110 protein-coding genes and 1 pseudogene (2 of these 111 only partly in view) are annotated in these 114,607 nt (G+C 61.7%); 83 read left to right on the top strand and 28 right to left on the bottom strand.

Annotated elements, in window-relative coordinates; all coding sequences use genetic code 11:
• From rpoC to AADW18_RS09435, 34 genes are all read left to right on the top strand, one after another.
• On the top strand, positions 1–3,649 hold the 3' portion of the coding sequence (gene rpoC / locus AADW18_RS09600; protein WP_337343145.1) for a DNA-directed RNA polymerase subunit beta'. The gene continues 569 nt to the left of window position 1, outside the view; only the last 3,649 of its 4,218 coding nucleotides appear in the window; the start codon falls outside the window, past its left edge; the stop codon is at positions 3,647–3,649.
• A 231-nt stretch (positions 3,650–3,880) separates the two neighbouring features.
• Positions 3,881–4,255 (top strand): 30S ribosomal protein S12, encoded by a 375-nt coding sequence (gene rpsL, locus AADW18_RS09595; protein ID WP_267793401.1) that lies wholly within the window; start codon positions 3,881–3,883, stop codon positions 4,253–4,255.
• 10 nt (positions 4,256–4,265) lie between these two features.
• Positions 4,266–4,733, top strand: coding sequence for a 30S ribosomal protein S7 (gene rpsG / locus AADW18_RS09590; protein ID WP_337343144.1), 468 nt, complete (start codon positions 4,266–4,268; stop codon positions 4,731–4,733).
• Positions 4,734–4,914: 181 nt separating this feature from the next.
• Positions 4,915–7,005, top strand: coding sequence for an elongation factor G (fusA, locus tag AADW18_RS09585; RefSeq protein ID WP_337343143.1), 2,091 nt, complete (start codon positions 4,915–4,917; stop codon positions 7,003–7,005).
• A 42-nt stretch (positions 7,006–7,047) separates the two neighbouring features.
• Entirely contained in the window at positions 7,048–8,238 is a 1,191-nt protein-coding gene (gene tuf / locus AADW18_RS09580; protein WP_337343142.1) for an elongation factor Tu, read from the top strand.
• A gap of 563 nt (positions 8,239–8,801) precedes the next feature.
• On the top strand, positions 8,802–9,113 hold the full coding sequence (gene rpsJ, locus AADW18_RS09575) for a 30S ribosomal protein S10 (RefSeq protein WP_162109793.1): 312 nt from the start codon (positions 8,802–8,804) through the stop codon (positions 9,111–9,113).
• A 10-nt stretch (positions 9,114–9,123) separates the two neighbouring features.
• Positions 9,124–9,777 carry a 50S ribosomal protein L3 gene (gene rplC, locus AADW18_RS09570; protein WP_337343141.1) on the top strand — a complete coding sequence of 218 codons (654 nt, stop codon included), beginning with the start codon at positions 9,124–9,126 and terminating at the stop codon, positions 9,775–9,777.
• 12 nt (positions 9,778–9,789) lie between these two features.
• The gene (gene rplD, locus AADW18_RS09565; RefSeq protein WP_337343140.1) at positions 9,790–10,395 is read left to right on the top strand and encodes a 50S ribosomal protein L4; all 606 of its coding nucleotides are present in this window, start codon (positions 9,790–9,792) and stop codon (positions 10,393–10,395) included.
• A complete protein-coding gene (gene rplW, locus AADW18_RS09560) occupies positions 10,392–10,688 on the top strand; it encodes a 50S ribosomal protein L23 (RefSeq protein ID WP_337343139.1) in 297 nt (98 codons plus the stop codon). Before rplD ends, rplW begins: the two co-directional genes overlap by 4 nt.
• An 11-nt stretch (positions 10,689–10,699) precedes the next feature.
• Complete coding sequence (gene rplB / locus AADW18_RS09555; protein ID WP_337343138.1) at positions 10,700–11,527, top strand: 50S ribosomal protein L2; 828 nt, start codon at positions 10,700–10,702, stop codon at positions 11,525–11,527.
• Between the two features lie 6 nt (positions 11,528–11,533).
• A complete protein-coding gene (gene rpsS / locus AADW18_RS09550; RefSeq protein WP_337343137.1) occupies positions 11,534–11,809 on the top strand; it encodes a 30S ribosomal protein S19 in 276 nt (91 codons plus the stop codon).
• A 12-nt stretch (positions 11,810–11,821) separates the two neighbouring features.
• Positions 11,822–12,169, top strand: coding sequence for a 50S ribosomal protein L22 (gene rplV, locus AADW18_RS09545; protein WP_337343136.1), 348 nt, complete (start codon positions 11,822–11,824; stop codon positions 12,167–12,169).
• A 4-nt stretch (positions 12,170–12,173) separates the two neighbouring features.
• Entirely contained in the window at positions 12,174–12,893 is a 720-nt protein-coding gene (gene rpsC, locus AADW18_RS09540) for a 30S ribosomal protein S3 (RefSeq protein WP_337343135.1), read from the top strand.
• Positions 12,894–12,899: 6 nt separating this feature from the next.
• A complete protein-coding gene (gene rplP / locus AADW18_RS09535) occupies positions 12,900–13,313 on the top strand; it encodes a 50S ribosomal protein L16 (protein WP_097121890.1) in 414 nt (137 codons plus the stop codon).
• Positions 13,313–13,498 (top strand): 50S ribosomal protein L29, encoded by a 186-nt coding sequence (rpmC, locus tag AADW18_RS09530; RefSeq protein ID WP_337343134.1) that lies wholly within the window; start codon positions 13,313–13,315, stop codon positions 13,496–13,498. Before rplP ends, rpmC begins: the two co-directional genes overlap by 1 nt.
• A gap of 11 nt (positions 13,499–13,509) precedes the next feature.
• Entirely contained in the window at positions 13,510–13,776 is a 267-nt protein-coding gene (gene rpsQ / locus AADW18_RS09525; RefSeq protein WP_337343133.1) for a 30S ribosomal protein S17, read from the top strand.
• A gap of 14 nt (positions 13,777–13,790) precedes the next feature.
• Positions 13,791–14,159: a 50S ribosomal protein L14 gene (gene rplN / locus AADW18_RS09520; protein ID WP_042614221.1), complete on the top strand. Its 369-nt coding sequence runs from the start codon at positions 13,791–13,793 to the stop codon at positions 14,157–14,159.
• A gap of 15 nt (positions 14,160–14,174) precedes the next feature.
• A complete protein-coding gene (rplX, locus tag AADW18_RS09515) occupies positions 14,175–14,492 on the top strand; it encodes a 50S ribosomal protein L24 (RefSeq protein ID WP_337343132.1) in 318 nt (105 codons plus the stop codon).
• A gap of 11 nt (positions 14,493–14,503) precedes the next feature.
• A complete protein-coding gene (rplE, locus tag AADW18_RS09510; protein WP_337343131.1) occupies positions 14,504–15,046 on the top strand; it encodes a 50S ribosomal protein L5 in 543 nt (180 codons plus the stop codon).
• A gap of 18 nt (positions 15,047–15,064) precedes the next feature.
• Entirely contained in the window at positions 15,065–15,370 is a 306-nt protein-coding gene (gene rpsN, locus AADW18_RS09505; protein ID WP_337343130.1) for a 30S ribosomal protein S14, read from the top strand.
• A 202-nt stretch (positions 15,371–15,572) separates the two neighbouring features.
• Positions 15,573–15,971, top strand: a complete 399-nt coding sequence (gene rpsH, locus AADW18_RS09500; protein ID WP_337343129.1) for a 30S ribosomal protein S8 — start codon at positions 15,573–15,575, stop codon at positions 15,969–15,971.
• Between the two features lie 12 nt (positions 15,972–15,983).
• On the top strand, positions 15,984–16,511 hold the full coding sequence (gene rplF, locus AADW18_RS09495; RefSeq protein ID WP_337343128.1) for a 50S ribosomal protein L6: 528 nt from the start codon (positions 15,984–15,986) through the stop codon (positions 16,509–16,511).
• 29 nt (positions 16,512–16,540) lie between these two features.
• A complete protein-coding gene (rplR, locus tag AADW18_RS09490) occupies positions 16,541–16,897 on the top strand; it encodes a 50S ribosomal protein L18 (RefSeq protein WP_337343127.1) in 357 nt (118 codons plus the stop codon).
• Positions 16,898–17,052: 155 nt separating this feature from the next.
• Positions 17,053–17,595 carry a 30S ribosomal protein S5 gene (gene rpsE, locus AADW18_RS09485; protein WP_337343126.1) on the top strand — a complete coding sequence of 181 codons (543 nt, stop codon included), beginning with the start codon at positions 17,053–17,055 and terminating at the stop codon, positions 17,593–17,595.
• A complete protein-coding gene (rpmD, locus tag AADW18_RS09480; RefSeq protein WP_337343125.1) occupies positions 17,588–17,794 on the top strand; it encodes a 50S ribosomal protein L30 in 207 nt (68 codons plus the stop codon). The genes rpsE and rpmD overlap by 8 nt, the downstream gene beginning before the upstream one ends.
• Positions 17,794–18,237: a 50S ribosomal protein L15 gene (rplO, locus tag AADW18_RS09475; RefSeq protein WP_337343306.1), complete on the top strand. Its 444-nt coding sequence runs from the start codon at positions 17,794–17,796 to the stop codon at positions 18,235–18,237. Before rpmD ends, rplO begins: the two co-directional genes overlap by 1 nt.
• Positions 18,238–18,244: 7 nt before the next feature.
• Positions 18,245–19,603 (top strand): preprotein translocase subunit SecY, encoded by a 1,359-nt coding sequence (gene secY, locus AADW18_RS09470; RefSeq protein ID WP_337343124.1) that lies wholly within the window; start codon positions 18,245–18,247, stop codon positions 19,601–19,603.
• A gap of 345 nt (positions 19,604–19,948) precedes the next feature.
• A complete protein-coding gene (rpsM, locus tag AADW18_RS09465) occupies positions 19,949–20,305 on the top strand; it encodes a 30S ribosomal protein S13 (RefSeq protein WP_337343123.1) in 357 nt (118 codons plus the stop codon).
• 12 nt (positions 20,306–20,317) lie between these two features.
• Positions 20,318–20,710 carry a 30S ribosomal protein S11 gene (rpsK, locus tag AADW18_RS09460; protein ID WP_337343122.1) on the top strand — a complete coding sequence of 131 codons (393 nt, stop codon included), beginning with the start codon at positions 20,318–20,320 and terminating at the stop codon, positions 20,708–20,710.
• A 14-nt stretch (positions 20,711–20,724) separates the two neighbouring features.
• Positions 20,725–21,351 (top strand): 30S ribosomal protein S4, encoded by a 627-nt coding sequence (gene rpsD, locus AADW18_RS09455; protein ID WP_337343121.1) that lies wholly within the window; start codon positions 20,725–20,727, stop codon positions 21,349–21,351.
• 51 nt (positions 21,352–21,402) lie between these two features.
• Positions 21,403–22,401, top strand: a complete 999-nt coding sequence (gene rpoA, locus AADW18_RS09450) for a DNA-directed RNA polymerase subunit alpha (protein WP_337343120.1) — start codon at positions 21,403–21,405, stop codon at positions 22,399–22,401.
• A gap of 187 nt (positions 22,402–22,588) precedes the next feature.
• Positions 22,589–22,963 carry a 50S ribosomal protein L17 gene (gene rplQ / locus AADW18_RS09445; RefSeq protein ID WP_337343119.1) on the top strand — a complete coding sequence of 125 codons (375 nt, stop codon included), beginning with the start codon at positions 22,589–22,591 and terminating at the stop codon, positions 22,961–22,963.
• 161 nt (positions 22,964–23,124) lie between these two features.
• Positions 23,125–23,643 (top strand): disulfide bond formation protein B, encoded by a 519-nt coding sequence (locus AADW18_RS09440; protein ID WP_337343118.1) that lies wholly within the window; start codon positions 23,125–23,127, stop codon positions 23,641–23,643.
• A 49-nt stretch (positions 23,644–23,692) separates the two neighbouring features.
• Positions 23,693–25,090 carry a 3-deoxy-7-phosphoheptulonate synthase class II gene (locus AADW18_RS09435; RefSeq protein ID WP_337343117.1) on the top strand — a complete coding sequence of 466 codons (1,398 nt, stop codon included), beginning with the start codon at positions 23,693–23,695 and terminating at the stop codon, positions 25,088–25,090.
• A 127-nt stretch (positions 25,091–25,217) separates the two neighbouring features.
• On the opposite strand, the gene AADW18_RS09430 is transcribed toward AADW18_RS09435, so the two are convergent.
• From AADW18_RS09430 to typA, 4 genes are all read right to left on the bottom strand, one after another.
• A complete protein-coding gene (locus tag AADW18_RS09430) occupies positions 25,218–27,917 on the bottom strand; it encodes an EAL domain-containing protein (protein ID WP_337343116.1) in 2,700 nt (899 codons plus the stop codon).
• 118 nt (positions 27,918–28,035) lie between these two features.
• Entirely contained in the window at positions 28,036–29,643 is a 1,608-nt protein-coding gene (locus AADW18_RS09425; RefSeq protein WP_337343115.1) for an amidase, read from the bottom strand.
• Between the two features lie 51 nt (positions 29,644–29,694).
• Positions 29,695–30,186: a DUF2127 domain-containing protein gene (locus tag AADW18_RS09420; RefSeq protein WP_337343114.1), complete on the bottom strand. Its 492-nt coding sequence runs from the start codon at positions 30,184–30,186 to the stop codon at positions 29,695–29,697.
• Positions 30,187–30,203: 17 nt separating this feature from the next.
• A complete protein-coding gene (typA, locus tag AADW18_RS09415) occupies positions 30,204–32,033 on the bottom strand; it encodes a translational GTPase TypA (RefSeq protein ID WP_337343113.1) in 1,830 nt (609 codons plus the stop codon).
• Between the two features lie 192 nt (positions 32,034–32,225).
• Here typA and AADW18_RS09410 point away from each other — a divergent pair, with 192 nt between their 5' ends.
• The 9 genes from AADW18_RS09410 (at position 32,226) to AADW18_RS09370 (ending at position 39,229) form a co-directional block, all read left to right on the top strand.
• Positions 32,226–32,720, top strand: coding sequence for a peptidylprolyl isomerase (locus tag AADW18_RS09410; protein WP_337343112.1), 495 nt, complete (start codon positions 32,226–32,228; stop codon positions 32,718–32,720).
• Positions 32,721–32,865: 145 nt separating this feature from the next.
• Positions 32,866–34,068, top strand: coding sequence for an aminotransferase class I/II-fold pyridoxal phosphate-dependent enzyme (locus AADW18_RS09405; RefSeq protein WP_337343111.1), 1,203 nt, complete (start codon positions 32,866–32,868; stop codon positions 34,066–34,068).
• 18 nt (positions 34,069–34,086) lie between these two features.
• Complete coding sequence (locus AADW18_RS09400) at positions 34,087–34,446, top strand: glutaredoxin domain-containing protein (protein WP_337343110.1); 360 nt, start codon at positions 34,087–34,089, stop codon at positions 34,444–34,446.
• A 57-nt stretch (positions 34,447–34,503) separates the two neighbouring features.
• A complete protein-coding gene (locus AADW18_RS09395) occupies positions 34,504–35,490 on the top strand; it encodes a malate dehydrogenase (RefSeq protein ID WP_337343109.1) in 987 nt (328 codons plus the stop codon).
• A gap of 174 nt (positions 35,491–35,664) precedes the next feature.
• On the top strand, positions 35,665–36,552 hold the full coding sequence (prpB, locus tag AADW18_RS09390) for a methylisocitrate lyase (RefSeq protein ID WP_337343108.1): 888 nt from the start codon (positions 35,665–35,667) through the stop codon (positions 36,550–36,552).
• 72 nt (positions 36,553–36,624) lie between these two features.
• Positions 36,625–37,776, top strand: coding sequence for a 2-methylcitrate synthase (gene prpC, locus AADW18_RS09385; RefSeq protein WP_337343107.1), 1,152 nt, complete (start codon positions 36,625–36,627; stop codon positions 37,774–37,776).
• A 230-nt stretch (positions 37,777–38,006) separates the two neighbouring features.
• A complete protein-coding gene (locus AADW18_RS09380) occupies positions 38,007–38,513 on the top strand; it encodes a hypothetical protein (protein WP_337343106.1) in 507 nt (168 codons plus the stop codon).
• Positions 38,514–38,669: 156 nt separating this feature from the next.
• Positions 38,670–38,909 carry a type II toxin-antitoxin system ParD family antitoxin gene (locus AADW18_RS09375; protein WP_337343105.1) on the top strand — a complete coding sequence of 80 codons (240 nt, stop codon included), beginning with the start codon at positions 38,670–38,672 and terminating at the stop codon, positions 38,907–38,909.
• Entirely contained in the window at positions 38,906–39,229 is a 324-nt protein-coding gene (locus AADW18_RS09370; protein WP_337343104.1) for a type II toxin-antitoxin system RelE/ParE family toxin, read from the top strand. The genes AADW18_RS09375 and AADW18_RS09370 overlap by 4 nt, the downstream gene beginning before the upstream one ends.
• 165 nt (positions 39,230–39,394) lie before the next feature.
• Here the strand turns inward: AADW18_RS09370 and AADW18_RS09365 are convergent, their stop codons facing one another.
• The 6 genes from AADW18_RS09365 to AADW18_RS09340 all read right to left on the bottom strand — a co-directional run bounded on the left by AADW18_RS09365 (position 39,395) and on the right by AADW18_RS09340 (position 46,444).
• A complete protein-coding gene (locus tag AADW18_RS09365) occupies positions 39,395–39,853 on the bottom strand; it encodes a cell wall hydrolase (RefSeq protein ID WP_337343103.1) in 459 nt (152 codons plus the stop codon).
• A 396-nt stretch (positions 39,854–40,249) separates the two neighbouring features.
• Positions 40,250–42,325 (bottom strand): NADPH-dependent 2,4-dienoyl-CoA reductase, encoded by a 2,076-nt coding sequence (locus tag AADW18_RS09360; RefSeq protein ID WP_337343305.1) that lies wholly within the window; start codon positions 42,323–42,325, stop codon positions 40,250–40,252.
• A 110-nt stretch (positions 42,326–42,435) separates the two neighbouring features.
• Positions 42,436–43,071: a LysE family translocator gene (locus tag AADW18_RS09355; protein ID WP_337343102.1), complete on the bottom strand. Its 636-nt coding sequence runs from the start codon at positions 43,069–43,071 to the stop codon at positions 42,436–42,438.
• A 46-nt stretch (positions 43,072–43,117) separates the two neighbouring features.
• Positions 43,118–44,134 carry a zinc-binding alcohol dehydrogenase family protein gene (locus AADW18_RS09350; RefSeq protein WP_337343101.1) on the bottom strand — a complete coding sequence of 339 codons (1,017 nt, stop codon included), beginning with the start codon at positions 44,132–44,134 and terminating at the stop codon, positions 43,118–43,120.
• 21 nt (positions 44,135–44,155) lie between these two features.
• Positions 44,156–45,187, bottom strand: coding sequence for an aldo/keto reductase (locus tag AADW18_RS09345; RefSeq protein WP_337343100.1), 1,032 nt, complete (start codon positions 45,185–45,187; stop codon positions 44,156–44,158).
• 45 nt (positions 45,188–45,232) lie between these two features.
• Entirely contained in the window at positions 45,233–46,444 is a 1,212-nt protein-coding gene (locus AADW18_RS09340; protein WP_337343099.1) for an MFS transporter, read from the bottom strand.
• A 98-nt stretch (positions 46,445–46,542) separates the two neighbouring features.
• Here AADW18_RS09340 and AADW18_RS09335 point away from each other — a divergent pair, with 98 nt between their 5' ends.
• Positions 46,543–47,463 (top strand): LysR family transcriptional regulator, encoded by a 921-nt coding sequence (locus AADW18_RS09335; RefSeq protein ID WP_337343098.1) that lies wholly within the window; start codon positions 46,543–46,545, stop codon positions 47,461–47,463.
• A gap of 190 nt (positions 47,464–47,653) precedes the next feature.
• On the opposite strand, the gene AADW18_RS09330 is transcribed toward AADW18_RS09335, so the two are convergent.
• The gene (locus tag AADW18_RS09330; RefSeq protein ID WP_337343097.1) at positions 47,654–48,436 is read right to left on the bottom strand and encodes a class III extradiol ring-cleavage dioxygenase; all 783 of its coding nucleotides are present in this window, start codon (positions 48,434–48,436) and stop codon (positions 47,654–47,656) included.
• Positions 48,437–48,599: 163 nt separating this feature from the next.
• Here AADW18_RS09330 and AADW18_RS09325 point away from each other — a divergent pair, with 163 nt between their 5' ends.
• The 4 genes from AADW18_RS09325 (at position 48,600) to AADW18_RS09310 (ending at position 52,849) form a co-directional block, all read left to right on the top strand.
• Entirely contained in the window at positions 48,600–50,054 is a 1,455-nt protein-coding gene (locus AADW18_RS09325) for a bifunctional 2-methylcitrate dehydratase/aconitate hydratase (RefSeq protein ID WP_337343096.1), read from the top strand.
• Between the two features lie 179 nt (positions 50,055–50,233).
• Positions 50,234–51,313 carry an OmpA family protein gene (locus AADW18_RS09320; RefSeq protein WP_337343095.1) on the top strand — a complete coding sequence of 360 codons (1,080 nt, stop codon included), beginning with the start codon at positions 50,234–50,236 and terminating at the stop codon, positions 51,311–51,313.
• 205 nt (positions 51,314–51,518) lie between these two features.
• Positions 51,519–52,013 (top strand): hypothetical protein, encoded by a 495-nt coding sequence (locus tag AADW18_RS09315; RefSeq protein ID WP_337343094.1) that lies wholly within the window; start codon positions 51,519–51,521, stop codon positions 52,011–52,013.
• Between the two features lie 92 nt (positions 52,014–52,105).
• On the top strand, positions 52,106–52,849 hold the full coding sequence (locus AADW18_RS09310) for a pseudouridine synthase (RefSeq protein WP_337343093.1): 744 nt from the start codon (positions 52,106–52,108) through the stop codon (positions 52,847–52,849).
• A gap of 277 nt (positions 52,850–53,126) precedes the next feature.
• On the opposite strand, the gene kbl is transcribed toward AADW18_RS09310, so the two are convergent.
• Positions 53,127–54,344 (bottom strand): glycine C-acetyltransferase, encoded by a 1,218-nt coding sequence (gene kbl / locus AADW18_RS09305; RefSeq protein ID WP_337343092.1) that lies wholly within the window; start codon positions 54,342–54,344, stop codon positions 53,127–53,129.
• Positions 54,345–54,741: 397 nt separating this feature from the next.
• Here kbl and AADW18_RS09300 point away from each other — a divergent pair, with 397 nt between their 5' ends.
• The 6 genes from AADW18_RS09300 to AADW18_RS09275 all read left to right on the top strand — a co-directional run bounded on the left by AADW18_RS09300 (position 54,742) and on the right by AADW18_RS09275 (position 61,208).
• Complete coding sequence (locus tag AADW18_RS09300) at positions 54,742–55,764, top strand: sulfate ABC transporter substrate-binding protein (RefSeq protein WP_337343091.1); 1,023 nt, start codon at positions 54,742–54,744, stop codon at positions 55,762–55,764.
• A gap of 3 nt (positions 55,765–55,767) precedes the next feature.
• Positions 55,768–56,622 (top strand): sulfate ABC transporter permease subunit CysT, encoded by an 855-nt coding sequence (gene cysT / locus AADW18_RS09295; RefSeq protein ID WP_337343090.1) that lies wholly within the window; start codon positions 55,768–55,770, stop codon positions 56,620–56,622.
• Complete coding sequence (cysW, locus tag AADW18_RS09290) at positions 56,619–57,587, top strand: sulfate ABC transporter permease subunit CysW (protein ID WP_337343089.1); 969 nt, start codon at positions 56,619–56,621, stop codon at positions 57,585–57,587. The genes cysT and cysW overlap by 4 nt, the downstream gene beginning before the upstream one ends.
• A gap of 10 nt (positions 57,588–57,597) precedes the next feature.
• A complete protein-coding gene (locus AADW18_RS09285; protein ID WP_337343088.1) occupies positions 57,598–58,659 on the top strand; it encodes a sulfate/molybdate ABC transporter ATP-binding protein in 1,062 nt (353 codons plus the stop codon).
• 194 nt (positions 58,660–58,853) lie between these two features.
• Entirely contained in the window at positions 58,854–59,600 is a 747-nt protein-coding gene (locus AADW18_RS09280) for a TorF family putative porin (protein ID WP_337343087.1), read from the top strand.
• A gap of 372 nt (positions 59,601–59,972) precedes the next feature.
• Positions 59,973–61,208: an amidohydrolase family protein gene (locus AADW18_RS09275; RefSeq protein WP_337343086.1), complete on the top strand. Its 1,236-nt coding sequence runs from the start codon at positions 59,973–59,975 to the stop codon at positions 61,206–61,208.
• A gap of 230 nt (positions 61,209–61,438) precedes the next feature.
• Here the strand turns inward: AADW18_RS09275 and AADW18_RS09270 are convergent.
• Positions 61,439–61,555 (bottom strand): annotated as a pseudogene (locus tag AADW18_RS09270) (relaxation protein); the annotation flags it as partial.
• Positions 61,556–62,014: 459 nt separating this feature from the next.
• On the opposite strand from AADW18_RS09270, the gene tssI reads away from it, so the two are divergent.
• The 7 genes from tssI to AADW18_RS09235 all read left to right on the top strand — a co-directional run bounded on the left by tssI (position 62,015) and on the right by AADW18_RS09235 (position 70,698).
• Complete coding sequence (gene tssI, locus AADW18_RS09265; RefSeq protein ID WP_337343085.1) at positions 62,015–64,081, top strand: type VI secretion system tip protein TssI/VgrG; 2,067 nt, start codon at positions 62,015–62,017, stop codon at positions 64,079–64,081.
• Positions 64,078–65,082: a hypothetical protein gene (locus tag AADW18_RS09260; RefSeq protein ID WP_337343084.1), complete on the top strand. Its 1,005-nt coding sequence runs from the start codon at positions 64,078–64,080 to the stop codon at positions 65,080–65,082. Before tssI ends, AADW18_RS09260 begins: the two co-directional genes overlap by 4 nt.
• On the top strand, positions 65,061–68,171 hold the full coding sequence (locus AADW18_RS09255) for a T6SS effector BTH_I2691 family protein (RefSeq protein WP_337343083.1): 3,111 nt from the start codon (positions 65,061–65,063) through the stop codon (positions 68,169–68,171). Before AADW18_RS09260 ends, AADW18_RS09255 begins: the two co-directional genes overlap by 22 nt.
• Complete coding sequence (locus AADW18_RS09250) at positions 68,171–68,944, top strand: DUF6708 domain-containing protein (RefSeq protein ID WP_337343082.1); 774 nt, start codon at positions 68,171–68,173, stop codon at positions 68,942–68,944. Before AADW18_RS09255 ends, AADW18_RS09250 begins: the two co-directional genes overlap by 1 nt.
• Entirely contained in the window at positions 68,944–69,273 is a 330-nt protein-coding gene (locus AADW18_RS09245; RefSeq protein ID WP_342961441.1) for a hypothetical protein, read from the top strand. The genes AADW18_RS09250 and AADW18_RS09245 overlap by 1 nt, the downstream gene beginning before the upstream one ends.
• A complete protein-coding gene (locus AADW18_RS09240; protein ID WP_337343080.1) occupies positions 69,273–70,049 on the top strand; it encodes a DUF6708 domain-containing protein in 777 nt (258 codons plus the stop codon). Before AADW18_RS09245 ends, AADW18_RS09240 begins: the two co-directional genes overlap by 1 nt.
• A 136-nt stretch (positions 70,050–70,185) precedes the next feature.
• A complete protein-coding gene (locus tag AADW18_RS09235; RefSeq protein ID WP_337343079.1) occupies positions 70,186–70,698 on the top strand; it encodes a hypothetical protein in 513 nt (170 codons plus the stop codon).
• 38 nt (positions 70,699–70,736) lie between these two features.
• Here AADW18_RS09235 and AADW18_RS09230 read toward each other — a convergent pair whose 3' ends face one another.
• On the bottom strand, positions 70,737–71,201 hold the full coding sequence (locus AADW18_RS09230) for a DoxX family protein (RefSeq protein WP_337343304.1): 465 nt from the start codon (positions 71,199–71,201) through the stop codon (positions 70,737–70,739).
• Positions 71,202–71,481: 280 nt separating this feature from the next.
• On the opposite strand from AADW18_RS09230, the gene AADW18_RS09225 reads away from it, so the two are divergent.
• Complete coding sequence (locus AADW18_RS09225) at positions 71,482–74,475, top strand: TonB-dependent receptor (RefSeq protein WP_337343078.1); 2,994 nt, start codon at positions 71,482–71,484, stop codon at positions 74,473–74,475.
• Positions 74,476–74,642: 167 nt separating this feature from the next.
• Here AADW18_RS09225 and AADW18_RS09220 read toward each other — a convergent pair whose 3' ends face one another.
• Both AADW18_RS09220 and AADW18_RS09215 read right to left on the bottom strand, forming a co-directional pair.
• Complete coding sequence (locus AADW18_RS09220) at positions 74,643–75,389, bottom strand: LytTR family DNA-binding domain-containing protein (RefSeq protein ID WP_337343077.1); 747 nt, start codon at positions 75,387–75,389, stop codon at positions 74,643–74,645.
• The gene (locus AADW18_RS09215) at positions 75,386–76,471 is read right to left on the bottom strand and encodes a histidine kinase (protein WP_337343076.1); all 1,086 of its coding nucleotides are present in this window, start codon (positions 76,469–76,471) and stop codon (positions 75,386–75,388) included. Before AADW18_RS09215 ends, AADW18_RS09220 begins: the two co-directional genes overlap by 4 nt.
• A 146-nt stretch (positions 76,472–76,617) precedes the next feature.
• Here AADW18_RS09215 and AADW18_RS09210 point away from each other — a divergent pair, with 146 nt between their 5' ends.
• On the top strand, positions 76,618–77,601 hold the full coding sequence (locus AADW18_RS09210; RefSeq protein WP_337343075.1) for an AraC family transcriptional regulator: 984 nt from the start codon (positions 76,618–76,620) through the stop codon (positions 77,599–77,601).
• Between the two features lie 133 nt (positions 77,602–77,734).
• On the opposite strand, the gene tdh is transcribed toward AADW18_RS09210, so the two are convergent.
• On the bottom strand, positions 77,735–78,769 hold the full coding sequence (tdh, locus tag AADW18_RS09205) for an L-threonine 3-dehydrogenase (protein WP_337343074.1): 1,035 nt from the start codon (positions 78,767–78,769) through the stop codon (positions 77,735–77,737).
• Positions 78,770–78,959: 190 nt separating this feature from the next.
• Here tdh and AADW18_RS09200 point away from each other — a divergent pair, with 190 nt between their 5' ends.
• The 8 genes from AADW18_RS09200 (at position 78,960) to AADW18_RS09165 (ending at position 88,244) form a co-directional block, all read left to right on the top strand.
• Positions 78,960–81,140 (top strand): S46 family peptidase, encoded by a 2,181-nt coding sequence (locus AADW18_RS09200; RefSeq protein ID WP_337343073.1) that lies wholly within the window; start codon positions 78,960–78,962, stop codon positions 81,138–81,140.
• Positions 81,141–81,388: 248 nt separating this feature from the next.
• On the top strand, positions 81,389–82,033 hold the full coding sequence (locus tag AADW18_RS09195; protein WP_337343072.1) for a histidine phosphatase family protein: 645 nt from the start codon (positions 81,389–81,391) through the stop codon (positions 82,031–82,033).
• Positions 82,034–82,095: 62 nt separating this feature from the next.
• Complete coding sequence (locus AADW18_RS09190) at positions 82,096–83,499, top strand: folylpolyglutamate synthase/dihydrofolate synthase family protein (protein WP_337343071.1); 1,404 nt, start codon at positions 82,096–82,098, stop codon at positions 83,497–83,499.
• 66 nt (positions 83,500–83,565) lie between these two features.
• Positions 83,566–84,615, top strand: coding sequence for an SPOR domain-containing protein (locus AADW18_RS09185; RefSeq protein ID WP_337343070.1), 1,050 nt, complete (start codon positions 83,566–83,568; stop codon positions 84,613–84,615).
• Positions 84,616–84,741: 126 nt separating this feature from the next.
• Positions 84,742–85,431: a CvpA family protein gene (locus AADW18_RS09180; protein WP_337343069.1), complete on the top strand. Its 690-nt coding sequence runs from the start codon at positions 84,742–84,744 to the stop codon at positions 85,429–85,431.
• Between the two features lie 17 nt (positions 85,432–85,448).
• A complete protein-coding gene (gene purF, locus AADW18_RS09175) occupies positions 85,449–86,918 on the top strand; it encodes an amidophosphoribosyltransferase (RefSeq protein WP_337343068.1) in 1,470 nt (489 codons plus the stop codon).
• A gap of 10 nt (positions 86,919–86,928) precedes the next feature.
• The gene (gene fosX / locus AADW18_RS09170; protein WP_337343067.1) at positions 86,929–87,366 is read left to right on the top strand and encodes a FosX/FosE/FosI family fosfomycin resistance hydrolase; all 438 of its coding nucleotides are present in this window, start codon (positions 86,929–86,931) and stop codon (positions 87,364–87,366) included.
• 14 nt (positions 87,367–87,380) lie between these two features.
• Entirely contained in the window at positions 87,381–88,244 is an 864-nt protein-coding gene (locus AADW18_RS09165) for a ferritin-like domain-containing protein (RefSeq protein WP_337343066.1), read from the top strand.
• 101 nt (positions 88,245–88,345) lie between these two features.
• Here AADW18_RS09165 and lpxH read toward each other — a convergent pair whose 3' ends face one another.
• On the bottom strand, positions 88,346–89,083 hold the full coding sequence (gene lpxH, locus AADW18_RS09160; protein ID WP_337343065.1) for a UDP-2,3-diacylglucosamine diphosphatase: 738 nt from the start codon (positions 89,081–89,083) through the stop codon (positions 88,346–88,348).
• A gap of 275 nt (positions 89,084–89,358) precedes the next feature.
• On the opposite strand from lpxH, the gene gltX reads away from it, so the two are divergent.
• Both gltX and AADW18_RS09150 read left to right on the top strand, forming a co-directional pair.
• Positions 89,359–90,765, top strand: coding sequence for a glutamate--tRNA ligase (gene gltX / locus AADW18_RS09155; protein ID WP_337343064.1), 1,407 nt, complete (start codon positions 89,359–89,361; stop codon positions 90,763–90,765).
• Positions 90,766–90,795: 30 nt separating this feature from the next.
• The gene (locus AADW18_RS09150) at positions 90,796–91,284 is read left to right on the top strand and encodes a Fur family transcriptional regulator (RefSeq protein WP_337343063.1); all 489 of its coding nucleotides are present in this window, start codon (positions 90,796–90,798) and stop codon (positions 91,282–91,284) included.
• A 58-nt stretch (positions 91,285–91,342) separates the two neighbouring features.
• Here the strand turns inward: AADW18_RS09150 and AADW18_RS09145 are convergent, their stop codons facing one another.
• The 3 genes from AADW18_RS09145 to AADW18_RS09135 all read right to left on the bottom strand — a co-directional run bounded on the left by AADW18_RS09145 (position 91,343) and on the right by AADW18_RS09135 (position 95,298).
• Positions 91,343–92,572, bottom strand: coding sequence for an MFS transporter (locus AADW18_RS09145; protein WP_337343062.1), 1,230 nt, complete (start codon positions 92,570–92,572; stop codon positions 91,343–91,345).
• Complete coding sequence (locus AADW18_RS09140) at positions 92,569–93,009, bottom strand: MarR family winged helix-turn-helix transcriptional regulator (RefSeq protein ID WP_337343061.1); 441 nt, start codon at positions 93,007–93,009, stop codon at positions 92,569–92,571. Before AADW18_RS09140 ends, AADW18_RS09145 begins: the two co-directional genes overlap by 4 nt.
• Before the next feature lie 231 nt (positions 93,010–93,240).
• Positions 93,241–95,298: a TonB-dependent receptor gene (locus tag AADW18_RS09135; RefSeq protein WP_337343060.1), complete on the bottom strand. Its 2,058-nt coding sequence runs from the start codon at positions 95,296–95,298 to the stop codon at positions 93,241–93,243.
• 92 nt (positions 95,299–95,390) lie between these two features.
• Between AADW18_RS09135 and AADW18_RS09130 the strand changes: the two genes are divergently transcribed.
• Positions 95,391–95,798, top strand: coding sequence for a MerC domain-containing protein (locus AADW18_RS09130; RefSeq protein ID WP_337343303.1), 408 nt, complete (start codon positions 95,391–95,393; stop codon positions 95,796–95,798).
• A 195-nt stretch (positions 95,799–95,993) separates the two neighbouring features.
• Positions 95,994–96,173: a 30S ribosomal protein THX gene (locus AADW18_RS09125; RefSeq protein ID WP_337343059.1), complete on the top strand. Its 180-nt coding sequence runs from the start codon at positions 95,994–95,996 to the stop codon at positions 96,171–96,173.
• A 210-nt stretch (positions 96,174–96,383) separates the two neighbouring features.
• Here the strand turns inward: AADW18_RS09125 and hutI are convergent, their stop codons facing one another.
• Entirely contained in the window at positions 96,384–97,628 is a 1,245-nt protein-coding gene (gene hutI, locus AADW18_RS09120) for an imidazolonepropionase (protein WP_337343058.1), read from the bottom strand.
• 85 nt (positions 97,629–97,713) lie between these two features.
• On the opposite strand from hutI, the gene AADW18_RS09115 reads away from it, so the two are divergent.
• Complete coding sequence (locus AADW18_RS09115; RefSeq protein WP_337343057.1) at positions 97,714–98,988, top strand: formimidoylglutamate deiminase; 1,275 nt, start codon at positions 97,714–97,716, stop codon at positions 98,986–98,988.
• A 102-nt stretch (positions 98,989–99,090) separates the two neighbouring features.
• Here AADW18_RS09115 and AADW18_RS09110 read toward each other — a convergent pair whose 3' ends face one another.
• From AADW18_RS09110 to AADW18_RS09100, 3 genes are all read right to left on the bottom strand, one after another.
• A complete protein-coding gene (locus AADW18_RS09110) occupies positions 99,091–99,588 on the bottom strand; it encodes a methylated-DNA--[protein]-cysteine S-methyltransferase (RefSeq protein ID WP_337343056.1) in 498 nt (165 codons plus the stop codon).
• A gap of 123 nt (positions 99,589–99,711) precedes the next feature.
• Positions 99,712–101,235 carry an AlkA N-terminal domain-containing protein gene (locus tag AADW18_RS09105; protein ID WP_337343055.1) on the bottom strand — a complete coding sequence of 508 codons (1,524 nt, stop codon included), beginning with the start codon at positions 101,233–101,235 and terminating at the stop codon, positions 99,712–99,714.
• A 49-nt stretch (positions 101,236–101,284) separates the two neighbouring features.
• On the bottom strand, positions 101,285–102,529 hold the full coding sequence (locus AADW18_RS09100; protein ID WP_337343054.1) for an ectonucleotide pyrophosphatase/phosphodiesterase: 1,245 nt from the start codon (positions 102,527–102,529) through the stop codon (positions 101,285–101,287).
• 250 nt (positions 102,530–102,779) lie between these two features.
• Here AADW18_RS09100 and AADW18_RS09095 point away from each other — a divergent pair, with 250 nt between their 5' ends.
• Together AADW18_RS09095 and AADW18_RS09090 are read left to right on the top strand one after the other, a co-directional pair.
• Positions 102,780–103,316, top strand: coding sequence for a nuclear transport factor 2 family protein (locus tag AADW18_RS09095; protein ID WP_337343053.1), 537 nt, complete (start codon positions 102,780–102,782; stop codon positions 103,314–103,316).
• 182 nt (positions 103,317–103,498) lie between these two features.
• Positions 103,499–103,855 (top strand): hypothetical protein, encoded by a 357-nt coding sequence (locus AADW18_RS09090; RefSeq protein ID WP_337343052.1) that lies wholly within the window; start codon positions 103,499–103,501, stop codon positions 103,853–103,855.
• A 95-nt stretch (positions 103,856–103,950) separates the two neighbouring features.
• Here the strand turns inward: AADW18_RS09090 and AADW18_RS09085 are convergent, their stop codons facing one another.
• Complete coding sequence (locus AADW18_RS09085) at positions 103,951–104,691, bottom strand: ThuA domain-containing protein (RefSeq protein WP_337343051.1); 741 nt, start codon at positions 104,689–104,691, stop codon at positions 103,951–103,953.
• 70 nt (positions 104,692–104,761) lie between these two features.
• On the opposite strand from AADW18_RS09085, the gene hutU reads away from it, so the two are divergent.
• The 3 genes from hutU (at position 104,762) to AADW18_RS09070 (ending at position 109,660) form a co-directional block, all read left to right on the top strand.
• On the top strand, positions 104,762–106,432 hold the full coding sequence (gene hutU / locus AADW18_RS09080; protein WP_337343050.1) for a urocanate hydratase: 1,671 nt from the start codon (positions 104,762–104,764) through the stop codon (positions 106,430–106,432).
• Entirely contained in the window at positions 106,390–107,961 is a 1,572-nt protein-coding gene (locus AADW18_RS09075; protein WP_337343049.1) for a hypothetical protein, read from the top strand. Before hutU ends, AADW18_RS09075 begins: the two co-directional genes overlap by 43 nt.
• Positions 107,962–108,307: 346 nt before the next feature.
• Entirely contained in the window at positions 108,308–109,660 is a 1,353-nt protein-coding gene (locus AADW18_RS09070; protein ID WP_337343048.1) for a S41 family peptidase, read from the top strand.
• Between the two features lie 339 nt (positions 109,661–109,999).
• Here AADW18_RS09070 and AADW18_RS09065 read toward each other — a convergent pair whose 3' ends face one another.
• Both AADW18_RS09065 and AADW18_RS09060 read right to left on the bottom strand, forming a co-directional pair.
• Positions 110,000–110,449: a GFA family protein gene (locus AADW18_RS09065; RefSeq protein WP_337343047.1), complete on the bottom strand. Its 450-nt coding sequence runs from the start codon at positions 110,447–110,449 to the stop codon at positions 110,000–110,002.
• A 112-nt stretch (positions 110,450–110,561) separates the two neighbouring features.
• A complete protein-coding gene (locus AADW18_RS09060) occupies positions 110,562–111,161 on the bottom strand; it encodes a YceI family protein (RefSeq protein WP_337343046.1) in 600 nt (199 codons plus the stop codon).
• Positions 111,162–111,474: 313 nt separating this feature from the next.
• On the opposite strand from AADW18_RS09060, the gene AADW18_RS09055 reads away from it, so the two are divergent.
• Positions 111,475–112,824, top strand: a complete 1,350-nt coding sequence (locus AADW18_RS09055) for an alpha/beta fold hydrolase (RefSeq protein ID WP_337343045.1) — start codon at positions 111,475–111,477, stop codon at positions 112,822–112,824.
• A 412-nt stretch (positions 112,825–113,236) separates the two neighbouring features.
• Positions 113,237–114,607 carry the 5' portion of an MATE family efflux transporter gene (locus tag AADW18_RS09050; RefSeq protein ID WP_337343044.1) on the top strand. It continues 84 nt past the right edge of the window, so only the first 1,371 of its 1,455 coding nucleotides appear in the window; the start codon lies at positions 113,237–113,239; the stop codon falls past the right edge of the window.

Here is a 114,607-nt window from a genome sequence, read left to right as displayed (position 1 = left end):
TACCATCGACCTGCAGGCCGAAATGGTGCACCTGCGCGAAGAGATCGCCAGCACCAATTCGGAAACCAAGCTCAAGCGCTTGACCAAGCGCATCAAGCTGGTCGAGGCCTTCCTGGAATCCGGCAACCGTCCGGAGTGGATGGTCATGACCGTGCTGCCGGTGCTGCCGCCGGATCTGCGCCCGCTGGTGCCGCTGGATGGCGGCCGCTTCGCGACCTCCGATCTGAACGATCTGTACCGCCGCGTCATCAACCGCAACAACCGCTTGCGCCGCCTGCTGGAGCTCAATGCGCCGGACATCATCGTGCGCAACGAAAAGCGCATGCTGCAGGAATCGGTGGATGCCCTGATGGACAACGGCCGTCGCGGCCGCGCCATCACCGGCACCAACAAGCGTCCGCTGAAGTCGCTGGCCGACATGATCAAGGGCAAGCAGGGCCGCTTCCGCCAGAACCTGCTGGGCAAGCGCGTCGACTACTCGGGCCGTTCGGTCATCGTGGTCGGCCCGACCCTGCGCCTGCACGAATGCGGCCTGCCGAAGAAAATGGCACTGGAGCTGTTCAAGCCGTTCGTGTTCGCCAAGCTGCAACGCCGCGGCCTGGCCACCACCATCAAGGCCGCCAAGAAGCTGGTCGAGCGCGAAGAAGCCGAAGTCTGGGACATCCTGGAAGAGGTCATCCGCGAACACCCGGTACTGCTGAACCGTGCGCCGACCCTGCACCGTCTGGGTATCCAGGCGTTCGAGCCGGTGTTGATCGAAGGCAAGGCCATCCAGCTGCATCCGCTGGTCTGTACAGCGTTCAACGCCGACTTCGACGGTGACCAGATGGCCGTGCACGTGCCGCTCTCGCTGGAAGCCCAGCTGGAAGCGCGCGCCCTGATGATGTCCTCCAACAACATCCTGTCGCCGGCCAACGGCGAGCCGATCATCGTGCCGTCGCAGGACGTCGTGCTGGGTCTGTACTACATGACCCGCGCACTGGTGAACAAGAAGGGCGAAGGCATGGCGTTCGCCAACGTCGCCGAAGTCAAGCGCGCTTATGACAACCGTGCGGTCGAGCTGCACGCCAAGGTCAAGGTGCGCATCACCGAAACGGTGACCGACGAAGACGGCAGCAAGCGCAAGCAGACCAGCATCGTGGATACCACCATCGGCCGTGCGCTGCTGGCGGAAATCCTGCCGGAAGGCCTGCCGTTCGCGCTGGCCAACACCGAGTTGAACAAGAAGGCCATCAGCCGCCTGATCAACTCCAGTTACCGCATGCTGGGCCTGAAGGACACCGTGGTGTTCGCCGACAAGCTGATGTACACCGGCTTCGCCTACGCTACCCGCGCGGGCGTGTCGATCGGCATCGACGATATGCTGATCCCGAACGAGAAGAAGGGCATCCTGGGCGAAGCTGAGCAGGAAGTGCTGGAAATCCAGGAGCAGTACCAGTCCGGTCTGGTCACCGCCGGCGAGCGCTACAACAAAGTGGTCGACATCTGGTCGCGCACCAACGAGCGCATCGCCAAGGCGATGATGGAAACCATCGGTACCGACAAGGTGCAGAACGCCAAGGGCGAAACCATCGACCAGAAGTCGATGAACTCGCTGTACATCATGGCCGACTCCGGTGCCCGTGGTTCGCAGGCGCAGATCCGTCAGCTGGCCGGTATGCGCGGCCTGATGGCACGCCCGGATGGCTCGATCATCGAGACGCCCATCAAGGCCAACTTCCGCGAAGGCCTCAACGTGCAGGAGTACTTCAACTCCACCCACGGTGCCCGTAAGGGTCTGGCCGATACCGCGTTGAAGACGGCGAACTCGGGTTACCTGACCCGTCGCTTGGTCGACGTGGCGCAGGACGTGGTGATCACCGAGGTCGATTGCGGCACCAGTGAAGGCCTGACCATGACGCCGATCGTTGAAGGCGGCGATGTGGTCGAGCCGTTGCGCGAGCGCGTGCTGGGCCGCATCGTGGCCGAGGACGTGTTCCTGCCGGGTAACGACGAAGATCCGATCGTCACCCGCAACACGGTGCTGGATGAAGCGTGGGTGCAGAAGCTGGAAGACGCCGGTGTCCAGGCGCTGAAGGTGCGGTCCACCATCACCTGCCGCTCCGACTTCGGTGTGTGCTCCTATTGCTACGGCCGCGATCTGGCCCGAGGCCATATCGTCAATATCGGCGAAGCGGTCGGCGTCATCGCCGCGCAGTCGATCGGCGAGCCCGGCACCCAGCTGACCATGCGTACGTTCCACATCGGTGGTGCGGCTTCGCGTGCGGCGGCAGTGGACAACATCACCGTCAAGACCACCGGCTCCATCAAGTTCAACAACCTGAAGTTCGTCGAGCACGCCAACGGCCACCTGGTCGCGGTGTCGCGTTCGGGCGAACTGTCGGTGCTGGACGGCCATGGCCGTGAGCGTGAGCGCTACAAGCTGCCCTACGGCGCCACGATCAACGTCAAGGACGGCGACCAGATCACTGCCGGCCAGACCGTGGCCAACTGGGATCCGCATAACCATCCGATCGTGTCGGAAGTGGCCGGTTTTGTGCGCTTCGTCGACTTCGTCGATGGCATCACGGTCATGGAGAAGACCGACGAACTGACCGGCCTGGCGTCGCGCGAGATCACCGATCCCAAGCGTCGCGGTTCGCAGGGCAAGGACCTGCGTCCGATCGTCCGCATCGTCGACAAGAACGGCAAGGACCTCAACATCCCGGGTACCGACCTGCCGGCGCAGTATCTGCTGCCGCCGCGCTCCATCGTCAACCTGCAGGACGGCGCGCCTGTCGGCGTGGGCGACGTAGTGACCAAGGTGCCGCAGGAAGCGTCCAAGACCCGCGACATCACCGGTGGTCTGCCGCGCGTGGCTGACTTGTTCGAAGCCCGCAAGCCGAAGGATCCGGCGATCCTGGCCGAGCGTTCGGGCATCATCAGCTTCGGCAAGGACACCAAGGGCAAGCAGCGCCTGATCATCAAGGACACTGATGGCAGCGAGCACGAGGAGCTGATTCCCAAGTTCCGCCAGATCATCGTGTTCGAAGGCGAGCACGTGGCCAAGGGCGAAACCGTGGTGGATGGCGAGCCGTCGCCGCAGGATATCCTGCGCCTGCTGGGCGTGGAGCCTCTGGCTGCGTACCTGGTCAAGGAAATCCAGGACGTCTACCGCCTGCAGGGCGTGAAGATCAATGACAAGCACATCGAGGTGATCACTCGCCAGATGCTGCGCAAGGTCGAGATCACTGATCCAGGCAACACCAAGTTCCTGGCCGGCGAGCAGGCTGAGAAGCAGCGCGTCATCGAGGAGAACGCCAAGGTGCTGGCGCGCAACGAACTGCCGGCCAAGTACGATCCGGTGCTGCTGGGCATTACCAAGGCCTCGTTGGCGACCGAATCGTTCATCTCGGCAGCGTCCTTCCAGGAAACCACCCGCGTGTTGACCGAGGCGGCCGTCCGCGGCACCAAGGACAACCTGCGCGGCCTGAAGGAGAACGTGATCGTGGGCCGCCTGATTCCGGCCGGTACCGGCTTGGCGTACCACAACCAGCGCCGCCGCAACGCTTCGGGACTGACCGAAGCGGAAGTCGACGCGCTGGCCGGCAGCAGTGCCCCCGAAGCACCGGTGGCCGAGCCGGCAGGCGAGGAGTCTGGCGCCAGCTAAACCATGCAATACCGGCGGCCCGCAAGGCCGCCCCAGACCACGAAATGAGGCGCAAGGAGCGCCTCGTTTTCGGCCCAGGAAGGGCGGGATCGCAATTCATAACTGACTCCGGGTGCCGTCACATTGACGGTGATCCTGGATGCCAGCTATACTTCTCCGTCTTGGCGGGCCGGTTTCGGCCTGCCTTCGTTTTCACGCAACAAGGCTCCGGCCTTCACCAAAGAATCCACTATGGCAACCGTCAATCAGCTGGTCCGCAAGCCGCGGCAGGCACCTACGTACAAGAGTCAGTCCCCGGCGTTGGACAAATGTCCGCAGCGTCGTGGCGTCTGCACGCGCGTCTACACCACTACGCCCAAGAAGCCGAACTCGGCGCTGCGTAAAGTGGCCAAGGTGCGCTTGACCAACCAGGAAGAGATCATCAGCTACATCGGCGGTGAAGGCCACAACCTGCAGGAGCACTCCGTGGTGCTGGTGCGCGGCGGCCGCGTCAAGGATCTGCCGGGCGTGCGCTACCACACTGTCCGCGGCTCGCTGGACGCCTCCGGCGTCGCCAAGCGTCGCCAGGGTCGCTCCAAGTACGGCGCCAAGCGTCCGAAGGCTTAAGGAATAGAACATGTCGCGTAAAGGCTCAACCCCCCAGCGTGAAGTCCTGCCGGATCCCAAGCACGGCAGCCAGACCATCGCCCGTTTCATCAATATGGTCATGCTCAGCGGCAAGAAGTCCGTCGCCGAGAAGATCGTGTACGGCGCCATGGATGTCATCGGCGAAAAGAATCCCAACGCTTTGGAGCTGGTCGAGAAGGCGTTGGACAACGTCTCGCCGACGGTCGAAGTGAAGTCGCGTCGCGTCGGCGGTGCCACTTATCAGGTGCCGGTCGAAGTGCGCACCACGCGTCGTTTGGCGCTGGCGATGCGTTGGTTGATCGAATCCGCGCGCAAGCGTGGCGAGAACTCCATGCCGCGCAAGCTGGCGGCCGAATTGTTGGACGCTTCGGAAAACCGCGGCGGCGCCATCAAGAAGCGTGAAGAGACCCACCGCATGGCGGAAGCGAACAAAGCGTTCGCGCACTATCGCTGGTAATTGCCTGGCCCCTTGCTTTTAGGGGCCTCTGGCACCATCTAGGTGCCCTTGCGGCAACAATCGCCGCACGATGAACCCGAAGGCCGCCGCAGGGCGGCATTCGGCCATGTGAAAATCGCGATTCCTTCGCAAGTCCGTGCGTAACCGCGCGGAGCTTTCCAAACTGAAAAGAGAGACTGTCGTGGCTCGCACCACTCCTATCGAGCGTTACCGCAACTTCGGCATCATGGCTCACATCGACGCCGGCAAGACCACTACGTCCGAGCGCATCCTGTTCTATACCGGCGTCAGCCATAAGATCGGCGAAGTGCACGATGGTGCCGCTACGATGGACTGGATGGAGCAGGAGCAGGAGCGTGGCATCACCATCACCTCCGCCGCGACCACCGCGTTCTGGAGCGGCATGGACAAGTCGCTGCCGCAGCATCGCTTCAACATCATCGACACCCCCGGGCACGTCGACTTCACCATCGAAGTGGAGCGCTCACTGCGCGTGCTCGATGGTGCGGTATTCGTGCTCTGCGCCGTGGGCGGCGTGCAGCCGCAGTCCGAGACCGTTTGGCGCCAAGCCAACAAGTACTCCGTGCCGCGCCTCGCCTTCGTCAACAAGATGGACCGTACCGGTGCCAACTTCGACAAGGTCGTTGAGCAGCTGAAGAGCCGCCTGGGCGCCTACGCGGTGCCGATGCAGGTGCCGATCGGCGCCGAAGACGGTTTCGAAGGCGTGATCGATCTGCTCAAGATGAAGGCGATCCATTGGGATACCGCCTCGCAGGGTACTGTCTTCGAATATCGCGAAATCCCGGCTGAGCTGGCTGACAAGGCAGCGGAAGCGCGCGCGTTCATGGTCGAGGCTGCGGCTGAAGCCAACGAAACGTTGATGGACAAGTACCTCAACGAAGGCGAGCTGTCGGAAGCCGAAATCATCGCTGGCTTGCGCGAGCGCACTCTGAAAGTGGAAGTCATCCCCGTTTACTGCGGCACCGCGTTCAAGAACAAGGGCGTGCAGGCCATGCTGGACGGCGTGATCCAGTTGCTGCCGTCTCCGACCGATCGTCCGCCGGTGCAGGGTCTGGACGAGAACGACAAGGAAGATACCCGCAAGGCAGGCGACAACGAGCCGTTCTCGGCCTTGGCGTTCAAGATCATGACGGATCCGTTCGTCGGTTCGCTGACCTTCTTCCGTGTCTATTCGGGCGTGCTCAACTCCGGCGACGCGGTGTACAACCCGGTCAAGTCGAAGAAGGAGCGCGTGGGCCGCATCCTGCAGATGCACTCCAACAATCGCGAAGAGATCAAGGAAGTGCGTGCGGGCGATATCGCCGCGGCGGTGGGTCTGAAGGACGTTACCACCGGCGACACGCTGTGCGCGCAGGACCACATCATCACGCTGGAGCGCATGGTGTTTCCGGAACCCGTCATCTCGATGGCGGTGGAGCCGAAGACCAAGTCCGACCAGGAAAAGATGGGCATGGCCCTGGGTCGCCTGGCGCAGGAAGATCCCTCGTTCCGCGTGCGTACCGACGAAGAATCCGGTCAGACCATCATCGCCGGCATGGGCGAGCTGCACCTGGAAATCATCGTTGACCGCATGAAGCGCGAGTTCAACGTGGAAGCCAACGTCGGCAAGCCGCAGGTGGCCTACCGCGAAACCATTCGCAAGGCGGTCAAGCAGGAAGGCAAGTTCGTGCGCCAGTCGGGCGGTCGTGGTCAGTACGGCCACATCGTCATCGAAATGTCGCCGGCCGAACGCGGTGCGGGCTTCAGCTACGAAAGCGCGATTGTGGGTGGCGTGGTTCCGAAGGAATACGTCACCGCGGCGGGCAAGGGCATCGAAGAAGCCCTGAAGAACGGCGTGATCGCCGGCTTCCCGGTAGTTGACGTGGCCATCAAGGCGGTCGACGGTTCGTTCCACGACGTCGACTCCAATGAAATGGCGTTCAAGGTGGCGGGCTCGATGGCTTTCAAGGAAGCCTTCAGCAAGGCCAGTCCGGTGCTGTTGGAACCGATGATGAAAATCGAAATCGTCACCCCGGAGGAATACCTGGGCGACGTAATGGGCGACGTGAGTCGTCGTCGCGGCATTCTGCAGGGACAGGAAGACAGCCCGTCCGGCAAGGTGATCAGCGCAATGGTGCCGCTGGGCGAGATGTTCGGCTACGCCACCACGCTGCGTTCGATGTCGCAGGGTCGCGCTACCTTCTCGATGGAATTCGACCATTACGCAGAAGCACCCGCGAATATCGCCGAAGCAGTGATCAAGAAGTCTTGATCGACCACTCCATAAGTACAGAACATAACGAAGGATCAACTCATGGCAAAGGGTAAATTCGAACGCACCAAGCCGCACGTGAACGTGGGCACGATTGGTCACGTGGACCACGGCAAGACGACGCTGACGGCGGCGCTGACGAAGGTCGGAGCAGAGCGTTTCGGAGGCGAGTTCAAGGCCTATGACGCGATTGACGCGGCGCCGGAAGAGAAGGCGCGCGGCATCACGATCTCGACGGCGCACGTGGAATACGAAAGCCCGAACCGCCACTACGCGCACGTGGACTGCCCGGGCCACGCCGACTATGTGAAGAACATGATCACCGGTGCGGCGCAGATGGACGGTGCGATTCTGGTGTGCTCGGCCGCGGACGGCCCGATGCCGCAGACGCGCGAGCACATTCTGCTGTCGCGCCAGGTCGGCGTGCCGCACATCGTGGTCTTCCTGAACAAGGCGGACATGGTGGACGACGCCGAGCTGCTGGAGCTGGTGGAAATGGAAGTGCGCGAGCTGCTGAGCAAGTACGACTTCCCGGGCGATGACACCCCGATCATCCACGGTTCGGCGCGTTTGGCGCTGGAAGGCGACCAGTCGGAGATTGGCGTGCCGTCGATCATCAAGCTGGTGGAAGCGCTGGATACGTTCATTCCGCAGCCCGAGCGCGACATCGACCGTCCGTTCCTGATGCCGGTGGAAGACGTGTTCTCGATTTCCGGCCGCGGCACCGTGGTGACCGGTCGTATCGAGCGCGGCATCATCAAGGTGGGCGACGAAATCGAAATCGTGGGTATCCGTCCGACCGTGAAGACCACGGTGACGGGTGTGGAAATGTTCCGCAAGCTGCTGGATCAGGGCCAGGCGGGCGACAACGCCGGTCTGCTGCTGCGCGGCACCAAGCGTGACGACGTGGAGCGCGGCCAGGTGCTGTGCAAGCCGGGTTCGATCAATCCGCACACCCAGTTCGAAGCCGAAGTGTATGTGCTGAGCAAGGACGAAGGCGGCCGTCACACGCCGTTCTTCAAAGGTTACCGTCCGCAGTTCTACTTCCGTACGACCGATATCACCGGTGCGGTGACCCTGCCGGAAGGCGTGGAGATGGTGATGCCGGGCGACAACGTGAAGATGGTGGTGGAGCTGATCAACCCGGTGGCGATGGACGAAGGCCTGCGTTTCGCGATTCGCGAAGGCGGCCGTACCGTCGGCGCGGGCGTGGTAGCCAAGATCATCAAGTGACGTCCTGACCCGGGCGGGCGCAAGCCTGCCCGGCTTTGTCAGGCCGTCACCCCGGCGCAGGCCGGGGTCCAGCGACTTTGACTTTAATCGTCAGTAATTAGCTCTAGCTAGTTGCCATCCGGCGAATAAAACCGCCGGATTACTGTAAAAACAGCAAGAACCCCGTTATACTTCGCACCCCCTGTGAGGCCTTGGCCTCTCCAGGGTTACGCAATATTCGCCGACGCCCCCTGGGAGGCCGTCGGCCTACCGCGAAAAGAGACGCAGGAAGCGCCTCGTGTTCGCCGGACAAGGAGAGTCGCGTACTGGCCCATGGCGGGTTCTCGCCTAGGGGCGTTCCTCGCTATTGACGAGGAGAGTTACGCGTCCTATACTTTTCTGTCTGGGCGGGCCGGTTTACCGGCCTGCCTAGTTTTTCAGGAAGAACCCCTAAGCCTTTCGGCTCAAAACCGGCCGCGGATTTCGACGGCGGCCGGCAAGGGAAGCAGCAATATCTGGACTAACCGGGGCAAGGCATCCCAGAGGCCGCGCCCGTCGCTCTTTTTAACGAAGGAATATCCGTCATGGCGGACCAAAAGATCCGAATCCGGCTCAAAGCGTACGATCACCGTTTGATCGACCGCTCGGCCAGCGAGATCGTTGAGACGGCCAAGAGGACCGGCGCGCAGGTGCGCGGCCCGATCCCTCTGCCGACCAAGATCGAACGTTTCACCATCCTGGTTTCCCCGCACGTCGACAAGGACGCGCGTGACCAGTATGAAACCCGCACGCACAAGCGTGTTCTCGATATCGTCGACCCCAATGACAAGACCGTGGACGCGCTGATGAAGCTCGAGCTCGCGGCTGGCGTCGACGTCCAGATCAAGCTGACCTGAGGCCCTGACCATGACCGCGAAGAAATATTCGTTGGGTCTCGTCGGCCGTAAAGCCGGCATGACCCGAGTGTTCACCGAAGACGGCAAGTCCGTGCCGGTGACGCTGATCGAAGCAACTCCGAACCGTATCACCCAAATCAAGACCCCGGAAATCGACGGCTACAGCGCCGTGCAGGTGACCGTCGGCACTCGTCGCGCCGCGCTGATCAACAAGCCCATCACGGGTCACCTGGCCAAAGCCAAGGTGGAAGCCGGTCGTGGCTTGTGGGAGCTGCGTGTGGAAGACGACAAGCTGGGCGACTTCACGGTGGGCGGCGAAATCAAGGCCGACATCTTTGAAGTAGGCCAGAAAGTCGACGTCCAGGGCGTGACCAAGGGCAAGGGCTTCCAGGGCACCATCAAGCGCTGGAACTTCCGCATGGGTGACGCTACCCACGGTAACTCGCTGTCGCATCGCGCGCCGGGTTCGCTGGGCCAGCGCCAGACGCCGGGTCGCGTGTTCCCGGGCAAGAAGATGTCCGGTCATATGGGTGCCGTGCAACAAAGCACCCAGAACCTGGAAGTGGTGAAAGTGGACGCCGAGCGCGGCCTCATCGCCATCCGTGGCGCAGTGCCAGGTGCGCCAGGCGGCGATGTAATCGTCCGCCCGGCGAGCAAGGGTTAAAGGAGAACGACGATGGAACTAGCCATCACAGGTAGCGCCAACAAGCTGTCGGTCTCCGACGCGGTGTTCGGTCGCGAATTCAGCGAAGACCTGGTCCACCAGGTCGTCGTTGCCTACCGCAACGCAGGTCGTGCCGGCACCAAGGCGCAAAAGACCCGTTCGGAAGTCAACGGCACCACCAAGAAGTCGAAGAAGCAGAAGGGTGGCGGTGCCCGTCACGGCGCCCTGACCGCTCCGATCTTCGTCGGCGGCGGCGTGACCTTCGCGGCCAAGCCGCGCAGCTTCGAGCAGAAGGTCAACCGCAAGATGTACCGCGCCGCCATCTGCGCCATCCTGTCGGAACTCAACCGCCAGAATCGCCTGATGGTCGTGGATGCGTTCGATGTGGACGCCAGCAACACGAAGAGTCTGGTTGCCAAGCTCAAGGGCCTGGAAGTCGGTCGTCGTCCGCTGATCGTTACCGAAGAGGCTTCCGAGCATCTGTATCTGTCCGCCCGCAATCTTCCCTATGTGGAAGTGCGCGACGTACAGGGCCTGGATCCGGCTTCGCTGGTCGGCGCCGACACGGTCGTGGTCACCGCCGATGCCGTCAAGAAGATCGAGGAGTGGCTGGCATGATTAACGAAAAGATTTTCAGCGTGCTCCGTGCGCCGCGTGTGTCCGAAAAGACCGCGCGTCTGCAGGAAGTTTCCAATCAGTACGTCTTCGAAGTTGCGAACGACGCCACCAAGGCCGATGTGAAGGCCGCCGTGGAGAAGTTGTTCGACGTCAAGGTCGAGGCAGTCAATGTGGTCAACGTCAAGGGCAAGAACAAGTCCTTCCGTAACCGCACCGGCCGCCGCGGCGACTGGCGCAAGGCGTATGTGCGTCTGGCCGATGGCCAGGCTATCGATGTAACGGCCAAGGCCTGAGGTAGATCCACATGCCATTGATGAAATTCAAACCAACCTCTGCCGGCCGCCGTTCCGCGGTTCGCGTGGTGACGCCGGACCTGCACAAAGGTGCTCCGCATGCCGCACTGCTGGAATCGCAGAGCAAGAGCGGCGGTCGTAACCACCACGGCCGTATCACCACCCGTCATATCGGTGGTGGCCACAAGCAGCATTACCGCATCATCGACTTCAAGCGCGACAAGGAAGGCATTCCGGCGCGCGTGGAGCGGATCGAATACGATCCCAACCGCACCGCGCACATCGCGCTGTTGTGCTACGTCGATGGCGAGCGTCGCTACATCATCGCTCCGAAGGGCCTGAAGGCTGGCGATCAAGTGATCGCAGGCCGCGATGCTCCCATCAGGACCGGCAACACGCTGCCGTTGCGCAATATCCCGGTCGGTACGACGGTCCACGGTATCGAGTTGAAGCCCGGCAAGGGCGCTCAGATCGCACGTGCCGCCGGCGCGGCCGTGCAGCTGGTCGCTCGCGAGCAGGGCTTCGCCACACTGCGTCTTCGCTCCGGCGAAATGCGCAAGGTGCAGGTTGATTGCCGCGCCACGGTCGGCGAAGTCGGTAACGACGAGCATAGCCTGGAGAAACTCGGCAAGGCCGGTGCCAAGCGTTGGCGCGGTGTCAAGCCGACCGTTCGTGGTGCAGCCATGAACCCGGTCGATCACCCGCACGGTGGTGGTGAGGCCAAGGCAGGGCAGGGCAACCCGCACCCGGTCACCCCATGGGGTGTGCCGACCAAGGGCTACAAGACGCGCAAGAACAAGCGCACCCAGCAATTCATCGTCCGCGATCGTAGGGGCTAATCGACCATGGCACGTTCACTCAAGAAGGGCCCGTTCGTCGATCACCACCTCATCAAGAAGGTGGAGGCCGCGGGCGGCAGCAAGCGACCGATCAAGACTTGGTCGCGTCGTTCAATGATCCTGCCGGAAATGGTGGGTTTCACCATCGCCGTGCATAACGGCAAGAACCACGTTCCGGTGCTCGTCAACGAGAACATGGTCGGCCATAAGCTAGGCGAGTTTGCCGTCACCCGTACCTTCAAAGGTCACGGCGGCGACAAGAAAGCCGGCGGCAAGAAGTAAGGAGAGATGACTATGGAAGCTAAAGCCATCCTGCGCACCGCGCGCATCTCCCCGCAGAAGGCCCGCCTGGTCGCCGACCAAGTGCGTGGTCTGTCGGCCGAACGCGCCGTCAACCTGTTGAAGTTCTCGGACAAGAAAGCCGCCCACCTGATCAAGAAAGTGGTCGAGTCGGCGATTGCCAATGCCGAGAACAACCAGGGTGCCGACGTCGACGAACTGAAGGTCACGACCATCATGGTTGACGAAGGTCCGGTGCTGAAGCGTTTCATGGCTCGTGCCAAGGGCCGCGGTACTCGTATCCTCAAGCGCACCAGCCACATCACCGTCGTGGTGGGCGAAGCCACCGGCAAGGGCAAATAAGACTATGGGTCATAAAGTTCATCCGACCGGAATCCGTCTTGGTATCTCCAAGGACTGGAATTCCAAGTGGTTCGCCAACAAGCGTGAATACGCCGAGTATCTGGCGGCCGATCTCAAGGTGCGCGAAATGCTGCGCAAGAAGCTGGCGCAGGCCGGCATCTCCAAGATTCTGATCGAGCGTCCGGCCAAGACGGCGCGCGTGACCATTCACACCGCCCGTCCGGGCGTGGTGATCGGCAAGCGCGGCGAGGACATCGAGAAGCTGCGTAAGGAAGTCAGCGATCTGATGGGTGTTCCGGCGCACATCAACGTGACCGAAGTGCGCAAGCCGGAACTGGACGCACAGCTGGTTGCCGAGTCGATTGCTCAGCAGTTGGAGCGCCGCATCATGTTCCGTCGTGCGATGAAGCGCGCCGTGGGCAACGCGATCCGTCTGGGCGCGCTGGGCATCAAGGTCAATGTTGCCGGGCGTTTGAACGGTGCAGAAATCGCGCGTTCGGAGTGGTACCGCGAAGGCCGCGTGCCGCTGCATACGCTGCGTGCCGACATCGATTACGGGTTTGCCGAGGCGAAGACCACCTACGGCATCATCGGCATCAAGGTGTGGGTCTATAAGGGCGAGATCTTCGATTTCAGCCAGGTGGGTCAGGAAAAGCAGGACGATGCGCGCCCCGAGCGCAGCGAACGTCCTTCGCGTCCAGCCCGTGACCGTGACGCGAGGTAATAGGCAATGTTGCAACCCAAGCGAACCAAATACCGCAAAATGCACAAGGGCCGTAACGAAGGCCTGAGCTGGAGCGGCAATCTCGTCAGTTTTGGCGAGTACGGCCTGAAGGCCACGGCGCACGGTCAGTTGACCGCGCGCCAGATCGAGGCCGCGCGCCGTTCCATCAGCCGTTACGTCAAGCGCGGCGGCAAGATGTGGATCCGCGTGTTCCCGGACAAGCCCATCACCAAGAAGCCCATCGAGGTCCGCATGGGCTCCGGTAAAGGCAACGTGGAGTACTGGGTGGCACAGATCCAGCCCGGCCGCATGATCTATGAAATCGAAGGCGTCAGCGAGGAAATCGCGCGCGAGGCGTTCCGCCTGGCCGCCGCCAAGCTGTCCGTCACCACCACTTTCGTGACCCGGACGGTGCGCTAATGGAACTCAAGCAACTCCGCGAGAAGTCGGCTGACGAACTCAAGGCCCATCTGACCGACCTGCGCAAGGAGCAATTTTCGCTCCGCATGCAGAAGGTCACTGGCCAGCTGCCGAAGACCCATGAAACCCGGCGGGTGCGCCGCGAGATTGCTCGCGTCAAAACCCTGCTCGGCAGCACCAAGTAAGGAATGCCGCGATGAGCGATAACCAAGAAAAAACACAGCGCACGGTCGAAGGCCGTGTCGTCAGCAGCAAGATGGACAAGACGGTCACCGTGCTGGTGGAGCGTCAGGTCAAGCATCCGTTGTACGGCAAGTACATCCGCCGTTCGACCAAGCTGCACGCCCACGATGCCGACAATAGCTGCAAGGAAGGCGACGTGGTCCGCGTGACCGAGATTGCCCCGATGTCCAAGACCAAGAACTGGCGTGTGGTGGAAATCGTCACCCGCGCGGCTGAATAAGAGGAGTCTGAATCATGATCCAGATGCAGAGCTACCTTGACGCGGCCGACAACTCCGGCGCCAAGGAACTGATGTGTATCAAAGTGCTGGGCGGCTCCAAGCGCCGTTATGCGCACATTGGCGACATCATCAAGGTGACCGTGAAGGACGCCATTCCGCGTGGCAAGGTCAAGAAAGGCGAAGTCTACGACGCGGTAGTCGTGCGCACCCGTAAGGGCGTTCGTCGTCCCGATGGTTCGCTGATCCGCTTCGACGGCAATGCCGCCGTGCTGCTCAACAACAAGCAAGAGCCGATCGGCACGCGCATCTTCGGGCCTGTAACCCGTGAGCTGCGTTCCGAGAAGTTCATGAAGATCGTTTCGCTCGCACCCGAAGTGCTGTGAGCGGAGGACATAGAAATGGCTAACCGAATCAAAAAAGGCGACCAAGTGGTCGTCACCGCCGGCAAGGACAAGGGCAAGAAGGGTGATGTGGTGCGTGTGGACGGTGACCGCGTGGTCGTCTCCAACGTCAACATCATCAAACGCCATACCAAGCCGAACCCCCAGGCCGGAGTGGCTGGTGGCGTGGTCGAACGCGAAGCTTCGATCCATATCTCCAATGTGGCGGTCTTCAACCCGGCGACGGGCAAGGGCGAGCGTATTGGTTTCAAGGTGCTGGAGGATGGACGCAAACTGCGTGTGTTCCGCTCCAGCGGTGAGGCGCTCGACGCCTGAGGAATGAGGTCATGAACACCCGTCTCGAAAAAATCTACAAGGAAGAAGTGGCGCCGGCTCTGATGAAGAAGTTCGGTTACACCAATCCGATGCAAGTTCCGCGGATCACCAAGATCACCATCAACATGGGTGTCGGTGAAGCCGCTACGAACAAGAAGATCCTGGAAAACGCTGTGGCCGACCTGGCCAAGATCAGTGGCCAGAAGCCGATCACGACCAAGTCCCGCGTCTCGGTGGCTTCGTTCAAGATCCGCGACGGCTGGCCGATCGGCTGCAAGGTCACGCTGCGTCGCGCCAAGATGTACGAATTCCTTGACCGCCTGATCAGCATCTCGCTGCCGCGCGTTCGCGACTTCCGTGGTGTGTCCGGCCGTTCATTCGACGGTCGCGGCAACTACAACATGGGCGTGAAGGAACAGATCATCTTCCCGGAAATCGATTTCGACCAAGTCGACGCCGTCCGCGGTATGGATATCGCCATCACCACCACCGCCAAGACCGACGCCGAAGCCAAGGCATTGCTCGAAGCATTCAAGTTCCCGTTCCGTAACTGATACGCCAGGAAACCAAATATGGCTAAGACCTCAATGGTGAACCGCGATATCAAGCGGGCCAAGCTTGCAAAAAAGTACGGCGCCAAGCGCGACGCACTGAAGAAGACCATCTCCAGCACCACCGCTTCTTTTGAAGAGAAGATGGAAGCCGTAACCAAGCTGCAGAAGCTGCCGCGCGACTCGTCGCCTAGCCGCGAACGCAACCGTTGCGAACTGTCCGGCCGGTCCCGCGGCGTGTACCGCAAGTTCGGCCTGGGCCGCAACATGCTGCGCAAAGCGACCATGAACGGCGACGTTCCGGGTCTGCGCAAGGCCAGCTGGTAAGAAATCTGCCGGTTCCGGGAGCACCCCGGAGCGGTAGTCAAACAAGTCCGGCATTGACCGGACTTGTTGTCGTATAATGTGTGGTTCCCGCGGCCAGCCGCGGCTGGCTCTTTTCCGGGGCCGCATACCTCCTGGGGTTTTCCAGGGACATCCCAAGATTTTCGCGAAAGCGGATATCGGTGCTACTCAAAGGTAAATACTAATGAGCATGACTGATCCCATCGCCGATATGCTGGTCCGCATCAAGAATGCGGCCGCTGTCGGCAAGCAGACGGTGAAAATGCCGTCGTCCAAGATCAAGGTCGCTATTGCCGACGTATTGAAGGCAGAAGGCTACATCGCGGATTCACGCGTGACCAAGACCGAAAACAACAAGGCCGAGTTGGAAATCGTCCTGAAGTACTTCGAAGGCAAGCCGGTCATCGACAAGCTGAGCCGCGTCTCGCGTTCTGGCCTGCGCCAGTACCGCGGCAAGGACGATCTGCCGAAGGTGCTTGCCGGTCTCGGTATCGCCATCATTTCCACTTCCAAAGGCATCATGACCGACACGCAGGCGCGCCAACAGGGCGTCGGTGGCGAAGTCCTGTGCTTCGTGGCCTAACGGAGTAACTGTATGTCCCGTGTAGCCAAATTGCCGATCGGCGTGCCCAAGGGCGTCGAACTGAACATCCAAGCGGACAGCGTCAGCGTCAAGGGCCCCAAGGGCACCTTGTCGATCGCCAAGCCCGCCGGCGTCGAGATCAAGCTGGAAGACGGCAACGTCAATCTGGCTCCGGCCGATGCCTCGCGCGATGCCATCACCGGCACCATCCGCGCCATCCTGGCCAATATGGTCAAGGGCGTCTCGGAAGGTTTTGAACGCAAGCTGGAATTGGTTGGCGTGGGTTATCGCGCCGCCATGCAGGGCAAGGATCTCAGCCTGTCGCTGGGCTTCTCGCACCCGGTCGTGTTCAAGACCCCGGAAGGCATCACCATCGCTACTCCGACCCAGACCGAAATTCTGGTCCAGGGCGCCGACAAGCAGCGCGTCGGTGAAGTGGCGGCCAAGATCCGCGGTTTCCGTCCGCCGGAACCCTACAAGGGCAAGGGCGTGAAGTACTCCGACGAAACCATCATCCGTAAGGAAGCGAAGAAGGCCTAATTGGGCTTTCGGCTTCGAGGAATCAGATCATGAGCATCAAGAATACCGCCCGTCTACGTCGCGCCAAGTCGACCCGTGCGCACATCCGCGAGCTCGGCGTGCCGCGCCTGTCGGTGCTGCGCACCGGCCAGCATGTCTACGCCCAGCTGTTCAGCGCCGATGGAGCAACCGTCATCGCCGCCGCCAACACGCTGCAGCCTGACGTCAAGGAAGGCCTGAAGAACGGCAAGAACACCGATGCCGCCGCCAAGGTGGGTCGTGTGATTGCTGAGCGTGCCAAGGCCGCGGGCATCGAGAAGATCGCGTTCGATCGCTCGGGCTACCGCTATCACGGCCGCATCAAGGCACTGGCCGACGCTGCCCGCGAAGGCGGCTTGCAGTTCTAAGCATTGAAGAAGCGTGGGTTCGCCCACGTTTCGACCTGCCGGTGCGGGCTGCACCGGGCACGACGTCTCTTCTGCAGATGTCGCCGCTCCACCGCAACACTCCACAACCATAAGCGGCCAAGCCGTACATACTCAATCAATCAAGGAAACTGGAAATGGCAGAAGAACGTGCACCGCGGGGTCGTGATCGCGACCGTAACCGCGAAGAGAAAGTCGATGACGGCATGATCGAAAAGCTGGTCGCGGTCAACCGCGTCAGCAAGACGGTCAAGGGCGGTCGTCAATTCACCTTCACCGCGTTGACGGTGGTGGGCGACGGCAACGGCAAGATCGGTTTCGGCTACGGCAAGGCGCGTGAAGTGCCGGTCGCCATCCAGAAATCGATGGAATATGCCCGCAAGGGTATGTTGAACGTCGACCTGAACAACGGCACCTTGTGGCACCCGGTCAAGGCCGGCCACGGCGCGGCGCGCGTGTTCATGCAGCCCGCCTCCGAAGGTACCGGCGTCATCGCCGGCGGCGCGATGCGCGCCGTGCTGGAAGCGGTCGGCGTCAAGAACGTGCTGGCCAAGGCCGTCGGTTCGCGTAACCCGATCAACCTGGTGCGCGCCACGCTGAAGGGCCTGAGTGACATGCAGTCGCCGTCCCGCATCGCGGCCAAGCGCGGCAAGAAAGTAGAGGAACTCCTCAATGGCTAATGAGTCCAACACGACCGTCAATGGCGGCACCGTTAAAGTCCGCCTCGTACGCGGTCTGCGTGGTTCCCGGGCTATTCACCGTTTGTCGGTGAAGGCACTGGGCCTGAACAAGCTCAACGATGTGCGTGAACTGAAGGACAGCCCGCAGGTACGCGGCCTGATCAATAAAGTCCACTACCTCGTCAAGGTCGAGGAGTAATCCAAATGCATCTCAATACACTTACACACGCCGACGGCGCTCGCACCGAGCGCAAGCGCGTCGGTCGCGGCATCGGTTCCGGCCTGGGCAAGACTTGCGGCCGTGGCCACAAGGGTTCGTTCGCGCGTTCGGGCAAAGGCAAGATCAAGGCCAAGTTCGAAGGCGGCCAGATGCCCCTGATCAAGCGTCTGCCGAAGGTCGGTTTCCGCTCCAAGCTGAAGCTGGATTGCGCGGAAGTGCTGTCCTATCAGCTGGATAAGCTGGAAGCCGGTGAAATCGATTTCGCCGCACTGCGTGCCGCCAAGTTGGTTCCGACCAGCGCCAAGCGCGCGAAGATCGTCCTGAAAGGCGAACTGACCAAGAAGTTCGTGCTGAAGGGCGTGACAGCCACCGCAGGTGCCAAGGCGGCTATCGAAGCCGCTGGCGGCAGCGTGCAGGAGTAACGGACGCATGGCGCAGGGTAATGCCGCCGGTGCGCTGGCGGGCGCAGGCAAGTTCACCGAACTTCGCCAGCGCCTGCTGTTCGTCGTAGGTGCGCTGATCGTCTACCGCATCGGTTGCTTCATACCGGTGCCGGGCGTCAATCCCGATGCCATGCTGGCGATGATGCAGGCGCAGGGCGGCGGCATCGTGGACATGTTCAACATGTTCTCGGGCGGCGCCTTGCACCGCTTCAGCATCTTCGCACTGAATGTCATGCCGTATATCTCTGCGTCCATCGTGATGCAGTTGGGCGTGCACATCTTCCCCACGCTAAAAGCGCTGCAGAAAGAAGGCGAGTCTGGTCGCCGCAAGATCACCCAGTACTCGCGCATCGGCGCGGTGCTGCTGGCGGTCGTGCAGGGCGGCAGTATCGCCGTTGCGTTGCAGAATCAAGTTGCACCAGGCGGCATGCCGGTGGTGTACGCGCCCGGCATGGGCTTCGTGCTTACCGCGGTGGTGGCATTGACCGCAGGCACGATCTTCCTGATGTGGCTGGGCGAACAGGTCACAGAGCGCGGCGTCGGCAACGGCGTTTCGCTGATCATCTTCGCCGGTATCGTGGCGGGCTTGCCGGGCGCGGTCATTCAGACCGTCGGCGCGTTCCGCGACGGCACCCTGAGTTTCATCTCGCTGCTGCTGATCGTGCTGGTGGTTCTGGCGTTCACCTTCTTCGTGGTGTTCGTCGAGCGTGGCCAGCGCCGGATTACAGTGAACTACGCGCGCCGCCAGGGTGGCCGCAACGCGTACATGAACCAGACCTCGTTCCTGCCGTTGAAGCTGAACATGGCTGGCGTCATTCCGCCGATCTTCGCTTCCAGCATCCTGGCGTTCCCCGCGACGCTGGCGATGTGGTCGGGGCAGGGCGGTCAAACCGCCAATGTGCTGCAGCGCATATCGCAAGCACTTGCTCCGGGTGAGCCGCTGCACATGATCGTGTTTGCCGCAATGATCATCGGCTTTGCGTTCTTCTACACGGCGCTGGTGTTCAACTCGCAGGAAACCGCTGAAAACCTGAAGAAGTCGGGCGCGCTGATTCCGGGCATCCGGCCAGGCAAGGCGACTGCTGACTATGTTGACGCAGTGCTTACCCGCCTTACGGCCATCGGTTCGCTCTACTTGGTAACGGTCTGCCTGTTGCCGGAAGTGATGCGGACCCAGCTGAATACGTCGTTCTACTTCGGTGGCACCTCGCTGCTGATCGTGGTGGTGGTGGTGATGGATTTCATTGCGCAGATCCAGGCGCACTTGATGTCCCACCAGTACGAAAGCCTGTTGAAGAAGGCGAATCTGAAAGGCGGCTCGCGCGGCGGTTTGGCCCGCGGCTAAGAATACGAAGCGGATTCCCTCCGCGGAGATCGGTCCTTCGGGCAGATCTCAAGAAAGGGCGGCCTGTGCAGCGATCTCGTGCGCAGGTGAGAACAAGCCAGTCCTGCGCCAGAGTAGCGCGGGCGGTGCGGTCACTCGGAGCAATCCGGTTGCACCGCACCAGGCGGGTTCCGGCGCCGGAGCATGGGCACACTCCCCATGCCGGGCTCGTGCTGGTCTTTGGCCGGCACGGGCTTCCATGTAACCCGAGATCTTGTTAAACTTTCCAGTTCACTCCGCCCGCGTGCCCAGATCCCGCCAGGGATCGACCGCTTCCGGGCCATCAACAAAGTTGGAGACCGCGTCATGGCGCGTATTGCAGGTGTCAACCTGCCTGCCCAGAAGCATGTCTGGGTCGGTTTGCAAAGCATTTACGGCATTGGCCGTACCCGTTCGAAGAAGGTCTGCGAAGCCGCAGGCGTTGCTTCGAGCACCAAGATCCGCGACCTGTCCGAACCCGAAGTCGAGCGTTTGCGCGCCGAGATCGGCAAGTACATCGTCGAAGGCGACCTGCGTCGCGAAGTGGGCATCGCCATCAAGCGATTGATGGACCTGGGCTGCTACCGCGGCCTGCGTCATCGTCGCGGCCTGCCGCTACGTGGTCAGCGCACCCGCACCAATGCCCGCACCCGCAAGGGTCCGCGCAAAGCCATCAAGAAGTAAGGGGCGCACATCATGGCCAAGCCAGCAGCAGCTAAAGTCAAGAAGAAGATCAAGCGCGTCATCACCGATGGCGTCGCCCACGTCCACGCTTCTTTCAACAACACCATCGTCACCATCACCGACCGTCAGGGCAACGCATTGTCGTGGGCCACTTCGGGCGGCGCGGGTTTCCGTGGTTCGCGCAAGTCCACCCCGTTCGCCGCACAGGTCGCCGCTGAAAAAGCCGGTCGCGCCGCGCTGGATTACGGTTTGAAGTCGCTGGAAGTACGCATCAAGGGCCCCGGCCCCGGCCGTGAGTCGGCTGTGCGTTCTCTCAACAATGTTGGTTACAAGATCACCAACATCATCGACGTCACGCCGATCCCGCACAACGGCTGCCGTCCGCCCAAAAAGCGTCGCGTCTGAGGAGCTGAAGAGAAATGGCTCGTTATATTGGTCCTACCTGTAAGCTCGCGCGCCGCGAAGGCGCCGATCTTTCCCTCAAGAGCCCGGCGCGTGCGCTGGATTCCAAGTGCAAGCTGGAGCAGAAGCCCGGCCAGCATGGTGCCGCCCGCAAGGGCAAGCTGTCCGACTACGCTACCCAGCTGCGCGAAAAGCAGAAGGTCAAGCGTATCTACGGTCTGCTGGAGCGCCAGTTCCGTAACTACTACAAGAAGGCGTCGACCAAGAAGGGCAACACCGGTGAAAACCTGTTGCAGCTTCTGGAAACCCGTCTGGACAACGTGATCTATCGCATGGGTTTTGCGGTGACACGGCCGGCCGCTCGCCAGTTGGTCTCGCACCGTGGCGTACTGGTCAATGGCAAGTCGGTCAATCTGCCGTCGTATCAGGTGAAAGCCGGCGATGCGATCGAATTGTCCGAGCGCGCTCAGAAGCAGCTGCGGGTCCAGGAATCCCTGACCGTGGCCGAACAACTCGATCTCAGCCCCTCGTGGGTCGAAGTGGACTCGAAGAAGTTCAGCGGCGTGTTCAAGACTGTCCCGGTACGTTCTGACCTGCCTTCCGACATCAACGAAGCGTTGATCGTCGAGTTGTACTCGAAGTAATTCATTCACGCACCCCCGGGAAAGCCGGGGGATCGCAGGAGACAAAGCAACATGACGGGTATTACTCAGCAAGTGCTGCGCCCCCGCGGCCCGCAGATCGAGCGCCTCAGCGGCAATCGCGCAAAAGTGGTCATCGAACCGCTGGAGCGTGGTTACGGCCATACGCTCGGCAACGCGCTGCGCCGCGTGCTGCTGTCGTCCATCCCCGGCTTCGCTATCACCGAAGTCGAGATCGACGGCGTGCTGCACGAATACAGCACCATCGAAGGCCTGCAAGAAGACGTGCTTGAAGTTCTGTTGAACCTTAAAGACGTCGCTATCCGCATTCATACCGGCGACTCTTCAACGTTGACCCTGGCCAAGCAAGGCCCGGGCGTGGTGACCGCCGCGGACATCAAGACCGACCACAACGTCGAAATCCTCAACCCGGAATTGGTCATCTGCAATCTGACCAAGGACACGGCGGTCAACATGCGCCTGAAGATCGAGCGCGGCTTTGGCTACCAGCCCGCCGCCGCCCGTCGCCGTCCGGATGAAGAGACCCGCGTCATCGGTCGTCTGGTGCTGGACGCATCGTTCTCGCCGGTCCGCCGCGTCGCGTACGCGGTGGAAGCCGCGCGCGTCGAGCAGCGTACCGACCTGGACAAGCTGGTGCTCGATATCGAAACCAACGGCACCATCGACGCCGAGGAAGCCGTGCGCACCGCCGCCGACATCCTGAGCGATCAGCTGTCGGTGTTCGGCGACTTCACCCATCGCGATCGTGGTGCGGCCAAGCCTGCAGCGAGCGGCGTGGATCCGGTGCTGTTGCGCCCGATCGACGATCTGGAGCTGACGGTGCGTTCGGCCAACTGCCTCAAGGCCGAAAGCATCTATTACATCGGTGATCTGATTCAGAAGACCGAAGTCGAGCTGCTGAAGACCCCGAACCTCGGCAAGAAGTCGTTGACCGAGATCAAGGAAGTCCTCGCCCAGCGCGGCCTGTCCTTGGGCATGAAGCTGGAGAACTGGCCGCCGGCTGGCGTCGCTCAGCACGGCATGCTGGGCTGAAAGCAATAAATCGAATCCCTGATATTCGGGAGTCGGAGCAAAAGCAACAGTAACGCCGACGAGCCTGAAGGCTCGCGGCAACGTCCGGCCAAGAAGGGCCGGCTCGGACCATCCGCAGTCCATGTTTCAACGCCATGAAGGCGACAGCGAACTCCAGTAGTTTCAACATTCATCAGGAACCAAGACCATGCGCCACCAGAAATCCGGCCGCAAGTTCAGCCGCACCAGCGCCCACCGCGATGCCATGTTCAGCAACATGGCGGCTTCTTTGATCAAGCACGGCTTGATCCGCACCACGCTGCCCAAGGCCAAGGAACTGCGCCGCGTCGCCGAACCGCTTATCACGCTCGCCAAGATCGATGGCGTTGCGAACCGTCGTCTCGCCTTTTCGCGTCTGCGCGACAAGGAAGCCGTCGGTACCTTGTTCACCACCCTGGGTCCGCGTTACCAGACGCGTCCGGGCGGCTACCTGCGTATCCTCAAGTGCGGTTTCCGCGCTGGCGATAATGCGCCGATGGCCTATGTGGAACTCGTAGATCGTCCGGAAGTTGCTGCCGAATAATCGAACAGCCGCTTTGTCATCAAGAAAACCCCGGCCCTGTGCCGGGGTTTTCGTTTCAGCCTTTCTCGAAGCCTTGGCATGACGCCCATCGTGACGGGTGACGCCACAGCGGCAGCATGTGGATAATGCGGACTTCCTTTCTCTGTCGAGAAGCTTGGCTGATGAATCCTTTCCGCTGGACCTTTCGGGCGCAGTATCTGCTCGGCTTCGTTATCTGCGCTGGCCTGCTGGGGTATGCCCTGTATCTCGAGCATTTCCAGGGCCTGGTTCCTTGCCCACTGTGCACGTTCCAGCGAGGCGCTTTCCTATTGCTGGCCGGGGTATTTCTGCTGGGGGCATTGCACTCGCCGAAAGGCAAAGGTGGCCGTGGCACGTATGCGCTGTTGTCGCTGGTCGCCGCCGGCGTGGGCATCAGCATCGCCGGCCGGCATGTCTGGTTGCAGAATCTGCCGCCGGACCAGGTGCCGGCCTGCGGGCCTGACTTGTCCTACATGATGGAAGCCTTCCCGCTGGGTGACGTGCTGCGCAAGGTATTCACTGGTTCAGGTGAGTGCGCCCTGGTCGATTGGACGTTCCTGGGCCTGGCCATGCCGGCATGGAGCCTGGTCTGGTTCGTGCTGCTGGCACTCTGGGCGTTATACGCCGGGTTTCGCGGGCGCAAGACGCGTACCTTCCGATAATTGACGCGGCGCATCAATCTGGCAGGATGGTGGGCCGAAAAGGATTCTTATGAGCCAGACCGACCGCAACCTCCAAGCTGTACACCTCCCGGCCGATTGGGCGCCGGACAGCTGGCGCGCCCGCCCGGCATTGCAGATGCCGACGTATCCGGACCCGACCGCGATGGAGTCGGCGCTGGCGGAACTACGGCAGTTGCCGCCGCTGGTCACGTCCTGGGAAATTCTGTCATTGAAGAAGCAGCTGGCCGAAGCGCAGGAAGGCAAGCGCTTCCTGCTGCAGGGTGGCGATTGCGCGGAAAGCTTCAGCGATTGCGAATCAGGCCTGATTTCCAACCGGCTTAAGGTGTTGCTGCAAATGAGCCTGGTGCTGGTGCACGGTTTGCGCCTGCCGGTGGTTCGAGTAGGTCGTTTCGCCGGCCAGTACGCCAAGCCACGTTCCGCCGACACGGAAACTCGCGATGGGGTTACGTTGCCGAGTTATCGCGGCGACCTGGTCAATCAACCGGAGTTCACCGCAGAGGCTCGGGTGCCCGACCCGCGGCGAATGATCAAGGCACACGCACGATCAGCGATGACCATGAACTTCGTGCGTGCACTGATCGATGGCGGTTTCGCCGATCTCCACCACCCTGAGTATTGGAATCTCAGTTGGGTTGGCTATTCGCCGCTGGCCAACGAATACCAGCACATGGTGACCTCCATTGGCGATGCGGTTCGCTTCATGGAGACGCTATCCGGTTCGGAAGTGCACAACCTCAATCGCATTGATTTCTACACCTCGCATGAAGCCTTGCTACTGCCGTATGAGGAAGGCCTGACGCGCGAAGTGCCGCGGCAGTGGGGCTGGTTCAACTTGAGCACGCACTATCCGTGGATTGGCATGCGAACCGCTGCCGTCGATGGCGCGCATGTGGAATACCTGCGTGGTGTGCGCAATCCCATCGCCATCAAGGTTGGGCCATCGGCCAGTTCGGATCAGCTATTGCGTTTGATCGATATCTTGAATCCGGAAGACGAACCGGGGCGGTTGACCTTCATCCATCGCATGGGTGCCGCGCAGATCGCCGAGAAGCTTCCGCCGCTACTGGATGCTGTGCGCCGCGATGGCCGTCGAGTGCTTTGGGTATGCGATCCGATGCATGGAAATACCGAAAGCACGCCGAACGGTTTCAAGACTCGCCGTTTCGACAACATCCGAAGCGAGGTCGAACAATCCTTCGATCTGCATGCCGCCGCGGGTACCCGTTTGGGTGGCGTGCACTTGGAGCTGACAGGCGAAGATGTGACCGAGTGTACCGGCGGTGCGCGCGAGCTTACCGATGTGGATCTGGAACGTGCCTATCGTTCAACGGTGGACCCGCGCATGAACTATGAGCAATCGCTCGAAATCGCCATGTCCATCGTACGCAAGCAGAACCAGGTCGCAGCACCCGCCGTCACGGCGTAGGGCGGGTCTCGACCCGCCATACTGACGCTATCCATTCCGCCACGCAGCTAATCCTGCGTCGCCTTGGCGGACTCCACTTCCTCCAAGGCAGGCAGGAAGATTTCACCAAGCCCAAAAATTGGCTTCATCACGACCAATGACTCCCCATCGTCCGTGATGGCGATGGAATCGTCCATCGATTCCTGCGTGCAAGCAGGCGTGCGAAATCCGCTGCCGGCAAGGGTGGACTGAATAGATTTCCCTGCATTTCGTCGCAGCCGTTATCGGCCAGCCACGCAGCCTGTTGCGGCGTTTCAACTCCTTCGGCGATCGTGCGGCATTGCAGTTGGTTGGCGAGTCCGATAATGGCGCGGGTGATGGCGCCCTGGTTAGGCTCCGTGACGTCGCGCACGAAGGATTGATCGATCTTCAGTACATTGAAACCATAATTGCCCAGGTAGCTCAGGCTGGAGAAGCCGGTACCGAAATCATCGATCGCGATGCGCACTCTCAGCGCCTTGAGCGCGCGCAAGATCCGATCGGTACGCTGCACGTCGCGCATGATGGTGGTTTCGGTAACTTCCAGTTCGAGGAATTCCGGCGCCAGCCCACTGTCCTCCAGCGCCGCGGTAACCGTCTCGACCAATTGATCGGTATCGAAGTTGGCGGCCGCGATATTCACCGACACGCGGATGGGAGGCAGTCCAGCTTGCTGCCAGATGCGGTTCTGACGGCAGGCCGCCTGGATTGCCCAGCGGTCGATATCGACGATCAGGTTTGTTTCTTCGGCAATGGGCAGGAATTCGCCAGGCAGCACCAGGCGCTCGCTGCGCTGCCAGCGCGCTAATCCTTCCACGCCTACAATGTGGCCGGTTTGCCGGTCTATCTGCGGCTGATAGTGCAGCAATAAATCGCCATTGCGCAGGCCACGGCGCAAACTGTTTTCCAGTTCGATGCGGGCCTCGACGCTGGTCGCCAACTCGCGTGTATAGAAGCGCACCGCGTTGCGGCCACTGCGCTTGGCCAGATACATCGCCGCATCAGCCCGCATCATCAGCGTGGAGGCGTCATAGCCGTCCTCGGGAAATAGCGCGACACCGATGCTGAAAGCCTGGTGCAGTTCGTGCGCCGCCACCGTGTAGGGCGTACCTGCGATGGCAAGCAGACGTTCCGCCATCTGCAGCACGCCGTCGCGGCCAATGACGTTATCCAGCACCACCACGAATTCGTCGCCGCCCGTCCGGTACACGCTGCCGGCGGTGCCGATGTTGCGCTGCAGGCGGCGCGCAACCTGCTGCAGCAGCTGGTCGCCGGTATGGTGGCCCAGGGCATCATTGACGTGCTTGAACAGATCCAGATCGATGAACAAGACGGCGATGCCGTTGCCACGGTTGGTCGCATTGATGATAAGCAGGCTCAGCGTCTCGTTGAGCTGCAGGCGATTGGGCAGGCCGGTCAGTGCGTCGTGATGGGCCAGGTACGTCATGCGCGAACTCAATGCTCGCGCTTCAGTGATGTCTCGCAACACCATGACCCAGCCGATAACGGCTTCGTCGCGATCATGGATCGGCGATCGCGAACGCTCCACCAACAAGCGGCTGCCGTCGCGCCGTATCAGCTCGATATCGCCGGCCAAGGCAACCGGGTGCAGTTCTTCCGGAGAAGTCACCTCGCTGGTTCTGGTCAACGGCGCCACCGCCTCCAGCGGTTGTTCCAGCGCCTCTTCCAAAGTCCAGCCGCTCAGCGTCTCCGCGGCCGGATTCATATAGGTGACCCGTGAATCCGCGTCGACGGTAATCACCGCTTCGCTGATCGAAGTCAGCGTGACTTCGGCCCGTTCGTTGGCATCGTGAAGCGCGTGTTCCAGTCGATTTTTCTCGGTGACATCGATGGCCATCACAAAGAATCCGCAGATGTCTCCGTCGTCGCCGATATCCGGCGTGTAGTAGGTATGCATGCGCCGGAGGCCATCAACCATGTTGAAGGTGCCTTCGAAATCGACATCGCGACCGGACATCACCGCATCGATGTAGGGCTTGCGCTTGGCATACGCATCGTCGCCGAACAGTTCGCGAGCATGTATGCCTGGACGGAACGGTTGCTTCCAAAGGACTTTTTCAGCGCAGGCCCGATTGAAGAAAACCGCCCGTTCGTCGAGATCGTATTGCGCGATCAACGCGGGCAGATTTTCGGTGATGCGTTTCAGGTGATCGCGTGCTGCCGACAATTCGTGGTTGGCGCGGTGTTGCTGACTGATGTCGTTGGCCATCAGGTACCAGCCGGAAATCCGCTGGTCCTTCTCCACGTCCGGCACCAAATGGAGCTGCGCTGGCCGGGGCGGCTGACCTATTTCCGCTTCCCAGGTAAGCGAATGCTCCGCCGTGCAATCGCGCATCGCACGCTTCAGGGAGTCGCGAAAGCGCGGGTCGTCCGCGTGCACCTCATCCAGGGATCGCCCGCTCCAGGCCCCGTGCGATGCGAACCACTCGCGGCAGGCGCGATTGGCGAAGCCATAGCAGCCGTCACGATCCACGTAAGCGACCAGTGCCGGCAGATGATCCGCTACCGCGTCCAGAAGCGCGCGGCTGCGTCTGTCCGCACGTGCCAGCCGGATCACAAGCACAAAAAGTAATGCGCCGACGACGAAGCCTCCGAGCATCAGCACGATCTGGGTTTTGCCGTAGCCGCCGGCCTGCATCCAGGCCACGTAGCTGAACCAGCTGGAGATCAGTATCACCAACACCAGCAACAGACCCGCCAACACGTAGAAACGGCGCAAACGCCGGGTCGAAGCGGATTGGGAGCCGCTGAGCGCGCGTAGTTCGAAAGCGCGGTCGGGATTGGCCATCTCAGAGTCCCCCAAAGGCGAACGTTCAGGGCTACGGCGCTGGATGCATGCTACGCCGGTGCTCGCCGGTTGGCGCGTGCGGCAAAGTTAGGCGGATGACGACCGACCGCGTCAACGATCAGCGGCCGTTGACCGGAGGCGTGGGCAGCGTCGGCCAGTATTCCGGTGGCTTCCGGGCGCGTGTCAGCTGTTCGTAGGCGTAACCCAGCTCAATCAGGCGTGGTTCGCTCCAAGCAGTGCCCATGAAAGCGATGCCCAGAGGCAGTCCATGGCTATGCCCCATGGGCACGGTCAAACTGGGATACCCGGCGACCGCCGCCGCGCTGTATCCCGCCCCGGGGAAATGATCGCCAGCGTTGTGATCGGTCAGCCAGGCTGGACCAGTGGTGGGTGCGATCAGCACATCAAGCCGTTGAGCCTCCAATGCCACATCGATGCCTTCGGGACCGGCCAGGCGCCGGGCGCGGCTGCGGGCGGTGATGTAGCTCGCTTCACCCAGGCTGCCCTTGCGTTCGGCCAGTTCGAACAGATCCTGTCCAAAATAGGGCATCTCCGACCTGCGGTACTGCTGGTTGTAGCCGATCAGTTGCGTCAGGGTCTTCAGTGGTGCGTCGCGTTCGGCCAGGTAGCGCTCCAATCCAAACTTGAACTCGTAGAGCATCAATTCCAGTTCGTCATCCTCCCACTGTCCTTCGGTGGGAATCTCTGCGTCGACCACCGTGGCGCCGGCATCACGCATTACCTTGATCGCCGCTTCCATGGCTGCCGCTGCGTCGGGGTGGATATTGAAACTGCTGCGCAGCACACCGATCCGGGCGCCCTTGAGCGCATCGGGCTTGAGGCGGGCAGGGTAATCCAGGGTGACGTTCCACGCCGCGTTGTCGGTCGCCGGATCGGCGGTATCGCGGCCGGCCAGCGCCGCCAACAGCAGTGCGGCGTCGGCAACACTGCGGGTCATGGGGCCGGGAGTGTCCTGGCTATGGGAGATCGGGATGATGCCGTTGCGGCTGACCAGCCCCACGGTGGGCTTCAGACCGACTATGCCGTTGACGGCGGCAGGGCAAAGGATGCTGCCATCGGTCTCGGTGCCGATGGCGGCAACGGCCAGGTTAGCCGCCACCGCGACAGCGCTGCCCGAACTGGAGCCGCAGGGGTTGCGGTCCAGGGCATACGGATTGCGGGTTTGCCCGCCGCGCGCGCTCCACCCGGAGGTGGAGTGCATCGAGCGGAAGTTGGCCCATTCGCTGAGATTGGTCTTGCCCAGGATTACCGCGCCAGCCTCTCGCAGTCGTCGCACCAGAAAAGCGTCTTGTGATGGGCGGAAATCCTTCAACGCCAGTGAGCCGGCCGAAGTGACCATGGGCGTGGCGTCGATGTTGTCTTTCAGCAGGATCGGGATGCCATGCAGCGGACCACGCACCGCGTCCTGCTTGCGCTCGACATCGCGCAGCGCGGCTTCTTTCAGCGCGTCCGGGTTGATCTCGATGACGGCGTTGAGGTGCGGGCCGGCCTTGTCGGTGGCGGCGATGCGATCCAGGTAGGCCTGCGTCAGTGTGCGGCTATCCAACTCACCGCTGCGCATGCGCTCCTGCAGGCTCTCGATGTCCATTTCGGCGAAGGTGAAATCGATCGGCGATTCCGCCATTTCGTCCGCAGACGAAGGTGCCTGTTGTTGGCAAGCCGCAAGGGCGAGCGGGATGGCGATCAGCAGCGCAAGTCGACGCATTCCAAATCCCCAGGAAGTGCACCGCAGGCTACGCAGTCTCATGGGCGTGCGTCAAATCCCGCGGTGTTTGCCGGCGCGTCGTTTAAGGATGTCGCGTCCCAGTACCGCAACGATGATCAGGTTGGCGACCAGCACCGCCCAGGTATGCCAGCCATGGTGGTAGTACAACGCATACAGGTCCAGCGGCAAATAGGCAGCTGAGCCCAGACAGCCCAGCCAGGACGCCCAGACGCGGGCAAGCCAGAGGCCCCATGCTTCCAGCAAGCGCATAAGCGCGTAAATCAGCAGGATGATCACTGCCAGGTGCACAGCCCCGGGGTTGATGGCATTCAGCAGCCCGGGCAGTACGCCGTGATCGGGATTGAGATGAAACCTGGAAATCAGATCCGACACTGCGTCGCGCAGCGGTTGCGGCCCCAGCAACGCCAAGCTGACGGCCGCCGCCAGCGCCAGAAGCCCCTTCAAGCCTTCGAAGACTGCAATCAGATGCAGTCCTAGATGGACGTTGGGACTCGGGTCGCAGGCGGCGTTGCCCGTTTGCATGAAACCCCTGGCCTACCTCAAGCCGCGCGAGAGGCGCGCTTGCGGTCGCTTTCGTTCAGGTGCTTCTTGCGCAGGCGGATTTCCTTCGGGGTCACTTCGACCAGCTCATCGTCCTCGATGAAATCCAGCGCCTGTTCCAGCGTGTACTTGATGGCCGGGGTCAGCTTGATCGCGTCGTCCTTGCCGGAAGCGCGCATGTTGGTCAGCGGCTTGGGCTTGATGGCGTTGACGGTCAGGTCGTTGTCCTTCGAATGGATGCCGATCAGCTGGCCTTCGTAGACATTGTCGCCTTCGGCGGCGAACAGCTTGCCGCGCTCTTCCAACGGCCCCAGCGAATAGGCGGGGGTGGTGCCGGCGGCATTGGCGATCATCACGCCGTTCTGGCGCTTGGCGATGGCGCCTTGTTCCTTCGGACCGTAGTGATCAAATACGTGGAACAGCAGGCCCGAACCCTGGGTCAGCGTACGGAACTCATTCTGGAAACCGATCAGGCCGCGGGCCGGGATCATGTAGTCCAGGCGCACGCGTCCTTTGCCGTCGGATTCCATGTTCTTCAGCTGGCCCTTGCGGATGCCCAGTTTCTCCATGACGCCGCCCTGGTGCTGTTCTTCAACATCGACCACCAGCTGTTCGACCGGCTCCATCAGCTTGCCGTCGATTTCCTTGATGATCACTTCGGGGCGCGAGACGGCCAGCTCGAAGCCTTCGCGGCGCATGGTTTCGATCAGCACCGACAAATGCAGCTCACCGCGGCCGGACACCAGGAACTTGTCCGGGTCCGAACCTTCCTCGACCTTCAGCGCAACGTTGTGCAGGGTTTCGCGTTCCAGGCGCTCGCGGATCTGGCGGCTGGTCAGGAACTTGCCGCCGGACAGGTCCTTGTTGCCGGCGAACGGCGAGTTGTTGACCTGGAAGGTCATGCTGATGGTGGGCTCGTCGACGGTCAGGGCCGGCAACGCTTCCGGGGCGTCCAGCGCGCAGACGGTGTCGGAGATGCTCAGATCCGCGACGCCGGAGATGGCGACGATGTCACCGGCTTCGGCTTCCTCGACTTCGATGCGCTCCAGGCCCATGAAACCGAGCACCTGCAGCACCTTGCCCTGGCGCTTCTTGCCTTCGCGGCTGACGATGCTGACCGGCTGGTTCTTCTTGACCTTGCCGCGCTGGATGCGGCCAATGCCGATCAGGCCGACGAAGCTGTTGTAGTCCAGCTGGCTGATGCGCATCTGGAACGGGCCATCCGGATCCACGGCAGGCGCGGGGACGTGCTTCATGATCGCTTCGTACAGCGGGGTCATGTCGCCTTCGCGTGCGGCATCGTCCAGGCTGGCGTAGCCGTGCAGCGCCGAGGCGTAGACGATCGGGAAATCGAGCTGTTCGTTGGTGGCGCCCAGCTTGTCGAACAGGTCGAACACCTGGTCGATGACCCAATCCGGACGTGCGCCGGGGCGGTCGATCTTGTTGACCACGACGATCGGCTTGAAGCCCATCGCGAAGGCCTTCTGGGTGACGAAGCGGGTCTGCGGCATGGGGCCGTCCATCGCATCGACCAGGATCAGCACCGAGTCGACCATCGACAGCACGCGCTCGACCTCACCGCCGAAGTCGGCGTGGCCTGGGGTGTCGACGATATTGATGCGGTTGCCCTGCCAGGTGATGGCGGTGTTCTTGGCCAGGATCGTGATGCCACGTTCCTTTTCCTGATCGTTGCTGTCCATCACGCGCTCGGCAAGCACGGTGCGCTCGGATAGCGTGCCGGACTGCTTCAGCAGACAGTCGACGAGGGTGGTCTTGCCGTGGTCGACGTGGGCGACGATAGCGATATTGCGGAGATTCTGGATGGACATGCGGAAAGGCGCACCGAACTGCGCGCAAGGCTTAGGGAGGAATGGAGCGTATTATACCGTGTTAGACAACGGCTTTATGACTTGTCTGGCCGACAATCAACCCGGATTAAGCATAAAAACGAATGGAATCGACTTGAATTACCGTTTATTCCCGCCATTTTCATTCCAATTCCCTACCACCCCAGAGCCCTCATGTCCCTGATTGCTACCTTCGATACATCGCGCGGCCCGATCAAGATCGAGCTCTATCCTGACAAGGCGCCGCTGACGGTCGCCAACTTCGTGAACCTCGCCAAGCGAGGTTTCTACGACGGCCTGAAGTTTCACCGGGTTATTCCCGATTTCATGATCCAGGGCGGCTGCCCGGAGGGTTCCGGCCGCGGCGGTCCTGGCTACCGCTTCGAAGACGAGACCAACAACGGCGTACGTCATGAGCGCGGCGTGCTGTCGATGGCCAACGCCGGCCCCAATACCAATGGCAGCCAGTTCTTCATCACCCATGTGGCGACCCCCTGGCTGGATGGCAAGCACACAGTGTTCGGCAAGGTCATCGAAGGCTTGGACGTGGTGGACAGCGTGAAACAGGATGACGAGATCAACTCCGTCACCCTGGAAGGCGACACCGACGCCGTGCTGGCCGCCAAGGCCGACCGCGTGGCGGAGTGGAACCGGTACTTGAGCGCCTGATCCGTGTCGTTCCTCCCGGCACCGCCGGGAGGAACAATGGGACCATTGGCGTATCCGGGCGGCGGAAAGGCCCGTGCTAAAATTTCGCGCCGCAAAAACACACCGCCGAAACAACCGTTCGTCTTCCTCATCACGAGGTTCTGTAATGCCCACGCTTGCCCGGCGCATCGGTCGCGCCAAGCCCAGTGCGATCATGGCGGTCGCCGAGAAGGCGAAGAAGCTCAAGGCCGAAGGCCGGGACATCATCAGCTTTTCCATCGGCGTGCCCAATTTCCTGCCGGGCGAACATGTGTATCAGGCGGCGCGCGATGCACTTACCAAGGACTCTGGCCAATACGGCAGCAACCGCGGCGCTGAAGCGCTGCTGGATGCGTTCCTCATGCACGTGGAAGCGTTGGGACTGACCGGCTATACCCGCGCCAACTTGTCCACCGGCATCGGCGCCAAACATATTCTGTACAACCTGGCCGAAACGCTGCTGGACGAAGGCGACACCATCGCCTTTCCAACGCCGTATTGGACCACCTACGCCGATATCGCCGATATCGTCGGAGCGAAAGCGCTCCAGCTGCCGTGCCCGGCCAGCCAGGACTACAAGCTCAAGGCGTCGCAGTTGGATGAAGCGCTGGCGGCCCATAAGCCCAAGGTGTTTCTGTTCAACAATCCGTCCAATCCGACCGGCATGGTGTACACGGAAGACGAAGTCGCGGCGCTGGCCGACGTGCTGGTGAAATATCCCGAGACGTGGATCATCACCGACGATATCTACAACCGCATGCTGTTCGATGGCCTGCGGTACTCCAATTTCGTGCAGGTTCGCCCGGAGTTACGCAGCCGCACCATATTCGTCGATTCGCTGTCCAAGACCTATGGCATGCCGGGTTGGCGAGTGGGTTTCATGGCCGGACCCGAAGCCATCGCGCAAGCGGTGACCACGCTCAATTCCAACCACATCACCAACATCCCGGAAGTGACCACGGCAGCCGCGATTGCCGCGCTGACGGGGCCGCAGGATGTGCCGATCGCGAGGAACGCCGAATTCCAGGCAAAACGCGATCAGGTACTGGCGGCACTTGCGGAAATTCCGGGTGTGGTCTGCCCGCGTCCGCAAGGTGCTTTCTACGTGTTTCCGGATATCAGCTGCGCGTTCGGCAAGTCGCACCATGGCGTGGTGATTGGAAATGATGTTGATTTCTGCGCGGCCTTGCTGGAAGCCAAAGGTGTGGCTTGCGTGCCGGGATCTGCGTTCGGTGAGCCGCGTGCGCTGCGCATCAGCTACACCTGCCCGACGGCGCAGTTGGCGCCTGGACTGCAGCGCTTTCAAGAATTCTTCGCCGAACTGGCCTGACGGGAACATATCCGACTCATGCGTCCCATCATCTGGCTATTGCTGTTGATCGCTTCGGCGGGCGGTATCTACGCTTGGCACAATGCGGGCGAAGACAAGCTCCATCCGGATGATCCGCGGACACGAACCGGCGAGAAGGGCGTGATCATGCTGGCGGCGGAATGGTGCGGTTATTGCCGCAAGCAGCAAAAAGATTTCGAACTTGCCGAAGTGCGTTATCGCGTACTCGATGTCGATACCGAAGAAGGCCGCCGTGCCGCCACCGCGCTGGGCACCCAGGGCGTGCCCGTCACCGTGGTGGGACAACGCGTCATTCAAGGCTACGACACCGTGGCGCTGCAAGAAAACCTGACGCCGCTCGGTTACGACGTCTACTAGGGCCTGAGTGTTAACAGGCTCTAATACCACCCCACGATCCACTGTAGAGGACAACCAATGAAGACTCCCGTTCGTGTTGCGGTCACCGGCGCTGCCGGCCAGATCGGCTACGCCTTGCTGTTCCGCATCGCTTCCGGCGAAATGCTCGGCAAGGATCAGCCGGTCATCCTGCAGTTGCTTGAACTGCCGATCGACAAAGCCCAGGCCGCGCTCAAGGGCGTGATGATGGAACTGGAAGACTGCGCGTTCCCGCTGCTGGCCGGCATGGTCGGTACCGACGATCCGGAAGTGGCTTTCAAGGACGTCGACGTGGCGCTGCTGGTCGGTGCCCGCCCGCGCGGCCCCGGCATGGAACGCAAGGACCTGCTGCTGGAAAACGCGAAGATATTCACCGCGCAGGGCGCCGCCTTGAACAAGGTCGCCAGCCGTAACGTCAAGGTGCTGGTGGTCGGTAATCCCGCCAATACCAACGCCTATATCGCCATGAAATCGGCGCCCGACCTGCCGACCAAGAACTTCACCGCGATGCTGCGTCTGGACCACAACCGCGCGCTGAGCCAGCTGGCCAACAAGGCCGGCGTCGCCGTGGGCGATATCGAAAATCTGATCGTATGGGGCAACCACAGCCCGACCATGTATCCGGACTATCGCTTCGCCACCGCCAAGGGCGTGTCGCTGAAGGACAAGATCAATGACGCCGATTGGAACGCGAACACCTTCATTCCGCAGGTGGGCAAGCGCGGCGCCGCGATTATCGAGGCGCGCGGCCTGTCGTCCGCCGCCTCCGCAGCGAACGCCGCGATCGACCACATCCGCGACTGGGTGCTGGGTAGCAATGGCAAGTGGGTGACCATGGGCGTGCCGTCCGATGGCAGCTATGGCATTCCGGAAAGCGTCATCTACGGCGTGCCGGTGATCACCGAAAACGGCGAGTACAAGCGCGTTGAAGGCTTGGAAGTGGATGCATTCAGCCGCGCCGCCATGGACAAGACGTTGGCGGAACTGGAAGAAGAGCGCGCTGGCGTGGCGCATTTGCTGGGCTGATTGGGTCCTGCAAAGTTGCAGCGATGGGCGGCCACTGGCCGCCCATTTTTTTGCTGCAAAGCAAAAGCCCGGTTTCGGAAGGAATGGCCGGGTGAAAGTCCGGAAGCGCTTGGCGCGGGCACTAGTCAGTTAAAATGGCCTGCTGCGCATGAGCGCAGCGGAACGGAGAATCTCATGGCAAACACGTTGTCCGCTGGCGCCAGGTTTCGCGCTGCACTCGCCGAGGAATCACCACTGCAGGTGATCGGCGCCATCAATGCCAATCATGCGCTCTTGGCCAGGCGGGCCGGCTATCGCGCGATCTATCTCTCCGGTGGCGGTGTAGCAGCAGGTTCACTGGGCTTGCCGGATCTGGGCATCAATACGCTGGACGATGTGCTGATCGACGTACGCCGCATCACCGATGTATGCGATCTGCCGCTGATGGTCGATATCGACACGGGCTTTGGTCCGAGTGCCTTTAATATCGCGCGCACCGTGAAATCATTGATCAAAGCCGGTGCGGCGGCATGCCATATCGAGGACCAAGTCGGCGCCAAGCGCTGCGGTCATCGTCCCGGTAAGGAGATTGTGTCGGCCAGCGAAATGGCGGACCGGGTGAAAGCCGCGGCGGATGCCAAGACCGATGCGGATTTCTTCCTGATCGCCCGCACCGATGCCATCCAAGTCGATGGCGTGGACGCGGCTATCGAACGCGCCATCGCCTGCGTCGAAGCGGGCGCGGACGGTATTTTCGCGGAAGCCGCTTATGACTTGCCCACTTATCAGCGCTTTGTCGACGCGGTGAAAGTGCCGGTGCTGGCCAACATCACTGAGTTCGGCAAGACGCCGTTGTTCTCGGTCGAGGAACTGAAAAGCGCGGGTGTCGGCATCGTGCTTTATCCGTTGTCCGCGTTCCGGGCGATGAACAAGGCGGCCGAAGCCGTCTACACCGCTATCCGTCGCGATGGCCACCAGAAGAACGTGGTCGAGCTGATGCAGACACGCGAGGAACTGTACGAGCGTATCGGCTATCACGAGTACGAACAGAAGCTGGACGCATTGTTCGCAGCGAAGAAATGATGTTTACCTTCTCCTGGGAGGGGAAGAGAAGCAAAGACCATCTTGGTTTTCCTTTGTCTTTGGAGATACGTAATGACCGACGCCCCTAGTAGCGGCTTCAAACCCAAGAAATCAGTCGCCCTGAGCGGCACCGCCGCCGGCAACACCGCGTTGTGCACGGTTGGCCGTACCGGCAATGACCTGCACTATCGCGGCTACGACATCCTGGACCTGGCGACCAGCAGTGAGTTCGAGGAAATCGCCTATCTGTTGGTGCACGGCAAGTTGCCGAACCTTGCCGAACTGAAGGGCTATAAGACCAAGTTGAAGTCTCTGCGTGGCGTACCGGCAGCGGTGAAAGCCGCGCTGGAGCAACTGCCGCCTTCCGCGCACCCGATGGATGTGATGCGGACCGGTGTGTCGGTGCTGGGCTGTGTCTCGCCGGAAAAGGACGACCACAATCATCCGGGCGCGCGCGACATTGCTGACAAGCTGATGGCATCGATGGGATCGATGCTGTTGTACTGGTATCACTTCAGTCACAACGGCAAGCGGATCGATGTGGAAACCGATGATGACTCCATCGGCGGGCATTTCCTGCATCTGCTACACGGCGAAAAGCCACGCGATTCGTGGGTGCGCGCGATGCATACGTCGCTGATTCTGTACGCCGAACATGAGTTCAACGCGTCCACGTTCGCCGCACGTGTCATCGCGGGTACGGGCAGCGATATGCACTCCTGTATCGCTGGCGCCATCGGAGCGCTGCGCGGACCCAAGCACGGCGGTGCCAACGAAGTGGCGTTCGAAGTGCAGAAGCGCTATGAGACGCCGGATGAAGCGGAGGCCGATATCAAGGCGCGGGTGGAGCGCAAGGAAGTGATCATCGGCTTCGGTCACCCGGTCTATACCGTCGGCGACCCGCGCAACCAGGTGATCAAGCAGGTGTCGAAGGAGCTGTCCGAAGAGCAGCGGAACACCAAGATGTACGCCATCGCCGAACGTCTGGAAGCAGTCATGTGGGACATCAAGAAGATGTTCCCCAACCTGGATTGGTTCAGCGCGGTCAGCTACCACATGATGGGCGTGCCGACGGCGATGTTCACGCCGCTGTTCGTGATTGCGCGCACCAGCGGTTGGAGCGCGCACGTCATCGAGCAGCGCATCGACGGCAAGATCATCCGCCCGAGCGCCAACTACACCGGACCGGAAGACCTGCCGTTCGTGCCTATCGGCGACCGCTAGGCCTCCCGGGGAGCCGCCCCGGCCATTTGCCGGTGCGGCCCTGGGCGCCGGTCCTCGCCTTGCGAGGCCGCTGACCGACCGAATAAGACACGGGTGCCGTGCTGCTATGGTCGTACCGTGAGCATCGTCACGGACCTTTCCATGCCGATAGGGTCACATCTGTCTGCACTTGTCGTGCACCTCTAACCGGGCGGGGGCCCGGAGCAAGGTTCAAAAAAGGGGAGGGGACGATGCACGCCACGGTTTTTTCCAAAACCGACGCCGGTAAACAAGAGATTCTCGAGCGCAGCCGCAAGCTGACGTCAAGCGCACGCTCGATCTTGTTGATGGCGGACGGACAACGTAACGAGGCCGAGCTGACAGAGCTGATCGCGGCTTTGCATGCGCCGCCAGATACGTTGCAGCAGTTGCTCGGCCTGGGCCTGATCACAGCGGCACGACAGGATCAGTTGGTGGCGGAAGCCGCCTCCAGCAAGCGCGCGGGTGAGAACGCCGCGGTAGCGTCGTCGCCACAAGCGGCCGGGGAAAAGTACTTGGCGCTGTATGCGCTGATGACCGAAAGCATTCGCGCCCACTTGGGCTTGAAGGGTTATTTCATGCAGCTGAAAGTCGAACGTTGTACGGACCTGGATGCATTGCAGGCCCTGCTACCGGAGATGGCGAACGCGCTTTCACGGGCGAAGGACCATGCATTCGCCACGCGCTGGCTGCAGAGTGCGCAAGCCATTATCGACTAGCTGCAAAACCGCACACTCAGGGCGCTTCCTCAAGCATACGGCGCGGCGAGTACCGTGCCCCCGGGATCCCGCGGATGACCCATGCGGCCGACCGCTTGCATCCCAGGAGGCCCAAGGGCACACTTTCTTGGCAATCTTTGCCAAAGGAGGCTGCACATGGCCACGATGAACATTTCCCTGCCCGACGAGCTCAAGCAGTTCATTGATGCACAGGTCGCCGAACACGGCTACGGCTCCAGCAGCGAATACCTGCGTGAACTGATCCGCAAACAGCGTGACGTGGAGCGGCTGCGTGGAATGCTGCTGGAGGGCGCCGATTCCGGGCCCGGCCGATTGGTCGACGACGCCTTTTTTGCCGATCTTCGCGCTATCGCTAAGAACCAAGACGCTGCATGACCGGCAAACCAATCCATGTGCTGCCGCAAGCCGAAAACGACCTGCGGCAAGCTACGGCGTGGTATCGCGAACAGAGCGGTGAGGCGTTGGCAATGAAATGGGTGGATGCGGTGTCGACAGCGGTCCGTCATGTCGCCGCGCATCCGCGCGCAGGTGCGTCACGCTATGCCGTCGCCCTGAACCTTGGCGGCATGCGGTTCTGGCCCGTCCAGAAATTCTCGTACTTGGTCTTCTATGTCGAACGCGAAACACAGGTGGACGTCTGGCGCGTGCTGCATGCGCAGCGCGACATTCCGGAGTGGATGGGGGAGCTTCAATGAGTACGTTCAATGAAGATCCTTAACCGGGACGGCTAAGGCAGCCGGTCAAGCCAGCCACGCTGGCGCTACTGGCTACTCATCGGATGTGCGAGAAGATGTCAGATAGAGTTTCGCGTTCTAGCCGTGGGATCGACTTACTGCGCGATGAGGCGCAGCAGCTCCGCCTCAGGACTCGCGCGGCTTCAGTTTCTGCACGCGCAGGAACGTGTGGCTGCCGATGGTTGCGACGTGATACGCATTGCGCCAACTGGGGTTGGAGATCGACAGCGCAGCGAAGTGACTGGCACCGGGAACGATTTCCTTGCGCTCGTTGGGTGGCAGGGCCCAATTGCGCTCCGCGTTCAGGGCCACCGTCACCGACTTGGCCCACGCGTCGGCGTTCTGCAGCCGAGTGCCTGGGGCGACGATGGTGGGGGCGAACTGTTTGCGGGCGGTGACGACCTCGCACATGGAGTCGCCCCACAGACCGCTGTCGCGGCGACGCAAGGCAACTTCGGCTACGGCTTCCTGGCCCCGCAGGGTCTGGTCGCGGGCTTCCAGGTATACGGTGGTACTTAGGCACAGCGAATCAGCGGCCGGCTGCGGAAGCATTTGCGACAGCCATAAAATCCAGGCCAGTTTCATAGGAACTCCTTGCTCCGTCTTTCCCGGGTCCCTGTACTTCTCCATACGCGGAAAAGGACATTAGCTGGACACGGCAGGGCGTCATGGGGAGGCAGCCATCACACGGGCTGCCCGGGATCCGGCTTAATAGAAGGTCGCCGGGGTGGCCTGCCTGAACTGGGCGGCGGGCCGAAGAGTGCGCGCAAGGTAAGGGCGAAAGCCGGAACCCGGCCTGAACACGCGGGGTTGACAGTTCGACTAAGTGCTTGATCGGAAATGAGATTGCGGCCCATGGATTCGTAGGAGCGGCGTCCCGCCGCGAGCTCTTCGCTTCTATCGCGACCTGGCAGAAACAGCTCGCGGCGGGACGCCGCTCCTACGCGGCGGCAACGGATATACGCAGCAAAGGTGCGCGCGTTACAGTGCCGCCGCCAATCGACTGCCCTGCGCAATGGCTCGCTTTGCATCCAGCTCGGCAGCTACATCGGCGCCGCCAATCAGGTGAGCCGTTTTTCCGGCCGCCACCAAGGTCGCGTGCAGATCGCGACGTGGTTCCTGCCCGGCGCAGATCACTACCTGGTCTACCGGCAATACCTGCTCGGCACCGTCCACACGGATGCGCAGACCAACATCGTCCACGCCCAGATATTCGACCCCGCCCAGCATCTTCACTTGTTTGGCCTTGAGGGTGGCGCGGTGCACCCAGCCCGTGGTCTTGCCCAGGCGGGCGCCCGGCTTGCCTGGGGAACGCTGCAACAGCCAGACCTCGCGGACGGGTGGTTCGGGCTGAGGCGGAGCCAGGCTGCCGCGGGCTTCGAAAGTCGGGTCCACGCCCCATTCGGCCATCCAGCGGGACTTTTCCTGCGGATGCGGCGCGTCGTGCAAATCCGCGCCGGCATGCACTAGATATTCCGCCACATCGAAGCCGATGCCGCCCGCGCCGATCAACGCGGCTCGTGCGCCAACCTGGACCTTGCCGCTCAGCACATCCACGTAGCTCACGACCTTGGTGTGGTCCACACCCGGGAAATCGACCTTGCGCGGAACAATGCCCGTGGCCAGCACGATTTCATCGAAGCCATCGAGTGTTTCCGCCGTTGCTTGAGTCGCCAACTTCACTTCGACGCCTGTTTCCTCGAGCTTGTGGCGGAAGTAGCGCAAGGTTTCGTGGAATTCCTCCTTGCCCGGAATTCGCTTCGCGTAATTGAACTGCCCGCCGATCTCGTTCGCCGCGTCGAATAGCGTGACCCGATGCCCTCGTTCCGCCGCCACCGTCGCGCAGGCCAGGCCGGCCGGCCCGGCACCGACTACCGCAATGCTTTTGACCGCGCGCGCCTTGGCATAGATCAATTCGGTTTCGGCGCAGGCGCGCGGATTCACCAGGCAGCTGGCGTTCTTGTTTTCGAAGACGTGGTCCAAGCAGGCCTGATTGCAGGCGATGCAGGTGTTAATGGCGTGGCTTTTGCCCGCACGCGCTTTGTTGGCCCAATCCGGGTCTGCCAGCAGCGGGCGTGCCAGCGACACCATGTCGGCCTTGCCTTCGGCAAGAATGCCTTCGGCGACATCCGGCATGTTGATACGGTTGGTTGCGATGACCGGCAGCGCGATATGCGGCTTGAGCTTGGCGGTAACGTCGGCGAAAGCCGCCCGCGGCACCGAGGTGACGATGGTCGGTACTCGCGCTTCATGCCAGCCGATACCGGAATTGATGATCGTCGCACCGGCCGCTTCCACCGCCTTGGCCTGGGCGACGATCTCGTTCCACTGGTTGCCGTCCTCCACCAGATCCAACAGCGACAACCGATAGATGATGATGAAATCCGGGCCGCACGCCTCGCGCACGCGGCGCACGATTTCCACCGCGAAGCGCATGCGCTTCTCCGGTGTGCCGCCCCAGGCGTCATTGCGCTTGTTGGTGCGCGGCGCGGTGAATTCGTTGATGAAATAGCCTTCCGAACCCATGATTTCCACGCCATCGTAGCCAGCATCGCGCGCCAGTCGTGCTGCATTGGCGTATGCGGAAATCTGCCGCTCGATGCCGCGCACAGACAACGCGCGTGGAGTGAATGGGTTGATCGGTGCTTTCACCTTGGAAGGCGCAACGGTGAACGGGTGATAGCCGTAGCGGCCGGCATGCAGCAGCTGCGCGCATATCTTGGCGCCATGCTCGTGCACGGCGCGGGTGACGAACTTGTGCGGCCGTGCTTCCCACGGCCACGACAACTTGCCGCCGAACGGCTTGAGCCAGCCAACCAGGTTGGGTGAGAAACCACCGGTAACGATCAATCCAACCCCACCCGCCGCCCGCTCGGCGAAATACGCAGCCAGTCGCGGGAAGTCGCGGGCGCGGTCCTCCAGGCCCGTATGCATGGAACCCATCAGCACGCGATTGCGGATTTGGGTGAAACCCAAATCGAGCGGGGTGAAAAGATGAGGGTAGTGCGGGGATGGAATGTCGGGCGACAAGGAGTGCTGGCCAGCGGCGGACGCGATCGCGGTCATGCGGGTTTGGATACGCTTGCGTATGGAGAGCGCACGATGCCCGGAATTGTCGCGGCTGACAAGCGCAGGTTACCGCAAGCCCGCGCGGCCGGCTGCCGCCCTTAAGCGGCTTGCCGGCGCAGGCGCAGCAGTCCCAGGCCCAGCGTAACGAACATCGCACCGGAAAGCCGGTTGAACCACCGCCCGCGATTGCCAGTGAACCATCGGCCCAGGCCGCGAGCCACGGCGACATAGCACAGGTGCGATAACACCGTGCAGGCGGCGAAGGTCAGCGTCAGTACCAGGAACTGGCGCATGATCGTCGTGTCCTGCCGCATGAATTGCGGCAGCAGTGCGGTGAAGAAAACGATGCTTTTCGGGTTGCTGGTTGCGACCAACAGGCCTTGCAGGAAAAGACGACCAGAAGATTGAACCGGCACCTGCGCAGCGTTCTCCACGCCATCGAATAGCACGGCACGGCTTCGCCATTGACGGATCCCCAGATAGATCAAGTACGCCGCGCCAGCGATCTTCAAGGCGCCAAACCACAATGCCGAGGTCTTCAACAGTGCACCCAGGCCGAGCATCGCCGTAGCCGAAACCAGAAACACACCCACCGCATTGCCGGCGGAACTCACCAGTGCTCGGCGCATGCCCAAGGTGGCGGCATTCGACACCGCCAATAACACCGCCGGACCCGGACTGAAGGCGGTCACCAGCGATAGCGTGCAGAACAGCGACCAGGCGGAAAAGCTCATCGTGACTTTCTCATTGTTGTGTCTGCGAGGTTATTGCTGCGGGCGACTACCAGCCGGCCAACACCAGCTTGCCGATGGTCGTTCCTGATTCCAGCCGGCGATGTGCTTCGCGCAGGTTGTCGGCATTGATCGGACCCAGTGTTTCGGTATGTGTGGGGCGCAGTTCGCCCGCATCGATCAGGCTGGCGGTACGGTTGAGCAGGCGATGTTGCTCAATCATGTCCGGTGTATTGAAGCGGGCGCGGGCGAACATCATTTCCCAATGCAGACCGACGCTCTTGTCTTTGTAGGGGCCGCCTATCTTTAGCGCCTCTGCAGGCTCCACGATCAGCCCGACGTGCCCGAGTGGCGCGACGATCTCGCCGATCGCATCCCAATACCGGTCGGTGCTGGCCAAGCTGAGCACGGCATCCACCTGAGGGTAGCCCAACGCTTTCAGTTGCGGTGCCAGCGGCTGACGATGATCGATCACGTGCTGCGCGCCCATTGCCTTGCACCAGTCGATCGTTTCCGGTCGCGAGGCGGTAGCGATGACAGCGAAGCCGGCGCGGCGCGCGAGTTGGATCGCAATCGAACCCACGCCGCCAGCGCCCGCGATAATCAGCAGACTGCGATCGTTGTCTTCAGCGTCGATCGAATACGGCATGCGATGGAACAGCAGCTCCCAGGCCGTGATGGTGGTCAGCGGCATCGCCGCGGCCTGGGCGAAATCCAGGGTGATCGGCTTACGGCCGACAATGCGTTCGTCCACCAGATGGAATTGCGCGTTGGTGCCGCTGCGGGTGATGTCGCCCGCGTAGTACACCTCGTCGCCAGGCTGAAACAGGGTGACGTGTTCGCCGACGGCTTCCACCACACCGGCGGCGTCATAGCCCAGTACTTTGGGGTGCGATTCCTCCTGCGGTTTGGGCGAGCGGACTTTGGTATCCACCGGGTTGACCGACACGGCTTCGACACGCACCAGCAAGTCGTGACCGCTTGCTGTTGGTTTGGGCAGTTCGAGATCGATCAACGATTGCGGATCGTCGATGGGGAGGTAACGAGTGAGACCGACGGCTTTCATGGCGACTCCGGGATGGGGAAATCAAACAGGCAGCGGACTGCGCTCGGAGAACTGGCCGCGCCAGTAAGGATAGTAAGGATACGGCGCCTCGACACGGCTAACAGCATCCAATCGCTGCATCTGATCGGCGTTGAGGTTCCAGCCAATCGCGCCGAGATTTTGCTTCAGCTGTTCTTCGTTGCGCGCGCCGATCAGCACGGTCGATACGGTAGGCCGTTGCAGCAGCCAGTTGATGGCGATCTGCGGGAGTGTCTTGCCGGTTTCCTCGGCGATGACATCCATCGCTTCAATGATGCGAAACAGGCGCTCGTCGTCCACGGGCGGCCCAATGTCGGCAGTGTCATGGAGGCGGCTGGTAGCCGGCAGTGGCTGACCGCGACGAACTTTCCCAGTCAAACGCCCCCATCCCAGCGGGCTCCATACCACGGCGCCGACACCCTGATCGATGCCCAGCGGCATCAGCTCCCATTCGTAGTCGCGGCCAATCAACGAGTAGTAGGTCTGGTTGGCGACATAACGCGCATAACCACGCTGATCGGCGATGCCCAGCGATTTCATCAGTTGCCATCCGGAGAAGTTCGATACGCCCAGATAGCGCACCTTTCCGGCGCGCACCAAACCGTCGAGCGCGGACAAGGTTTCTTCGACTGGAGTCAGGGCGTCGAAGGCGTGCAGCTGCAGCAGGTCCAGGTAATCGGTACCTAGCCGTTTCAGAGAAGCATCCACGGCTTTCAGCAGGCGGAAGCGCGAAGCGCCCGCGTCGTTCGGGCCCTCGCCCAGGCGTAGCCCGGTCTTGCTGGAAAGAATGACCTGATCGCGTTTGCCCTGGATGGCGGCACCCAGGATCGACTCCGAGGCGCCGTCGGAATAGACATCGGCGGTATCAAAAAAATTGAGGCCGGCATCCAGGCTGAGATCGATCATGCGGCGCGCTTCAGTCGCTTCGGTATTGCCCCAGGCACTGAACAACGGTCCTTTGCCGCCAAACGTGCCGGCACCGAAGCCGAGCGCGGAAACCTTGAAACCGGAGTTGCCGAGAAAGCGGAATTCCATGGTGTATTCCTTGAAGAAGAGGGAGGTAGTGTTACGCGCAACGCATCAGGCGCATTCGGCCTGTTCGACCAATGCGGTGCGGTCTTGTTTGCGTTCCAGTGCAATGCTCCACAAAGCGACCAAGAAGGCAGATACCGGCACTAACGCCGCGATCCAGGACAATGCGGCTAGTCCCGCGCCGTGCGTGATCACCACGCCGCCTAGCCACGCGCCAAGCGCATTGCCCAGGTTGAATGCGCCGATATTCAAGCTGGATGCCAGGCTTTGTGCACCCCCCGCTTTCTGCAACACCCATAGCTGCAATGGAGACACCGTGGCGAACGCTGCCGCACCCAACAAACCAACGAACAGCACCATGGCCCACCGGATGTGCAGCACAAAGGTCATCAATCCCATCACCGCGGCCAGCGCGAGCAACGTGCCGAGCAGGGCCGGAACCAATCGCTTGTCGGCGAACCGGCCGCCCAACAGATTGCCCAGGATCATGCCGACGCCGAACATAAGCAGGATGGGTGAGACCGCGCTTTCGGAAAATCCGGTGACTTGCGTGAGTAGCGGCTGGATGTAGGTGTACACGGTGAACATGCCGCCGAAGCCAAGCACTGTCATCAACAAGCCCAGCAACACCTGCGGGCGAGCGATGGCTTTGAGTTCCTCGCGGAAGGCGATTGGCGGGGCGTCGCTGCGATCGGCAGGCACCAGCGTGGCGATGACGATGGTGGCGATCACGCCGATCACGGTCACCGCCCAGAACGTCGCGCGCCAGCCGAGCTGCAGCCCCAGCCAAGCGCCGGCGGGCACGCCCAGCAGCGTCGCTACGGTCAGTCCCGTGAACATGATGGAGATTGCGGATGCCTTGCGGTCTTCCGCCACCAGGCCTGTCGCCACCACGGCGCCGACGCCGAAGAAAGTGCCGTGCGCCAGCGACGTTATCACCCGCGCGATCATCAGCAAGGTGTAGTTCGGGGCGATTGCGCAGGCCAGGTTGCCGAGGGTGAAGATAACCATCAGCGCCACCAGCACCGCCTTGCGTGGCATCCGGCTGGTGGCCGCGGTCAGCAGTGGCGCGCCGACGAATACGCCTAGCGCGTAGCCGGAGATCAACAGCCCGGCGGCCGCGATGGTGACCTGCAGGTCGGCGGCGACCTGCATCAACAGGCCCATGATGACGAACTCGGTGGTGCCAATGCCGAAGGCACCGGCGGTCAGCGCGTATAGCGCGATCGGCAGGCGCGATTTTGGGAGAGTGGAATTCACGGGCGGTCCCGGCGGTTGGGGGAAGGTGGCAGCTTGGGACTTTCACTGTCTTCTGAAAACGGCGAATATGGCTAATCACTTCCAATGAAATATTGATAATGGATCGAGTCGGTGATTTGGCCCTGTTCCTGCGCGTAGTCGACCTGGGCTCGATTACCGCCGCCGCCCGTAGCCTGGATCTGTCGGTCGCCGTCGCCAGCCAGCGTTTGAAGCGGCTGGAGAAAGAGTTGGGAGTTCGCCTGCTGCATCGGACGACTCGCCGGCTACATCCCACGCCCGAAGGCGCTGCCTTGGCCCAGCAGGGCAGAGTGCTGGTAGAGGACCTGGAGTCGTTGGGCGCAGGATTGCGGGAAGCCGCCAATGAGGTGGCCGGGACTCTGCGAGTAACGATGTCGGCTTCCTTCGGTCGCCAGTACGTTTCGCCATTGCTGCCCAGTTTCCTGGCGCGACACCCCAAACTGCGACTAAGCGCGCACCTGAGCGACAACGTCGTGGATCTGGTCAGCGAAGGCTTCGACCTGGCGATCCGGATTGGTGCACTGGAAGATTCGGGATTGGTCGCGCGTCGCATCGCCTCCAATCGCCGCGTGCTGTGCGCATCGCCGGATTACCTGCGCCGTCGCGGGCGGCCGCGGGTGCCCGAAGATCTGACCGCGCACGATTGCCTGTTGTTGTTCGGCAGCAATGGCCGACAAGACGTATGGCGGATGCAAGGGCCGGACGGGCAGGAAATCGCCGTACGCGTGCAGGGACGTTTCGAAAGCAATTTTGGCGAAGTGCTGCGTGACGCGTCGCTGGCGGGCGAAGGCATCGTGGTCCATTCGCTGTGGCATATCGCCGACGATCTGCGTGCGGGACGATTGGAAATCGTATTGCCGGATTATCCGCCGGCGACCACCGCCATCAGCGCGATCATGCCGCAGCGGCGATTGGTGCCGCCGCGGGTACGCGCCTTCATCGACTTGCTGGCTGATGAGTTCGGGGACGATCCGCCGTGGGAGCGCGGATTGCAGTTCTGACAGCTGAGCGCCGCCATGTTGCGGAAGTGCTTTCTTCGAGAAAGAACCTTCTCTCCCTCACCTCATCATTTATGCAGAGAAGAAACCTTCCCCTTTTTTAGGGGGATTGATGGGGATTAGCTTTTTGCTGTCGGGTGCAGAGAAGAAAGCAGCGGAGCAAGCTCCGCTCTACGTAAAGTGAGCAGTCGAGCTACTCAAAAGCAAACGCATCCATTGCCAACCCACCAAGCTCGACATCGCGGTGAAGTAACCGGCCATGCGTGCCGTCGCCACCCGCTCCCAAAGCCACGTACAAAGGATAGAGATGCTCCGGCGTTGGATGATTGCGCAGCGCTTCGGGCAAGGCACGCCAGTTCAGCGCGCCCGCGATGTCGCCGTCGATCAGTCTTTCGCGCAATGCGTCGGTGAACGCGGTCATCCAGGAAAACGCCGGGGCATCCGCATGATGCCAATCCAGCGCACGTAAGTTGTGCGAGAAGCCTCCGGAGCCGATCACCAGTACGCCTTCTTGTCGCAATGGCGCCAGCGCGCGGCCGATGCGGTAATGCCATTCGGCGTCGCTTTGCGGATTCACCGACAAAGCAACCACCGGGACATCGGCCTGCGGAAACATGCGGCGAAGCGGCACCCAGACACCGTGGTCGATGCCGATGTGATGGTCCTCGCGCGCGTCGAACCCGGCGGCGACCAACGTCCGCGCAATGCGCTTGGCAAGCTCAGGCGCACCGGGAGCTCGATACTCGATCTCATACAGCGGTGCAGGGAAACCTCCGAAGTCATGAATCGTCGCGGGGGCCGGCGCTGAGGTCACGGTGGGATGTGCCGCTGCGAAGTGGGCGGAGGCGATGACGATGGCTTTGGGCAGCGGTAGCTGAGTTCCCAAGTGCTCCAGGAAACGGGCAGTGACGGAGTCTTCAACGGCCAGCATCGGCGAACCGTGGGAGACGAACAGAGAGGGAAGGATATTGGTCATGCCTGCAGCATTGTGCCGCTCTCGACCGGCGCCAAGTGCCGTCCGTGATTCGATGTGTTGCGCCGCCGCAACGGGCCTGCCTCCGGGTATATCGGTCGCTATTCCCACGGCGGACGCGGTGGTCTGGCAAAATAGCGCGGATTTTTTCCCGCAGAGTCTTTCAATGAGCCATCACGACATCCGATCCGCCACCCGCCCCAATCCCGACCAGCCGATGGTCGATGTCGCCGATTACGTCGCCGACTACCGGATCGATTCACAGGAGGCTTACGACACTGCCCGCTACATGCTGCTGGATTCGCTGGCCTGCGCCATGCTGGCGATGAAATTCCCGGATTGCGTGAAGCACCTCGGACCGGTGGTGCCCGGCGCCACCATGCAGGGAGGCGTCCGCGTTCCCGGCACCACCCACGAACTGGATCCCGTGCAAGGTGCGTTTGCCATCGGCGCACAGATTCGCTGGCTGGATTTCAACGACACTTGGCTGGCCGCCGAATGGGGCCACCCGTCGGACAACCTGGGCACCATTCTTTCGGTCGCCGACTACCTCAGCCGCCGTGCCGTGCGCGATGGCGGCCAACCGCTGACCGTACGCGACGTGCTCACCTACGCGATCAAGGCTCACGAGATCCAAGGCGGCTACGCGCTGTTGAACTCGTTCAACCGGGTCGGCCTGGATCACGTCATCCTGGTACGACTGGCTTCCACCGCCGTGGCCACGCACATGCTGGGTGGCGACAAGGAACAGATCATCAATGCCGTTTCGCATAGCTGGATCGACAACGGCGTGCTGCGTACCTACCGTCATGCCCCCAATACCGGCCCCCGGAAGAGCTGGGCCGCCGGTGATGCCTGCCGGCGCGCGGTTATCCATGCCTTGAATGCCGTCAATGGCGAAGTGGGCTATCCCAGCGCGCTCAGCGTACCGACGTGGGGCTTCTACGACATTGCCTTCAAGGGCAAGCCGTTCCAGTTCGAACGCCCGTTTGGCAGCTACGTCATGGAAAACGTACTGTTCAAGATCAGCTTCCCGGCCGAGTTCCATGCCCAGACGGCCGTGGAGTGCGCCATGACGCTGCACCCGCAGGTTCGCGACCGGTTGGACCAGATCGAGAAGATCGTCATCGAAACCCAGGAAGCCGGCGTTCGCATCATCGACAAGACCGGTCCGCTGGCCAACTACGCCGACCGCGACCATTGCATCCAATACATGGTGGCGGTGCCGCTGATCTTCGGGCGCTTGACGGCGGAGGACTACTCGGACACTGTGGCCGCTGACCCGCGTATCGACGCCTTGCGCGACGTCATGGAGGTCAGGGAGAACCCGCAATTCACCCGCGACTACTTTGATCCCGACAAGCGTTATATCGGTAACGCAATACAAGTGTTCTTCAAGGACGGCAGCTCGACCGACAAGATTTCGGTGGACTATCCCATCGGTCACCGCAAGCGTCGCGCGGAAGGCATTCCTGTATTAATGGCCAAATGTGAGGCTGCGTTGCGGGCCCATCTGCCGGCAGGGCAGGTGGATCAGATACTCGCTGCAGCCGCCAATCCTGCTCGGTTCGACGCGATGCCGGTGCAAGACTTCATGGCGCTGTACCAAGCTGGCGAGTGACTTGGGTTTAACATTTGCTGTACTTGTTAGGGTCCCGTTAACACAGTCTTCACTTATTGCAGCATAATCTGTTCAGGATGGCGTCGGATACAGCCGTCTCGACAATAAGAAAGCTGGAACCACGCAAGTAACGTACGTACTTCGGTTCTCTACAACTGAATTTTTACAAGGAGCAGCAAATGAACAAGAAACTTCTCTGTGCCGCCATGTTGTGCGGTCTGGGCGTCGCGCAGGCCGCTTCCGCTCAGGAGTTCGACGACCGTTGGTACCTGACCGGTTCCGCCGGTTTCAACCTGCAAGACGATCAGCGCGAAACCCGCAATGCACCGTTTGTCGGCCTGGGCCTCGGCAAGTTCATCAGCCCGAACTGGTCGATCGATGGTGAATTGAACTATCAGAACCCGAAGTTCGAAGACAACCGCGATATGAACTGGAGCCAGTACGGTATCTCGTTCGATCTGCGTCGCCACTTCGTCACTGAAGGTCGCGGCTGGAATCCTTACCTGCTGGCCGGCCTGGGTTACCAGCGTTCGGAAGAAGAGTTCGACGCTTTCCCGAGCCCCGATTCTCCTGGTCGGGCTGAAGACGGCAACTTTGCCGCCAAGGTCGGCGTTGGTCTGCAGACCACGCTTGAAAAGCGCGTCGGCGTGCGTGCTGAACTCGCTTATCGTGCCGACTTCAACGATCAGAGCGTTGCTGCTCCGGACGAAAGCTGGTTCGGCGACGTGCTCGCTTCGGTTGGCGTGATCATCCCGTTGGGTGCCGCTGCTGCTGCTCCGGCTCCCCCGGCTCCTCCGGCTCCGGCCAACACCTGCGCCGACATGGATGACGACGGCGACGGCGTGAACAACTGCGACGACAAGTGCCCCGGTTCGCAGGCTGGCCAGACCATCGGTCCGGACGGCTGCCCGGTACCGGTTTCGATCGACCTGAAGGGCGTCAACTTCGACTTCGATAAGTCGACGCTGCGTCCGGATGCGGTCTCCATCCTGAGCGAAGCGACCGAAATCCTGAAGCGTTACCCCGACCTGAAGGTTGAAGTCGCCGGTCACACCGACTCCGTCGGTACCGATGCCTACAACCAGGGTCTGTCGGAGCGTCGCGCCAAGACCGTGTACGACTACCTGACCAGCAATGGTGTGGACGCCTCGCGTCTGGTTGGCCCGAACGGTTACGGCGAGAGCCGCCCGATCGACACCAACGACACCGCTGAAGGCCGTGCTCGTAACCGTCGTACGGAATTGAACGTCCAGAACTAATCGGACGCTTCAATCGCAAAGCAATACCGAAGCCCGGCCTAGTGCCGGGCTTCGTGTTTTTGGAAGATGCGAACGGGAATGAATAGGGTGACCAGTGAGTTTCGTTCCAATATTCTTTGCCGCTTGGCGGAAACGGCGCTGATTTCTTGATATTGGCAACGCTGCTTCATACACTCGTGGCCGAACTTCATGCAGGGTCCCGCCAATGCGCCGTATCGTTTTCGCCAGTCTGATCAGCATTGCGGCTCCCGCCTTGCATGCCGCGCCCAACTGCGCCGGCAGTTTGGTGCCGCCGCCGCTACCCTCCCGTAACGTAATTGCCCCGGTTGCACCGGAGTTCGTCGCCAATGCGACACAGCTGGGTGCGCCCAGCGGCGTGTTGGCGCATTCATTCGATGAAGCGCTGTCGGTGGATCGCGTGTTGCTGCGTCTGCGTATCGAAGGTTGCCAGAATGTCGCCAAGGCATTGCCCGCGGCGCCTTCCGCTGCTGCAGCCGGCGCCAGCAGTGCGGCCGCTTATAAACCCAAGACTGAGTTCGACAACACTCCGTGGCGTTTTGACATGAACCAGAACGGCAAGCGGATGACTGCTGAAGAGTTCGACGCCTGGATGAAGTCGCGCGGTGTCCGCGTTGCCAAGGGTGCAGCGCCCGCGGCAGCCCCGGCGCCGGTGCCGGCCGCCGCCGAGAAGAGCAAGTAAGACGAAGGCTTCCGCATTGCGGAGGCCTTTCTTTTCTACTTTGTAGCGATTGAACCGTGCGGCGTAACCACGACGCATCGGTCGGCGACAGCATGGCATCGAAAACCCATTTCGCCACTCCGCGGCATGGCCTGGCACGCGTACTTTCCAAGGAAGGTCTGTGCTCGCGAACGGAGGCTGCCCGTTGGATCGCGGCAGGAAGGGTGGCGGTTGACGGGCGGGTCGTTCGCGATCCCGAGTTTCCAATAGCGAAAGACAGACAGCACATTACCGTCGACGGCACGCCTATCGGTGCCGGCCAACGTTGTTACCTGATGCTCAACAAGCCTCGCGGCGTGGTAACCACGGCGAGCGACGAGCATGGTCGCGACACCGTCTATCGCTGCCTGCAAGGCGGCGAGGCGCTGCCCTGGCTAGCGCCCGTGGGTAGGTTGGACAAAGCAAGCGAAGGGCTGCTGCTTTTCAGCAACGATCCCGAATGGGCCGCGCGCGTGACCGATCCGGATACCGGTCCCGACAAGACCTACCACGTCCAGATTAACTGTATTCCCGACACCGCATCGCTCACGGCGATGATGTCAGGCGTGGAGTCGGACGGGCAGACACTGGCGGCGAAAGCGGCCCGTCTGTTGCGCCAGGGAGAAAAGAACGCCTGGCTGGAAATTGTTTTGGACGAGGGCCGCAATCGGCAGATCCGTCGGCTGTTGTCTGCTCTCGACATTAACGTCCTGCGATTGGTGCGAACCGAAATCGGCGATCTGGCGTTGGGCGACTTGCCAAAGGGTCAGTGGCGATGGCTGAGTGCATCCGAAGCCGAATCGCTAGTTCGGCGATAAGGCGCTGCGTGTCAGGCCACTATTCGTCATCTCGGCCTCCCGCCGAAGTACTTGACCAGCCATTCGGCTGTTGAAGAGCTTGGCCAGCTATGCGGTGAGACGCGCTTCAACAGCCGAATGGCTGATCGAGCCAACGGTTATCTGGACTGCAAGGCACTGGGTCCCGGCCTGCGCCGGGTGACGAAGGTAAATTGCTTCCGGGTGACCTGCGGGAGCTGCTCAGGCTGGTAGCCCGGACTACGTCTAACGAAGTCTTTGCCTGACGCATGTGACCGGCCTACGCCTTCAGCACGCCGAGTTCGTGGCCAATCTTGATGAAGGTGGCGATGGCGTAGTCCAGGTGTTCGCGGGTGTGCGCGGCGGACATCTGCGTGCGGATCCGCGCCTGACCCTGCGGTACCACCGGATAGAAGAAGCCGGTCGCATAGATGCCTTCCTCCAACAAACGTCCAGCGAAACGTTGTGCCAGCGGCGCGTCGTACAGCATCACCGGGCAGATCGGGTGCACGCCGGGCCGGATATCGAAACCGGCCGCCGTCATCTTTTCGCGGAAATGGCGTGTGTTGTCCTTGAGCCGTTCGCGCAGCTCGCCTGCGGAGGAGAGCATTTCGAAGGCCTTGATGCCGGCCGCCACGACGTGCGGCGGGAGCGAGTTTGAAAAAAGATAAGGGCGCGAACGCTGCCGTAGCAGTTCCACGACTTCCTTTTTCGCAGTAGTGAAGCCACCCAGGGCGCCGCCCATGGCTTTGCCCAAGGTCCCGGTGAAGATATCGATCTTTTCCATTACGCCCTTGACCTCGGCCGAACCCCGGCCGGTGGCGCCCAGGAATCCGGTGGCGTGGCATTCGTCGATGTGGACCAAAGCGCCGTACTTTCTTGCCAATGCGGTGATCTCGTCCAGCGGAGCGATGAAGCCATCCATCGAGAACACGCCGTCGGTCGTGATCAGCTTGGTCTTGCACCCCGCGGCATCGGCCGCCTGTAGCTGCGCTTCCAAATCGGCCATGTTGCAGTTGGCGTAGCGGAAGCGCTTGGCCTTGCACAGGCGCACGCCGTCGATAATCGACGCGTGGTTCAGTGCATCGGAGATGATCGCGTCGTTTTCGTCCAGCAAGGGTTCGAACAGACCGCCGTTGGCGTCGAAACAAGCCGCATAGAGGATGGTGTCTTCCGTGCCGAAAAAGTCAGCGATGGTCTTTTCCAGCTGCTTGTGCAGGTCCTGGGTGCCGCAGATGAAGCGCACGCTGGCCATGCCGAAACCGTGGGTGTCCAATGCTGCCTTGGCCGCCTGGATGATGTCCGGGTGATCGGCCAGACCCAGGTAGTTGTTGGCGCAGAAGTTCAGCACCTTGCGGCCATCTTCCAGTTCTATCTCGGCCGACTGGGGGCTGGTGATGACGCGTTCGGACTTGAACAGGCCCTGGGAACGAATGGATTCCAACTCGGTGGCGTAACGCTGCGTCAGAACGGAGGATGCGGCTGGGGAGGTGGACATGGCGGCCGGGCTTTGGAGACAGACGGCCATTTTAACGGCCTTCCGCTGGCCGTCATGCGAATCAGACATAAGCACCGGTCATTTCGTCATTTCTCTGCGACAGGGCAGGTACGCAGCATCTCAGGCTCGGGCGGGCTTCCGCCGCTTTCACATGCTGGGAATGCGTGATGCCCACAAAATCAGGAAAGGCGAGCGCAATGGCGTCAGGCCGTCACAATCTCGCTTTCTGTCCGCAGGGGATCGGCCTTCTGTGGAGCTGCAACGGATGACCGGTGCCGGCGCGTGAGATGGTATGCGTGTACTTTCCGAGCCTTGCGGCGGCGACAAAAAATTGTGAGAACAAGAATTTGATTCCGTCGATATCGCGATCCGTTCTGATTCACCGGAGATTGTTTGCATGAAAAGCTCGACCTTCCGCCGCCAGGCGCGCAACCTGCTGGTCGCCCTTGGACTGACGCTGGCCGCGAGCGCAGGCGCGCAGGACGCCAAGCTGCTGAACGTGTCGTACGACCCTACACGCGAGTTCTATCGCGAAATCAACGCCGCCTTCGCGCAGAGTTGGCAGCAGAAGACCGGTCGCAAGATCGCTGTCGATACTTCGCATGGTGGTTCTGGCAAGCAGGCGCGCGCGGTGATCGATGGCTTGGAAGCCGACGTGGTGACATTGGCGCTGGCCTATGACATCGATTCCATCGCCGAGCGCGCCAAGCTGCTTCCGGTCGATTGGCAAAAACGCCTGCCCGAGAACAGCTCGCCTTACACCTCCACCATCGTTTTCCTGGTGCGCAAGGGCAATCCGAAGAAGATCAAGGATTGGCCGGACCTGTTGCGCTCCGGCGTGGCGGTTATCACTCCGAATCCAAAAACCTCGGGTGGTGCACGCTGGAATTATCTGGCGGCATGGGCTTATGGCCTGAAGATATTCAAAGGCGACGAAGCCAAGACGCGCAACATGATGCGCGCGCTGTTCCGCAACGTGCCGGTATTGGATACGGGTGCGCGCGGCGCGACCACCACATTCGTACAGCACGGCACCGGTGATGTGCTGTTGGCATGGGAAAACGAAGCAATCCTGTCGGTCAAGGAGCTCGGGCCCGACAAGTTCGAAATCGTTGTTCCCAAGCTGTCGATCCTGGCCGAGCCTCCGGTGGCGCTGGTGGACAAGAATGTGGACAAGCACGGCACCCGCGAAGCAGCCCAGGCATATCTCAGTTACCTGTATTCGCCGGAAGGTCAGAAAATAGCGGCACGGCACTACTACCGCCCTCGCTATCCGCAATACGCAGATCCGGCTGACATGGCAGCGTTTCCCAAGATTGAACTGGTGACGATCAACCAGGTTTTCGGCTCCTGGGCCAAGGCGCAGGCCACGCATTTCGCCGAGGGCGGCGTGTTCGATCAGATCCAGGCGGAAAAGTAGTCGATGGCGGCAGTATCGCTATCGGCAAAACGTGCGCCGCGCAGGCGGGTCGTACCCGGTTTCGGCCTCAGTCTGGGCTATACCTTGGTATGGCTGGGCTTGATCGTACTGATTCCCCTGGCAGGTTTGTTCATCAAGGCTGGCGGTCTGGGTTGGCAAGGTCTCTGGGACATCTGGACCCAGCCGCGAGTGCTGGCGTCGCTGAAAGTCAGTTTCGGTACCGCGCTGGCGGCGGCCGCTTTCAATGCGGTAATGGGCACGTTGGTCGCCTGGGTGCTGGTGCGTTATCGGTTTCCTGGCAAGCGCTTGTTCGACGCCATGATCGATCTGCCTTTCGCGCTACCCACCGCGGTGGCGGGTATTGCACTGACAGCGTTGTACGGCCCGACGGGCTGGATCGGGCGCTGGTTGGAAGCCGCAGGGATCAAGGTGGCCTACACGTCCCTGGGCATTACCGTGGCGCTGGTGTTCATCGGCTTGCCCTTCGTCGTGCGAGTGGTGCAGCCGGTGCTGGCGGAAGTGGAGCGCGAGCTTGAGGAAGCCGCAGCCACACTGGGTGCGAACCGTTGGCAGGCAGTCCGCAGGGTGGTGTTGCCGACATTGTGGCCGGCCATATTGGCCGGATTCGGGCTGGCGTTCGCGCGTGGCGTGGGCGAATACGGATCAGTGATCTTCATTGCGGGCAATCTGCCCGGGGTCACCGAAATCGCACCGCTCCTGATTACCTTCCGCTTGGATGAATACGACTACGCCAGTGCGACCGCCATCGCGCTGGCCATGTTGCTGCTGTCATTGTTCATGCTGCTGATCATCAACACATTGCAATCCAAGTTGGCGAAGCGGGGCGCGCTAAGATGAGCGAAGCCGTTTCCGCCGCCATTGGCTTTCCCTCCGAGGGCTCGCTCCTGGAATCCGTCAGCGCTCGCCGCTCCGATCCCGTCGCCGCCACCACCGAACCCAAGTGGGTGCGGGTGCTGCTGATCGGCACCGCATTGGTTTTTCTGCTGGGTTTCCTGTTGTTGCCGCTGCTGCTGGTGTTCGTGCAGGCATTGAGCAGCGGTGTTCCGGCGTTTATCGCCGCGATCACTGAAGCGGACGCATTGGAAGCCATCAGGCTCACACTGATCGTGACCGGGATCGTGGTGCCACTGAATCTGGTATTCGGCGTCGCCGCGGCCTGGGCAGTGAGCAAGCATCAATTCCCAGGCAAACGCCTGCTGGTGAGTCTGATCGATCTGCCGTTCGCGGTGTCGCCGGTGGTGGCGGGCCTGGTGTACGTGCTGATCTTCGGCGCCCAAGGTTGGGCTTGGCCGTTGATCGCGGAAGGTTGGCGTTTCACCCTGCCGGTGTGGGGCGAGGTCGTTTTGCAGCTACCCAAGATCATCTTTGCCGTGCCGGGCATCGTGCTGGCGACGCTGTTCGTAACCTTTCCCTTCATCGCGCGCGAGCTCATGCCGCTGATGGAGCAACAAGGTACTGATGAAGAGCTTGCCGCGCTCAGTCTGGGTGCCAATGGTTGGCAGACATTCTGGCGTGTCACGGTGCCTAATATTCGCTGGGCGCTGTTGTACGGCGTGTTGTTGTGCAGTGCGCGCGCACTGGGGGAATTCGGCGCGGTATCGGTGGTTTCGGGCCATATCCGCGGGCGTACCAATACGTTGCCGCTGCATGTGGAAGTCCTCTACAACGACATCGCACAGAACTACAGCGCGGCTTTCGCCGTCGCTTCGCTGCTGGCGCTGACTGCCTTGGTCACGCTGGTATTGAAGTCTTATCTGGAATGGCGCCACGGCGAATCGCTTGCCGCCAGCCATCGCCACTAGAGGTCGCACCATGGGTATCAGGATCGAACATTTGAGCAAGCGTTTCGGCGATTTCGCCGCGCTGGACGACATCAGCCTGAATGTGCGACAGGGTGAATTGCTGGCACTGTTGGGTCCGTCGGGTTCCGGCAAGACCACTTTGCTGCGCACGATCGCCGGCTTGGAGCAGGCCGACCACGGCGCCATCTGGTTCGACGGCGAGGATGCATCGCGGCTCAGCGTGCAGGCGCGGCGGGTGGGTTTCGTATTTCAGCATTACGCGTTGTTTCGGCACCTCAACGTGCGCGAGAACATCGCCTTCGGCCTGCGTGTGCGGCGTGGCGAGGATCGCTGGCCAAAGGCACGTATAGAAGAGCGTGTGCGCGAACTGCTCGCGCTGGTGCAACTGGATGGATTGGAAGCACGTTATCCGGCGCAGCTATCCGGGGGCCAGCGTCAACGCGTGGCATTGGCGCGAGCCTTGGCCATCGAGCCGCGAGTCTTGCTACTGGATGAACCGTTTGGAGCGTTGGACGCGCGCGTGCGCCGCGATCTGCGCCGTTGGCTGCGCGAGTTGCACGACCGCACCGGCCTGACCACGATCTTCGTCACCCACGATCAGGAGGAAGCGTTGGAGTTGGCGGACCGCGTCGCCATCCTTCATCAGGGTCGCATCGAACAATTGGCCAGTCCCGCGGAGGCATACGACCAACCTGCATCGCCTTTCGTCTACTCATTCGTGGGTGCGGTGAATCGCTTGCCAGGCCAATGGCATCAAGATCGGTTGCGTGTTGCCGGGACCGATCTCTTCCCGCCGGCGGCCATACAAGGCGAAGGTGCAGTGGAATTGTTCGTGCGTCCCGAAGATCTGCAACTGGACGGTGATGGGCCGGGTTGGCAGGCCACCGTGATATGGGCGCAGCGCAGTGGTCCGCGGCTGCGGCTGAGAGCGCGGCTGGAGGAAACGCAGGACGAGTTGGAAATTGAATTGCCCGCGCATGCGGCAAGTCCGGCAAATGCGGAGGGCAGTTCGATCCGCCTGTCGCCAACTCGCTTCAGGCTGTTCCCGGCGACGACAGCTCAACATCCATGATGCTTCGCATCAGCGATAGGATGGTTTCAGAAGTAACCGAAAAATCCGACGATGGGCACTTGACTGTGAGGTTTGTTGCATCGCAATATCAGCTCGGTTAAGAAATTGTAAAACTGATGTTGCAGTTTGGAGACAACGCCAAACCGGCGCCAGCCCTCAACCCTCATAGCAATAGCCCACCCAGGAGAATCCGGATGAAGCCATCCAAGCTCAGTTTTGCCCTAGCCGCCGTCATGTTGGCCACGCCGTTCGTCGCGTCAGCGCAAGAAGCCGAGGAAGAAGCCTCGTCGCCCCTCAGCTTATCCTTGGCCGTGACCACCGACTACGTGTTTCGTGGCGTATCCCAGACCGATAACGAGCCTGCGTTCCAGGCAGGGCTGACGTACTCGGCACCGTTCGGCCTGTATGTGGGCGCATGGGGTTCGAACGTGGACTTCGGCGCAGGCGGACCCAATTTCGAGTTCGACTACTACGCAGGCTGGAACAAGGATCTCAGCGACGCTTGGAACATTGACCTGGGCGTGACCCGCTATACCTATGAGGGTTCCGACGACGGCTACGGCAGCATCGACTACAACGAATACATCGCCAAGCTGACGTGGAGTGGCCCGGTGACCGTGGGCGGCATCCTTGCTTACTCCGACGACTACAGCAACACCGGTGCCGAGGAAACCTACGCGGGCCTGTCGGCCAGCTACGACCTGGGTGACTCCGGTTTTTCGCTGGGCGCTTCCACCGGCTACACCTCCATCGAAGCGGATAACGACGGAGGCCGCGCGGACTTTTTCGACGGTTCGGTCAGCGTTTCGAAAGGCTTCGGCCCGGCCACCGCGACCCTTGGCTACTACGACACATTCGGCTCCGACGCGGAAGACCTGCGCCGTGCCTCCGACATCTACAAGCCAGGCGTAGTGCTGACCGTGGCGGTCGCTGTTCCCTGATAGTTTCGAGCAAAGTGAAAAGGACGCCGAGAACTCTGGCGCTCCGTTGATCTGTTGATTTTGCTTACAGCCGGCCCGCAAGGGCCGGCTTTTTGTCTTATGGCACATGCAGATCCAGACATGCGTTCGACACCCTGGATGCGCGCGCGAGTTAGGGCAGCCAGAACTGGACGACCACTCTGCCGTAGCAAGCGTGCGGCCTAGGCGCACGGCCCGATGTGGGCCAAAAGATCGATAGCTCGATATCCCTCGCAATGCTGTCGACGTGACATATGCGCGGTGCTGTAATCTCGACGCCTTGCTCGCGACATCACCGCCATGGCATCGCCAGTGATAACCCAGAAACGACGTTCCGACACCGGAGAAAATCTAATGCGATATGCGTTTGGACTGAGCTCGATCCTGATCGCGCTACTCGCGACGTCGAATACCATCGCGGGGGAGCTGGTGATCACCGGTGCCAAGGTCTATCCGGCGCCGGGCGCCGCCCCCATCGAGAACGCCTCCGTGCTGATCCGCGATAACCGGATTGTCTCGGTTGGACCGGCAAAGGACGTCCATGCGGGAAAGGACGCCCAGGTGATCGACGCCAAAGGCGGCACGGTGCTGGCGGGTTTCTGGAACAGCCACGTACATTTCACTGAACCCAAATGGGCAGGCGCAGCGAAATTGCCGCCGGCGCGCTTGCAATCGCAGCTGCAGGAAATGTTGGTTCGGTATGGTTTCACCACCGTCGTCGACACCGGCTCCGACCCGCGCGACACCGGTCCACTGCGGTCCCGTATCGAGTCCGGCGAGGTCATGGGGCCGCGCATCATCATGGCCATGTCGCCGCTATTCCCGCCCGATGGCCTGCCGTACTACGTTCGCGACACGCTGCCGGCTGAAGTCCTGTCGCAGCTGTCGCAACCGGCGACGGCCGAGCAGGCCACCGCGATCGTACGCGCGAATCTGGAAGGAGACGGCGACGTAGTGAAGCTGTTTACCGCATCCTGGGTTGAGAGTGGTGGCGCAGCCAAACCGATGCCGGTCGCGATCGCCACCGCAGCGGTAGAAGAAGCGCATCGTCATCGCGCACTGGTGTTCACCCATCCGTCGGACGTGCCGGGACTGGAAGTGGCATTGGAATCGGGTGTCGACGTGCTCGCGCACGCCGTTGAAGACCTGGATGGCTTCGACCGCTCGCACATGCGTCGGATGCGAGACCGCAACATCGCCATGGTTCCCACGCTCAAGCTGTTTAGTGTCAACCCCAAGCCGAAACTGGACGCAATCGTGCGTGAGGTCGGCGACTACCAACGGCTGGGCGGCAGCATCTGGTTCGGCACTGATGTTGGATATCTCGATGATTACGACCCGGCACTCGAATTCGAACTGCTGCAGCGCGCAGGACTGTCATTCGACCAGATCCTTGCCGCGCTGACTACCGCACCGGCGAGCCGATTACCGGGCGGAGCGGAGCGCGGCAAAGTCGAGGCCGGCATGATCGCCGACCTGGTGGTTATCGAAGGCGATCCGTCACAAACGCCAGAAGCCTGGACGCGGCTACGCTATGTATTCCGGGATGGCCGCAAGCTTTTCGACGCGACATCTGCGGCGACACGCTAGTGTCGTGTGCGCCCGACCGTTTGCGAAATGCAACACCACGGGGCAACAAGGTGTACATGAAAGGTCGCAAAGACGGATACGCTGTCGTGACGCGCCAGCTCGCGGAACGAAAATCGACAAGCGCAAGCAAGCTGTGAAAATTAGCCGGAATTGCCTGGCTATTCGGTACGATCTACCATTCACCAGCTAACGCTGTGATCCTGGTCAGCACCTACCGCCGACACGGAGAGCTACGGGCGATCCTGCACAATACGGTACTGTCCCGCGTCTCCAAATTTTTCGCTTTTCGCATCCACATTGACGCACAGCTTGCCGCCGCACAGCGTCACGTCCGCTGCGTCGTATGCATTCGCGGCCTGACCAGAACCGCTGGGTCATTACATCTGCGCGTTACGAGCAAGATGGGGAAGGTGATAGCCGGTTTACCAACGCAACAGATTTCGCCTGCAGACCTATAGCGGCACCCGCAGCCAGTTCCGCTTCCAGTAATGCGTGGTCAAGCACAGGTAGGCGCACAAATGTATAGGCTGTGACGTAGCGATGTGATCGCCATTTCAAATGGACAAACGCGCCTGAGCTTTGGCTTTGTCGCATACGTTGCGGGCAAGCGTTGCGTACTTCGCGTCTGGGCTTGTCTGTAGTCTTTCAGACTTTCCCTACAGACATGACGGCTTCGGTGTGATGTTCTGATCGCCATCGAAATGTTGTTCGCGTTGCTGCTGTCACATCACGAATGTTGTTGAGCGGCCGAACATAAGCTCGCAATCTCGAGCGCCGCAGGCATCACAACAACGCAAGGAGTGCACATGGCGTCGTCATCCGACGTTGGCTTTCGCTTTTCTGTCGGAGGTAGCCCCGCTTTCGATGTCGTCCGCTTCACCTTGGATGAAGGCCTCTCCCAGCCGTTCCGCCTTGAGATTGAGTTGAGCAGTTTCGACGAGGCGACCGACGCGACCGCGCTGCTGGACCGCGACGTCACCTTCACCCTCGAACGTGCTGGTGTTATCGAACGCACGGTAGCGGGCGTGCTCACCGCCTTCGAACACGCCGAGTCCGGCTTTCGCCGCACCCGCTACCGCGCCGTGGTGGAGTCGCCGCTGGCCCGGCTGGCCCTGCGCCACAACAGCCGCCTCTTCCAGCAGGTCAACGCCCCCGAGATCCTCGCCACGCTGCTGAAGGAGCACGCGATCCTCGGCAAGCGCACCGCCTATGCAGGCCATCACGCCCCGCGCGAGTACTGCGTGCAGTACCGCGAATCCGATGCCGCCTTCTTCCACCGCCTGGCCACCGACGAAGGCATCGTCCACTGGCAGGAGATCGAGGGTGGCCACAGCACTGTGGTGCTCAGCGACAATCTCCACAGCGCCCCCGTCCTGCCCGAGCACGCCCCGGTGGTGTATCAGCCGCAGCCAGCCGGCGAAGCGCCAAGCCCGCACCTGTCGCGCTTTGCCTACCGCCGGCAACTGGCGCCCACCCGCCTCACCCAGCGCGACTACAGCTTCCACCACCCGCGCTACGACCTGCAGCACGCGCATCAGGCCTGGGAAGCCGAACGCGCCGTGGGCGACTACGAACACTACGACAGCTACGGCCGCTACAAGCGCGACGAGGCCGGCAAGCCGTTCACCCGCAGCAAGCTATCGGGGTTGCGCAATGACGCCGAACAGGCCCGCACCGAAGGCAACGACGCCCGCCTGTTCCCCGGCCTGGCCTTCGACCTCACCGGCCACCCCACCGAGGACCACAACACCCGCTGGCGCGTCGTGGCCATGCAGCACACCGGCGAACAGGCCAGCAGCCAGGAAGAAGACAGCGCCGACGCCGCGCAGGGCAGCTCGTATGGCTACACCGCCACCGTGGTGCCCGCGCATGTCAATTGGAAACCCGCGCCCGCCCCGCGTCCGATTCTCGAAGGCCCGCAGATCGCCCACGTGGTCGGCCCGGAAGGCGAGGAGATCCACTGCGACGAACACGGCCGGGTCCAGGTGTGGTTCCCCTGGGACCGCGCAGGTCCTCGGGAAAACAGCACGTGCTGGATAAGAGTGTCGCAAGGCTGGGCCGGCACGATGTACGGCTTCATGGCCCTGCCGCGGATCGGCCATGAAGTGATCGTCTCGTTCCTGGAAGGCGATCCGGACCAGCCGATCATCACCGGCCGCGCCTACCACGCCGGCAACCTGCCCCCGTACAAACTGCCGCGGCATAAGACCCGCACCACCTTCAAGACCCAGACCCACAAGGGCGAAGGCTTCAACGAACTGCGCTTCGAGGACGAAGCCGGACAAGAGGAAATCTTCGTCCATGCGCAGAAAGATCACAACCTTGTCGTCAACCACGACGAGACCGCCAAGATCGGCCACGACCGCACCGAAGAGGTCGGCCACGACGAGACGATCACCATTGGCCACGACCGCAAGGAGCAGGTCGGCAACGACGAAACCCTGAGCATCGGCCAGGACCGGCGCGAGACCCTCGGCCGCGATCACCTGATCGACATCGGCAGAACGCGCCAGCTCACGGTTGCCCAGGATTTGATTGAAGACGTCGGCAACGTCCGCATCGAGAAGACCGCCACTGATCGCAGCGCCGAGACTGGCGGGCATTACACCCATATCGTCGCTGGCAGGATCGCCGAGGAGGCTGGCGAGTCGATCACCGAGCGAACGCAGGTCCTTGAGCTGATTACATCGGACAAGCTGGTGCTGCGCGGCCCCGGCGGGTCGATCACCATCAACGATGCAGGCATCACCATCGATGCCCTCGAAATACGGATCAAGGGACCGGTAAGCGTCGAAGGGGTTGGCGCTGCCAACACTCTGTCGGTCGGCGGACAACCCAGTCAAGGCAGCGAATGTCAGGAGCGGCAACGGTGACAACTGCCCCCGATTCGTTTGCCGCACGGTACCGCACCGCGTTGCAGCGCTTCGTCCACGAACAACGCGCACCCGGCGAGTATCTCTATCTACTGCTGGACCCGCTGGCCGAATGCGCCCAGGACGATCCCCTCCACCCGGCGCGGTTGCGGGTTGCGCTGGGCGATGCGGCACTTACTCCCGTGCCACGCAATGACGTGAGGCACGCACCGGATGCATGGCCGCTATTGGCGAGCTTGGCCAAACCTGGCGCGCCGGCCATGGACGCCGATGCGAACGTTGCCGGCGCCCCGTCCTGGCTGATCTGGTCGGCCGACCGCGCACGTCAAGAGTCGGCTCAGCGCAAGCGCTATATCTGCGGCTGGCTAACCAGTACGCAACCGCCGCAAGCCGTCGCCGATGCTTTGGCTGCATTGGGCCAACTCGATAGCGCCACGTGGTTTCCCGTGTTCGAGTCGGTGCGGCTGGAACTCTTGGCCTCGGCGTTGCAACGCGGCTTGGATGGCCATTTGTGGCCGGTAAGCAACTGGCTGAGCCCGAACTCACAAGGCGGCTTCATCCGGCTGAAAGGCCGCGCTCAGGACAATTTGCCGCCGTTGCCCGCCCAGGCACGCGAAGTGCAGCAACTCGTCCCGCAGATCACCGAATTGCTGGTCGCCTGGCGCAAGGCACTGCAACGGGACGACCTGGGCTATGCGCCGCAGCGCTGGCAAGGCGAAATGCCATTGCCGGAGCAAGCCGCCGTGCTGGCGTATCGCCAGATTCGCGACGGCCGGGCATTGGGCTTGCGAGAAACCGACGATCTCCTGGCATTGGCCTTGCGCCGTTTGTTGATTCACCCCGATCTTCCCGACCACCCGTGCATCGCTGCCGACATCGAAAGCGCCGCCCGCGGCGAAGCGACTCTGCGCGAGCGCTTCGCCCGCCATCACGGCCTATGGGAATGGATGTCCCGCCAACTGAACAAAAGGAACGCCGCATGGCCGACACCTTCGTACTGAATTCCGTCATCGATGAAGCCACCGCCGTTCCTACCAGCCGCTGCCGCGCATGCGAGCGCGTGGGGATGCCGGTGTTGCCGTTGCGCACGGCTTATGCCCCGCCGGTGGGCGCCACCCACGCCCCCAAGTCCGGCAGCGCTGCCACACCCTTCAACCTGCCCATGCGCGATGACGCTCTGCGCACCCTGCGCACCGGCTACATCTACGTGCTGCTCGATCGCCGTGTGTGGCATGCCTATGCGGTGACGCCGGAGGGTTTGCTGCGGCAGTTCGATCCCGACGATAGCGTGGTTGCCATGCCGGTGCCGCTGACGCCCCAATGCGTGTCTGCCGACCACGACATTCCAGCAGCGTTTCTCAACCTCGATACGAGCAAATACCAAGAGGCCTGGATCGCGTTCGCTTCCGACCCATGGCCCAGGTCGGTACGGGATGCATACCGATTGGGCCAAGCCCCGGCCGAACGCTTCGTGAAGGTGAACTTGCAAACGGCGCGCGACAGCCCCAGCGACCACGGCCTGGCGTTGACGCCGGCGTCGTTGCAGATCGATCAGGACGTGCTGGAGTACGCCGAAGCCACCGCCGGCGATTTTGTCAGCGTGCACGGTTTTCATTCGCGCAAAAGCCGGTGTGCCGCGACGGCGCAGTTCGTCGAAAACGCTATGCGCCAGCATCAGCTGCCGCAGGGTGTGCTGGCACTGGTGCTGGATGATCCAGTGGGGCGGGTGCAGGAGTACAACGCCGTCCGCTTGGGCTGGGTGGAAGCACGGCAGCGCTGGGCGGAAGAGCCGGAACGACGCTATCAAGCGTGGACCTCGCAGGCGCTGCTGGCGATCAAAGCCCAACTCAATCCGCACCTCGCCGACGCCGCCACGCACTCGTTTGAGCCCACCACCGGCGACGGTCCGCCGATGTTCCGCGATCCGGAGGAGGAGCGGCAGGCGGAGATCGACCGCAAGACGCACAACGCCAACCAGAAGCTGGAGGCGCGCTACCACGAAGCCGCGCGGGCGAAGTTCCAGGACGAGTACGACGCACGCTGTAACACATACCAGTCGTTGATAGACGCGGCGGCAGCGACGTACTGCGCCCACATGCGCTCGGCGGCGTTCCTGCGCATCGTGAATCATGATTACGACGGCGCGCAGGCTCGTTCGGGCGCGGCGTATGCGCAGATGCTGTCCCATTGCCTGGCCGGCGGCATCACCGACGCACCGGATCGACTCGATGGACCTACCGCGCAGTTGTGGAAGGAACTGCTGAATAGCAAGATCGGACCGGTTTACCAAGCGCTGTTGTTGCGGCACCCATCACTGCTTGATGGCCTGTTGCTCAGCTTCGACGCCCGGGGCGAGACCGACTGGAACGATGCGGACAAGCTCTATGGTGCGGTTTCCAAGGCACTGGGCAGCGATGTGGGTCAACAGGCGCTGCGCGAACCGGTCAAGGAGGCGATCGCGCAACTGCTGTTGGCCGTCAGTGGCGCGGCTGCACGCCTGGACACGCAACTAAGCTACGGCGTGCACCGCGCCATCCAGCGCGTGCATAGCGGCACGCTGCTGCTGTGCGAGCGGGTGCACATGACCCAGATCCACGTGCAACTGCGCGTCGATCAGTACTACGCGCTGCTGTGCGACACGCTGCAGCGCCCGCAGGCGCAAGTAGCCAAGGCGGCGAGACCCGTGCGTTCGCTGCTGACGTCCGGACTGTTGAGCCTGGCCGCGGCAAACGCCACCGATCTGATTCCAGTGACGCTGTGGGTGAAAGGCAATGCCGAGGAACTACGCAAAACACTGAACGCGGATGTCGCGCAAGCCACACAGGAAATGGCGCAGCAATGGCCGGAGGTGCGCGGCGATGTGCGCAAGGCCCTGGCGGGATTGACCGTGCAGATCGGCACATTGGAGCCTGCGGCGCGGAAACTGCTGCAAGGCGCACAGCTGACCACACAACAAGCCGACGCGCTGGTACGCAAGAGCCTGACCGCCACCCGCGGCGGCGTAGGCAATTTGTCGTTCCTGATGGCCGCCGGCGGAGTGTATTTCCAGAGCAATGCACTGAAGAAGAACATCCAGGAACTGGAAAAAACCCTCGGTCCCCAGCGCAGCGAAGTGGTGCAGGCGGTGTGGGGTGCGTCGGTGGGTGTGCTGGGCGGCACGATAGAAGGTGTGGGTATTGCATGGGAAGCGGGAGCGAAGGGAGTGCAAACCGTATCAAGGGTTAGCACCGCGACGACAGGTGCGATAACGCTGGGCAAGCGCATCGCTATCGGCGGTGGCGTGATCAGTGCGGTGGCTGGGGTGTTCGATGCGACGCGGGCGTGGTCGGCGGCGGGGAGGACGTGGAAGGCAGGTGACAAGAATTCGGCCGCTCTCTATGGAATTGCAAGTGGCCTTTCATTGTCGGGTGCATTCTTTGGTGCAGCAGCTGGCTCTACTGTTCTGCTAGGGCCGCTGGGTATCGCCATCTTACTGAGTCTGAGTGCCTACTCATTCGCTCAATGGGCCAAAAGCGAAGAGTCCAACCCTTTCGAGCGCTGGGCGCGGCGCTGCTGTTTTGGCAAGCACGACGAATCGCCGCCCGTCGCGTGGGATCAACTCCGCGGCATGCCCATCGCCATCGGCGCACTCAATGCCGCCGTGCTGGGCGTGGATGCGGTGATCCAGTTCGACCGCCAGCTGGAAGCCATGCCGACCTATATGGGTGGCGGCATAGGCGGTCCGCCGCACGTCCACTACCTGCGTTACCACATGGTGCTGCCACCGCTGGATGAGCAGCAGGGGAGCTATCGGTGGGCGTTGGCAGTCACCCGTTACAACGGCACGCAAATGCTGGTCGGCGGTGGCAATACTGGCGTGGTGCCGGTGCAGCCTTTCCGTGGCAGAACGCCTGACTACGATCTCATGACGTTGCAACCCGAAATCACTCGGCAAACCGACGGTCCGTTGCTCGTGTCCGGCAACATCAAGCTGGAATCCAGTGGTCTTGGCGGCCACGACATCACCGCCGCCGCGCTGCACCTGACCTATTGGCCGAACCGGAGCGAACAGGATGCATTCGGCGAACTGACTGTGATGGAGGTGCCTTGATGGCCCGCAAGCAACCACACCTCGACCCGCCGATGACCGGTTGGCAGCGTGATCTGCCCGCGCCGAACGATCTGCCGGAATCGATACATGTCACCGGCTTCGATCATCCGCCTAATCACATGGATGATATCTATCTGGAGTTGCCGCGATCTTCGTTGATGTGGCGCGGTGTGATGATATGGATGGGACCAATTTGTTTTCTGGGATGCGTCTTCCCCGTGATTCTTGCGATAGCGGCGTGGGGAGAGGTGAGTGCGATCGTTATTTTGATGGCAGTGATGACCGCTGTATTTGGATTTATCTCTGGATTTTTTTTTCTCCGCATGGATATTGCCCCCCCCCTTGACGAACCTATCCGCTTCAATCGTGCCCGTCGCAAGGTGTACGTCTACCGCTTCCATCAATGCTGGTGGAATCCTTTCAGCCGAAAGCGCTGGTTCGTGCGCCCAGAAGTCTACGACTGGGATGATTTGCGCGCGGAGGAATGGAAGATCTACGTGCCGACCAAAGCCTACAAATACGGCGTGTCCATCGCCGTGGTGAAACCTGGCACCAATCAGGTGCTCGATCGCTTCGAGCTGGGTATGTCAGGTGAGACATATTGGGCCATGGCCCAGACCTTCATGCAGCAAGGCCAGCAGGCATTGCCCAAGTTCAACCGACCACCGCGCGACTGGAACAACGAAGCCCCCGGCATGAACCTGGCCCGCCGCTTCGCGCCGAAAGTGCAATGGCCCGAGGCGATGGATATCGAATCGCGTACTGCGCCGTGATGGTCGGAACTGAACGCCAAGGCAGCTACCGGTGGACGCTGGCAGTTACCCGTTACAACGGCACGCAGGTATTGGCCGGTGGCGGCACCGTCGGCATGGTTGCGACGCAGCCCTTTCGTGGCAGAGCACCTGATTACGATCCCAAGACGTTGCAACCCGAAATCGCTCGGCAACCCGATGGTCCATTGCTCGTGTCCGGCAACATTAAGCTGGAATCCAGTGGGCTGGGCAACCACGACATCACCGCCGCCGCGCTGCACCTGACCTATTGGCCGAACCGGATCGAACAGGATGCCTTCGCCGAACTGACTTTGACGGAGCTGCCGTGATGACCCGCAAGCAATCGCGGTTCGATCCGCCTGTGACTGGTTGGCAACGCGATCTGCCGGGGCCGAACGAAACGCCACTGAGAGCGCCTGAGGCGTTTCCGCCGAATTGCGTGGATAACATCTATCTGGAGTTGTCGCGGTCTTCGCTGGCGTGGCGTGGTGTGTTGGTGTGGCTGGGTATGGGCTCATCTATTGTGCTTATTCCCGGCTCCCTTGGCCTGTTTTTCTGGGCGGTCATAGATCCAGATCTTCGTGGCATCGAAGAAATCCTGATGGGATTGGCAATGGTCAATTTAAGTGTTTGGCTTAGCACAACCATCATTCGCATGGATCTGTCCCCCCCGCGCGATGAACCGATCCGCTTCAATCGTGCCAGCCGCAAGGTCTGTGTCTACCGCTTCCATATGTGCTGGTGGAATCCCTTCAGCCGCACTCGCTGGTTCGTGCGACCGGAGGCCTACGACTGGGACGACCTCCGCGCCGAGGAGTTCCAACGCTACGCGCCCGGCGTGGCTTACCAATATGGCGTGAACATCGTCGTGCGCAAGCGGGACATTAACCAAGTACGTGACCGCTTTCTGCTGTCGCACGACAGCACCAACACCTGGACCCTGGCCCAGGTATTCATGCAGCCAGGCCCGCAGGCATTGCCGAAGTTTGAACGCCCTCCACGCGACTGGAACAACGAAGCCCCTGGCATGAACCTGGCCCGCCGCTTCGCACCGAAGGTGCGGTGGCCGGAAGCCATGGACATCGAATCGCGTACCGCGCCGTGAGGGTTGGAATTGAGCGCCCGGGCGGCTCTCGACGAGTACATCGACTCATCGTAACCACGGCTCAAGAATGGACTGTCGAACCAGCGCAGCGCCATCGAGTAAGCAACGAAGCCCTAAGCAGGCGAGAGGATCAGCCATGAAATCCATTCAATACAGCACATTGCTCCTGGTCATGATCATTGCTGGCTGTTCAGGCGAAGATGCAGAGAAGACAACATCGGGCGCAGTGTCCAAGGCTGTCGAGTTAGCCAAAGGGGCGATGACAGGTGTCAGCAAGGGTGTGGAAGAAGGTCGCAAGGCCAGCAGCAGTGCTGATGGCGCATTGCTAGTCAGTACGGGGAACGAGCTCAAGTCCGCGCTGGACGGCGAAGTACTGCGCACAGGGCAAGCAACCGACGGCTCCTCCGTCGAAGTGACCTTGGGCTTTTCCAATCCTGCTGATGTTCCAGTGAGGGTGACCGGATTGATTGCTGGCCGCCATATGACAGCACTCGATAAAGACGGATACGCCTGCGAGACCTTGTCGGCTGCCGAAGAATTTACGGTTCCAGCCAAAGCAAAGCTCAAAGTAGAGATGGTTTTCGATTGTGGCGACAAGTCCATCGCCATGGTGCGTTTATTCGATGTGCAATATCCAGTAATGAAATGAAACTGGTGAGCAGAAGTAAAGCACTTCCATGGTCCGGTTCAATCGAGCCCATCGAAAAACGTTGCTGCAGGCGTCGCTCGCTTCCTTCTTTGAATGGCGAATCTACCTGCACCGCGAGTGGCCAGGTACAGGCCTACAAACACCAGCATGGTGGCTGGAAACGCGAGGCGGATGCCGGCTTTCCCGTCCACCATCGCCACGGCCACGATGAAGTTGACCGCGCATAACAGCCCGGCCCAACGTATGGCGAGTCCTGAGATAAAGCCAAGTCCGCACAAGCATTGGGCCCAGACTGAAATCGGAGCGAGTACGTTGGGGCAGGGAAAGCCGTGATGCTTTAGAAACGAGGAGAACTCGGCCATGCGCGCATCGCTGAGAATGTTGTCGGACACACCCCACACCAGGAACGCTCCGACAACGAAACGTAGCATCAACAGAGCGTGATCCTCATAGGCGCTTAAGCCGCTCAATGACGGGAATGATTTGGCGGACGTGTGCATCACGATCTCCAATGATGGTGCGTGCGATGGCGCATGCGGTGGTGTTTGCGCGAACGGAACAAGTAGAGCGCATTGCTCGGATCAGACTTGCATGGTGTGCGATGCCCCGACCGCTGCATTCTGGTGAGCGCCTCGGTCGCTGACAACGGACAAATCAACCGCCGATGCCAGTCGCCTATTTGGGCCAAACCAGACTGCCCGTCCGGCGTAAGGCCGCAGGTTAAACATTCGTAAATTCATGGGGCCGGCTCAACCCGCACATCCGTCCTATCTGGAGTTACGAATGCACAAGCAAACTCTCACCACCGCCATCCGCCAAGCACTACTGCTTCCGGCGGTTGGTATCGCCGGCATACTGCCGTTTGCCGATGTCTATGCGCAGCAAAGCGGCATACCAGACAATCCGTCCGAAGACCCGACGACAACGCTGGACCGTATCGAAGTAACCGGCAGTCGCATCCGCCAGGTCGATGTCGAAAATGCCGCGCCGGTGCTGAGCATCAGCCGCGCCGATATCGAGAGGCAGGGCTTTGCCTCCGTCGGCGAACTGCTGCAGAACATTTCGGCGGTCGGTGCGCCGGCGATCAGTCGCTCTTCGCCGCTGACCGCCGGCCCCAATGTCGGCGGCACCTTTATCAGCCTGCGCAATCTTGCCACGCAACAGACGCTCGTCCTTATCAACGGTAAGCGCCTGGGCGTCAGTATCACCGGCAACCAGGATCTATCGACTATTCCCACCGCCATGGTCGAACGGATCGAAGTGCTGAAGGATGGTGCTTCATCGATCTATGGTTCCGATGCGATCGCCGGCGTCGTCAATATCATTACCCGCAGCAACTACGATGGCGCGATGGCCAGCGCCTACTACGGTCAGTACGACGAAGGCGATGGCGCTATCACCCGCGGCGATTTCCTGATGGGCTTCAGGGGTGATCGCGGCGCACTGACGGTGGGTATGGAGTACACCAAGGAAGACGAGGTGATGAACAGCGACCGCGAGTTCGTTGCTTATCCGCAAACCGATCGCCACCCGACGCGTGGATGGACCACCGCCAGCCAATGGGGCGTACTGAATCTGCCTGCGGCACTTGGTGGCAACCGGGTACTGAATACCGGGGCCGACTGGCGCAGAATCGGCAACTACCATGCGCTGAATACCGACACCGGCGGCGCGACCGGCGCCACGGGCGGTGCCGGTTCCATTGCCGATAAATCCAATCCGGGCGAGCAAACGCACTTGCGTACCGCGCAGGAAACACGCTCACTGTTCGTCAATGGCGTGTTCGATTTCAGCGACAACGTCCGCCTGCGTGCCGATGCGCTGTACAACTTCCGGGAAGCCACGCGGATGAACGCTGGCTACCCGCTGCAGAGTGCGACGGTCAGTGGTCCTTATGCCGGATTGCGGATGGCTGCCAACAGCTACTACAACCCGCTGGGCACCTGGCACGGTTATGCCAATCCGCAAGCGGTCAACTTTACTCGCCGCACCTGGGAGGTGCCGCGCGTGGAGACGCCGGAATCGACCACTTGGCGCCTGGCGGCGACGCTGGAAGGCAGCTTCGGTAGCGGCGAACGCATCTACGATTGGGACGTTGGCGTGCTGTACAACAACAACCAATTGGAACAGAGAAATTACGGCAACCTCGATACCAGCCGCGTGGCGCAGGCAGTAGGGCCATCGTTCCTCAACGCCAGCGGTGTGGTCCAGTGCGGCACGCCCGCCAATCCCATTCCGCTGACCAGCTGTACGCCATGGAATCCGCTGATTCCCGCCGGGCGCGCCGGCGACGGCGGACTGACCGATAACGCCGCGCTGATTGATTACTTGTTCCCCATCCAGACCAATACCGGCGAAACCGAAACGACGGTGTTCAACGCGAACCTGAGCGGTTCGCTGTTCACGCTGCCGGGCGGCGATCTGGCGTTTGCCGTGGGCGCGGAAACGCGCAAGGAAGAGGGCGAGTTCATTCCGGACGCGATGTCCGTCTCCGGGGTATCCACCAATCTGGCCTCAGCCCCGACCTACGGCAGCTATTCGGTCGATGAGGTCTACGCCGAATTGCTGGTGCCCGTGCTGGCCGATCTCCCCGGCGCCGAACTGTTGAGTTTCAGTCTGGCCAGCCGCTACTCCGACTACGATACCTTCGGCGAAACCATCAACAGCAAATTCGGCTTCAAGTGGAAGCCATTGGAATCCGTGTTGGTGCGCGGCACCTGGGCGCAAGGTTTCCGCGCACCGACCATCGCCAATCTGTATGGCGGCGGCAGCCAGACTTTCGCCAGCTATACCGATCCTTGCGATACGCTGTTTGGGTCTTCCGCCACTAATCCCGCGGTGCGTGCGCGCTGCGCACGGGACATGCCTAACGCGCCCGTCTTCCGTCAGCCGGGTCAGGGCTTCATTCCGGCGCCATCGCCCAATGCCCAAACGCCGGTCCCGTTCTTCTCCGGATCCAATCCGCTGCTGCAGCCGGAGAATTCCACGTCACGAACGCTGGGTATCGTGTGGAGTCCGCAGTTCGTCAGCGGTCTGAACATGAGTCTGGACTGGTGGAAAATCCGCGTCGAGGAAACCATCGTTGCCGATACGCCCACCCAGATTCTCAACGACTGCTACATCCTGGGCGACGATAGCCGCTGCACGCGCTTCACCCGCGATCCGGTGTTGGGTTATGTCAACGCAATGACGTTCGATCTCATCAATGCGGGCTTCCGCGAAACCGAAGGCTTCGACTTCGATCTGAACTATCGGTTGGCCACTGCCTATGGCGACTTCTCCGTCAACTGGCAGAATACCTACACCGTTCGTGACGAGCTGAAGACTGCTACCGACCCCAATGCTTTGCCGATCCAACTGGTCGGATTTGCCACGACCAGTGGAGCCACCGGCACTTTCCGCCTCCGTTCGACGCTGGGCCTGGGCTGGAGCCGCGGGGCATTCGGCGTGAACTGGAATGCGCGCTACTTCTCGTCAATGAAGGAAGCCTGCCTGGAGCCGAACCTGTTCCCGGATGAGTGCTCGCATCCCGGCTACATTGCCCGCAATCCGCAGCAGAGCGGCAACATCAATCGGCTGGGATCCAACACCTTCCACGATATTCAGTTGCGTTGGGAAGCGCCGTGGGAAGCGACTATCACCTTCGGTGTCAACAATGTGTTCGAGCATATCGGTCCGCCGATGTATTCCAACCCGAACTCCAGCACCGGTACCAAGTACCAGGGCATGTTCGATATTGGCCGCTTCAGCTATCTGCGCTACCAGCAGAGGTTCTGATTTCCGATGCGCTACACCAGCACGGCTTGTACCAGGGCCGTGCTGGCTCTGGTAGGAGTGGCGTCCCGCCGCGAGCTCTTCGCCTCTACCGCGATCTGGCAGGAAGAGCTCGCGGCGGGACGCCGCTCCTACAGAGGTTTGACGACGGGAGAAAAGCAGAGTCCACGTTACGCCAGTCCGAACGCGTTCCTCACCGCATTGCGATAGCTGCGTCCGCTACGCAGCGCTATGCCGTCACGCAGATGCAATCGGTACTGACCGCCACCGCAGGACTCGAGGCTTTCCACGGCATCGATGCGCACCAGCGCGGATCGGTGCACGCGTACGAATTCGGTTGGGTCCAGCCGCTCGGCCAGCTCCGCAATGGTGGTACGCAGCAGGTAGTCGCGCTTATCCACGCGTAGTTCGACATAGTTGGCCTGCGCGCGTGCGCAGCTGATCTCGGCGACCTGGATGACCCGGGTTCGACGGCCGACCGATACCGCCAAGCGGGTGGCGTATGCGTGCGATGCGCTCGGCGAGTGAGTCGCCGTCACCGGCACCATGCCGGGCACTCGCGCTCGAACGCGCTCCAACGCTGCGTGCAGGCGGTCGGCCGAGTAGGGCTTGAGCAGATAATCCACCGCCGCCTCCTCGAACGCATGCACGGCGTGCTCGGCGTAAGCGGTCACGAACACGACCTGAGGCCGGGCGACAGGCGCCGCTTCCAATACCTGGAATCCATCCGCATCCTGCATGCGGATGTCCAGGAAAAGTACATCCGTCGCCACCGTGCGCAGCGCATCGAGGGTTTCGCGTGCGGATGTGCATTGCGCCACCACTTCGACCGAGCCCAGTTCGCCCAGCATCCGCAGCAAGCGTGCGCGCGCCAGCGGTTCGTCATCGGCGATTACCGCCCGCAGTGCTCGATTCATGCGGCCTGTTCCAGCATCCGGATGGGCAATTTCACTTGAGCGACCGTGCCATCGTCGGCGTCGGTGCGCGTCAATGCGAACGAATGTTCGTCGCCGTACAGCGCACGCAGCCGCGCCCGCGTATTGGCCAGGCCGATGCCGTTGCCGTTAGGGGCCGGTTGGTTTGCAGGCGCTTGGCCATCGTCGCGGACTTCCAATACCAGCCAATCCTGTTGTCGCGCGACCCGCACCACCACCTTGCCCGGCGTGAGCCGCTGGCCGAGCGCATGGCGAATCGCATTCTCGACCAGTGGTTGAAGCAATAATCGTGGCACTGGCACCGACAGTAGCGATCGATCGATTTCCCAGTACATGCGCAAGCGATCTTCCAGCCGCATTTTTTCCAGCTCGATGTACCGCTCCAGCAGCGCCAGCTCTTCGCGCAACGGCACTTCCTGGGTCTGTGAACCTTCCAGGCTGGCGCGCAGCAGCTGGCCTAGCGACACCAGCATCCGGTCGGCAGCCGCGGGACTGCGGTGCACCAGCTCGGCCACCGAATTCAGTGCATTGAACAGGAAATGCGGATTGAGCTGCGCCGACAAGGCCTGAAGGCGTGCCTGCGCCAGCCGTGCCTCCAATTCCACCGCCTGCCGCTCGCGCGTGTTGGCACGTTCGTAGTACAGCAGCGCGTGGGAAACACCGACGATCAGCCAGGCAATGAGTGAGTTCTTCGCCACGCTGCTGGCCAGTACTACCGAGAAATCGGGCGGCTGCGGGTACCAGCCGATCCAGCGATTGAATCCGAGCACCAGCGCCGCTCGGATAGCGATGATGGCCATCACCGCCAGGCCATGCAGCGACAATGAAACGGCAAGCCTTCCGCGCTCGATTGGATAACGCTGGGCAAGTTCGATCAGGCCGACGGTAAGCGGAATCCAGATCCAGGCGCTGGACAGGCTGGTGCGAAACGCGTGGGCAAAGTCCGGGTCGACGTGGGTGCCGGCGGCGGTCTGGATGGTCAGTGTTTCTATGGCCAGCACAATGCCGTAGAGGGTCCACCAGGTGACCACCGTAAGCCACAGGCAAAGGGAACGTCGCGACATGGTGGAACACTAGGTACATCCGATCACCGGTGCAAGCGGCGACGTGTCGTTGGTCCCTGTTAGATGACGCTTCGTCCCAGCTCCATTGAAACCGCACCCCGATCTGCAACAGCATCCGTCGTCGCTTGCAGGATTGAGTGCACCGAATGAACCTGGACACCCATTTCACCCCGCCTTTGACGGCTTGGCCCGGCGACTCCGCTGAACGATATCGGGCGCCCGCCGCGCTCGCGCCTGTCCCCGCCGTACTCAAAGTTCACCGGATGAAGTTCGGCGAACATCTGTCCCTGGACGAGCCGGCCGATCACCCGTGCACCGATCAGTTGCATCTGGTCAGAAGCAGCGAACGCACCGCCACGTTGGATATCCCAGTCGGATGGATTTCGGTGGTGCTGCCGCTGGGCGGTTTGTTGCGCGCCAGGTCTGCCGACATCGACTGGCAGCTCCGGCGGGGCAGAGTGCTGTCGTGGAACGGCGCCCTGCAGATCAAGCCGGTAAATAGCGGTGGATGGATCGTGCTGTGTGGTCCACCTGGAAGCTGGTCCCTCGCGGGCACCGATCCGACCTCGGTGGCGGAGATTCTTCCCGAAGAACAGCCTTGCACCCGCGAACTGTTTCGGTTGCTGATACGGTTGATGCGTTCGACGGGCGACTCGTTTCCCGATGTCTCCGAGCTGTCGCTTCTGATTCCAGAAATCGGCGCTGCATTGCACGAACGGCAAAGACCGCTACGGAATCTGTTGTCTCGCTGCGCCGGCAGGACGTCCCGGGGAAAGCACAGAACGCTGCTGCGGCTGTTGCGTGTCCAGCACCTCATCCGCACGCAGCTGGACAAGCATCACGACATGACGTGGTTGTCGAAACAGGTGAACTACTCGGTCTGGCATCTGACGCGCGTCTATCGCGCGGTGTTCGACGAAACGCCCAGTGATTACGCTACTCGTCTGCGTCTGGAGCGCTCGCTGCAACTGGTTCGGCATAGCACACTGGCGTTCTGCGATATTACCGAGGCAGCCGGTTTCGAAAGCCAGAGTTCGTTCTGCCGTGCTTTCAAGAAAGTTTATGCAATGACGCCGAGCGCGGTGCGTGCGCAGTATCGGGAATGCGTTAACGCCGGAAATAACCGGTGAGTTGGTTCTGCACGCCGCGGCATCTATGTAGCCTTGTGGGAGCGACGTAAGTCGCAATGAAGCGTTACCGGTAGCGCTTCATCGCGACTTACGTCGCTCCCACAAGAGTTGCCTGCGGTGAACTACGCTAGATTCAAGCCCAGCTCAACACCACTTTGCCGGCCTTGCCGGTTTCCATCAGCTCGAATCCTTTCTGGAATTCGTCGATGTGCAGTTGATGAGTCAGCACTTTGCCCAGCGGAAAACCAGATAGCACCAACTGGGTCATCTTGTACCAGGTCTCGTACATCCTGCGGCCATAGATGCCCTGCACGGTCAGGCCCTTGAAGATGATGCGATCCCAATCCACGCCCGCACCCTTGGGCAGGATGCCGAGCAGGGCGATCTTGCCGCCGTGGTACATGCAATCCAGCATGTCGTTGAACGCCCGCGGGTTGCCGCTCATTTCCAGTCCTACGTCGAAGCCTTCCATATGCAGGTCGGCCATCACGTCCTTGAGCGACTGATTGGCGACGTTGACCACCCGGGTCGCGCCCATGTCGGCGGCCAGCTTCAGGCGGAAGTCGTTGACGTCGGTGACCACCACATTGCGCGCGCCGATGTGTTTGCAAATGCCCGCGGCAATCACGCCGATCGGGCCGGCGCCGGTGATCAACACGTCTTCGCCTACGACATCGAATTCCAGCGCGCAATGCGCGGCATTGCCGTAGGGATCGAAAAATGCTGCTAGCTCGCTAGGGATTTGGTCGGGGATGGGCCACAGATTGCTGGCCGGCATCACCATGTATTCGGCGAAAGCGCCATCGCGGTTCACGCCAATGCCTACCGTATGCGGGCATAGGTGCGGACGGCCGCCACGGCAGTTGCGGCAATGGCCACAGACGATATGGCCCTCTGCGGAGACACGCTGCCCCACGGTGTAGCCGTTGACGCCCGGGCCCAGTTCGGCGATGCGACCGACGAACTCATGCCCGATCACCAGCCCGGGTTTGATGGTCCGCTGGCTCCACTCGTCCCATAAATAGATATGGAGGTCGGTGCCGCATATCGCGGTCTTTTCCAGCTTGATCAGCACCTCATTGGGGCCGGGCTGCGGAACCGGCACCTCTTCCATCCAGATGCCTTTGCCGGCTTCGCGCTTTACCAGCGCTTTCATCGTTTCCGCCATGTCGATACTGACCCATGCGTTGTAAGAAGCGGAATTATAAGCCTCCGCCGCACATGGCCATGTTGCAGTGCCGGTTGGCTGGCGCGGCCCGGCGAAAAGTAGCCGGTGCCAGGGCCCTGCCATAAGTCATGGGCGGGGCGGCGCGATGCCTTCGCTACAATCCAGGCCACTTATACCCAGGGGATGGTCCATGCGCTTGAATCCGTTAGCCGTTTCGCTTGCCGCCGCCGGTCTGGTATCCACCGCTCTGATGCCTGCTGGTTTCGCCCATGCCGGGGAAGGCATGTGGGTGCCGCAGCAACTGCCGGAGATCGCCGGTCCTTTGAAGAAGGCGGGCTTGAAGCTGTCGGCCAAGCAGCTGTCCGATCTGACCGCTGATCCGATGGGAGCGGTGGTGGCGCTGGGTGGTTGTACCGCCAGCTTTGTGTCGCCGCAGGGCCTGGTAGTTACCAATCACCATTGTGCCTACGGTGCGATTCAGCTCAATTCCACGCCGGAAAAGAACCTGATCAAGAATGGCTTCAATGCGCCGACGCTGGCTGACGAAGTCAGCGCGGGACCAAACGCACGCGTCTACGTCCTGGATTCCATCAAGGACGTGACGACCGACGCCAAGGCTGTCATCGCCTCAGCCGGTGACGATGCATTGGGACGCACCAAGGCACTGGAAGCTTTCGAGAAGAAACTGATCGCCGAGTGTGAAGCCGAAGCAGGTTTCCGCTGCCGCCTGTACAGTTTTTCAGGCGGCAATACCTACCGGCTGTTCCGCAACCTGGAGATCAAGGACGTCCGCCTGGCTTACGCACCTCCGGGCAGCGTGGGCAAGTTCGGCGGCGACGTCGATAACTGGATGTGGCCGCGGCATACCGGCGATTTCTCGTTCTACCGCGCCTATGTAGGCAAGGACGGCAAGCCCGCGGCGTTTTCGCCGGACAACGTGCCTTACCGTCCCAAGCATTGGCTGAAGTTCGCGGATAAACCACTCGGTGAAGGCGATTTCGTGATGGTCGCGGGCTACCCGGGTTCGACCAACCGATATGCCCTGGCTGAGGAATTCGATAACACCGCCGAATGGACTTATCCCACCCTCGCCAAACACTACAAGGAGCTGATTGCGCTGGTATCGGCGGCGGGCAAAAAGAACCCCGACATCCAGGTGAAGTACGCCAGCACCATGGCAAGCTGGAATAACACCAGCAAAAACTACGACGGCCAGTTGGAAGGCTTCAAGCGCATCGACGCCGCCGCCCAGAAGCAGGCCGAGGAAACGGCGGTGCTGAACTGGCTGAAAGGGCAGGGCGGAAAGGGCGCCCCGGCGCTGGCAGCTCACGCCAAGTTGATCGAACTGCTGGAGCAGAGCAAAACCACCCGCGACCGGGACGTCGTACTGAATCAGTTCAACGGCATGGGAACGGTCGGCGTTGCTACGCAGCTGTATCGTTTGTCGGTGGAGCGCGAGAAGCCCAATGCGGAACGCGAGTCCGGTTTCCAAGAGCGAGACCTGCCCACCATCGAGGGCGGACTGAAACAATTGGAACGCCGCTACGTCCCGGCGATGGACCGGCAATTGCAAGCGTATTGGCTGGGCGAGTACCTCAAGTTGCCTGCATCGCAGCGAGTGCCTGCAGTGGATAAATGGCTGGGCGGCAAGGATTCCAAGGCGATCGATCGTGCGCTCAAGAAGCTGGCGGCGACCAAGCTGGGCAGCACCGAGGAGCGGATGAAATGGCTTGCCGCCGACCGCAAAGCGTTCGAAGCCAGCAAGGACCCTGCTATCCAGTACGCGGTGGCAGTCATGCCGACGCTGTTGAAGCTGGAGCAGGAGCGCAAGACGCGCGCGGGCGAAGCGCTGGTGGCGCGCCCGGTCTACCTGCAAGCCTTGGCGGACTACAAAAAGAGCCAAGGCAAATTCGTCTACCCGGACGCCAACCTGTCGCTGCGCATCACCTTCGGCAAGGTCACGGGCTACCGGCCCAAGGACGGCGTGGAGTACACCCCTTTCACCACGCTTGAGGGCATAGCCGCCAAGGAAACCGGGCAGGATCCGTTCGACTCGCCGAAGACGCTGCTGGATGCGGTGGCCGCCAAGCGTTATGGCGGATTGGAAGACAAGCGCCTGGGCACGGTTCCTGTCAATTTCCTGTCCGATCTGGACATCACCGGCGGCAATTCCGGTTCGCCAGTGCTGGACGCGCACGGCAAGCTGGTTGGCCTGGCCTTCGATGGCAATTGGGAGTCGGTGAGTTCCAACTGGGTGTTCGATCCCAAGATGACCCGCATGATCTCGGTGGACGGCCGTTATCTGCGCTGGATCATGCGCGAGGTCTATCCGGCACCGCAGCTGCTGAAGGAAATGAACGTCGGCAAGTGATCAGGACTACGTCCGGCATCCAAGCGTCCGCTTGCTTCACCTCCCCCTTTTTAAAAGGAGGATGACCCGCCATTCGGCGGTTGAAAAGCATTTGAGGGGGATTTGCTGCTGCTCTCAAGAGCAAACAAGAGCAATCCCCCTTTGATTCGGGCCAGATGTTGGGCCGAGCGCGGCGCAGGGCGGTATCATTCCGCTCCCGTCGCCGTATCGAGCCGCGGGGCCTATTCCCCACTAGGATTCCCTCCTGCATGCGTATCCTGCTTGCCCGCCACGGCGAAACGCCGTGGAATGCCGAAGGCCGTTACCAAGGCCAGATCGACATCCCGCTTTCGCACGTCGGCGAAGCCCAGGCCGCGGCTTTGGGCAAGCGTTTGCACGAAGTCGAGATTACCCGCGCCGTCGCGTCTCCTTTGTCGCGCGCGCGCCACACCGCCGAACTGGCGCTGGGCCCGGCACGTGCATCGATGCTGGCCACCGACGCCGATCTGCAGGAGATCGCCCATGGTGAATGGGAAGGTCTGCTGGCCAGCGAGATCAACGAGAAAGATCCCATCCGGCTGCGCGCCTGGCGCGAAGAGCCGCACACCGTGCTGATGCCCGGCGGCGAATCGCTGGATCAGGTGCTGGAGCGCTCCTGGCGGGGCTTCGCGCGCGCTGCGGAGGGCTTGGGCGAGCAGGACACCCTGCTGGTCGTGGCTCACGACGCCGTCAACCGTGTCCTGCTGTGCCGCATCCTGGGTTTGCCGATCGGCAAGCTGTGGAGCTTCCGCCAAGCGCCCACCACCATCAACTTGCTGGAAGGCCCGGACGTGGACCGGCTGGAAGTGGTTCGCCTCAATGATTGCTCGCACCACACGCTGTTCTTTGGCGAAGCGGTGCATCGAGCGCTGTAAGCCGCTCGCAGCGGGTACTTGCGCATGATTCATGGCAGTGAAGAACGGCGATGGGCGGAGCCATGAACCGAGACCTCAATAGCTGGCTCGCCTACATCGAGCAACAGCACCCCAAGTCGATCGATATGGGACTGGAGCGAGTGCGCGAAGTCGCCTCGCGCATGTGCTTGGAAAAACCCGCGAAGCATGTCATCACGGTGGGTGGCACCAATGGAAAAGGTTCAACGGTCGCCTTCATCGAATCCATCGCATGCGAAGCCGGGTGGCGCGTCGGCACCTACACATCGCCGCACCTGTTGCGCTACAACGAGCGCGTGCGCATAGACGGGCGTGAGGCAACCGATGAAGAGCTGGTAGAAGCGTTCGAAGTGGTGGAAGCGGCACGTTTGAGCCCCTCTCCCTCCGGGAGAGGGGTTGGGGAGAGGGTGCGGCGAAGACTGGACAATACCGGCGACGCGGACGCTTGTGCGCCCAGATCCGGAGTATTCGACGTAGCCGGCGCCGAGGCAGTGCTGGAAGCAAAAGCCGTCCAGCTCACCTATTTCGAATTCGGCACGCTGGCGGCGCTGTGGCTGTTCCAACGCGCGGAGCTCGACCTGGCAGTGTTGGAAGTCGGACTCGGTGGACGCTTGGATGCCGTCAATCTGGTGGACCCCGATGTGGCGGTTATCACTACCGTCGATATCGACCATACCGATTGGCTGGGCGAGGACCGGGAAAAGATCGGCTACGAGAAGGCGGGCATCGCGCGCGCGTGGAAACCGCTGGTGCTGGGCGAAATCGATTCCCCTTCCAGCGTCTTGCGTCATGCATACGCTATCGGTGCCAATGCAATCCGTTTGGGCAGCGATTTCTTCCATGAACCCATCGACCAGGACCATTGGCGCTGGCGTGAGGTAGGCGCCGAATTGACCCTGCCCAATCCCACGTTGGCGGCACCCATTCAACGTGCCAATGCCGCCACCGCGATCGCGGCATTGCGTGCGCTGGACGCGGTCTTTCCGGAATCTGCGTTCGCATCCGGAGTGGCCGCCGCCAGGTTGCCCGGGCGATTGCAGCGGTTCCAGCATGCAGGTGTGGAAGTTGTGGTGGATGTTGGCCATAACCCGCAAGCGGCACGCGAACTGAATGCCTGGCTACAGACGCAGGCCGGCGAAGGCGAAACGCGGGCGGTGTTTGCCGCCTTGTCCGACAAGGACGTGGTGGGTGTCGTGGCCGCGTTCGAAGAAAATATCCGCCATTGGTACCTGGCGGGCCTGGAGGAAGGGCGCGCGCGCGGACAGGATGCTGAAGCGCTGGCGACGCGCCTATCCGGAACCGCAGCGGCGAACGGAGTGCGCCACGTCAACGTGAGGCAAGCCTTGCAGGCGGCCATCACGGCTTCGCAGCCGGGTGACCGTGTGCTGGTATTTGGTTCGTTCCATACCGCCGCCGAGGCGTTGGTATCGCTGCATTCAGTTCCGTAACCGGGATGGTCCGCGTGTGCCGCGTATAATCGCCGGCACCCCTGCCGCATCGCTTCATGGACTTGGATGGATACTGCTCTCAAACAGCGTCTCATTGGCGCCGTCGTACTGGTGGCGCTGGCCGTCATTTTCCTGCCGATGTTGATCAAGGGACCCGCGCCGGACAGCGGGGTTTCCGATGTGCCGCTGGATGTGCCCCAGGCACCGGATGGACAGTACGAAACCCGTGAACTTCCGCTGGTAGCGCCGGGCGATGTGCCCAATAGCGGCGCCGTTGGATTGGAGGGCGCAGCACCTGCCAACACGGCCGGTGCCCCAGCCAGTCCCGCTACCGACAGTGCCACACCCCCAGCAGATGGACAGATGTTGCCGGCCGCCGACGCGGCGGGTGATTTCGCGGTAAGTTTTGGCGCCTATGCGTCCACCGCCGATGCCGATGCGGTGATCGCACGCTTGAAGCAGGCGCAATTGCCGGGCTATCGCGAGCCGGCGACGATCAACGGCAAGACGGCGTATCGCGTTCGTATCGGGCCTTACGCCGACCGGGCTGCCGCCGAATCAGCACGCTTGCGGGCAGTGCAGGTGCGCAACGACGTCAAGGCCGAAGTCGTGGTGCTGAATGCGACGGCTGCTCCCGCCGCAGCTTCGACCGCTTCCGTGCCGGTGCCAGCGGCCACTACACCGACGGTAACCACTCAGGCACTGCCACCCGAGCCCGCGAAGCCGGCGGCGGCGACCGCGCTTCCCCCCGCGACGAATCCCACCGCGGCAAAGCCAGCCGAGACCAAGCCAGCGGCAACCAAGCCCGCTGAGATCAAACCCGCCGCGAAGCCCGCCACTACCACAACGGTGGCGACCGCCACCACGCCGGCTGCCTCGAATGTCGGCTTTGCGGTGCAACTGGGTGCCTTTGCCAATGCGGCTGATGCCAATGCCTTGCGCGACAAGGTCCGCGCCGGTGGCTTCAGTGCTTTCGTCGAACAAGTCCGCACCGACAAGGGCGCGCTGAATCGAGTGCGTGTGGGACCCGTCGCCAGTCGCGCCGATGCCGAAAAGCTGAAATCGCAAGTGGCGGCCAAGTTCGGTATCAACGGTATGGTGCGCCCGCACCCGTGACGGTGCGGCAGCCGGCGAGAGAGCGATATCAACCGGCACAGGGGAAATGCAAATGATGAACCACGACAGCGCTAGCACGCGCGCTCCTTTCGGCCGGGCCCTATTCCCGCCTGGAACGCCTGTCACATGATCGACCTGGTGCTACTGACGATCATCGGCGTATCCGCGCTGCTTGGCTTGTTCCGTGGTTTCGTGGGTATCGTGGTTTCTACGGCCGCCTGGCTGCTAGGCGGTTGGGCAAGCTTTCAGTTTGGTGCAGATGCCGGACTGTGGTTGTCGGATGATGGAACGCCTACCGCTTCGGAGGTATTCGGCGGCTATGCGCTGACCTTCGTCGGCGTTCTTGTGTTCGTCGGCCTGATCGGAATGATCTTGAAATCGCTGGTTCGGTCCACAAATCTGTCCGGCACGGATCGCGCGCTGGGCTTTGGTTTGGGGGTGCTGCGCGGCGCGTTTTTTGCCTGTGTGCTGGTTCTGTTGATGGGCTTCACACCTCTGGTGCGTGAACCCTCCTGGCAGCAGTCGCAGGTGTTGCCGCTGCTCTCGCCCGTCGCCGGGTGGATGCGCGCCAAGCTGCCGGATTGGTCTGTGCCGGAAATAAACCTGCCCAGCACCCCGCTGACAGGCGATAATACGGCGGTTGATTCCCTGCCGGCATTGCAGAAGACGATGTCGCAGGTGCTCAAGCCTGAGCCTCTTCCGCCCTCGGTGGAAGAGACCGCCGGACCGGATCCGGCAAAAGTCAGGCCGGGCGAATCGGATCCCGCCAACATTGAATCCAGCGGCCAGGCAAGGCCAAAGCCTAAACAGCCCTAAGCGGAGAACGCCAAACCATGTGCGGTATCGTCGGTATCGTCGGCAATCAGAATGTTGCCGGACAGCTTTATGACGGGCTTACCGTCCTCCAGCATCGCGGCCAGGACGCCGCCGGCATCGCCACCGCCGATGGCACGCGACTCCGCGTGCACAAGGACAACGGGCTGGTACGGGACGTCTTCAATCCCAAGGCCATGAGCATCCTGGAAGGCCGCGTAGGTATCGCGCACTGTCGCTACCCGACCGCCGGCTCGGAAGGCATGGACGAGGCGCAGCCTTTCTACGTGAATTCGCCCTATGGCATCGCGCTGGCGCACAACGGCAATCTGATCAATACCGATGCATTGCGCCAGGATGTATTCGCAGAGGACCGCCGCAACATCAATACGGATTCGGACAGCGAAGTATTGCTGAACGTGTTCGCGCACGAATTGGACATGCAGCGCACGCTCAGCCCGGAGACGGCGATCCGTGCCGTGGCGGGCGTGTACCGGCGCTGCCGTGGCGGCTATGCGGTCGTCAGCGTCGTACTGGGCCTGGGTCTGGTGGCTTTCCGCGACCCGCACGGGATTCGCCCGCTGGTGCTGGGCAAGCGCGAGAACAACGAAGGCACCGAATACATCGTTGCTTCCGAATCGGCTGCGCTCGATGTCCTGGGTTTCCAGCGCATGCGCGATGTGCAGCCGGGCGAGGCCATAGTCATCACCGCGCGCGGCGAGCTGTTCTCCGAAATCTGCGCCGAACCGGAAGGCCACGCGCCGTGCATCTTCGAATACGTGTATTTCGCGCGTCCCGACTCGATGATCGACAACGTCTCGGTGCACAAGGCCCGCATGCGCATGGGCGTGAAACTGGGCGAAAAGATCCTGCGCCTGCGCCCCGACCATGACATCGACACCATCATCCCCATTCCCGACACCTCGCGCGATGCCGCGTTGGAGATTTCCAATGTGCTGGGCGTGAAGTACCGGGAAGGCTTCATCAAGAACCGCTATATCGGCCGCACGTTCATCATGCCGGGGCAGGGCGAACGAGTGAAATCGGTGCGCCGCAAGCTCAATCCCATCAACCTGGAATTCCGCAACCGCGTCGTGCTGCTGGTGGACGATTCCATCGTGCGCGGCACCACCTCCAAGCAGATCGTGCAGATGGCGCGCGACGCCGGCGCCCGCAAGGTCTATTTGGCGTCGGCAGCACCGCCGGTTCGCCATCCCAACATCTATGGCATCGACATGCCGGCTGCGGACGAACTGATCGCGCACGGCCGCAGCATCGAGGAAATCGAGAAGCTGTTGGGCTGCGACTGGCTGATCTACCAGGATCTGGAAGACCTGGAAGCCGCGGTGCGCGAAGGCAACCCCAGCCTGGCCAATTTCGACTCGTCCTGTTTCGACGGCGAATACGTCACCGGTATCGAAGCGGGCTATTTCGAGCGTATAGAACACATGCGCTCAGACGAAGCCAAGCGTAAGCGTCGGGTGTCGTAACCCGCGCCTAATGCTGGGCATCAGCCACATCACCTTTATCGTGCGCGATCTGGAGCGCATGGCGGTGCTGTTGTGCCAAGGCCTGGGAGCGCGGGAGGTCTACGACAGCGGCACTCGCCCACACTCGGTTTCACCAGAAAAATTTTTTGTGCTGGGCGGAACCTGGGTTGCCGCGATGCAGGGAGAACCTCCCACGGAAAGGTCCTACCAGCATGTCGCCTTCTCGGTGCAGGAAGCGGAACTGCCGGACTATCTGGCCAAACTGTCCGCGCTTGGGGTGGAAATACGGCAGCCGCGTAGCCGCATCGAAGGCGAAGGGCAGTCGGTTTACTTTTATGACTTCGACAATCATCTGTTCGAGCTGCATACCGGCACGCTGGAACAGCGCCTGGCTGCTTACCGCACGGCGGATGCGCTTGAAGTCCGCACAACCGTGGCCTCGGCCTGAGTAGCGTGTGAGCGATGCGACCCGTTGCTACCAAGACTGAAGTCCTTATTCCCGGTATCACGACCACCGGTCAGCGGCCGAATCTGTTCGATGCGGCGCGCAGCTGTCTGGACGCGGCCTCGATCGACGATAAGGTTGCGCTGACGCAGGCGTATGCAGCCGAGTTCGCTAACACTAGCCTGGCGGTACCAGAAGACGCACCGCCGCCACAGCCTATTGGTATGCCAGGTCGCCCTTCACGGCCGATCCTGGTTCACCCTCGCGAACTGCCGCGTCGAGGTCTGGGCAGCCAGGAGGGCAGGGCGGCTTTCATCCATGCCATCGCGCATATCGAGCTCAATGCGATAGATCTGGCCTGGGACGCGGTCTACCGGTTTCGCGGGTTACCCGCCGCGTTCTATGTCGATTGGGTCGGTGTCGCCCATGACGAATCCCGTCACTTCGTCTTGTTGCGTGATCGTTTGCGTGAGCTGGGTTTCGACTACGGCGATTTCGATGCGCACAATGGTTTGTGGGAAATGACCGAGAAAACCGCGCACGATGGTTTGGCGCGAATGGCGCTGGTGCCGCGTGTGCTGGAAGCGCGCGGTCTGGACGTGACGCCGGGCATGATCATCAAGCTGCGCGCGCTGGGCGACGACGCCACCGCCGATATTCTTGAACTCATCCTGCGCGAGGAAATCGCGCACGTCGCCGCCGGATCGCGCTGGTTCCGCTGGTATTGCGAACGCGCCGGCGTGGAGCCGCGCGCGCGCTTCCGCGAACTGCTGAAGGAATACGCCGGCGGCTATTTGCACGGACCGTTCAATCTGGAAGCGCGGTTGGCGGCCGGCTTCGATGAGGATGAGTTGGCGGCGCTGCAGTCCGGGGCCCATTAAACCTGTAGGAGCGCCGTCTCGGCGCGAGCTTTTCGCCGTTCCTCGCGATCTGTCAGAAAGAGCTCGCGTCGAGACGACGCTCCTGCAAGGATCGGAAAGAACTACAAGTTCTCCAGCGTCATTCCATTCGGTTCCACCCGCAACACTGACCCCTGCTCATACCAATCGCCCAGTACGATTCGTTTGCAAGCGCGGTCGCCAACGCTCAGGTCGTGAATCGCCGGGCGATGGGTGTGTCCGTGTATCAGAGTATCGATGCCGTAGCGTGCAAACAGCGCGTCCACCGACATGGGCGCCACATCGGTCACCGTTTCGAACTGCGCCCTGTCCTCTTGCTTCATGCCTTGCTGGCGCGCTTGGCTGGCCGCACGAGCCTGAGCGGCGAATGCGAGCCGCGCCGCCAGTGGCTGTGAGAGAAACTGCTGCTGCCAATCGGGATTGCGCGTCTGCGCGCGGAAAGCCTGATAGGCAGTGTCATCAGTGCATAGTAGATCTCCATGCATGAGCACCACCGGCTTTCCGTACAGCATCACGACCGCGGGGTCAGGCAGGATCCGCATGCCGGAACGCTGAGCAAACGCGTCACCAACCAGGAAATCGCGATTGCCGCGGATGAAATACACCGGCACGCCCGAGCTCACTACTTCCCGGATTCGGTCGGCCACGTAAGCACCGGTTTCCGATGGATCATCGTCGCCCACCCAGGCTTCGAACAGATCGCCCAGGATGTACAGCGCATCCGCTTGGCGCGCTTCCCGGTGCATGAACGCGCCGAATAGTTCAGTGATGGCCGGCCGTTCGGCATCCAGGTGCAGGTCGGAGATGAAGAGTGTCGTCATGGGGGAATGATAAGCGGGAAGTGAGAGGCGACAAGCAAGGGATTGGGACGCGGGGAGGTAGCGAAGTGGGGAAGTGGGGAAGTGGGCAGCTTTTTCTCCCCCGTTGTGAAAAGGGGGATTAAGGGGAATTTGCTTTTGCTCTTTGGAAGCAACAGCAAAAGCGAATCCCCCGTAGCCCCTTTTTTAAGAACGGGCAAAAGCGAAATGCTTTTCCCGCCCACCGCTCATCCACCAACAAGGTAAAATCGCGCTATTCAGCAATTCCGGATCATTCCATGACCTGCCGCACCCGTTTCGCTCCCAGTCCCACCGGTTATCTGCACATCGGCGGCGCCCGCACGGCGTTGTACTGCTGGCTGGAGGCGCGTCACCGCGGCGGGAAGTTCATCCTGCGTATCGAGGACACCGACCGCGAGCGCAGCACCCAGGCGGCCATCGACGCCATTCTGGAGGCCATGGAATGGCTGGGCCTGGACTACGACGAAGGCCCGATCTACCAGACCCAGCGTGTCGACCGTTACCGCGAGGTGGCCGAACAGCTGATCGCCGCCGGCAAGGCCTATTACGCCTACGAAACCAAGGAAGAGTTGGAAGCCATGCGCGAAGCGGCGATGGCGGCCAATCTCAAGCCCCGTTACGACGGTCGTGCGCGCGAACTGAATCTGCCGTACCGCGATGATCCAAACCGGGTGATCCGTTTCAAGAATCCCACCGAAGGCAGCGTGGTGTTCGAAGATCGCATCAAGGGCCGTATCGAGATCAGCAACGGCGAGCTGGACGACATGGTCATCTTCCGTCCTGATGGCTTTCCCACTTACAACTTCGCGGTAGTGGTGGACGATCTGGACATGGGCATCACCGATGTCATTCGCGGCGACGACCACATCAACAACACACCGCGCCAGATCAATATCTATAAAGCGCTCGGTGCGACGGTGCCGCTGTTCGCGCATATGCCGATGATCCTGGATGAGCAGGGCGCCAAGTTGTCCAAGCGCACCGGCGCGGCCGACGTCATGCAGTACAAGGATGCGGGTTACCTGCCGCATGCGCTGATCAACTATCTGGCGCGCCTGGGTTGGTCGCATGGCGACCAGGAAATCTTCAGCCGCCTGGAACTGATCGACCTGTTCTCGGTGGAAGACGTCAATTCCAAGGCCGCGCGCCTGGATATGGCCAAGCTGGGCTGGCTGAACCAGCATTACTTCAAGACCGACGATCCGGCCAGCATCGCACCGCAGCTGGAATATCAGCTGCGCAAGTTGGGGCTGGATCCGGCGCAAGGGCCGCAGCCGGCCGAGGTCGTGGTGGCTCTGCGTGACCGCGTGCAGACGCTGAAGGAAATGGCCGAGCGCGCAGTGGTCTGGTATCAACCATTGGAAAATTACGATGAAGCCGCGGTGGCCAAGCATCTGACGGCTGCCGCGCAGGCACCGTTGTCCAAGGCTCAAGAACTGCTCGCCCAGGCAGCGGATTGGAGCGTTGAATCGGTATCCGCCGCGCTGCACGCGGCTGCCGAGCAACTGGGTATCGGCATGGGCAAAGTGGCGCAACCGCTGCGTGTGGCCATCACCGGTACCCAGGTCAGCCCGGATATTTCCCAAACGGTGTACCTGGCCGGCCGCGAAGAGGCCTTGAAACGCATCGGCGCAGCGCTTATCAAGTTACCTGAGCCCGCCTAACAGGCCCAATAGCATTAACAGGCCCTAGCCATGTCCCGTCCCAAGCACGCTTGCACCGACCCCAAGCACCACGTCAGCGACGCCAAGAGCTTCGTGAAGGCGGTGGAGCGCGCGTCCCAGGAGCGCGGTCTGAGGCTCACGCCGATCCGCGCCCGCGTGCTGGAGCTGATCGCCGAGGCGGGCAAGCCGGTGAAAGCCTACGAGCTGCTGGAATGGGTGCGCAGCAAGAAAGGCGTGGGCGCCGACGCGCCGCCCACGGTCTACCGTGCGCTGGACTTCCTGATGGCCAATGGCTTCGTGCACAAGCTGGAATCGGTCAACGCGTTCGTCGCCTGCCATCATCCCAACAGCGCACAGCATTCGGTACCGTTCCTGATCTGCGACCGCTGCCATAGCGCTGTGGAGCTGGAAGACCGCGAAGTAGTGGACCAGCTGGAAAAGCGAGCCAAGGCGCTAGGTTTCCAACCGCAGGCGCAAACCCTGGAAGTGCACGGCCTCTGCGCGCGCTGCGCGGCGTGATTAGCCGCTGTTGTGGGAGTGATGCCGGCATGCCGGCACCACTCCCACAGTCGCTACTTCAAGCAGCTGTCAGCGCCAACTTCGGCGACTTCTCGCGGATCGGCAGATTGGCGGCAGCAGCCAGCAATGCCAGCACCATGTCCGCGTACCACATCCAGCTGTAGTCGCCGAACTTCTCCAGCGCCACGCCGCCCAGCCAGGCACCGAAGAAACCGCCCAGTTGGTGCGATAGCAACGTTAGCCCGAACAGTGTTCCCAGGTAGCGTGGCCCGAACAGCTTGCCGACCAGTCCGGCTGTCGGTGGCACGGTGGCCAGCCAGGTGAAACCCAGCGCCGCCGCAAAGATGTAGAAAGTAACCGGTGTGGGCGGCGACAGCAGATATATCCCGATCATCACGGCGCGGCTGGCGTACATCGCCGCAAGGATCCACTTCATCCGCATGCGTTGTCCCAATGCACCGGCCACCAGGCTTCCGGCGACATTGAACAGGCCGATCAGCGCAATCGATGCGGCTGAAACGCTGGCTGGCAAGCCGCACAGCGCGATTTCGCCAGGCAGATGCGTGACCAGGAATGCGATGTGCACGCCGCAGGTGAAGAAGCCGATGTGCAGCATCCAATAGCTGCGGTCGCGGAGCGCAACGCGCAGCTGTTCGCGCAGAGTGAGTTCTCCGACCGCCGTTGCGCCTGCAGTGGCACCTTTGGAAGCGGTGTCGACTTTACGCCGCAATGGCCACGCCAGTGGAATCGCCAGAAGCGATGCTACCGCCAAGCCATACATCGCGGTTGCCCAACCCGCCACGCTGATCATCAGCTGTACCAGCGGCGCAAAGACGAACTGACCCAACGAACCACCCGCATTGATGAAACCCGCCGCGAACGAGCGCTTTTCCGGCGTCAGCTGTTGCGCCGTCGCGCCGATCAGGATGGAAAAACTGCCCGCGCCTGCACCCGCCGCCGTCAGCAAGCCCAGAGTGAACATCAATCCCAGTTGCGATGTCATCAGCGGCGTCAGTGCCAAACCAATGGCCAATAGAGCGCCGCCGAACACAAGCACTCCGGTGGAGCCGCGCTTGTCCGCGATCGCACCGAATACCGGCTGCACCGCGCCCCAGGTGAACTGGCCTATCGCCAGCGCAAAACTGATGGCCGCTATGCCGATTCCGGTGCTTTGGTGAATCGGTGCGACGAACAGGCCAGTCGTCTGGCGCGCGCCCATGGTGATCATCAGCATGGCGGAGGCCGCGAGCAGCAATGGCCAGGGCGTACGGGGGGAGGCGATGTTCATGCAGCTTCTCCAGTATGCGGACGCAACCGCTCGGTGAGGGTGTCCAGTTCGATGTGCAGGCGCGCGACCGCATCCGCTCCGAACGTGGTATCGATCAAGTGTTGCGCGCGCTGCCAATGCGGCACGGCCACTTTCAGCCGAGCGTGGCCGGCATCGCTGAGAGCGATCAGGCGTTGCCGGGCGTCTTTGCCACGCGCCTCGCTGAGCAGGCCGGAGTCCAGCAATGGTTTGAGGTTGCGGCTGAGCGTGGTGCGATCCATGCCAAGTTCTTCGGCCAGTTCGCCCAGCATGCGGGGGCCGCGCTGGGTGCGTCGCAGAATGGAGTATTGATTGAGGCTCAGATCTACCACGGCCAATTCATGGTCGTAGATCTGGGTCACCCGGCGGGTGGCCCGGCGCAGGTGGAAGCAGGTGCAGGGGCTGAGCGCGGTGGACATGATGGGGCGGCCGGACAGCGGTTTGGAGCGGATTATGTGTATATGCACCTAATAGGTCAATAGAAGGGCGGCTGCCGGTGGGCAGCCGCCTTGGTGGTGAGCTATGGAAAGCGCTTAGGTAGAGCGGAGCTTGCTCCGCCGTTCCTGGCTCTGCGTATCGAAGAGCAGCCGAGCAAGCTCGGCTCTACGAGGGGCGCAGCTTGGCTCTACTGGTAGCGAGGGGTCATTGCCTCAGAAAAACAGCCGCACGCCGAACGACAGGCTGCGGTCCGGCAGCACCACGGTGTCCTTCAGGAATGATGTGTGTACGCGCGCTTCCTGGCCGGTCAGATTGCTGCCATCCAGGAACACTTCCCATGCCGCGGTGTCATTCACGTCGCGGTGATAGGCCACGTGCGCATCCACCAGCGTGTAGCCATCGGTAGGTGTCTCGTTTGCCGCCACTTTGTCCTGCTTGTTGTAGCGGGTGGCACCCAGCGAAGCACGCCAACCGGCGGCTTCCCAGCGCAGCTGCGCGCCCAGGCGCGACGGCGCGATGCGCGGCAGGTTGCCGCCGCCTTCAGCCAAACGTCCACGCACCGTATCGCCGAACATGCGCAGGTCCCATACCCCGGTTTCGTTGTCGGCCAAATGGAAAGTCGCTTCACCTTCGAAACCGTGGAAGCGGGCGTCAGCCTGCGTCCATTGGCGGATCGGAAGTTCTTCGTCTTCTTCCTCGAAATACCAGGTGTCCCCGGTATCGGCCAGGTAGATGAAATCGTTGAAGCGGTTGTAATAGGCAGCGACCTTGGCGTCCACCAGCGCGGACTGGAATTGCAAGCCGATTTCGAATTGGTTGGCGGCTTCCTTGTCCAGGTCGGGATTGCCGATTTCATACGCCAGCGTCGCCAAGTGCGGACCGTCGGAGAACAATTCTTCTTCCGCCGGTGCACGCTCCGCATGGTCCAGGTTGGCAGTCACGCGCCATTGTTCGTTCAAGCGCCAGCCGCCTGCCACCGAAAGGCTAAGCGGGTTGAAATCGCGTGCGGGGCCATTCGCCGGATCGGTCTTGACCTGGTCGATGCGTGCGCCCAGGTCCAGCTGCAAGGCTTCCCAATTCTTGCGGGCCACGCCGAACACGCCCAGCGAGCGAGTCTTGGTTTCCGGCACGAAAGCTTCTTCGCCGATCGCCTTGAACGTGGTGTCGCTGCCCTGCACGCCGGCGGCGCCTTTCCAGCCAGTGCCCCAGGCGAACGCCGCTTCCACGCGGCCTTCGTTGGCGTTCTTCTCGAAGACAGTGCCTTGTTCCTCGCCTTCGAATTCGATGTGGTTGTAGTCCGTGTGGCCAAAGCTGAAGCGCAGGCTGCTGCCTTCGCCCCAGGGATCGGTCAGACCGCCTTTCAGGTCGTAGCGGTTCTGGCGCATCTTTAGCCATACGCCGCGTTCGCCCGCAGCCAGGTCGCCAGGTTCGCCAGGGTTGCCGTAGTCGTTCTCGTAGCGCGATGCCGATGCGCCCACGAAACCCCAGTCACCCAACAACGAGCCGCCCACCGCACCGGTCTTGGTGTCGATGAAAGTGTTGGCTTGTTTGCCACCGTTGGGAATGTCGTAATCCTTGTTGTTGCGATACACGCCATCGGCATGCAGCGCGAATTTATCGTTGCCGCCGTCGACTCGGAACATATCGGTGTTGCCGTCGTTGACGGTGTCGAAGCGCATTTCCGCGCGCCCGCTGAAACCGCCTTCAATAGCGGTTTCCGGGATACGCCCGTCCACCACGTTGACGATGCCGCCGATGGCGCCGCTGCCGTAAAGCAGGGTGGAAGGACCCTTCAGGACTTCGATCTGATCGGCCAGGAAAGGTTCGACGGCGGGCGAGTGATCCTGGCTGACGGTCGATACGTCTTCGCTGGCCATGCCGTTGCTCAACACTTCCACGCGCGGGCCATCCAGGCCGCGCAAGATGGGGCGGCCCACGCCGGGACCGAAATTGGAACTCTGCACACCCGGCAGGCTGGAGATGGTTTCACCCAGGCTGGCGGCGCGGTTTTCATCCAGGCGTTCGCCGGTCAGGATCTCGGCAGGTTTGCTCAGCGCCTCGGCGGTATCGCGGAGCGGACTGGCCGTGACCACCACCGCATTCAGGTCCTTGACGTGCCGGTCGGTTGTATCGGTGGGATGCCGGTTGTCCGTTGGCGGGTTGGCGGCATCGGCACCGGCGTCGACAGGCGAAGCGAGTGCCAGCACGGGGGAGAGAGCCAGGCCAAGGGCGAGGGCAAGGCGAGTACGGGAGTAGTGCGGTCCAGGCATTCGGAGATCCAGCCGGTAGGGAAGGGGGTTGACGGATGTTATAATATACCAATCTAGGAACTTCCCTCCCCCGGAAGTCATACTTGTCGCTTATGAAATCGCATCTCAACAGCTTGCTCGACCGCTTCGGCGCCACCGGCTCCATCGTTTGCGCCCTGCATTGCGCGCTCACGCCGTTGCTGCTGGCGGCGATTCCGTCGCTGGGCCTGTCGGTCTGGCTGGGCGACAGCTTCGAGCGCGGGTTCGTCACGTTCGTCACGGTGCTGGGGCTTTTCAGCATGATCTGGGGCTATCGCCGGCACCGGGTTTTCCGTGCCTTGGGCATGCTGCTGTTCGGTTTGGCGGCACTCTGGGCGGGCGTACTGTACGCACCGCTGCATCAGGCATTGGTCCCGCACGCTATCGTGATGACTATCGGCGGCACGCTGGTCGGGCTGGCGCACTTGGTGAACCTGCGGCTGAACCACTGGCATATCCACGACGCCAGCTGCGCGCACTAACCGCAAGCATTCCTCACGCTGCGGCAGGCGAACAAAGGTTTTCAGCCATGGCCGGCGGCCTTTAGCCCGTAGCTAAAGGCTTTCAGGCCGCGCTGTGATAGGCTTTCCGCCTTCGCGCAGGGCGCTGGCGAGCGAAAAACTTCGCAAGCGCCGCAGAACCTGGCGGACTTAATTCATCAATTCAGGAGAACGACAATGGGCAAAGGCGACCGCAAAACCGCCAAGGGCAAGCGCTACGTATCCAGCTACGGCAATGCGCGCAAGCATGTGGTGGCGAAGGCAGGCGTGGGTGCCACGGCTACCGCCGCCAAGAAGGCCGTCGTGAAGGCACCGGCCAAGAAGGCCGTGGCCAAGAAGGCTGCTGCCAAGGGCTGAGCCTTTCGCCGCGCCGGCCGTCGGGCCTGCCATCGCAAAACCCCGGCCTATGCCGGGGTTTTTGTTTGTAGGCTAAAAATCACCTTCGTCGTCCCGGCGAAGGCCGAGACCCAGTGTTTTACGCTTCAGATGGCAGAAGTCGCTAGATCCCGGTCTGCGCCGGGACGGCGGGATATTACTGAACCGAGAAACCCTCGGCGCCGGAACGCTCTAGTGCGACGTAACATCAACGCGCTTGCCGGCGGCATAGACGCCAGCCACCAGATTACCGCCCAGCCAATACGCAAGCTGCGCTGGCTGAGTGATCTTCCAGCGAACGAAATCGGCGCGTCGTCCTTGCTGCAATACACCGCGATCGGCCAGCGCCAGCGCGCGCGCGGCGTGCACCGTCGCGCCACGCAATGCTTCCTCAGGAGTCAGCCGAAAATGCGTGCACGCCAGCGACATGGCCAGTCGCAGCGATTGCAGCGGCGCGGTGCCGGGGTTGCAGTCGGTGGCAAGCGCCATAGAGACGTTGTGTTTACGGAAACCATCCAACGGCGGCAATTTAGTTTCCCGCAACACATGGAACGCGCCGGGCAGCAACACCGCGACGACACCTGCTTCCGCCATTGCGGCAACACCGGATTCCGAAGTGTATTCGACGTGATCAGCGGATAATCCGCCGAATTCCGCCACCAAAGCCGCACCCGCGCTGTCGCTCAACTGATCGGCGTGCAGCTTGATCGGCAGGCCCAGACCGCGTGCGGTTTCGAAGACGCGCCGTGTTTGTTCGGGAGAAAAACCGATGCGTTCGCAGAAAGCATCAACCGCATCCACCAGGCCTTCCGCATGGAGTTGCGGCAGCCACTGGCAGACTGCGGCGATGTAGTCGTCGGGGCGGCCGGCGAATTCGGGTGGCAGTGCGTGCGCCCCCAGGAACGTCGTTGTGACGGTGATATCCAGCGCTTGGCCGACACGCCGCGCCACCCGCAGCATCTTGCGTTCGTTTTCCAGATCCAGGCCGTAACCGGATTTGATTTCCAGCGTGGTCACGCCATCGGCCACCAACGCGTGCGCGCGCGGAAGCGATTGCGCGAACAGGTCGTCTTCGCTGGCTGCTCGAGTGGCACGCACCGTAGACACGATGCCGCCACCGGCTTGGGCGATGTCTTCGTAGCTGGCGCCTTGCAGGCGCTGCTCGAACTCGCCCGCGCGGTCGCCGGCAAAGACGGTGTGGGTATGGCAGTCGATCAACCCGGGCGTCAGCCATTCGCCATCGGCTTGCACTACTTCGTGCGCCAATGCTGCAGGCTCCTCGGGCAGATCGGCCGCACGGCCGACAAACTGCAATTCGCCGTCGCGCCAGCCCAAGGCGCCGTTTTCGATAACGCCATAGCCGCTATCGTCCGCCAGCGTCGCCAAATGCGCGCCGATGATCAGGCCATCCCATCGTGGGTCGGTTTGATTGGTCATGGCCAGATTCTAGACGGATGCCGTGGCGGACGGATGCGCCCAAGGGCCATCGCGTTCCCATCGCAGGCAGGCGAGAATGCCGGCCATGAACAATTTCTCCGCCAAGCCTGACATCGAAAGCAGGGCCGAATCGTTCCGGTCCAGCCGCGTTTACGCCGTTCCGGGTGTTCCCAACCTGCACTCGCATGCCTTCCAGCGCGCCATGGCCGGCTTGGCGGAACGACAGACCCATCCGGAAGACAGCTTCTGGACGTGGCGCGAGACCATGTACCGGTTCGCGGCAAGGATGACGCCGGAAAGCGTGCATGCCGTAGCGACGCAGTTGTATGTCGAGATGCTGGAGGCGGGCTACACCAGTGTCTGTGAATTCCACTATCTGCATCACGCACCGGACGGAAAACCCTATGCGGATCCCGCCGCGATGTCGCGGGCTCTCATTGCCGCGGCGCGCGACACCGGCATTCGCCTGACGCTGTTGCCAGTGTTGTACATGGCGGGAGGTTTCGATGGCCGCCCATTATCGGAACGTCAGCGCCGCTTCGGCCATGACGTCGAAGCATTTCTTCGCCTGATCGAAGGACTCACTCCGGAACAGAACGATGGTGTGCGACTCGGCTGCGCGTTCCATAGCCTGCGCGCCGTGCCCGAGGCCGCGATGCGTGAGGTGTTGTCGTCATTGCCTCGGGATTTCCCCTTGCATATCCACATCGCCGAACAGATCGGCGAAGTGCAGGACTGCCTGGCGATACGCGGCGCGAGGCCTGTCGAATGGCTTCTACACAATCTCGACATCGATGCGCGCTGGACGCTGGTGCACGCCACGCATCTCACCGATCAGGAAGTACGGGGCATCGCCAAGAGCGGCGCCACGGTGGCTATCTGCCCCACCACCGAGGCCAATTTGGGCGATGGCCTGTTCCCGTTGCGTGCTTACCTGGATGCTGGCGGCGCGTGGGGTATTGGCTCGGATTCGCATATCTCGGTGTCGCCGGTGGAAGAACTACGTTGGCTGGAATACGGCCAGCGCCTGATCACTCGCCGCCGCAACATTGCCGTCAGCGATCGTTCCAACAGCGTTGGGGAGACCTTGTTGCAAGGGGTGATGGACAGTCGAGTCAACGCCACTGGGTTCGGCACCGAAAGCGAAGACTTCGTGATCCTGGACAAGGAAGCGCCGGCGTTCGCCGGAGCAGCGGCGGAAAATGTAGTCGACCGCTGGATATTCAGCGGTAACCAGGCGCTGGTGCGCGAAGTGCACGTCAACGGCAAACAATTGGTTGCCGAAGGGCGGCATCATGATCGCGATGCAGTTGCTGCGCGTTATCGTCAGACGTTGCAGGAATTGTTGGCTGACATCTGACGCGCTTCTCGTAGGAGCGGCGTCCCGCCGCGAGCTCTTTCCCTCAGATCGCGACGAAAGCAAAGAGCTCGCGGCGGGACGCCGCTCCTACAACAAAGGGGATCAGCCAAACAAATCATCACTCGGCAACGCACCTTCCAACTGCAACAAGTACTGCTTGGTCGGTAGGCCACCACCAAAGCCGGTGAGGCTGCCATCGGCACCAATCACGCGATGGCATGGCAGCACGATGGGAATCGGATTGCGTCCATTGGCAGCGCCGACCGCACGTGTCGCCGTGGGTTTGCCGACGCGCCGCGCCATTTCGGAATAGCTGATCGTCTGCCCGTAGGGGATGGCGGCCAGTGTGTGCCACACCTGACGCTGGAATTCAGTGCCTTGCGGTCCCAGCGGCAGGTCAAAATCCCGGCGCGTGCCGGCGAAATACTCGCCCAGCTGCGCAGCCGTGATCTGCAAGACGGCATTGTCGCCTTCCTGCCAATCCGCTCCGCGTGGATACGGGTGGCGCGGTGTATGGAATTCGATCAGGCGAAGCGCGTTGCCGTCGGCAGCCAGTAGCAGCGGGCCGACCGGACTTTCGATGTGCTGGTAAACAATCATGGTCTCAATCTCCATTCCACCTTTACCGTAGGAGCGCCGTCTCGGCGCGAGCTCTTCGCTTCTATCGTGATCTGAGAGGAAGAGCTCGCGGCGGGACGCTGCTCCTACCGCCGACACGACGTCCTACAAAGCATTCGTAGTCTTCGGCGCAGGCATGCTGTCGCGCCACAAGTGGATCACCGCATAGGCGCGCCATGGCCGCCAATCTTCCGCACGCGCGGTCAGTACTTTGGCGGTCATTCGCGTGCCCCCCGCCTTCGCGGGGGCAGGCTGGGTGGGTACGGCTTTCTGCAGTACCAGGTCGTCGGCAGGAAACGCATCCGGATGGCCCAGCGCACGCATCGCGATGTAGTTCGCTGTCCACGGGCCGATACCGGGCAGTGCCACCCAGCGTGCAACGAAATCTTCCAGCATGCGTTCGGCATGAAAATCCACACGGCCGTCCAGCAACGCGCGCGCCACGGTGCGTACCGTTTCCGCGCGGGCCCGCGTCAAGCCGATGGACGTCAGGTCGGCGTCGACCAGCGCGTCGGGTGCAGGGAACAGGTGCGCCAACTCCGCACTGAAAGGTGTCGGCAGTGCCGTGCCGAAATGTTGCGCCAGCCGGGATGTCAGCGTGCGCGCGGCGGCGACACTGACCTGCTGGCCGATGATGGCGCGCACCGCTATCTCAAATCCATCCCAGCCGCTCGGCAGCCGCAGGCCGGGTCGCTTCTTCACTAGCGGGCGCAAGCGCTTATCCGTGGATAATGCAACAGCGATCGCTTGCGGATCCGCATCCAGATCGAACATGCGGCGGATGCGATTGACGATGGTCAGCAGTTGCGCGGGCATCGCGCCATGCAGTTCCAACTTCAATGCATGATCATTCGGTTTGTCGCTCCATTGGCTCACCCGCAGCCAGCCGGGCGCATTGGCTGGGCCGAACACGCGCGCGTAGCTTGTGTCGTCGACGAACTCCACGCCTGGCAACGCGCGGCCGCGCAGAAATTGCAGCATCGCGGTGAAGTCATACGGCGGGCGATACCCTAGGCGCAATGCGATACGTTCTTCCGCGGTCGGCTCGGACCGCTTGCGTAAATCGCGCGGCGCCATTCGGTAAGCCTCGCGGAAGGTAGTGTTGAAGCGGGTCAGGCTGCCGAAGCCTGCAGCCATCGCAACCTGCGTCACCGGCAGTCGCGTTTCGGTCAACAATTGCTTGGCGAACAGCAACCGCCGCGTGCCATGTACGCCAGTCGGACTGGCGCCCAACCGATCATTGAACAGGCGCCGCAGTTGGCGTTCGCCCAGGCCGACTTTGTCCGCCAGTTGCGACAGCGATTGGTCGGCCAATGCGCCTTCATCGATCAGCTTCAGTGCACGCGCCACCGCCGCATCACCGCGACGCCACGCGCCATCACTGGGCGATAGTTCCGGTCGGCAGCGCAAGCAGGGGCGGAAGCCCGCCGCTTCCGCGGCCGCGGCGTTGGGGTAGTAAGTGATGTTGGTGGGTTTCGGCTGCGGTGCTGGACACACCGGTCGGCAGTAGATACGCGTGGTAGTGACGGCGATGAAGAAAAGGCCGTCGAAACGGGCATCGCGGCTGAGCCGCGCCTGTTCGCAGACGCGGAGATCGGGAAGGGTGGCATGGGCGAAGGCGGTGAACATGAGGACAGGCTAGCACCGCTTCCCGGCCCTGACTAACCGTTTTCGGACATCAACGCTGGGCGGCGTTTCCCTCGTTTGAAGCGGGCTTCAGAATGGGCAGCAGTGTCTGCGCATTGCCATCGTTGGGGGCGGGCGAGACGCCCATCAGGCGCGCCAATAACGGATAGACATCGACATTATCGAAGCCCGGAATCGTCATTTTTTTGCGAAATGCCGGACCATGGGCGATGAAGATCGCGCGCATGGACGGCAATGCCGGGTCGTAACCATGTGCGCCGCCGCCCTGCCATCCCATGCTGACCAATTTCTCGTACGTAGCGCGTTTGATCAACAGCCAGCCTTCATCGGCTTGGCAGACGATGGGCGGGATACGTGGGTGCGTGCCGTAATGCCAACGTGCGGGCATGTCCTGTTTGCGCCAGCATTCCACAGCGCCATGTTTGCCCAGCAGTGCTTGTTCGGCCACCGCTTCCTTCCCGGGCTTGGGAACGAAGCCGACCACTTGCCCGGTACTCACTGCACGGGCGTCGTCCGGTGATATCAGGTCTTCGATGACGGCGGTGCGCTGGGGAGAAGTGGCCGTCATCCCATGGTCCGACACAACGATGATGTTGATCTTGTCCCACAATCCGCGCGCTTGCAGGCCTGCCGTCAGTCTGCCGATGCCGGCATCGACCTGGCGCAGCGCCTCGGCGACTTTCGCGGAGTCCGGCCCTGCATCGTGGCCGGCGCCGTCGACGTTTTCGAAGTACAGCGTCACTAACTGCGGTCTTTCCGCCGCAGGCAACGATAGCCACTCCAGTATCTGATCCACCCGCTGGTCGACCGGGATCTTCGTGTCGAACTTGCGCCATTGCCAGGGCCGCACGCCTTGTACCGCCGCTTCCGATCCTGGCCAGAACAACGTGGCGGTACGGACGCCTGCTTTCTCGGCGCTTACCCAGATCGGTTCGCCGCTCCACCAGCGCGCATCGCCCACCGCCTCCCGGTTGCTCAGCGCGAAATCGCCCAGTTGCTCATCCCACATGGTGTTGTTGACGATGCCGTGATGGTCCGGACGCAGGCCGGTCACCAGCGTGTAGTGGTTCGGAAAAGTCAGGGAGGGGTAGGAGGGATTCATCCATTTCGCATGCACACCCTCGCGTGCCAGGCGCGAAAGGTGAGGCGTGATGCCGCGCTGCAGATAATCCGCACGCATGCCATCCAGCGAAATCAGCAGCAATGGAACGGGCGGTGTGTCGGAAACAACAGGGCGCGATGGCGCGGTGGCGCAGGCGCTGAGCAACAGCAGCAATGCGAGCCACGCCGTGCCCCGCGATAGCGCCGAGCCCGTAGCAATGGGGCCGTCGCAAGGGCAGGCGATAGCGAGTAGCCATCTGAAGGCGTTCCGAGACCGAAGCCGATGCACCGCCAGCAGCGAAGTAAGCTCCGCTCCAGGGTCGGGCGAAACGCGAGATCGGAAACAGGTCCTGACGAATGGCAGGTGCATAGGCGGCAGAAAGCGTATCGAATGCGCAAGCTTGGCAGACTCGGGAGAAAATCGCATGACAGAGATTCGCATTAAAGCCGCCTCGCGCTTTTCGCTGCTGCTGTGCGCAGCCATGGCTGTCGTACCCTCGCAGGCCGCGGAATCCGCCGTATCGGATGATGAGCACTGCGCCGTATGGGCCCGCGAACTGAGCTTCGCCCAGTCCGTCGCCGACCACGATGCTGATGCCTTCGCCGAGCACCTGCACCCCAACGCGGTCTTCGGCGTCAGCGATAAACCCACCCGCGGCCGCGATGCCATTACTCAGGAGTGGGCCGGCATAATCGATGGCTCAGCGGTCAAACTGGAGTGGTACCCGGCCATCGTCACCGTGGGCGGCGATGGCACGACGGCGTATTCCAGCGGCCCGGCCCTGTTCAAAGACCCCAAGACCGGCGCCACCTCGCTGACCCGTTTCGGCTCGGTCTGGCAACGCGGTGCGGATGGCGTGTGGCATGTCATCTTCGACGATGGCAGCCGTCCGACGCCGGCCGACGCGGCGGCGGTGAAGGCGTTCCATGAAGGCCGCCGGACGGAGTGCCCGGTGGCCTGATGTGCGGTTTCCTTCTCCCTACGGGGGAAGGTGCCCCGAAGGGGCTGGTGAGACGGGGGCGGGGAGAGTTGATCTGGAGTCCACAACGCCCTCTAAATGCCGGCGACCCCGCACTGCGCTGGGCCCGCCGAATAGGCGTATAAAAAAGCAATCCAGTCGAACCGCCCGCGCCCGAGGCTTCCATGAAACGTCCCGTCCTGCTTGTCTTGCTGTCCGCTCTGGCATTTGCCGCCAGCGCACAATCGACGTCCCCGACGTCCGACGCCGTAGCAGCCCCGGCGGCCGAGACCCAGCAGAACACTGCTGATCAGAGCGCCACTGATCAAAGCACACCCGATCGGAACGCCGAGTCCAAGGCCCGCCCGTTGAGCGACCACAACTGCCTGCGCCAGACCGGCTCCCGCATCATCCCCCGCAATGCCAAGGGCGAGGGCTGTGCCAACGCCACCGGCCGCGCCTACACGCGTGAAGAGCTGGATAGCACCGGTGGCCGGGATCTGGCGCATTCATTGCGCCTGCTGGATCCTGCGATTCAGTAGATGGCCCGAGAAAAGCAAATCGCTCCCACAACTTCTGTATAAAAAATGCCCGGCATGTACCGGGCATTTTGTTGGGTATCGATATGCCTCAGAGCTCAGCAATCACGCGACTTCCCGCTTGCATACTGCAATCCACTAACCAGATGCCGCAAAAACACCGGATCGGCAAACAGCGCCGCATCGTGCCCGAGCCCCGTATACCAGGCAGGGCCTTTCGCTGAGGCATGGCACCACGCGATGGGGTGGTCGTCGCCCATCGTGCCGCCGGTGTAGTCGCTTTCGTCCACCGTGGCGATCACCTGCACGTTTTTGCGCGGATTGTCGCGGTAGTTGTAGATTTCATCGGTGACCTTCCACTCGCGCCCTTGCTCGGCAATGCCGTCGCGGTCGAAAAGCACGCGCGTGGTTTGCAGGCCCGGAGGATGGCTATGGAAATAGGCACCCACCAACCGTGCGTACCAGGGCCAATCGTATTCGGTATCGGACGCCGAATGGACGCCCATGAAGCCGCCGCCGCCGTCCACGAATTCTTCCATCGCTTTTTGTTGCGCCGCATCCAGCACATCGCCGGTAGTGCTGGCGAAGATCACCACGCGGTAGCGCGCCAGGTTCTGCGGTGTGAAGACGGAGGCATCCTCGGTCGCGTCCGCTTGCATGCCCTGCTCCGCGGTGACGCGCTGCAATGCAGCAATCGCGGTGGGAATCGAGTCGTGGCGGAACCCGGCGGTCTTGGTGAATATCAGCACCCGCGGCGGCGCGGCCAACGCCGATCCCGCAAAGGCGCCCATGAAAACGGCCAACAGGCCGCGCGATAAGAAAGTAGAGAGACGGTTCATGGCTGAAGTGTGCCACAGCCGGTGTGAGCCCCTGCAATAATGCAGCATCGACTTCATCAAGATGCCCGCCATGACCGATCCGCGCCACGATTCCACCCGCGTCATCCGCGCCCCACGCGGCACCCAGTTGAGCTGCAAGTCCTGGCTCAGCGAAGCGCCGTACCGGATGATCCAGAACAACCTGGACGCGGAAGTGGCGGAAGACCCGACCTCGCTGGTGGTCTACGGCGGCATCGGCCGTGCCGCGCGTGACTGGGCCTGTTATGACGCCATCCTCGAATCGCTCCGCAACCTGGAAGACAACGAAACGCTGCTGGTGCAATCCGGCAAGCCGGTGGGCGTGTTCCCCACGCATTCCGATGCACCGCGCGTACTGATCGCCAACTCCAACCTGGTGCCGCACTGGGCCACCTGGGAGCACTTCAACGAGCTCGATAAGAAGGGCCTGATGATGTACGGCCAGATGACCGCCGGCAGCTGGATCTACATTGGCAGCCAGGGCATCGTGCAGGGCACCTACGAAACATTCGTGGAAATGGGCCGCCAGCACTACGGCGGCAATCTGGCCGGTCGCTGGATACTCACCGCCGGCCTCGGTGGCATGGGCGGCGCGCAACCGTTGGCCGCATCGCTGGCGGGGGCGTGTTCGCTCAATATCGAATGCCAGCAGTCGCGCATCGACATGCGCCTGCGTACGCGCTATGTGGACGAACAGGCCACCGATCTCGATGACGCGTTGACGCGCATCGATCGGTACACCAAGGCGGGCCAAGCCAAATCCATCGCGCTGCTCGGCAACGCTGCGGAAATCCTGCCGCAACTAGTGCGCATGGGTGTACGCCCGGATGCGATTACCGACCAGACCAGCGCGCACGACCCGGTGCACGGTTATCTGCCAATCGGCTGGACCGTGGAGCAATGGCTGGCCGAGCAGAAAACCAATCCGCAGAAAGTCCGCGACGCCGCCAAGCAATCCATGCGTGTGCACGTCGAAGCGATGCTCGCGTTCGAGAAGCAAGGCATCCCCACCTTCGACTACGGCAACAACATCCGCCAGATGGCGCTGGATGAAGGCTGCAAGAACGCGTTCGACTTCCCGGGCTTCGTACCGGCGTACGTGCGTCCGTTGTTCTGCCGCGGCGTGGGTCCGTTCCGCTGGGTCGCGCTGAGCGGCGACCCGGAAGACATCTACAAGACCGACGCAAAAGTAAAAGAGTTGATTCCCGACGACGCGCACCTGCATCGCTGGCTCGACATGGCCAAGGAGCGCATCAGCTTCCAGGGCCTGCCCGCGCGCATCTGCTGGGTCGGCCTGGGCCTGCGCGACAAGCTGGGCCTCGCCTTCAACGAGATGGTCCGCAACGGTGAACTGAAAGCCCCCGTCGTCATCGGTCGCGATCACCTGGACAGCGGCAGCGTCGCCTCACCCAACCGCGAAACCGAAGCAATGAAGGACGGCAGCGATGCCGTATCCGACTGGCCTCTGCTCAATGCCATGCTCAACGTGGCGGGTGGAGCAACTTGGGTATCGCTGCATCACGGTGGCGGCGTGGGGATGGGGTATTCCCAGCACTCGGGCGTGGTGATTGTTTGCGACGGTACAGCCGAAGCCGATAAGCGCATCGCGCGAGTGTTGTGGAACGATCCGGGAACCGGAGTGATGCGGCATGCGGATGCGGGTTATGAAGTGGCGAAGCAGTGCGCGCGGGAGATGGGGTTGAAGTTGCCGATGGATCGCTGATCGACGCATGGTCGGATGCCGATGGATTTTGGCTGGGAGCTTCATGTCTGAACAGCCGTGTCGCATCGGTTCTCCGTCATCCGAGCGGCGAAGTGAGTGTTGTTGACAGTTGCGCATTGCGGGTCAATCTGGACGTCATTCGACGTAAAAAAGGGGCAGGAATGTCGAATAGAGGGGAGCGGCGGTTACGGTTTTTTCTAAGATTGGTACTGGCAGGTGCCGCAGGGGTGATGATGATTCCGCAGACAGCGCTTGCTGCTGAGGCGGATCAGATTGCCGTTTCTGCTACCGTCCAGAAAGATCTGGATCGCGCCGAACTGCTATTGGATTCCTGGGAAGGGCAAGGAAGCGGGCTTGAAGAGGCGAGAGCGGAGCTTGACCGCGCGATCCGTGTCGCGCCTCGTTCCGCCGAAGCGTATCGGCTATATGCGCGCTACTACATCTCCAGCGGTCATCTCAGAGGCGACTCATTCGAACCAGGGAGCTTGGAGGCGGCAGAAAAAGCACTTGATACCGCCTTGGAGATTGCGCCGGATTACGCGCGCGCCTATGTTTTGCAGGGTCATCTTTATCGGCTGATGGGCAAGCCCTTGCAAGCAAAGGCTGCTTTGCAGAAGGCGGAGCAGTTGGGAACGGACGACCCGTGGCTGCATCTCAACCAGGCCGAGCTGCTGATGCAGGAAGACCGCCAGGATGCCGCGGTGGCGCTCTATAGGAAGGTATTGGCGACCAATGCCAGTCCTCGCACGAACAGTGCGGCACAGTCCGGCTTGATCGCGTACTACAACCGCAACGATAGGCTTGCTGATGCCGATGCCCTATACCGAAAGAAAATCGCGGCCGAACCGACCAGCGCGTGGTCGCATGGGAACTATGCGTCCTTCCTGTTGTGTTGGCGCGACGACGCCGAAAAAGCCATCATCGAGGCGAATAAAGCGCTGAACCTTATGGACTACGGTATGGCGCGGCTGACGCTAGCAGCGGCTTTGTATCGCAAATGGGCCACGCTGGCGCTGGACCGCAACAAGCTGGCCGATGAACCGTTTGCGGCAGCACGGAAGGTGCACCCCTACGGACCGGCCATGGCAATAGAAGAGTTATGCGGAGGCGGTTTGGCTGTGCTTCCTATATTGGAAGCCATGTTGCTGACGGGCGAAGGCGAGCGCATACCCGCCGAGGTAGCGGGGGTGTTAGCCGCTGAGGAGGGAGGCTACCTGCCGGGTGTGTTCGTGATGGAGGTAAAGGCAAGCGGTCGCGATCGCGGCAGGCTATACCTCAATTCAGAAACCGACTACCGCGACGCACGCAACCTGTCGGTGGTAATCACGCCGGACATCGAGGCTGCATTCAAGCGTGAACACGGCAGTGCGCCAGATGAATTCCTGGCAGGTAAGAAAATTGTCGTGCTGGGAGCTGCGAGTCAAGTAAAGATCTATTTCACTGACGGTCGTGGCGTGCCGAGCGATAAGTATTATTATCAAACGCACGTGGTGGCCGCCAAGTCGGCTCACATCCGTCTGTCCGAATGAGTCGCTGTTGACGATATCGGGCATGCGCGCAATCGGAAGCTGCAAGGGCGGCGCATCGCTTGCAGGTGATCGATAGGCGGGATTTACTTGCTCTAGACGCGGGTGCGACCGATGCCGTTTTATTTTCTCGCTACATTGATCGGGGTTAAGTCGCGTCTTTGTAGTGGATCGGTGCGGGATTGCAATGGAATAGGAGTGGGTGTTCCCCGATTTGACAGGGTGATTGTTCGCAGCGGCACGGCTCAAGCGGCAAGCGAGTTGCGCACAAGAAATGGACTCGACGTTACCGCTGGCGTAGGAGGGATGCCACGGAACGAGTATTGATTGATGGAAGCGAGAGCATTCAATGAAAAAATGGAATGGAATTTTGATTGCGGCTTGGCTGGCAACATTCCCCGCCGCTGCCGAACAAACAATGCAATGGAGGGTGACCGGCGACAGTACGCATTACGTTCTGGAGGGAGGAGGTGACGCACAATCCGAAGCGGGTGCGTCGTTGTCGGTGCAGTCGCAGGGGGATGTCGGTGAAAGTTATGGTGGCGGTGTCGCCGCCGTCGATGCCACGCCCTTCCGCGGCCAGCGGGTGCGTTTGTCCGGTCGCATCGACGCGCATAGCGTTGTAGGTGGTGCAGGTCTATGGCTTCGCGCCGATGGACCATCAGGTGTGGTCGCATTTGCCAATACCCAGCGGGAACCGGTTCTAGGCGATGCTTCCAATGTGTCGAGGGAGGTGGAGATCAGCGTGCCATCCAGCGCGCAGACGGTATTGTTCGGGCCACTATTGACCGGCCGCGGACGTTTGCTGGTGCGACAATTGCGATTGGAACGCTCGCCTGCGGATACTGATGCCGATGTGCCACCAGCCCAGATCGTGGAGGCAGCGGTTGCCATCATGCGCGATCATGCGCTCAACGCGAATCGCATCGACTGGTCTGCCGTGCAGTCTGCGCTTGTCCAGAAAGCGGAGGTGGCGAAGGGTCCGGCCGATGCCTACGCGGTCATCGACTCGTTGATTCAGCAGCTGGGTGACCGTCATAGCGTATTGATGCTGCCTGTCGCCGCACGGCGGTATGCACAGCAGGGTCAACCTTCCGAAGCGCCTCGAATATTCGTTCGTGATGGCGTTGCCACCATATTGGTGCCCGGCTTCTGGGGTACGTCGCACGAGGCTGCGCAAGCTTTCGCACGTACGCTGGCAAGCGGCATCGCCGAGGTGTCGCCGCAGGTGACGGGTGGCTGGGTGGTGGATCTGCGTGATAACCCGGGCGGCAATATGTGGCCAATGTTATCGGGGTTGTCGACGTTGCTGGGCAAAGAGCCTGTAGGTTTCTTCCGTGATGCAAAAGGACGCGATACGCCCTGGCGCATCAATCCCCCCGGTATGCCGATACCGGATTTAACCAATGCACAAGTGGCGGTACTTACCGGCGCTCGCACAGCGAGCTCGGGCGAGGCCATTGCGGTTGCGTTCCGCGGCCGGCCCAACACACGCAGCTTCGGCCAACCAACAGCGGGCCTCAGCACAGGTAACCGGCAGTATGAGCTTCCAGGCGGTGCGCGCCTGGGCTTGGCCACCGCGCGCTTCGTGGACAGGACGGGGCAGGTGTATGGAGAAAAGATCTCGCCAGACGAGCTGGTACGAGAGCAGGATGCAATTTCACGGGCAGAAAAGTGGCTGAATCGAGACGGCGAGGTTTGAGTCAGGCTCTGTAGGATGCGGTAAAGCCGCAGGCGCGCCGCTTCGTTCGCGCCTAGGTGGCGGGAGGGTAGTTTTATTACTCCGGTGACTCGCGATCGATGTGGTTCGCTTTGCTCACCGCATCCTACTTGGGTCCATCATCAAGGTTGCTATGGATCGCCGGACTCATCGTGGGACTGTGCGACGGCTCATGTGGCGGGCTTGAGCCCGCGCTATGTGGGCTTCCCATAGGGTGGGCCCTGGCCGACCGCATGGATGTTGCATCCTGAGGGCCCGCGGTGCGCTCTGGTGTGCCCCTGAAACGCCGAGCGTCATTGCTTGCAATCAAGTTGGAATCAGTCAGAGATAACTCGTAACTCTCGGCGCATTCCCCCAATCATCATGCGCGCCGTCTTCGTAGCGAATCGGCGCGGCTTCCAGTTCGTCTTCGGTCACGTCATCCAGGCAGGCGATGTTGACGCAGTAGAAGTCGCCGCCCATCACTGGTTCGCTGGCGCTGACGAAGGCGTAGACGCCGCAGGTCTTGCAGAAGGTGTGGTCGATCGAGCCTTCGCCGAAGCGGTAGTGGCTCAGTTGGTCCGCGCCTTGAATCAGGCGGAATGCTTCGGCAGGGGTATGGTTCTTCCACATCCGTGTCTTGCCGCAAAACGAGCAGTTGCAACGCAACGTGGTCGCGTACCAGGGGCCGGGACGGAGCTGTGGGGAACGCTCGCCTGCCGGAGAAAGGTCGATGTCGCAGGAGAATCGCACTGCGCCGCAATGGCAGCTTCCGTGTCGGGTTTGAATCATGGGCGTTACTTCCTCGTGGCGGTAGGTGGCTCATCGTGACGGCGCAGCATAGCGTCCTGACGGGTTGCTCCGATATTTCACGACCGATGCGGTTCGCTTTGCTCACCACATCCTACGGTGCAGGTGGTTCGGCCTTGGCGATGGCTTCTACCTGGATGCGCAGCGTGATGTTCATGTCGAACCCATATTCCTTGCCGGCGTCCAGACCAAACTGGCTGCGGTCGAACGAACCGTGGGCGTCGGCGCCACACCAGTCGCGTTTGTATTGTGGATGGGACTGGCACTTGAAGCGATCAATGGTCAGCGTTAGCGGCCGGGTAACGCCATGCAGGGTGAGCTCGCCTTTGACCTTGGCCGGCGCGCCGTCACGGAAGTCGCTGAGTGTGCCGCGGTAGATGGCTTCAGGATATTTAGCGGTATCCAATAGCTGGTCGCCCACGGCCCATTCGTTAAGCGCGTCCAGGCCGAAGTCGATACTGCGTGCATCGATGGTGACTTCCACATGCCCCGTGCCGCGCTCGCGATCGATACGTGCCTCGCCGCGGCTCTTGTTGAATTTGCCTTGGAACGTGGACATGCCCATGTGGTCGGCCTCGAAACTGGGGAAGGTATGCGCGGGTTCAAGCTCGTACACGGCTTCCTCGGCCCAGGCGGTGCCGCCCGCAAGGGCAACGGCAAGGGCTAACAGGGCAGGTAAGCGATAGATGGTCATAGCTGAACTCCTGGGTGTGAACGCGGGTACTTGCCTAGACGACGAAGCACGCAGTCCGGAATCGACAAGTTCAGCGGGCGCCGATAAATGGATTTTTGCAGTCTGTCGATATTTTCGTCATCGGGTTTAGCCACCGGCCTCCGGCATGCCTCATGTCACTAGGGCATTTGGCACGTCCGGCAGCTTCTTGCGCACCTTACCCTGAAGGTCGGCCATTGGTTCTGTCCGACACTTGCACGCCAGCACCTTGTGTCGGTCACGGCTTCGCAAACGTCCACGCCTACGCCAATTACAACAAAGCAGGAATAAATCCATGGGTTATGTAAGGCGTGCGAGTACCGCGATCCTCCTCGCGCTGGGCGGTGTGGCATCCGTCGGCGCTCAAGTGCCTGCTTCGGACCCGGTCCAATCGGCGCCCTGCGAAGTAGGCAGCTACCTCATGGCAGACGGCACGTCGCTGGACATCGCGCCTGGTGCGCCCGGTCAACTTCGCTGGCGGCGGCTGGACGGGCGCACGGGTGCTTTGAGTCCGCAAGGAAAGGGACGTTGGACAAGCACGCTCGGCTGGACGGGCCGTCCGGATGGGCATCGCGTTACGTTTTCCGACTGCGAGCAGGGTGAGCTGCGTCTCGACAATATCGCGGGCCAGCGTCAGCCGTTGATCCAGGTCGACACGCGATTCCAGGGAAGTGGGGCCGAATTGGCCGGCCGCTTGACACTGCCGCCGGGTGAGACGCGTGTTCCGATCGTTGTTTTGGTCCATGGCGCCGAGCACTCGTCGGCGCTCGAGGACTATGCCTTGCAGCGTCAGTTCGCCAGTGCAGGCATCGGCGTATTTGCCTATGACAAGCGTGGCACCGGCACGTCGGGCGGCCGCTACTCGCAGAACTATCTGATCCTCGCTACCGATGCGGTTCTCGCCATGCGCGAGGCGCGACGCCTTGCTGGCGCACGTGCGGGGCGGGTGGGCTATCAGGGCGGTAGCCAGGGAGGTTGGGTAGCGCCGTTGGCCGCGCAGATAGAGCCGGTGGATTTCGTCATCGTGAGCTTTGGGCTGGCCGTTTCGGCACTGGATGAAGACCGCGAAGCGATCGCTTTCGACATGGAACGTGCCGGCTTCGGGCCAGAAATAAAGGCGAAGGCGATGGAAGTCGCCGACGCCACTGCAATGATCGTCGAAAGCAACTTCACCGAAGGCTATGAGCAGCTTGAAGCAGTGAAGCGCAAGTATGGCCGCGAGTCCTGGTTCAAATCAGTCCGTGGAAACTTCACCGCTTATCTGCTTGCCGAGACATCTGAGACCATTCGCAAGCAAGGCCCGCTTTTGCTCGAAGGACTGCCAGCGCAGTACGACCCCATGCCGGTACTGACGAACCTCGACGTTCCGCAGCTGTGGATATTGGGTGGCCAGGACCGCGATGCGCCCCCTGCGGAAACCCTCCGCCGCTTGGCCACGCTGCGAAGCGCCGGCCGCCCGATCACCACAGCCGTGTTTCCCGATGCCGATCACGGCATGTACGAATTCGAGACCCTCGCGGATGGCGAGCGTCTCTCCACGCGACAACCAGTAGGATATTTCCCGTTGATGAGGGATTTCATCATGGGAATGCCGCAGCCCTCAGGCTACGAAGATGCGGAAATAGAAACAGCGCCGCGTTTGTAGGACGCGTCTCCACCCGCATCTTCTGCCCCGCTGTCGCTTGACCCGCCATTTCAGGATTGAAGTGCTGCGGATGTTGATTCCATGGTCGGGAGCGGCGGGTCAAGACCCGCCCTACGCTGATACCGCTGCATGTGCATAACATGGGCGTTGATCTTGCTGGACCATGTCGATTCTGGTGCCGCCCGCTCGTCGCAAAGGGGAGGATAGCCGGTGGCTGTCTTGTATTCGTCATTTTGGGAGGCAACATGCCCGGTATAAACGCACGTGCGTCCGCCGAATTCACGATTGGCGACGGCAAGTTAATCGAACGCTTCAAATCCCCTGGACGCCTTCCGGTAACTGGCGGCTGCCCCGGCGCCGCGCTGCGGTTACCATGCGCGTTCGTTTTCGCGAACAAGGAAGACATGTGCCTATGAATACTGATCCGCGACCCGATATCGATCCTGAATCCGGCACCGCCGCAATGGAGGCGCCGGTAGCCAACCAATCCATGTGGGCAGAACTGCGCGACGCGATACGCGGCACCGGCGCCGACTACACCAAGATCCCGATGCGCAGGGCGGTGTTCCTGCTCGCGGTGCCCATGGTGTTGGAGCTGGTGCTGGAATCCACCTTCGCCGTAGTGGATATCTTCTTCGTCGCCAAGCTTGGCCCGTCCGCGGTAGCAACGGTGGGGCTGACTGAAAGCTTGCTGTTCCTGCTTTACGCGATTGGCATGGGGCTGGCCATGTCGGTGACGGCGGTGGTTGCGCGGCGCATCGGCGAAGGCAAGCCTGAAGAAGCCGCGGTGACCGCCGTGCAGGCCATCCTGGTCGCGCTGCTGGTGTCGGTACCGTTCGCGGTGGCGGGTATCGTCTATGCGCAGGATTTGCTGCGGCTGATGGGCGCGGATGCCTGGACGCTGGAGCACGGTTATCCCTACATGCAGTGGATGCTTGGTGCCAACGTGGTGATCATGCTGTTGTTCGTGATCAACGCCATCTTCCGCGGCGCCGGCGATGCGGCTATCGCCATGCGCGTGCTGTGGCTCGCCAACGGCCTGAACATCGTGCTCTGCCCGCTGCTGATCTTCGGTATCGGCCCGTTTCCGGAAATGGGTATCGAGGGTGCGGCCCTGGCTACCGTCATTGGCCGCGGAACGGGCGTGCTGTACCAGCTGTGGACGCTGTTCCGCGGCGGCAAGCACATCCGCGTGGCGGCTTCGCAACTGGCGGTGCACGGCGCGATCATGTGGAACATCGTGCGCACTTCGCTGGGCGGCGTTGGCCAGATGATCGTGGCGATGACGTCCTGGATATTCCTGATGCGCATCTTGGCCAATATCGGTAGCGAGGCGGTCGCCGGCGCAACGATCGCGATCCGCATCATGATGTTCACCCTGATGCCGGCATGGGGCATGTCCAATGCGGCAGCCACGCTGGTGGGACAGAACCTGGGCGCCAACGAGCCTGGCCGTGCCGAAGCCTCGGTATGGCGAATCGGTTGGTACAACATGGTCTTCACCGTCGTGATATCGGTGCTGTTCTTCTTCTTCCATCACCAGTTGATGGGCATCTTCACTGATGACCCCGCCGTCGTCGCCATCGGTGGCGAATGGCTGCGGATCCTGTCGTACTCGTTCTTCGTCTACGGCTGGTGGATGGTGGCAGTGCAGGCGTTCAATGGTGCCGGCGACACGGTTACGCCCACCAAGATCAACCTGGTGTTCTTCTGGCTGATCCAGATCCCGCTCTCGTATGCGCTGGCGATCTCGTTGGGCTGGCAACAAACCGGCGTGTTCTGG

The sequence above is a fragment of the Pseudoxanthomonas sp. CCNWLY206-1 genome, from assembly GCF_039710385.1.
In the GTDB taxonomy this organism is placed as follows: domain Bacteria; phylum Pseudomonadota; class Gammaproteobacteria; order Xanthomonadales; family Xanthomonadaceae; genus Pseudoxanthomonas_A.
This window is presented reverse-complemented; position numbering and strand designations above follow the sequence as displayed.

Coding starts and splice junctions, on each gene's coding strand:
- rpsL (WP_267793401.1), top strand. CDS start 3,881: ATGGCAACCGTCAATCAGCTGGTCCGCAAGCCGCGGCAGGCACCTACG.
- rpsG (WP_337343144.1), top strand. CDS start 4,266: ATGTCGCGTAAAGGCTCAACCCCCCAGCGTGAAGTCCTGCCGGATCCC.
- tuf (WP_337343142.1), top strand. CDS start 7,048: ATGGCAAAGGGTAAATTCGAACGCACCAAGCCGCACGTGAACGTGGGC.
- rpsJ (WP_162109793.1), top strand. CDS start 8,802: ATGGCGGACCAAAAGATCCGAATCCGGCTCAAAGCGTACGATCACCGT.
- rplC (WP_337343141.1), top strand. CDS start 9,124: ATGACCGCGAAGAAATATTCGTTGGGTCTCGTCGGCCGTAAAGCCGGC.
- rplD (WP_337343140.1), top strand. CDS start 9,790: ATGGAACTAGCCATCACAGGTAGCGCCAACAAGCTGTCGGTCTCCGAC.
- rplW (WP_337343139.1), top strand. CDS start 10,392: ATGATTAACGAAAAGATTTTCAGCGTGCTCCGTGCGCCGCGTGTGTCC.
- rplB (WP_337343138.1), top strand. CDS start 10,700: ATGCCATTGATGAAATTCAAACCAACCTCTGCCGGCCGCCGTTCCGCG.
- rpsS (WP_337343137.1), top strand. CDS start 11,534: ATGGCACGTTCACTCAAGAAGGGCCCGTTCGTCGATCACCACCTCATC.
- rplV (WP_337343136.1), top strand. CDS start 11,822: ATGGAAGCTAAAGCCATCCTGCGCACCGCGCGCATCTCCCCGCAGAAG.
- rpsC (WP_337343135.1), top strand. CDS start 12,174: ATGGGTCATAAAGTTCATCCGACCGGAATCCGTCTTGGTATCTCCAAG.
- rplP (WP_097121890.1), top strand. CDS start 12,900: ATGTTGCAACCCAAGCGAACCAAATACCGCAAAATGCACAAGGGCCGT.
- rpmC (WP_337343134.1), top strand. CDS start 13,313: ATGGAACTCAAGCAACTCCGCGAGAAGTCGGCTGACGAACTCAAGGCC.
- rpsQ (WP_337343133.1), top strand. CDS start 13,510: ATGAGCGATAACCAAGAAAAAACACAGCGCACGGTCGAAGGCCGTGTC.
- rplN (WP_042614221.1), top strand. CDS start 13,791: ATGATCCAGATGCAGAGCTACCTTGACGCGGCCGACAACTCCGGCGCC.
- rplX (WP_337343132.1), top strand. CDS start 14,175: ATGGCTAACCGAATCAAAAAAGGCGACCAAGTGGTCGTCACCGCCGGC.
- rplE (WP_337343131.1), top strand. CDS start 14,504: ATGAACACCCGTCTCGAAAAAATCTACAAGGAAGAAGTGGCGCCGGCT.
- rpsN (WP_337343130.1), top strand. CDS start 15,065: ATGGCTAAGACCTCAATGGTGAACCGCGATATCAAGCGGGCCAAGCTT.
- rpsH (WP_337343129.1), top strand. CDS start 15,573: ATGAGCATGACTGATCCCATCGCCGATATGCTGGTCCGCATCAAGAAT.
- rplF (WP_337343128.1), top strand. CDS start 15,984: ATGTCCCGTGTAGCCAAATTGCCGATCGGCGTGCCCAAGGGCGTCGAA.
- rplR (WP_337343127.1), top strand. CDS start 16,541: ATGAGCATCAAGAATACCGCCCGTCTACGTCGCGCCAAGTCGACCCGT.
- rpsE (WP_337343126.1), top strand. CDS start 17,053: ATGGCAGAAGAACGTGCACCGCGGGGTCGTGATCGCGACCGTAACCGC.
- rpmD (WP_337343125.1), top strand. CDS start 17,588: ATGGCTAATGAGTCCAACACGACCGTCAATGGCGGCACCGTTAAAGTC.
- secY (WP_337343124.1), top strand. CDS start 18,245: ATGGCGCAGGGTAATGCCGCCGGTGCGCTGGCGGGCGCAGGCAAGTTC.
- rpsM (WP_337343123.1), top strand. CDS start 19,949: ATGGCGCGTATTGCAGGTGTCAACCTGCCTGCCCAGAAGCATGTCTGG.
- rpsK (WP_337343122.1), top strand. CDS start 20,318: ATGGCCAAGCCAGCAGCAGCTAAAGTCAAGAAGAAGATCAAGCGCGTC.
- rpsD (WP_337343121.1), top strand. CDS start 20,725: ATGGCTCGTTATATTGGTCCTACCTGTAAGCTCGCGCGCCGCGAAGGC.
- rpoA (WP_337343120.1), top strand. CDS start 21,403: ATGACGGGTATTACTCAGCAAGTGCTGCGCCCCCGCGGCCCGCAGATC.
- rplQ (WP_337343119.1), top strand. CDS start 22,589: ATGCGCCACCAGAAATCCGGCCGCAAGTTCAGCCGCACCAGCGCCCAC.
- AADW18_RS09440 (WP_337343118.1), top strand. CDS start 23,125: ATGAATCCTTTCCGCTGGACCTTTCGGGCGCAGTATCTGCTCGGCTTC.
- AADW18_RS09435 (WP_337343117.1), top strand. CDS start 23,693: ATGAGCCAGACCGACCGCAACCTCCAAGCTGTACACCTCCCGGCCGAT.
- AADW18_RS09430 (WP_337343116.1), bottom strand. CDS start 27,917: ATGGCCAATCCCGACCGCGCTTTCGAACTACGCGCGCTCAGCGGCTCC.
- AADW18_RS09425 (WP_337343115.1), bottom strand. CDS start 29,643: ATGCGTCGACTTGCGCTGCTGATCGCCATCCCGCTCGCCCTTGCGGCT.
- AADW18_RS09420 (WP_337343114.1), bottom strand. CDS start 30,186: ATGCAAACGGGCAACGCCGCCTGCGACCCGAGTCCCAACGTCCATCTA.
- typA (WP_337343113.1), bottom strand. CDS start 32,033: ATGTCCATCCAGAATCTCCGCAATATCGCTATCGTCGCCCACGTCGAC.
- AADW18_RS09410 (WP_337343112.1), top strand. CDS start 32,226: ATGTCCCTGATTGCTACCTTCGATACATCGCGCGGCCCGATCAAGATC.
- AADW18_RS09405 (WP_337343111.1), top strand. CDS start 32,866: ATGCCCACGCTTGCCCGGCGCATCGGTCGCGCCAAGCCCAGTGCGATC.
- AADW18_RS09400 (WP_337343110.1), top strand. CDS start 34,087: ATGCGTCCCATCATCTGGCTATTGCTGTTGATCGCTTCGGCGGGCGGT.
- AADW18_RS09395 (WP_337343109.1), top strand. CDS start 34,504: ATGAAGACTCCCGTTCGTGTTGCGGTCACCGGCGCTGCCGGCCAGATC.
- prpB (WP_337343108.1), top strand. CDS start 35,665: ATGGCAAACACGTTGTCCGCTGGCGCCAGGTTTCGCGCTGCACTCGCC.
- prpC (WP_337343107.1), top strand. CDS start 36,625: ATGACCGACGCCCCTAGTAGCGGCTTCAAACCCAAGAAATCAGTCGCC.
- AADW18_RS09380 (WP_337343106.1), top strand. CDS start 38,007: ATGCACGCCACGGTTTTTTCCAAAACCGACGCCGGTAAACAAGAGATT.
- AADW18_RS09375 (WP_337343105.1), top strand. CDS start 38,670: ATGGCCACGATGAACATTTCCCTGCCCGACGAGCTCAAGCAGTTCATT.
- AADW18_RS09370 (WP_337343104.1), top strand. CDS start 38,906: ATGACCGGCAAACCAATCCATGTGCTGCCGCAAGCCGAAAACGACCTG.
- AADW18_RS09365 (WP_337343103.1), bottom strand. CDS start 39,853: ATGAAACTGGCCTGGATTTTATGGCTGTCGCAAATGCTTCCGCAGCCG.
- AADW18_RS09355 (WP_337343102.1), bottom strand. CDS start 43,071: ATGAGCTTTTCCGCCTGGTCGCTGTTCTGCACGCTATCGCTGGTGACC.
- AADW18_RS09350 (WP_337343101.1), bottom strand. CDS start 44,134: ATGAAAGCCGTCGGTCTCACTCGTTACCTCCCCATCGACGATCCGCAA.
- AADW18_RS09345 (WP_337343100.1), bottom strand. CDS start 45,187: ATGGAATTCCGCTTTCTCGGCAACTCCGGTTTCAAGGTTTCCGCGCTC.
- AADW18_RS09335 (WP_337343098.1), top strand. CDS start 46,543: ATGGATCGAGTCGGTGATTTGGCCCTGTTCCTGCGCGTAGTCGACCTG.
- AADW18_RS09330 (WP_337343097.1), bottom strand. CDS start 48,436: ATGACCAATATCCTTCCCTCTCTGTTCGTCTCCCACGGTTCGCCGATG.
- AADW18_RS09325 (WP_337343096.1), top strand. CDS start 48,600: ATGAGCCATCACGACATCCGATCCGCCACCCGCCCCAATCCCGACCAG.
- AADW18_RS09320 (WP_337343095.1), top strand. CDS start 50,234: ATGAACAAGAAACTTCTCTGTGCCGCCATGTTGTGCGGTCTGGGCGTC.
- AADW18_RS09315 (WP_337343094.1), top strand. CDS start 51,519: ATGCGCCGTATCGTTTTCGCCAGTCTGATCAGCATTGCGGCTCCCGCC.
- AADW18_RS09310 (WP_337343093.1), top strand. CDS start 52,106: ATGGCATCGAAAACCCATTTCGCCACTCCGCGGCATGGCCTGGCACGC.
- kbl (WP_337343092.1), bottom strand. CDS start 54,344: ATGTCCACCTCCCCAGCCGCATCCTCCGTTCTGACGCAGCGTTACGCC.
- AADW18_RS09300 (WP_337343091.1), top strand. CDS start 54,742: ATGAAAAGCTCGACCTTCCGCCGCCAGGCGCGCAACCTGCTGGTCGCC.
- cysT (WP_337343090.1), top strand. CDS start 55,768: ATGGCGGCAGTATCGCTATCGGCAAAACGTGCGCCGCGCAGGCGGGTC.
- cysW (WP_337343089.1), top strand. CDS start 56,619: ATGAGCGAAGCCGTTTCCGCCGCCATTGGCTTTCCCTCCGAGGGCTCG.
- AADW18_RS09285 (WP_337343088.1), top strand. CDS start 57,598: ATGGGTATCAGGATCGAACATTTGAGCAAGCGTTTCGGCGATTTCGCC.
- AADW18_RS09280 (WP_337343087.1), top strand. CDS start 58,854: ATGAAGCCATCCAAGCTCAGTTTTGCCCTAGCCGCCGTCATGTTGGCC.
- AADW18_RS09275 (WP_337343086.1), top strand. CDS start 59,973: ATGCGATATGCGTTTGGACTGAGCTCGATCCTGATCGCGCTACTCGCG.
- tssI (WP_337343085.1), top strand. CDS start 62,015: ATGGCGTCGTCATCCGACGTTGGCTTTCGCTTTTCTGTCGGAGGTAGC.
- AADW18_RS09255 (WP_337343083.1), top strand. CDS start 65,061: ATGGCCGACACCTTCGTACTGAATTCCGTCATCGATGAAGCCACCGCC.
- AADW18_RS09250 (WP_337343082.1), top strand. CDS start 68,171: ATGGCCCGCAAGCAACCACACCTCGACCCGCCGATGACCGGTTGGCAG.
- AADW18_RS09245 (WP_342961441.1), top strand. CDS start 68,944: ATGGTCGGAACTGAACGCCAAGGCAGCTACCGGTGGACGCTGGCAGTT.
- AADW18_RS09240 (WP_337343080.1), top strand. CDS start 69,273: ATGACCCGCAAGCAATCGCGGTTCGATCCGCCTGTGACTGGTTGGCAA.
- AADW18_RS09235 (WP_337343079.1), top strand. CDS start 70,186: ATGAAATCCATTCAATACAGCACATTGCTCCTGGTCATGATCATTGCT.
- AADW18_RS09225 (WP_337343078.1), top strand. CDS start 71,482: ATGCACAAGCAAACTCTCACCACCGCCATCCGCCAAGCACTACTGCTT.
- AADW18_RS09220 (WP_337343077.1), bottom strand. CDS start 75,389: ATGAATCGAGCACTGCGGGCGGTAATCGCCGATGACGAACCGCTGGCG.
- AADW18_RS09215 (WP_337343076.1), bottom strand. CDS start 76,471: ATGTCGCGACGTTCCCTTTGCCTGTGGCTTACGGTGGTCACCTGGTGG.
- AADW18_RS09210 (WP_337343075.1), top strand. CDS start 76,618: ATGAACCTGGACACCCATTTCACCCCGCCTTTGACGGCTTGGCCCGGC.
- tdh (WP_337343074.1), bottom strand. CDS start 78,769: ATGGCGGAAACGATGAAAGCGCTGGTAAAGCGCGAAGCCGGCAAAGGC.
- AADW18_RS09200 (WP_337343073.1), top strand. CDS start 78,960: ATGCGCTTGAATCCGTTAGCCGTTTCGCTTGCCGCCGCCGGTCTGGTA.
- AADW18_RS09195 (WP_337343072.1), top strand. CDS start 81,389: ATGCGTATCCTGCTTGCCCGCCACGGCGAAACGCCGTGGAATGCCGAA.
- AADW18_RS09190 (WP_337343071.1), top strand. CDS start 82,096: ATGAACCGAGACCTCAATAGCTGGCTCGCCTACATCGAGCAACAGCAC.
- AADW18_RS09185 (WP_337343070.1), top strand. CDS start 83,566: ATGGATACTGCTCTCAAACAGCGTCTCATTGGCGCCGTCGTACTGGTG.
- AADW18_RS09180 (WP_337343069.1), top strand. CDS start 84,742: ATGATCGACCTGGTGCTACTGACGATCATCGGCGTATCCGCGCTGCTT.
- purF (WP_337343068.1), top strand. CDS start 85,449: ATGTGCGGTATCGTCGGTATCGTCGGCAATCAGAATGTTGCCGGACAG.
- fosX (WP_337343067.1), top strand. CDS start 86,929: ATGCTGGGCATCAGCCACATCACCTTTATCGTGCGCGATCTGGAGCGC.
- AADW18_RS09165 (WP_337343066.1), top strand. CDS start 87,381: ATGCGACCCGTTGCTACCAAGACTGAAGTCCTTATTCCCGGTATCACG.
- lpxH (WP_337343065.1), bottom strand. CDS start 89,083: ATGACGACACTCTTCATCTCCGACCTGCACCTGGATGCCGAACGGCCG.
- gltX (WP_337343064.1), top strand. CDS start 89,359: ATGACCTGCCGCACCCGTTTCGCTCCCAGTCCCACCGGTTATCTGCAC.
- AADW18_RS09150 (WP_337343063.1), top strand. CDS start 90,796: ATGTCCCGTCCCAAGCACGCTTGCACCGACCCCAAGCACCACGTCAGC.
- AADW18_RS09145 (WP_337343062.1), bottom strand. CDS start 92,572: ATGAACATCGCCTCCCCCCGTACGCCCTGGCCATTGCTGCTCGCGGCC.
- AADW18_RS09140 (WP_337343061.1), bottom strand. CDS start 93,009: ATGTCCACCGCGCTCAGCCCCTGCACCTGCTTCCACCTGCGCCGGGCC.
- AADW18_RS09135 (WP_337343060.1), bottom strand. CDS start 95,298: ATGCCTGGACCGCACTACTCCCGTACTCGCCTTGCCCTCGCCCTTGGC.
- AADW18_RS09130 (WP_337343303.1), top strand. CDS start 95,391: ATGAAATCGCATCTCAACAGCTTGCTCGACCGCTTCGGCGCCACCGGC.
- AADW18_RS09125 (WP_337343059.1), top strand. CDS start 95,994: ATGGGCAAAGGCGACCGCAAAACCGCCAAGGGCAAGCGCTACGTATCC.
- hutI (WP_337343058.1), bottom strand. CDS start 97,628: ATGACCAATCAAACCGACCCACGATGGGATGGCCTGATCATCGGCGCG.
- AADW18_RS09115 (WP_337343057.1), top strand. CDS start 97,714: ATGAACAATTTCTCCGCCAAGCCTGACATCGAAAGCAGGGCCGAATCG.
- AADW18_RS09110 (WP_337343056.1), bottom strand. CDS start 99,588: ATGATTGTTTACCAGCACATCGAAAGTCCGGTCGGCCCGCTGCTACTG.
- AADW18_RS09105 (WP_337343055.1), bottom strand. CDS start 101,235: ATGTTCACCGCCTTCGCCCATGCCACCCTTCCCGATCTCCGCGTCTGC.
- AADW18_RS09095 (WP_337343053.1), top strand. CDS start 102,780: ATGACAGAGATTCGCATTAAAGCCGCCTCGCGCTTTTCGCTGCTGCTG.
- AADW18_RS09090 (WP_337343052.1), top strand. CDS start 103,499: ATGAAACGTCCCGTCCTGCTTGTCTTGCTGTCCGCTCTGGCATTTGCC.
- AADW18_RS09085 (WP_337343051.1), bottom strand. CDS start 104,691: ATGAACCGTCTCTCTACTTTCTTATCGCGCGGCCTGTTGGCCGTTTTC.
- hutU (WP_337343050.1), top strand. CDS start 104,762: ATGACCGATCCGCGCCACGATTCCACCCGCGTCATCCGCGCCCCACGC.
- AADW18_RS09070 (WP_337343048.1), top strand. CDS start 108,308: ATGAAAAAATGGAATGGAATTTTGATTGCGGCTTGGCTGGCAACATTC.
- AADW18_RS09065 (WP_337343047.1), bottom strand. CDS start 110,449: ATGATTCAAACCCGACACGGAAGCTGCCATTGCGGCGCAGTGCGATTC.
- AADW18_RS09060 (WP_337343046.1), bottom strand. CDS start 111,161: ATGACCATCTATCGCTTACCTGCCCTGTTAGCCCTTGCCGTTGCCCTT.
- AADW18_RS09055 (WP_337343045.1), top strand. CDS start 111,475: ATGGGTTATGTAAGGCGTGCGAGTACCGCGATCCTCCTCGCGCTGGGC.